This is a genomic window from Pikeienuella sp., from assembly GCF_046290545.1.
In the GTDB taxonomy this organism is placed as follows: domain Bacteria; phylum Pseudomonadota; class Alphaproteobacteria; order Rhodobacterales; family Rhodobacteraceae; genus Pikeienuella.
Genome location: NZ_JBKAGV010000004.1, coordinates 280972 through 395943, shown reverse-complemented (window position 1 = coordinate 395943; position 114972 = coordinate 280972). Strand labels below are relative to the sequence as shown.

Genomic DNA, 114972 nt, shown 5'->3' with positions numbered 1-114972 from the left:
GAGTTCGACGACGACGGCGCCGCCCTCTGTCGCGCCCGCTGAGTCGTCGACCGCGACCGGCGCGTCGTTGAGCCCGGCAATGGTGACGGTCAGGTTCCGCGTCACGAGCCCCCCATTCCCGTCCGAGACGACGAAAGCGAACGTCTCCTGCGCGGTCTCGCCTTCGGAAAGGAAGTCATAGGCCCCGCGCGGGTCGAAGGTGACGACGCCGCCCGCCGCGCCTTCCGCCTCCGCGCCGCTCGGCAGCGGAACGAGCCTCGTCTGGATGTCGAGCGCGAAGCCGGCGAGCGCTCCGAGCACGGGCGTGTCGGACTCATCCGGGTCCGCCGCGCCGGAGAGATCGAGGAGGTTGATCGTGACCGGCGTGTCCTCGTCCGTCGCCGCCTGCGCGTCGTTCGCCGTGGGCGCGTCGTTCGCGCCGGTCACCGTGATGGTCGCGGTCGCGACATTGGAGCCGCCGGGCGTCGTCAGCCGATAGGTGAAGCTGACGGTCGCCGTCTCCCCGACGGCGAGGGACTGGAACTGCGCGCCCGGCGTGAAGACGAAGCTCCCGTCGGTCCGGAGGTCCAGCGCGCCGGCCTCCGGGTCGAAGTCGACGAGGGAGAAGACATCCCCGTCCAGCGCGCCGTCATTCAGGCTCACATCGCCCGTCAGGCTCGTCGCATCCTCGGAGACGGAGAAGGAGTCGGGCCGCGCCGCGCCGCGCGGGGGCGCGTTCGGGTCCGCCGGGGCTCCGTCGATGAAGAGAAGCAGGTTCTCGATCGAGGTCGCACGGAGCCCGAACGTCTCGAAGGCGAACTCGTCGCCCCGCCCCGGGTCCTGCCCGGCGGAGAGCAGCGCGAGATAGGCGGCGATCTCCGCCTGGCGGCTTTCCGAGAAATAGGCGCTTGAGAACCGGAGCACGAGCGTGTCCCGCCCCGCACCGCCGAAGAGCCGGTCCGCGCCGCCGTCGTCGAAATCATAGACAAGGAAATCGTCGCCGAGGCCGCCATAGAGAACGTCGTCGCCCTGCCCGCCGTCCAGCTGGTCCGCTCCGGAGCCGCCCATGATCGTCTCGTTGGCGGCGCCGCCGGTGATCGTGTCATCGCCCAGATCGCCATGAATGACGGGAGAACCGGAACCGCCCGGCGCGCCCGCGCCGCCCGCGACGCTGTCTTCGCCCGGCGTCAGTACGACGACCTGGATATCCGAAAGAGACGCCACCTGATTCCCCCCGGTCAAACGCAGGCCGCCCCACCGCTCAGCCCACCGGTAAATGATTTCTAACGTATTCGCCTAAAAAAACATGCCGAAATGCACCCTGGACGCGAAGGCGGCGCAGTTTTCGCGGTTAATGCGCGCAAGGACGGTCGCGACCGTGCGGTACGTCACAGCGAATGGGCGAGCGAAGGAATTTCGGGAAGCGCGTGAGTTGCGAATCACGTTAACGAATCAGAATTCTGTTCACCATGCTTCCGGCAGCGTGCTACCTGCTGCGGTCGAAGCGTCGAAAACGGGGGCGAAATGGGCGGGCGAATGCCGAAACGGGCGCTGACGATCGCCGCAGTCCTCGCTGTGGCCGGGTTCGCCGGCGCGGCCGCGGCTCAGGAAGGCGATCTCCGTTCGCGGCAGGAGGCGCTTTATGACGCGATCCTCGCGGAGCCGGACAATCTCGAACTGATGTTCGAACACGCGCTGACCTCGGTGGCGCTCCGCGACTACGAGGCGGCGGTGACGACGCTGGAGCGGATGCTGATCTTCAATCCGGAGCTTTCCCGCGCCAAGGTCGAACTCGGCGCCGCCTATTTCCGCCTCGGCGCCTATGAAAACGCCCGCTTTTACTTCGAGGACGTTCTGGCCAACGACTCGCCGCCGCCCGAGGTGGAGCGACGCATCGGCGCCTTCCTCGACGAGATCGAGAAGCGGACGCAGACTTCCGGCTTCTCCGGGATCGTGAGCGCGGGGATCGCCTTCTCGACCAACGCCAATCTCGGGCCGCCGGACGCGAACGTCCTCGTCCTCGGCGCGCCCGCCGTGCTGAACCAGGAATTCGTGGAGGCGGACGATGTCGGCTTCCGCGGCGTCGCGCAGGGCCGGCATTTCTACGATCTCGGGCGACCGAACAACGACGTCTGGCTCACGGACGTCTCGCTCTTCACGCTCAATTATCTCGACGAGTCGCGCGGCGACATCGACAGCGTGGCGCTGCTGACCGGCCCGCGCCTCTCCCTTGGCCCGCAGGCCTTCGGCCCGAAGATCAGGCCGTTCCTTTCCGCGGAGCTGATCACTTCCGGGAACGAGCTTCTGTATTACGGCGTCGGTCTCGGCGCCGACTACACCGATACGGTGAGCGAGGAGATCAACGTCTTCGCAGGCTTCGAGTCGAAATGGCGCGAATACGACGAGCGCGACGAGCTCGACGGGCACAGCCACCGCATCGCCTTCGGCGCCGCCTGGTCGCCGGACGCGAACAGCTCGTTCTCCGCCCTTGTCTTCGCGGAGACGGACCAGGCGCGGCGCGACTTCAACACGAATTACGAGCTCGGCCTCCGCCTCGGCGCGACCCGCCGCTACGACAGCGGGGTGGATTTCACGGACCGGCTCTGGTCCGTCACCGGCTTCGCGACCGTGACCGGCCGCTGGTTCGAGGAGCCGAACACGGCGATCTCCAACAGCACGCGCAGCGATCTCGATCTCCGGGCCGGGATCAGCCATATCTTCCACCTCACCGGCGGCCTCTTCATCCAGGCGGAGGCGGATTATCTCTACCGCGACAGCGACATACCCAATTTCGACATCGAGAATCTCGGCGCCGCCCTTTCGGTCGGCCTGACCTTCTGACCCGGGAGGGACCGACGATGACGACGACGACATCCCGCCTCTTGGCTTCGGTCGCCTCCGCCGCGCTTCTCCTCGGCTCCGCCGGCGGGGCGGCGGCGGAGCGGATCGGCGCCGTCGCCGCCGTCAACAGCGAGGTGATCGGCGAGCCGCCGGCGGCCGACCCGCGCGACCTGATCCTCGGCGACGATCTCGTGCTCGAGGAGCGGATCGAGAGCTCGCCCATCGGCACCGGGCAGTTCCTCTTCCTAGACCAGACCGCGCTGACCGTCGCGCCAAACAGCAACATCGTGCTCGACCGCTACATCTACGACCCTGCGACGCAGACGGGGGAGATGGCCATGTCGATGACGCGCGGCGTCCTGCGCTTCGTCGGCGGCCGCATCTCCAAGACGACGGACGCCGTCATCACCACCCCGACCGCGACGATCGGCATCCGCGGCGGCATCTCCATCATCATCGTGGAGGAGGACGGGACGACGCGGGTGATGCACATCGCCGGCGAATACACCCGCCTCACCTCGCTGACCGGGGAGGAGATCGTCATCTCCCGCTCCAACGGCGTCGCGGAAGTCTCGATCAACGGCCTCGTGAGCTATGTCGGCGTCGCGGACCAGATCCTGATCCGGGAGACGACCATCGCGCTCGTCGGACGCGGCGAGGCGGGGCAGCGCGTGCGCCCGGAGAACCCGGACGTGATCGAGAGCGGGGTTCCCGGCGTCATTTCCGAGGCGAAGGGGGCTGCGACGGACGATTCCGTCTCCACGTCCGGCGAGACGGAGTCGGACTTCGGCGACGACGGACGGAACACAGGACGAACCGATGAAGAAGTGACGACGGCGACGGCTCCGACGCCAGGGCGACCCAATCCGCCGCCGCCCGCCCTCACGCTTATCGAAGGGGCGACCGGCTCCGCGAGCTTCTCGGGCGGCTCCGTTCCCGGTCTCACGAGCGGGGGCGCTGGGGCGGAGTCCTTCGTCCTCACCCAGATTTTCGAAGGCTCCCGCGTAGGCGTGACTGCGGATGGCGAGACCTTCATCATCCCGACGCCGACCACGACCGGTTTCTTCGACTTCGACGCGGCGGACGGCTCCGCGAGCCCGCGCGGAGCCCTGACCGGGCGCGGCTTCTTCAACCGCGCCAACGAGTTCACCTACACCGCGTTCGAGACGGCGGGCGGCCAGGCCGGCGCCTTCGTCTCCGGCATCGTCAGCCCCGCCCTGCCCTCGGCCGCGGCGGGAACGACGGTCGCGCGCCTCTACGCCCTCTCCGACGATCTCCTCTCCGGCGCCGCAGCCGCCTTCACCGACCGGGGCGCGCCCTTCGGCTCCGACGGCCGCGGCGACCTCATCCTCATCGGCAATCCCGGCGGCGCCGCGACGGGCGGCGACGCGAAGGCGCTATACGCCTATCTCGACATCAACGGCGCGGGCGCCGGCCAGACCTCCGGCTTCGGCGTTCTGACCGGCGATGTCGTCGCCGCCGGCAAGGGAACGCCCGATTTCGAGGCGCTCTTCGAAGGCTCGTTCTCTTCCGGCGCCGGCGCGCCGACCCGCCTCTCCACCGCCGTCGCGCCCGTCTCGGACGGCGCGGGCGGAACCGCCTTCGGCGAGGGCGCCCGCTTCCTCGCGCTCACGAGCTTCGCCAACGGCTCCGGCGAGCCCGGACGCGCCTTCGACGCGGATCAGACCCCGACGCTCTTCGGAACGAACAATGTGGCGAACCGCACGGCGGTCGAAACGATCGCGGCGGCGGACCGGGCGACCGCCTCTCAGGCCCGGCCAGGCGGTTTCGCCGCCATCAGCGGCTTCGACCTCGCGAGCGGCGAGACCTATTCCGCGCGCTCCGCCAACAGCAGCGGGGTCATCATGACATTGCTGCCGGAAGAAAATGGCGGCTTCGCAACCTTCCGGCTGGACGACGTCTTCGGCGGCGATTCGCAGAACGACCCGGAGCTCTCCAACCTGCGCGTCCAGTTCGGCTTCGACGACGGCAAGGCGGCGACGCTGGACAATCGCCGCTTCGCCATGCGCGACGCCACGCCCAACGACGCGCTGGAGATCTTCCAGTCCGCCAATTTCGCCGATGTCGAGTTCTCCGGCGCGATGGCCTCGGCGGACCTGACGGGCGACGGCGGCGTCTTCGACGCGGGAACCGACGCAACGCCCGAGCACCTCACATGGGGCTGGTGGGCGGGCGAGCTCCGCGCCGTGGCGAACCAGACCTGCCAGGAATGCGCCCCGCTGGAGACCGACCAGCGCCTCCATCTCGGCGCCTGGATCGCCGGCGACGTGACGGCGAACGCCGCCCTGCCGACCAGCGGCGTCGCGACCTTCGACGGCCACGCCGTGATCTCAGCCGTCGACAACGGCCGCTCCGTGGTGGACGGCGCGCGCTTCGACATGGTGTTCGACTTCGCGGAGGAGGTGGGGACGACGACCTTCACCGGCCTCCTCGGCGCGGACACGACCGTCGCCGTGTCCCGCGGCGAGGGGGGCGGCTTCTCCGGCCTCGGCGACATCACCGTCGGCGGGCGCGACGGCGTGATCGGCGTGGACGGGGCCTTCTTCAACGACCGCGCCGGAAACCCGGCCGCCGCAGCCGGCGGCTCGCTCGGCCTCCGCTCCAACGACGGGACGCTGACCGGCGCCGGAATCTTCGGCGGAGACCGGCGAACCTTCACCCCCGGCGGCTGAGCGGGGCGCTTTTCAGCGACGCTGCGGCGGCGTAAGCTGCCGCAGCAGCATCGAAAGCGCCCCCATGTCCGTCTCCAAGCCGATCCTAGGCCTCGACCATTCGCCGCAACTCGACAAGCCAGACTCCGCCTCGATCGGCGAATGGATCCGCGCCAACCGTATCGACGAGATCGAATGCGTCACGCCCGACCTCGCGGGCATCGCCCGCGGCAAGGTCATGCCCGCCGGCAAGTTCGTCCGCGGGGGGGATGTGCGGCTCCCCGTCTCGATCCTGATCTCGACGATCAACGGCGAATACGCCGACGTGACGCGCAAGGATTTCGACACGGACAGCGACCTCACCCTCGTCCCCGATTTCTCCACAGCCCGCGCCGTCCCCTGGGCGGCGGACCCCTCGCTCGTCATCATCCACGACCTCGTGGACGGCGAGGGCAAACCCTCCGGCGCCGCTCCGCGCGCGGTGCTGAAACGGGTGGTGGACCTCTACGTCTCGAAGGGCCTGAAGCCCGTCGTCGCGCCGGAGATCGAATTCTACCTCACCAAGCAGAATACCGACCCCGACTATCCGCTGGAGCCGCCCGTCGGCCGCTCCGGGCGGCAATCGACCGGCAGCCAGGCCTTCTCCCTCTCGGCCGTCGACGAATACGAGCGGGTGATCGAGCACATTTACGACTATGCGGAGGCGCAGGGGCTGGAGATCGACACGATCATCCAGGAAGCCGGCGCCGCCCAGCTCGAGATCAACCTCGTCCACGGCGACCCGATCGAGCTCGCGGACCAGGTGTTCCTGTTCAAGCGGCTGATCCGCGAGGCCGCCTACAAATGCGGCTGCTACGCCACCTTCATGGCGAAGCCGATGGAGAACCAGCCCGGCAGCGCCATGCATGTCCACATGTCGGTGGTGGAGACGGCGACGGGCCGCAACATCTTTTCCGACGAGGCGGGCGGGCCGACGCCGGCCTTCTTCCACTTCATCGGCGGGCAGCAGCGGCACTTCCCCGCCGCGATGGCGTTAGCCGCGCCCTATGTGAACTCCTACCGGCGCCTCGTCTCCTACCAGTCCGCCCCGGTGAACCTCGAATGGGGGACGGACAACCGCTCCGTCGGCATCCGCACGCCGAAATCCTCGCCCGCCGCGCGCCGGGTGGAGAACCGGGTGATCGGGTCGGACGCGAACCCCTACCTCGCCATCGCCGGCGCCCTCGCCTGCGGCTGGCTCGGCATGGAGGAGAAGGCGGAGCCGCGGCAGGAGGCGACGGGAGACGCCTACCTGATGAACCGCGACCTGCCCGAAAGCCAGCTCGACAGCGTGATCGAACTCGAAAGCTCGAAGCCGCTCGCCTCCGTCCTCGGCGAGGAATTCGTCCGCATCTACTGCGCCGTGAAGCGCGCCGAGCATGCCGAGTTCATGCGCGTGATCAGCCCGTGGGAGCGGGAATTCCTTCTGCTCAACGTCTGATCGCGCGGCTGAAACCTTTTCAGCCCCGCCTGCGTAAGGGAAGCACCATCCCAACGAAGGAGGAGTTCCCATGCCCAGACTGATCGCCGCCGCCGCCGTCCTCGCCCTTTCCGCCGCCGCCGCCCACGCGGACAATCACGCCGGCGTCGTCGCCGCGGACCAGAGCGTCTCGAACGGGATCGTCTCCGCCTCGAAGGTCATGGCGCCGAAGAACGGCTGGCTCGTCGTCCACCGCACCGGGGCGGACATGAAGCCCGGCCCCGTTGTCGGCTACGCCCCGCTTCGCGGCGGGAGCAACGAGGATGTCGCCGCGATCCTGACCGAGCCGGTCGCGCCGGGGGACATGCTGATGCTGATGGTCCATTCCGAGGACGGCGGGATGAAGACGGGCATCTTCGAATACACGCTCGGCGCGAAGGAAGACGGCCCGATCCGCATCGACGACAAGCTGGTGATGACCGTCATCACCGCGAAATGACCTGAACGCGCCTGATGCGGGGCCGCTCCGGGCGGGGCGGCTCCCATCCGGCGTCAGCCGATCTCCCGCAGGATCGCCAGCGCCGCTCCCGCCGGGTCCGGCGCCTCCGTCACCGGGCGGCCGACGACGATATGGTCGGCCCCCGCGGCGAGCGCGGCGGCCGGCGTCGCGATGCGCTTCTGGTCGCCCATCGCCGCGCCCGCGGGCCGCACGCCGGGGCAAACGATCAACCTACCGGCCGCCTCGGGCAGCGCCCGGATCGCCGCCGCTTCGAGCGGGGAGGCGATCACCCCGTCCGCCCCGGCCTCGAACGCGCGGCGAGCCCGCTCCAGCACGATCCCGGGCACGTCGCCCGCGCGGATCATCGCCTCGTCGAGGTCGCCCCGGTCCGACGAGGTGAGGACGGTGACGGCGAGAATCTTCATCCCCGAAGCCCCCCTCCCCCGCGCCGCGGCGCGCACAACGGAAGGATCGCCATGGACGGTGAGGAAATCGAGGTCGAACGCGGCGAGGCCGGAAACCGCCGCCTCCACCGTCGCGCCAATGTCGAAGAGCTTCATGTCGAGGAAAACGCGCTTGCCCCGGCCTTTCAGCTCCATGGCGAGGGCGAGCCCCCCGCCCGTCAGCATGCCGAGCCCGATCTTGTAGAAGGAAACGGCGTCGCCCAGCCGGTCCGCCATCGCCTCGCCTGCGAGGGCGTGCGGCACGTTCGGCGGGTCGAGCGCAACGATGAGGCGGGGGTCGGACATAGGCCGTCATTGGACCGCACCGCCCGTCGCGTCAACAGCGCGCGCGGCGTGCGAATCCGCGCTCGCCCGTTGCGGGCGTCGCCTGTAGTTTCACACGCGAAGCGAAAGGAACAGACGGGCGAAGCCCATGCTGCTGCAAATCCTTCTCTCGATCGGCCTCGGCCTGCCGCTGATCCTTGCCTGGGCGCTCGGCTGGCGCGATCTCGCCCTCGCGCTCTACGTGATCGGTTTCACGGCGAAGGCGGCAGGCGCGCTCACGACGCTGGTGAAGCTCAGTCGCGGCGTCACCTTCGATCCGGATTATCTTGAGGCGTCTTTCGCCATCGCGACCAGCGCGCGGGCGCGCCGGCTGATGATGGCGGATGCCTTGGCCGCGCTTGGCGCGGCGGCCGCCTGGCCCATCCACTCCCTCATCGGCGGGCTGGCCGGAATGACGCTCGCGAACGCAACCGGAGACGCGCCGCTCAGCCGGCTGCAGATCGGCCGCTACATCATGTTCCGCTATCCGCCGGCTCTGCTGTGCCTCGCGGCCTATGTCCTGCAATCGCTCTTCATGCTGTTCCTCATGCCGCCGGGGCAGGAGCCCGGTCTTGCCTACAAGGCCGTGGTCGCGATCCAGATTCTCGGCTTCATCGCCTTCTCGGCGCATTTCTTCGGCCGACGGACCTTTACGAAGAACTTCTCCGCATCGGCGATCGGCCCCCTACTCTTCGCCGCCCTCGCGACCGCGCTCGCCGTGCTGGCCGCAATCACCATCCGGATGCAGTATCGCGCGACATTCGCAGGAGCGGAGCCGGCCTTCGGGGTGGAACCCGCCTTCCAGATGCTGCGGGGAATCCTCGCAAATACGGGGCTTCTCGACATCGGCGAGACCATCAGGGACGCGACGAGCTTCGCGGATTTCCGGAACGAGGTCTCCGGCTATGTCTTGGGCATGGATGCGCTCCGCGCGCTCGACCTCTTTCTCGGGTTCGGCGTCGTCTTCACCTTCACGCGCGGCCTCTGGTCCGCGATCCGGCTCGAAAGGGACGCCGACGACCGCCGCGCCCGGGTCTGGAGCTTCCTCACGGCGGGGCGCGCAAGGGACGCCGCCGCCGAAGCCGAGCGCCAGGGGCGGGACGATGCGGCCTTCACCCTCGCCCTCTGCGCGCTCTTCGAGGCGGACTACGCAACCTTCGCCAGGCGCCTCTCCCTCTCCGGGCCGGATGCAGAGTTCAAGGCCGCCGGAGACGCGCCATGGGTCTGCGAATACACGGTCCTATCACACGCCTATTCCACGAAGCCGCTGCCGCGCGAAGCCGTCAACGCGACGCTCGAAGGCTATTGGCGAAGGCATGCGCGCATCGCGCCGACGCTCGCGCTCGCGGCGAACCTCGCCTCGACCCGGCGGGTGCGGATGCGCGAGGTCGCGTCCGAGCCGGAAAGATACGATTTCATGCGCCTCGTAGCGCAGGCGGCCGACGTGATGGACGCGCGGCTGGAGGATGGCGGCGATCTCGCGAATTCGGTGTTCGAGACCTATGGCCGGGATGCGGTCTCCGTCCTCCTCCTGATGTCCGTCTGGGCGGTGACCGCCGCACAGCTTCCGCGCTTCGCAGAGAAGCGGGAGGCGATCAGGAACATGGCCGACGCCGCGCATGACGCCATCGAGCGCCGCCTCGCGGAGAGCGGAACGGTGGAGCCGATCTCCTTCGCCTTCCTGCCCTTCCTCTACGCGGCGACCGGCGCCTACCGCGCCGCCTTCCACGACGCCCCGGATCGTTTGGAGCGCCTGATACGCCTCTACGAAACCGCGATGGAGGCTGCGGGCACGCCGGTTCCCGCGCTCTATCGCTCGCTCGGCCGGGCCCGCTATCGCTTCGCCTGAAGGCCCTTGCGCCCCCGTTGCAAAAACACCACATGTGCGGAGGCACGCCGTTCCGGGCGCCATACTTTCGCAAGAGCCGGCAAGGAGACGCGCCTTCGGGGCGTCCCGCATCCGGGCCAGGAGGGCACATGAACTTCGAGAAGTTCACCGACCGCGCGCGCGGTTTCGTTCAGGCGGCGCAGACCATCGCGATGCGCGAAGGGCACCAGCGCTTCCTCCCCGAACACCTCCTGAAGGCGATGCTGGACGACAGGGAGGGCGCCGCCTCCGCCCTCATCGCCCGCGCCGGAGGGGACGCCTCAGCCGCCCGCGCCGCGGTGGACGCCGCAGTGGCGAAGCTCCCGAAGGTAAGCGGCGGCGACGGCCAGACCTATCTCGACCAGTCGACCGCCAAACTCCTCCTCGAAGCGGAGAAACTCGCCGAAAAGGCGGGGGACAGCTACGTGCCGGCCGAGCGCATCCTCACCGCCCTCGCCCTCGCGAAGGGCACGGAGGCCGCGAAGGCGCTCGAGGCCGGCGGCGTCACCCCGCAATCCCTCAACGCAGCGATCAACGACATCCGCAAGGGCAGGACGGCGGACAGCGCCGGCGCCGAGGCGAATTTCGACGCCCTGAAGAAATACGCCCGCGACCTCACGGAGGACGCCCGCGAGGGCAAGCTCGACCCCGTGATCGGCCGGGACGAGGAGATCCGCCGCACCATCCAGGTCCTCTCCCGCCGCACGAAGAACAACCCCGTCCTCATCGGCGAGCCCGGCGTGGGCAAGACCGCCATCGCCGAGGGCCTCGCCCTCCGCATCGTCAACGGCGACGTGCCGGAGAGCCTCAGGGACAAGCGCCTCATGGCGCTCGACATGGGCGCCCTCATCGCCGGCGCGAAATACCGCGGCGAGTTCGAGGAGCGGCTGAAGGGCATCCTCACCGAGGTCACCGCCGCCGCCGGCGAGGTCGTCCTCTTCATCGACGAGATGCACACCCTCGTCGGCGCCGGCAAGGCGGAGGGGGCGATGGACGCCTCCAACCTCCTCAAGCCCGCCCTCGCGCGCGGGGAGCTTCACTGCGTCGGCGCCACCACGCTCGACGAATACAGGAAGCACGTGGAGAAGGACGCCGCCCTCGCCCGCCGCTTCCAGCCCGTCTTCGTCAACGAGCCGAGCGTGGAGGACGCGATCTCCATCCTCCGCGGCCTCAAGGAGAAATACGAGCTCCACCACGGCGTCCGCATCACGGACTCGGCCCTCGTCGCCGCCGCGACCCTCTCCCAGCGCTACATTGCGGACCGGTTCCTGCCCGACAAGGCGATCGACCTGATGGACGAGGCCGCCTCCCGCCTCCGCATGGAGGTGGACTCCAAGCCCGAGGAGCTCGACGCGCTCGACCGCGAGATCATGCAGCGGGAGATCGAGGCCGAGGCCCTGAAGAAGGAAACCGACGAAGCCTCGAAGGATCGCCTCGCCGCCCTCGTGAAGGAACTCGCCTCCCTCAAGGAGGAGAGCGCCGCGATGACCGCCCGCTGGCAGACGGAGCGGGACAAGCTGGCCGGCTCCCGCGACCTGCAGGAGCGGCTGGATCGCGCCCGCATCGAGCTCGAAACCGCCAAGCGCCAGGGCGACCTCGCGAAGGCGGGCGAACTCGCCTACGGCGTCATCCCCGAGCTAGAGGCGAAACTCGGCGCGGCGGAGGACACGAGCGACGTGATGGTGGAGGAGGCGGTGACGCCCGAACATGTCGCCGCCGTCGTCAGCCGCTGGACGGGCGTGCCCGTGGACAAGATGCTGGAGGGCGAGCGGGACAAGCTCCTGCGCATGGAGGAGGCGGTCGGCCGCCGCGTCGTCGGCCAGCAGGCCGCCGTCATCGCCGTCTCCAACGCCGTGCGCCGCGCGCGGGCCGGGCTTTCGGACCCGAACCGCCCCATCGGCTCCTTCCTCTTCCTCGGCCCCACCGGCGTCGGCAAGACGGAGCTGACGAAGGCGCTCGCCGCCTTCCTCTTCGATGACGAGCACGCCATGGTCCGCATCGACATGTCGGAATTCATGGAGAAGCACGCCGTCTCCCGCCTCATCGGCGCCCCTCCGGGCTATGTCGGCTATGACGAGGGCGGCGTGCTGACGGAGGCCGTCCGCCGCCGGCCCTATCAGGTCATCCTCTTCGACGAGGTGGAGAAGGCGCACCCGGATGTCTTCAACGTCCTCCTCCAGGCGCTGGATGACGGGCGGCTGACGGACGGCCAGGGGAGGACGGTGGATTTCAGGAACACCCTGATGATCCTCACCTCCAATCTCGGGTCGGACGCGCTCTCGAACCTCCCCGAAGGCGCCTCGGCGCGGCAGGCCGAAGGCCCGGTCATGGCCGCTGTCCGCGCCCATTTCCGCCCGGAATTCCTGAACCGGCTGGACGAGATCGTGCTCTTCGACCGGCTGAGCCGCGCCGACATGACCGGGATCGTGGAGATCCAGCTCGGCCTCCTCGAACGCCGCCTCGCCGCGCGGAAGATCGGCCTTGCGCTCGACGACGCAGCCCGCCGCTGGCTCGGGGACAAGGGTTATGACCCGGTCTATGGCGCGCGCCCCCTCAAGCGCGTGATCCAGAAGGCCCTGCAGGACCCGCTGGCCGAGATGATCCTCTCCGGCGGCGTGAAGGACGGGGAGCGCGTGGAGGTCACCGCCGGCGAGGAGGGCCTCGTCATCGGCGGGGCCATCCGGCCCCTGCCGGGGGCGGAGCCGGAGGAGCGGGCGACGGTGCATTGAGGGGCGACATACCACGAGGAGACAATCGCCGCTTCAAGAGCAATTGTTAACTAGACAAGACCAGAGCATTTTCAGTCTGGTCGGACTACTGGCCTATAATCAAAACGCAGCATCTCGAAAAAGCAGGCCCTATTGGTTGCCATCTTGACTAATATCGTCGAAACGGCAACCGCTCTGGCTTTCCGACAACGAAGCCGGCATAGAGTACATCAACAAGATAAGCTCCTGTCGGATCGTGTCAGAAGCTTATTGCTTGTTTGACACATTTCCAGCGATAGACCTCAAGACACGTATCACATCAGTCACCGCCGAAGAGCGAGTACCATGTAAAGCGCAGCCATCGGAGCGTACAACTCGATCTTATCAGTGAGCAAGCCGCCTGCGGCGTGACAGATCGCAAGCCCAGAATAGATCGCCCGGTGGCACATCAAAATGCCAATTATTTGTAGCGTCCGGATCTTCAGTTTCGCTACGAACTCAAACATATTTGTTCCCTTCTTGATGTTGAGCCGGGCCCGGCGAAGCGAACAGTCCGTCGACTGGGTACTTGGCTTGCACCAAGACCATCCTTAGCGTTCATGATCTCAGTCTGAATGGGAAGGGAAGCGGCGAGTCGACTTCGGTATTGGTGGCAGCAAATACCCTTTTGGATTTGCCTCACCGGAACCATTCGCTATGCTCAGTCTCTGAGAAGGTACGTTCGGAAGCGGCTATGATAGTTCGGAACAATGCGACTCGCTACGGAACCAGCTTAATTGACTCGTGATCATGGGGAAAAACTAGTGGGTCCATGACAATCGAACCTCAGTTTATATCCCATATCCAAGCAAAAAGGCACCCAAATGAATAGACCTAAATGCAGGATCCCCGACGTTTTCAGAAAGTATGATCTTTCACAAATAATAGACCTATGTAAGCGTGTAGGATACGGTAATGATTTCGTAAGGTGGACAGAAATAGAGCTCGATGAATCTGGGGTGGGTGCAAAAAATACTCGAAACATAATAGGATACAAACATGGAAGCGTTGATTCAATTGAAAACATCAGACGTGTATTTGGAGCAAACTTCGATGATTATGATCAGTGGTCCTCTATATTGAATATAGCGCATAAAAAATATCGAGATCGATACGAGTATCTTTCCAGCATGGCAGGATCGATTACCCCTGAGATAGCCCCCTTTGAAATACAGTCGCCAGACCATGTCGCGCATCTACACAGCGAGGGACATTGGATTTACACGCTGGCAAGGCATAGCGGTCAGCCATTTGACGATAATAAAGAGCATCGCCTTTTGGTAGGGTATTTCACGGTCTCTGACTTGAAGATTAAACACGCGAAGAACTTCTGGTATTGTGAGCGAGAAGGCATTCTAAAATTCAATGCTTCATGGTACTCAATAGACTTTGCAGAAGGATTCGATTGTATTTTTATAATGTATTCATCAAATAATTATATCAGCAGTAGAAGCAAGAGTAGAGTTGGAATTATTCGAGCTCGCGACGAGCGCCAACGACCAATCATTGGGACAGCATCGATGCACGGTGAATTTTGGGACTTGAATACGAGCTCCAATGAAGACTCTGGAGAATTCTATTGCGAGCGCGTTTCTGGACTAAAGAATGTTAATTTTTCGGAGGCTTGTATATATTTCGGGAATGAGGCCATAAAACTTATGGACGCCTTTAGAAATTGAGAAAATCAAATTACGGCTAAACTATGTCACCGAGTAATCTGCATACATTGTCATACTGGCTTATTACATACTGTGAACGACCTCCGATTAGAAGCTCAGTCCCTGGCCCACCCAAAAGGGATTTTGACGAGACCTGCTGGATATGATCGCGATTTACCCAAATAGGCCTATTATCAAAGGTAAGTAGAGAAATAAGCGAAACCTTTTCTTCAAGCTTCTTTATCAATTCCTCAGGGGTAATTTTCACATAGATGGTTCCAGTAACGAGGTGTATCTCAGTCCCAGGCTTCGGAAAGTGCGCGTCCGATTGACGAAGAAAGAAGAGGATTTGCCCAACGGCTACTAGGATTTCAGTGTCGCGCATTCCGTACAATCTGATCATCTTTCGTCCATTTTCCTGTACTGTGACTGACTCACTCTATAGCAGAAATTGAAGCTGCGTCCAACGGATCAGTATAGCTTCGTGTGAAAGATTTCGAAATTGCGGATACTTTGTGGCTCACAAGAATTCGTATTAATGCTAAACTCTTTCATACGCGTTGGCGTCGCAGGATAGCATTGACCTCATCACTTTTTTGACTCTGTTTCATTTTACGTATATAAACCAATCATTTAACCCCCCCTGCTCACTGTGAGCACACGCCCCTCCCCCCGCCCCGCCGCCCCTGCTACCCTCGCGCCATGCCCGCCTTCTGCCGAGATTGCCTGGCCCGATTCGAGGGCGCCGCGCCATCCTCCGGGCGCTGCCCCGCCTGCCGCTCGCCGAGGCTGGCCGCCCATCCGGAGCTCTTCTCCCTTGGCGTCGCCCATGTCGATTGCGACGCCTTCTATGCGGCGGTGGAGAAGCGGGATGATCCCTCGCTGGCCGATCTCCCCCTCATCGTCGGCGGGGGGCGGCGCGGGGTCGTCTCCACCTGCTGCTACATCGCCCGCATCCGCGGCGTCCGCTCCGCCATGCCGATGTTCAAGGCCCTCGCCCTCTGCCCCGAGGCGGTGGTGGTGAAGCCCCGGATGGCCGCCTATGTCGAGACTTCCCGCGCCGTCCGGTCCCTTATGGAGGCGTTGACCCCGCTGGTGGAGCCCCTCTCGCTCGACGAGGCCTTTCTGGACCTGCGCGGGACGGAGCGGCTCCACGGCGCGCCGCCCGCCCTCTCCCTCGCCCGCCTGCTGGAGCGGATCGAGCGGGAGGTCGGCGTCACCGCCTCCGCCGGCCTCTCCCACAACAAGTTCCTGGCGAAAACCGCCTCCGACCTCGACAAGCCCCGCGGCTTCTCCGTCATCGGGCGGGAGGAGACGCCGGCCTTCCTCGCCCCCCGCCCCGTCTCCTCCCTCTGGGGCGTCGGCGCCAGCCTCCGCGCGAAGCTGGAAGCGGAGGGGCTGCGCACCGTCGCCGATCTCCGCCGCCGCCCGGAGGCCGAGCTCGCCGCCCGCTTCGGCGCCATGGGCCTCCGCCTCGCCCGCCTGGCGCGGGGGGAGGATGCGCGCGCCGTCACCCCCGATTCCCCGATGAAGTCCATCTCCGCCGAAACCACCTTCGACGCCGACATCGCGGAGCGGGAGGCGCTGGAGGCCCATCTCTGGCGTCTCGCCCTCCGCGTCTCCGACCGCGCGAAGGCCAAGGCGCTGACCGGCCGCCGCGTGACGCTGAAGGCGAAAACCCCCGCCTTCCGCACCATCACGAGGCAGAAAGCCCTCTCCGCCCCCACCGACCTCGCCGACGCGCTCTTCCGCGCCGCGCGGGACCTCCTCCCCCTCGCCCTCCCCTCCGCCCCGTTCCGCCTCATCGGCCTCGGCCTCTCCGACCTCGCCGCCGAACGCCCCGCCGATTCGCCCGACCTCCTCGACCCCGCCGCCGCCCAGCGCGCAAAGGCCGAACGAGCGGCGGACGGGATTCGCGCGCGCTATGGCGCGGAAGCGATCATCAAGGGCCGTGGCTGGCGCTGAATTGTGCGGCGCAGCGCGCACGCCTTCGCGCTTCATTCGCACGTGCGAAAATTTTTTGTCCGTGAAGAAAAGATTAATCGTATATTTTTCAATGCCTTATAATTTCTTCACACCTGAAAACTGTGATGGCCTTCGCGCGGCGCGAAACGAAGGCTTGCCAATGCTGCGGCGCACACCTAATTTCAGATCACGGTTTAGGCCGTAGCCCTTAGTCGGGCGTTTCCTCCCTTTACTGCGGGCCGCTTCGGCGGCCCGTTTTTTTTCGCCCCGCGTCGGACGGCTGCGATGAAGGGGGTTATTCGGCGGCGAGCGCCCGCGGCGCCCGGCCCATGCCGGCGAGGAGCGGGATGACGCGCGCGAGCGTCGCGTGGAAGGCGTCGAAGCCCGGGCCGGGCTCCACACGTTCCTGATCGAGATAGAGCCCGCGGTCGATCTCGATCTGGATCGCGTGCCACCCCTGCGCCGGACGACCATAGCGCTGCGTGATGTGCCCGCCGGCGAAGGGCGCGTTCATGGCGACGGCGAAGCCCGCGCCCTCGAAGGCCGCCGCCGCCTCCAGCATGAAGGGGCGCGCGGCGGAGGCGCCGAACCGGTCCCCCAGCACGATCTCGGCCCGCCCGCCCCGCACCCGCGGCGCGGCGCGGAGCGCGTCAGTCGGCATCGAATGGCAATCGAGCAGGAGCGCGTGGCCGAACCGCCCCGCCGCCTCCGTCATCAGCGCCTCGAGCTTCTGGTGATAGGGCGTGTGCCAGGCGGCGATGCGCGCCCGCGCCTCCTCCAGCGCGATCTTGCCGCGATAGATCGGCCGCCCCTCCGCCACGATCCGGGGGATGACGCCGAGCCCGGCGGCGACGCGCGGGTTGAGCCCGGTCGCCTGCACGTCCCGCACCACGGCGGGGTCGAGTTCCTCCGGCCCGCGGTTGAGGTCGACATAGGCGCGCGGCATCGTCGCCGCGATCAGCGGCGCGCCCCAGTCAGGCGCGGAGGCGAAGAGCCGGTCCACGAAGGCGTCTTCGGAGGCGCGGAGCGCGCGCCGGTCCAGCCGCGCCCGGGCGATCAGATCCTCCGGATAGATGCGCCCGCTATGAGGCGAAGAGAAGACGACGGCGGAGGTCGCCTCCCGCGGTTCCGTCAGCGTATAGGGGGCCGGGCCGGACATGGCGGCGAAGATGGAGCGCCCGCCCCCGCTTGGCAATGCGCGCCGCTCAGGAAGCCCTGAATTTCGCGTGCGCGCGGCCTTGACGGGCGCACGCCCCCCATGCTTTATCCCGCGACCGGGCGCGGAGGCTCATGGGCGTATAGCTCAGCGGGAGAGCACTTCGTTGACATCGAAGGGGTCACTGGTTCAATCCCAGTTACGCCCACCATCAGGTCCGCCGCGCCGGGGACGACAACGCTAGAGGGCGCCCCGCGCCGGGAGACGACCATGAAGATCAAGAACTCGCTGCGCTCGCTGAAGAGCCGCCACGGCGCCTGCCGCGTCGTCCGCCGCAAGGGGCGGGTCTATGTGATCAACAAGGTCCAGCGCCGCTTCAAGGCCCGCCAGGGCTGAGGCCGCTCACCCGCTCCCCGGAGCGGGGCGACGAAAAGAAACCCCGCGACGCTACGGCGCCGCGGGGTTTCTCTTTGAGCATCGAGTGCGGGCCGGTTCATCATCTTCCATCGAAAAGGGGGAGCGCATCCGATGAACCGTCTCGAAAACCGCAGCGTCGTCCTCGCAGCGCGGCCGAAGGGCGTACCGCAGCCCGAGCATTTCGCCATCGTGGAAGACGATGCGCCGGCGCCCGGCGTGGGCCAGATCCTGATCCGCGCCCTGTTCTGGTCGGTCGATCCCGCGATGCGGGGCTGGGCGAACGACGCGCCGAACTACCTGCCGCCCGTCGCCATAGGGGCGCCGATGCGCGCCTTCTCGGTCGGCGAGGTCGTCGCCAGCCTCCATCCCGACTATCGGGAGGGGGAGATCGTGACAGGCATGTTCGGCTGGCGGCGCTATGCGATCAGCGACGGGTCGGATGTGGAGCGGAAGGTGACGGAGATGGACCTTTCGCCTTCCCTCGCGCTCGGCGTTCTCGGCCTGAACGGACTGACGGCCTATTTCGGGCTTCTCGACGTCTGCGCACCGAAGGCGGGGGAGACGGTCGTCGTCTCGACCGCCGCCGGCTCCGTCGGCTCCGCCGTCGGCCAGATCGCGAAAATCCGGGGCTCCCGCACGGTCGGGATCGCGGGCGGCCCGGAAAAGGCCGCGCTCTGCCGGGAGCGGTTCGGCTTCGACATCGCGCTCGACTACCGCGCCGCGGATTTCGCGGAGGCCTTCGCGGCGGAGACGCCGGAGGGCATCGACTGCTATTTCGACAATACCTGCGGTCCGATCAGCGACCTCGTGATGACCCGGCTGGCGAAAGGCGCCCGCATCGCGATCTGCGGCACCGCGGCGCTGACGGACTGGAGCCCGATCCCCCTCGGCCCCCGCATTCACCGCCAGCTTCTCGTCGCCCGGGCGCGGATGCAGGGCTTCGTGATTTTCGACTATCGGGAGCGCTATCCGGAGGCGCTCTCCGCCCTCGCCGGCTGGGTGCGGGAGGGGCGGCTCGCCCATGAGGAGCACATCCTCGAAGGCGCGGCGGCGGCGGCGGGCTCCATCGCGATGCTCTATTCAGGGGCGAATCGGGGAAAGCTCCTGATCCGGGTGGACTGAAGGCCCGCCAAACCGGGCGAGGAGCGCGGGGCCGGCGGGCGGCGGCTGCGCGCCCGGCGCCGCCTCGCAGCCGTCGAGCCACACCTCGGAGGCGGGCAGAAGCGCGTGATAGAGCCGGGCGACAAGCGCCCGCGCCGCGGCGCCGGGCCAGCCTGCCGGCCGGAGCGCCCGCGGCAGGGGCGCATCCCGCAACAGCGTCCGCCGCCAGTCGTGAATGAGAAGCGTCCGCGCCGCCATCGCCGCCTCCGGCTCTTCGGGCGGAGCGAAGCCCTCCCAGGCGGCTTCGAGCGCGGCGTAGCGCTCGGCGAGCGGCGGGGGGGAGAGCGCGGCGCGCGCCCAGTCCGGCGGCGCGCCCCTCCCGCCGCGGATCGCAAAGACGCCGGGCGCATCGCAAGGCGCGTCCCCCGGCGCGATCCAGGCGCCGGGCGCGATCCGGCGGAAGCCCGCGGGCGCCTCGCCATCGACCGCAAAGACGACCGTCCAGCGCCCGTCCCATTCCGGCGGCTCGGCGGCGTAGATGCGCGGCGCGGCGGCCAGGCTCTCCTCCAGCCCGCGCTGGGCGAGACGGTAATAGCTCCGCCGCCCCGCCCGCCGCCGCTCCACCCATCCGTCCCGCGCGAGGCGGGACATCGCGGTGCGCACCGCGCCGGGCTCCGCGCCGAGCCGGGCAAGGAGCCGCGTCAGGTCCGCCATCGAGAGCGCGCCGCCCCGCGGCGCCGCCGCATCCCCGAAGATCGTGACGGCGAGCGACCAGACGCGAAGCCGCCCCTCCGCTTGGAGCCGGGCGAGCGGCGCGGCGAGCGGGTCGCTCACTTCGGCCGCTTGTCCACCACTCGCGCCGCCTTGCCCTGGCTCCGGGGCGCGGCGCCGGGGGAGACGACCGTGACCTTCACCGAGACGCCCACCGCCTCCTTGACCCTGTGCGCGAGGTCGGAGGCGGACCTGATGCGCCATTCCTCCGCTTCATGGCCCGGCGCGGCCTCGACGACGACCGTCATCTCGTCGAGCCGCCCCTCCCGCGTCAGCTCGATCTGGAAATGCGGGGCGAGGCTCCGCACCTTCAGCAGCTGCTCCTCGATCTGCGTGGGGAAGACGTTGACGCCGCGCAGGATCATCATGTCGTCTGTCCGCCCGGTGATCTTCTCCATCCGCCGCATGGAGCGGGCCGTGCCGGGGAGGAGGCGCGTGAGATCCCGCGTCCGGTAGCGGATGATCGGCATCCCCTCCTTCGTCAGCGTGGTGAAGACCAGCTCGCCCATCTCGCCATCGGGCAGGGGCGCGCCCGTCACGGGGTCGATGATCTCGGGATAGAAATGATCTTCCCAGAGCGTCAGCCCGTCCTTCGTCTCGACGCATTCGTTGGCGACGCCGGGGCCCATCACCTCGGAAAGGCCGTAGATATCGACCGCATGCATGTCGAAGGCCTCTTCGATCTCCGACCGCATCGCGTTCGTCCAGGGCTCCGCTCCGAAGATGCCGACCTGAAGCGGGCTCTCCCGCGGGTCGAGCCCGGCGGCGCGGTATTCGTCGAGAATAGAGAGCATGTAGGACGGCGTGACCATGATCGCGGAGGCGCCGAAATCCTCGATCAGCCGCACCTGCCGCTCGGTCATCCCGCCCGAGACCGGCACGACGGTGCAGCCCAGCTTCTCCGCCCCGTAATGCGCGCCGAGCCCGCCGGTGAAGAGCCCGTAGCCATAGGCGACATGGACGACATCGCCGGGCCTGACGCCCGAAGCGCGCATGGAGCGGGCGACGAGCCCGGCCCAGGTCTCGATGTCCTTCGCGGTGTAGCCGACGACGGTCGGCCGCCCCGTCGTCCCCGACGAGGCGTGGATGCGCGCGATCTTCTCGCGCGGCACGGCGAAGAGCCCGAACGGGTAATGGTCGCGCAGGTCCGATTTCTGCGTGAACGGGAATTTCGCGAGGTCCGCGAGGCTTTTCAGATCGTCCGGATGAACCCCCGCCGCCACGAACCGCGCCCGATGGAACGGCACGTTCTCGTAAGCGTGGCGGAGCGTCCATTTCAGCCGGTCAAGCTGCAGCGAGGCGATCTCGTCCCGGCTCGCGATCTCGATGGGGTCGAGGGATGAACGGGGGGGCGTGAGGTCCCGCATCACCCGGTCACGCCGCTTCCAGCATCAACGCGATGCCCTGCCCGACGCCGATGCACATGGTGCAGAGCGCCCGCTTCGCCCCCCGCTCCTTCAGCTCCATCGCCGCCGTCAGCGCCAGCCGCGCGCCCGACATTCCGAGCGGATGGCCGAGCGCGATGGCGCCGCCGTTCGGGTTCACATGGTCCGCATCGTCCGCGAGCCCGAGCTCGCGCATCACCGCAAGTCCCTGCGCCGCGAAGGCCTCGTTCAGCTCGATAACGTCGATATCGCCGATGGAGAGGCCGAGCCGCTCCATCAGCTTGCGCGAGGCCGGCGCCGGTCCGATGCCCATGATCCGCGGCGGGACGCCCGCCACCGCCATCCCCGTGATCCGCGCGATGGGCGTCAGCCCGTATCTCGCCGCCGCGGCGCCGCTCGCCACAATCAGCGCCGCCGCGCCGTCATTGACGCCGGAGGCGTTGCCCGCCGTCACGGTGCCGCCCTTCCGGAACGGCGTCGGAAGCCGCCCGAGCGCCTCCATCGTCGTCGCCCGCGGATGCTCGTCATGCTCGACGAGGATCGGCTCGCCCTTCCGCTGCGGGATCGAGACGGGCGCGATCTCCAGCGCGAAGCGCCCCCGCTCCCGCGCAGCAATGGCCCGCTCCTGCGAGCGGAGCGCGAAACCGTCCTGCGCCTCGCGGCTGATCTGCCATTCCTCGGCGACGTTCTCCGCCGTCTCCGGCATCGAATCGACGCCGTAGCGCGCCTTCATCGCCGGGTTGACGAAGCGCCAGCCGATGGTCGTGTCATGGAGCTCCACGCCCCGGTCGAAGGCAGAAACGGGCTTCGACTGCACATAGGGCGCCCTGCTCATGCTCTCGACGCCCCCGGCGAGGATCACTTCCGCCTCCCCCGAACGGATCGCCTGCGCGGCGAGGCCGACCGCGTTGAGCCCCGAGCCGCAGAGCCGGTTGACCGTCGCGCCCGGAACCGTGTCGGGGAGCCCCGCGAGGAGCGAGGACATCCGCGCGACGTTGCGGTTATCCTCCCCCGCCTGGTTGGCGCCGCCGAAGATCACATCGTCCACCGCCTCGGGCGGCAGGCCCGGCGCCCGCGCCATCACCTCGCGGATCGCATGGGCGCCGAGGTCGTCGGGCCTGACGGCGGAGAGCCCGCCGCCGTAGCGGCCGATCGGCGTGCGGACCCCCGCGCAGATAAAAGCCTCGGTCATGTCCGTTCCTCCGGTTTGTCGGGGTCGAAATGCCGCCCCTTGATTGTTCGCGAGGCGCCGCGCATTTCCGCCACCGCCTCGCCCTTCTGGTTCGTCACCCGCACGTCGTAGAGGCCGGAGCGGCCGCGGCGGAAGACCTCGCGCGCCTCCGCGGTCAGCACGTCCCCCTCCCAGGCGGAGGCGAGGAAGCTGATCGTGTTGTGCTGGGCGACCGTGATCTCGTTGTACGAATTGCAGGCGAAGGCGAAAGCGCTGTCCGCCAGCGTGAAGATATAGCCGCCATGGCACATGTCGTGCCCCTGCGTGTGATGCTTGGCGACCGTCAACGACATGCGCGCATAGCCCGGCGCGACCTCGTCAAGCGTCAGCCCGAGCCATTTTGAGGCGTCGTCCCGCGCCCACATCGCGCGGGCGCTATATGTTGCAATCTGGCCGGCGTCCATGCAGATTTCGTAACATGTGAAGGGAGCCGACTCAACGGCTTCGCGCGCCGAGCATAGCGGCGGGAGGACGGGATGGAAGCGGCGGCGCTGGCGGCCACGTTCGACATTCAGAACCCGCCGCCGGGCTTCGCGGAGGACCCTTTCCCCGTCTATGCCGCCCTGCGCGAGCATGCGCCGCTGAAGCGCTTTGCGGATGGTTCCGTGATGCTCAGCCGCTGGGCCGATCTGGACCGGGTCTATCGCGACGCGGGGCTCTTCTCCTCGGACAAGAAGCGGGAATTCGGCGAGAAATACGGGGAGGCTACGCCGCTCTTCCGCCATCACACCACCTCGCTCGTCTTCAACGACCCGCCGCTCCACACCCGCGTCCGCCGCATCATGGTCGGCGCGATGACGCCCCGCGCCGTCGCCGCGATGGAGCCGGCGCTCGTCGTGCTGGTGGACCGGCTGCTGGACGGTCTGGCGGCAAAAGGCGAGGCGGACCTGATCGAGGATTTCGCCGCCGCGATCCCCATCGAGGTGATAGGCAATCTCTTCGCCATGCCCCACGAGGAACGCGGCCCGCTTCGCGACTGGTCCCTCGCCATCCTCGGCGCGCTGGAGCCCGTGCTGACCCCCGAGCAGGAGGCGCGGGGCCACGAAGCCGTAACCGCCTTCACCGCCTACCTACGCGATCTCGCCGCAAGTCGCCGCGCACGGCCGGGGGACCCTGAGACGGACGTGCTGACCCGGCTCATGGCGGGTGAGCGGGGCGAGGCGCTGAGCGAGGAGGAGCTGCTCCAGAATTGCGTCTTCATCCTCAACGCCGGGCATGAGACGACGACGAACCTGATAGGCAACGCGCTGCAACTCCTGCATGAGCATCCCGACGAAGCGCGCCGCCTTCGTGAGACCCCGGCGCTCCTCGCCCCGATGGTCGAGGAGGTGCTGCGCCTCCAGTCCTCCAACCAGCTCGGCAACCGGATCACGACAGGAGAGGCCGAATTTCACGGAGAGCGGCTCGCCTCCGGCACGCGCATCCATCTCTGCATCGCCGCCGCGAACCGCGACCCGCGGCAGTTTCCCGATCCGGAGCGGTTCGATGTGGGCCGGAGCCCGAACCGCCATCTCGGCTTCGGCGGCGGGCCGCATACCTGTGTCGGCTTCACGCTGGCGCGGATGGAGGGGCGCATCGCCATCGGCCGCTTCCTCGAACGCTTTCCGGATTATCGCCTGCTTCCGGGCGCGAAGCGGGGCGGGCGCATCCGCTTCCGCGGCTTCGCCAGCCTCCCCGCCCGCCTCGCCTGAAAGGACCCGTCATGCTCCTCACCAGCTACGCCGCCGGCGAATGGGTGAAGCCGGAAGCCGCGCGCCCTCTCCACGATGCGGCGACGGGCGCGCTCGTCGCCGAATGCGGGACGACGCCGCCCGATGTGGAGGCGATGGCCGATCATGCGCGCCGCGTAGGCGGCCCCGCGCTTCGCGCCGTCGGATTCCATGACCGGGCGCGGATGCTGAAAGCGCTGGCGACGGCGCTGAACGAGCGGAAGGAGGAGCTTTACGCCCTCTCATTCGCCACCGGGGCGACGCGGGGCGACGGCGCGGTGGATATCGAGGGCGGGATCGGCACGCTCTTCTCCTACGCCAGCCAGGGGAGGAAGGGCCTGCCGGACGGGAAGATCTTCATCGACGGCCCGGTCGATAGCCTCTCCCGCTCCGGCGCCTTCAAGGGGATGCATGTCGCCGTCCCGCTCCGGGGCGTCGCGGTGGCGATCAACGCCTTCAACTTCCCGGTCTGGGGGATGCTGGAGAAGCTGGCGCAGACTATGCTGGCGGGCGTGCCGGTCATCGTGAAGCCGGCGACGGAGACGAGCTACCTGACCCATGCCTGCTTCCGCATGATCGTGGAGTCGGGCGCCCTGCCGGAGGGCGCGGCGCAGCTGATCTGCGGACCCGTGGGCGACCTGCTGGACCGGCTCGGCCCGCAGGACGCGGTGAGCTTCACCGGCTCGGCGGCGACGGCGGCGCGGCTGAAGGCGAACCCCAGCCTCCTGAAGAACGCCGTCCGCTTCCATGCGGAGCAGGACAGCCTGAACGCCGCGATCCTCGGGCCGGACGCTGCGCCGGGCGCCCCGGAATGGGAGATGGCGCTGCGCGAGGCGGCGCGGGAGATCACGGTGAAGGCGGGGCAGAAATGCACCGCGATCCGCCGCATCCTCCTCCCCCGCCCGCATCTGGACGCCTTCGGCGCGGCGCTCTCCGAACGGCTCGCGGCGGCGAAGATGGGCGACCCGCGGGACGAGGCGACGCGGCTCGGCGCGCTCGCCGGGCTCGGGCAGAAGGCGGACGTGGCGGCGGCGGCGGCGTCCATCGGGGCGGAATGCGAGACCGTGTGGCGGGGCGAGACGCCCGCCGCGCTGGAGGCGGGCGCCTTCCTCGCCCCGATCCTATTCCGCTGCGACGACCCGCTTCGCGCGAAAGCCCCGCACGAGGTGGAGGCCTTCGGCCCGGTCGCCACGCTCATGCCATACGAAGGCGCCGAGGAGGCGGCGGAGATCGCGAACCGGGGCGGCGGGGCGCTCGTCGCCTCCGTCTTCACCCATGACGCGGGCTTCGCCGCTTCGATGGTCGCGGAGGCCGCCGCCTGGCACGGGCGGCTCTATTTCGCGGACAGGGACGCGGGGAAGGAGGCGACGGGGCATGGCGCGCCGGTTCCGCTGATGATTCATGGCGGCCCGGGGCGCGCGGGGGGCGGGGAGGAGCTGGGCGGCGTGCGCGGCGTCCTGCATTACATGCAGCGGACGGCGGTTCAGGGCTCGCCGCGGCTTCTCTCCGCCATCACGGGGACTCATGTGGCGGGCGCGCCGGGCAAAGCGGCGCCGGCCCATCCCTTCACCCGCCGCTTCGGGGAGCTGGAGATCGGGGAGACGATCCTCACCCCCTCCCGCACCGTCACGCTGGAGGATATCGAGCATTTCGCCCATTTCACCGGCGATACGTTCTACGCCCATATGGACGAGGCGGCGGCGAAGGCGAACCCGTTCTTTCCGGGCCGGGTGGCGCATGGCTACCTCCTCCTCTCCTTCGCCGCCGGGCTCTTCGTCCACCCCGATCCGGGGCCGGTTCTGGCGAATACCGGGCTCAACGGGCTGAGCTTCCAGAAGCCGGTGAGCCCGGGGGAGGAGATCGCCGCCCACCTGACCGTGAAGCGGAAGACGCGGCGGAACGAGACCTATGGAGAGGTCGCCTGGGAGGTGCGGATCGTCAACGCGGCGGGCGAGCAGGTGGCGGAATACGAGCTCCTGACCATGGTCGCCCACTAGGCTCGGGAGGCCCTTCCGGGGCCGATTTTCGGAGATTTCCATGGAAATCACCCTCGGGGCATTGATTCACAATGAAAAAACCCGTGATCGACTCTGAAACATGATCGCGGCGCCTTGCGGCGGCGCGGCGCGCGAAGCAAATCGGCGCGGGCGATCTTTCCGGGGCTTCGATGGCGATCCTTCTGGGCGTGGACACGGGCGGCACCTATACCGACGCCGTGATCTGGGACGAGGCGGCGGGCCGCGTGCTCGGCAAGGCGAAGGCTCTGACGACGCATCGGGACCTCGCCGCCGGCATCGGCGCCGCGATGGACGCGGCGCTCCGTGCGGCGCAAGTCCCGCCCTCGGCGGTCTCGCTCGTCTCGCTCTCCACCACGCTCGCGACGAACGCGCTGGTGGAGGGGCACGGGGACCCGGCGGCGCTCGTCCTCATCGGCTTTTCCTCGGGCGACCTCGCCCGCGCCGGGCTCGGCGAGGCGCTGGGGCGGGAGCCTTCCCTCCTCGTCGCGGGCGGGCACCGGAGCGACGGGGGGGAGGCCGCGCCGCTCGACGAGGCGGCGCTCCGCGCGGGGCTCCGCGAAGCGGCGCCGCATGTCTCCGCCGTCGCAATCGCCTCCGTCTTCGCGGTGCGGAATCCGGCGCATGAAAACAGGGCGCGGGAGATCGCGCGGGAGGAGACGGGCCTGCCCGTCACCGCCTCGCATGAACTTTCCGCCAAGCTCGGCGGGCCGCGCCGGGCGCTGACGACGCTGCTGAACGCCCGGCTCGTCGGGATGATCGACCGGCTGATCCGCGCCGCCGAAGGTCTGCTCGCCGCGCGGGGCATCGCCGCGCCGCTGATGGTCGTGAAGGGGGACGGCGCGCTCATGGGCGCCGCCATCGCCCGCGCCCGCCCGATCGAGACGATCCTCTCCGGCCCGGCGGCGAGCCTCGTCGGCGCGGCGAAGCTCACCGGGCTTTCCCGCGCGCTCGTCTCCGACATCGGCGGCACGACGACGGACATCGCCGCCATCGTCGGCGGCCGGCCCCGGATCGACCCGGAGGGCGCAAAGGTCGGCCCCTGGCGCACGATGGTCGAGGCGGCGGCGATGCGCACCCACGGGCTCGGCGGGGACAGCGAGGTCTCGCTCGACGATGCGGGCTTCGCCGCGCGGCTCCGCCTCGGCCCGCGCCGCGCCGTGCCCGTTTCGCTTTTCGCGAAGACCCGGCCGGAGGCGCGGGAGGCGCTGGCGCGCCAGCTCGCACGGCCGCGGCACGAGGCCGGGGACGGCGTGTTCCTCGCCCCCGGCGCCCGCGCGGCGGGGCGGGACGCGCTCCCGGCGGAGGAGGCGGCGCTGCTCGCTGCGGTCGGCGAAGGCGCGGCGATTGACGCGCTGAAGGGCGGGCCGAAGGCGCGGGCCGCCCTCGAACGGCTCGTCGCCGAGGGCTTCCTCCGCCGCGTCGCCTTCACCCCCTCGGACGCGGCGCATGTTCTCGGCCTCCATGCGGGGTGGGACGGGGCGGCGGCGGAGATGGCCGCCGCGCTCTTCTCCCGGCGGAAGGGCAATGACGGCAGGCCTGTCGCCGCGAACGGCGCCGCGCTTTCCCGCATGGTCGTCGATGCGCTGACGCGCCGCTCGGCGGAGCTCGCGCTTGAGGCGGCGCTGGCGGAGGACGGGATGGAGGCGGAGGGGCTCGCCGCCTCCCCGCTCGGCGCCGCCGCGCTGAACGGGCGGGAGGGTTTCGCGCGGCCGCGGCTGACCCTCACCATCCCGCTCATCGGCCTCGGCGCCTCCGCCCCGGTCTATTACCCGGAGGTCGCGCGCCTCGCCGGGGCGGAGGCGGCGATCCCCGATCATGCGGATGTGGCGAACGCTGTCGGCGCCGTCGCCGGGCGGGTCGAGGCGCGGGCGGAGGCGCTGATCCTCTCGCCCGACGGCGACATGTTCGACCTGATGACGCCGGAAGGCCCCCGCCGCTTCGCGACGCTCGACGCCGCGCGGGCGGCGGCGGAGGCGATGGCGCGGGCGGCGGCGCTGGAAGCCGCGCTCGCAGCCGGGGCGGAGGCGCCGGAAGTGGCGCTCCGCTGGGAGGAGAAGCGCGCGACGGTCGAGGCGCGGGAGATGCTGGCCGAGGCGCGGGCGGTGGCGCTGGCGAGCGGCAGGCCGCGGTTCTAGGGCGGGGCCGGTCCGGGCGGCGCGACGAAGAGGCCGGCCTGCGCCCGAGCGATGCGGGGAGGGGCGCGTCCTCCCTCGGGAGGGCGCTTCGGGCGGACTGATCCTTGCGGTTTATGTCGTCACGGCCTCGGACGATTGCACGTCTTGAGCCGTCGCGATGCGGCCTCCCTGGCGGGAGGGAGGCCGCGGCCCGGGCTGGACGCCCGGGCCAGGGGACGCGGGGGAAACGCAGCGCCTCCGTCCGGCCGGACCCGTGAGGGCGCCTTTCGCCGCGAACCGATCCTAGTCTCTATTCAGGCGGTCGGCGCGAAGAACCGCGCCAGATTCGTGTTGCAGGCTGGCGTCCGGAAGCGTTCTCCGGTCGAGCCCGCCGGGCTCCGCCCCGGAGCGCGGCGGGACAGGCGGCGGGAGCGCGCCGACGACGCGGCGCGCTCCCCAGTCAGGTCAGGACCACCAGCCCCGACGCTTCGGCTTCGCCGGCTCGTCGGGGACCGGGGCGGGAGCCTCGGCTTCCGGCGAGGGCTCCGCCGCCGCCGCAGCGGGGCCGGGTTCAGGCTGCGCTTCGGGCTCGGCCGCCTTCGCAGGTTCGGGCTCCGCCGCCGCCGCCGCAGGCTCCGCCGCGGCTTCGGGCGCCGGGCTCTCCGCCGCGGCTTCGGCCTTCGGCTTCTTCGCGCGGGAGCGGGGCTTCGGCTTCGGCTTCGGCGCGGGCTCTTCCGCGACCGCCTCCGCCGGCGCTTCCGCCGCCTCGACGACGGGTTCGGGCTCCGCCGCCTCGGCGGGCGCGGCTTCCGCGGGCGCCTTCTTCGGGGCGCGGGGCTTCGGCGTGGGGCGGGCGCGCTTCGGCTTCTGCGCGCTCTCGTCCGGCGTCGGCACGACGAGATCGGCCTCGGCCTCGCCATCCGTCACGTCGATCGGCTCCGCGAGCGCGCCGGCCGCGGGCGCTTCGGCTTCGGCCGCCTCGCCGCCCGCCTCGTCGCCCGTCTCTCCGCCGGTCTCGCGCCGGTCGTCGCCGTCGCCCTTCCGCCGCTTGCGGCCGCCGCGCTTGCCGCGCCGGCGGCGCTTGCTCTCGCTGCTCTCGCCGCCCTCGCGGCGCTCCTCGGCCTTCGGGGAGCCGGCGCGCTCAGGCGCCGCGGCGGCCTCCTCCTCGTCCTCGATCTCCTCGTCCTCGTCCGGCGCCTCCCAGGCGCTTTCGGCGGAGACGCGGGGCGCGGCCTCGGGCCGCGGCTTCACCGCGCCCTTGATCTTCTCGATCTTGTAGTCCGGGCTGACGAGCGAGGGATCGGCCTCGATCAAGAGGTCGAGCCCGTAGCGCGCCTCGATCGCGGCGACATGGGCGCGCTTCTGGTTCACGAGGAAGTTGGCGATGGCCACCGGCGCCGCTACCCGCACCTCGCGGGAGCGGGCGCGCACGCCCTCTTCCTCCACCTCGCGGAGGATGGCGAGGGCCACATTGTCCGCCGAGCGGACGATGCCGGTGCCGTGGCAATGCGGGCAGGGAGCCGTCGTCGCCTCGATCATGCCGGGGCGGAGCCGCTGGCGCGACATCTCCATCAGGCCGAAGGCGCTGATCCGGCCGATCTGGATCCGTGCGCGGTCGTCCTTCAGACGGTCCTTGATCCGCTTCTCGACGGCGCGGTTGTTCCGCCCCTCGTCCATGTCGATGAAGTCGATGACGATGAGGCCCGCAAGGTCGCGGAGCCGGAGCTGCCGCGCGATCTCGTCCGCCGCCTCGAGATTGGTCTTGAGCGCGGTTTCCTCGATCGAGTGCTCGCGGGTCGAGCGGCCGGAGTTCACGTCGATGGCGACGAGCGCCTCCGTCACCCCGATGACGATGTAGCCGCCGGATTTCAGCTGCACCGTCGGGTTGAACATGGCGGAGAGATGGCTCTCCACCTGGTGCTTGACGAAGAGCGGCGTCGTCTCCCGATGCAGCTGCACGTTCTTCGCGTGGCTCGGCATCAGCATCTTCATGTAGTCCTTGGCCTCGCGATAGGCCTCCTCGCCGTCGACGACGATGGTGTCGATCTCGCGCCCGTAGAGGTCGCGGATCGAGCGCTTGATGAGGCTCCCCTCCTCATAGATCAGCGCGGGCGCGATGGATTTCAGCGTCAGCTCGCGGACCTGGTCCCATTGCCGGAGGAGGAATTCGTAATCCCGCCGGATCTCCGTCTTGGTGCGCTTCGCGCCCGCGGTGCGGACGATGAGGCCCATGCCCTTCGGCACTTCGAGCTCGCCCGCGATTTCCTTCAGTTTCTGCCGGTCCGCGGCCTGGGTGATCTTGCGGCTGATCCCGCCGCCCCGCGCCGTGTTCGGCATCAGCACGCAATAGCGGCCGGCGAGGGAGAGATAGGTGGTGAGCGCGGCGCCCTTGTTGCCCCGCTCCTCCTTCACGACCTGGACCAGCATGATCTGCCGGACCTTCACCACTTCCTGGATCTTGTAGCGGCGGGTCGGCATCCGGCGCGGGCGCACCTCGTCCTCGACAGACTCGGCGCCGACCGATTCCACCTCGTCGCGGGAATCGCCCTCGTCGGCGCGGCGAAGCTCGGTCACGCTCTCGCCGGAATCGGAGCCGGCGTCCTCCGCGATCTCGTCGTCCGGGCCGGCCTCGGGCGCGGCCTCGGGTTCGGGGCCGCGCGGGTCCTCGGCGTCGTCCCGCGGGTCGGCGGTCTCGTCAGCGGCGCCCGCTTCGCTCGCGCCGGCCTCGGCGCCCTCGCCCGGCTTGCGGCGGGAGCGGCTGCGGGGCGAGCGGCGGGAGCGGGACTTGCCGCGCGAGCCGTCCGCCCGCTCCTCGGCCTCCGCATCGTCATCCGCCTGGGCCGCGGCCTCGGCGGCGACCAGCGCCTCCCGGTCGGCGACCGGGATCTGGTAATAGTCGGGGTGGATTTCCGAGAAGGCGAGGAAGCCGTGCCGGTTGCCGCCATATTCCACGAAGGCCGCCTGGAGCGAGGGCTCCACGCGCGTCACCTTCGCGAGATAGATGTTGCCGGCTAGCTGCCGCTTGTTGATCGATTCGAAGTCGAAATCGTCAACCCTCGTTCCGTCCATGACCACGACCCGGGTTTCCTCCGGATGCGTGGCGTCGATAAGCATCTTCTTCGCCATTGAACCTTGCGCGGCGGCGCGCGGCGCGCGGATGCGCCCGGCGGCGCCGTCTTTCCTTTTAAGCCGAGCCGAACGGGCGGAACCTCGCCGGGGGACGCCGTTTCGGGTCCTGCGGTCGTTCTCGTTCCGGTTGTCGGTCTCGTCATGTCTACAACCATGTCGCGGTTTGAACCGCGGCGTTTTCGGGCGGCGCAGGATGCGCCGAAGGGGGCTGCGCGCCCGGGCGTCGATCGCCTGGCTCCGCCGGCCCCCGGCTGAAATTCAGCGGGGCGAGGGCCGGCCGGGGGCGCGAGCCGCGCACCGAAAGGCCCTCCCGGCGACAATAGAGTCGCGTCCCGCGAAAGTCCAAAGGGATTTTCGCCGGGCGCGGCGACCGTGCTATCCTCGCCCGAACGCCCGGAAACGGGGCGAAGGAGGCGGGCGGTTGCGGCGGTTCTTGCTGGGATTCGGGATTTTCGCGGCGCTTTCCGGAGCGGCCGCCGCCGCGGAGCCGCTCGCCTTCCGGGGCGCGGAGCTGCGGTCCGACGGGGCGGCGGAGCGGGTCGAGATCGGCCTTTCGGCGCGCCCGCCCTTCCGCCTCTTCACGCTGGACGATCCGCCGCGCATCGTGCTCGACCTGCCGGAGACGGACTGGTCGGGCGCCGCGCCGCCTTCGGCGACGGGCCTCCGCCTTGTCGGCGGCCTCCGGTTCGGCGCGCGCGCGGGGGGCGCGCGGGTCGTCGTCGACCTTCGCCGCCCGGCCCGCATCCTCCGCGCCCATACCGAACCGGACGGGGCGGGCGGGCGCGTCTCGCTCGAACTCGGGCCGAGCGACGCCGCCGCCTTCGCCGCCCTCGCCGGCTGGCCAGAGGCGGCGCGCCCGGCGACGGCCCCGGCGCCGGCCCCCGCCCCGCCCCCGGCGGCGGAGGGTGACGGGCCGCTCCTCGTCATGATCGACCCGGGGCATGGCGGCGCCGATCCGGGCGCGCTCGCCCGCGGCCTGGCGGAGAAGGACCTGACGCTCGACTATGCCCGCGCCCTCGCCGCGGAACTCGCCCGCCGCCCCGGCTTCCGCGCCGCGCTGACCCGGACGGGGGACGATTATGTCGGCCTCCGGGAGCGGGTGGAACGGACCCGCGCAGCCGGCGCCCATGCGCTCCTTTCCCTCCATGCGGACGCGCTGGCGACGGGGGAGGCCGCCGGCGCCTCCGTCTTCACCCTCTCGGAGATCGCCTCCTCGGAGGAGGCGGCGGCGCTCGCCGAGGGGCACGAGCGGGGCGAGACGCTGGCCGGCGCCGCGGTCGCCGCCGTCGAATCCGACGTGGCGAAGGCGCTGCTCGACCTCTCCCGCCGGCGGACGGACGCGCGCTCCCGCCGCATGGCTTCCGAACTTGTCTCCGCGCTTGAAGCGGCGGCGCCGGTGCTCGAGGGGCGGGCGCTGCAATCGGCCGGGTTCCGCGTCCTCCGCGCGCCGGACGTGCCCTCCGCGCTCGTCGAGCTCGGCTTCATGTCGAGCGCGGAGGACCGGGCGCGCCTCCTCTCCGAAGAGGGCCGCATGGCCGCCGTCACGGCGCTGGCGGAGGGGCTCGCCGCCTGGGCGCGGACGGAGGAGGGCGCGGAATTCGACGCCTGGCGCGCGGCGCAGCCGCCCGATTGAGCCAAAAAAACCGCATCCGGCCCTCAAATCGCCGCGTCCGCCGGTGTATAGTCCCGCGAGACTCGCCGTATTGCGGCGCGAACCGCCAAAACGGGGCCGAATGATCCGCTTTCTCGCTTTCCTCTTCAGCGCCGGCTCCATCGCCGCCATCGCCGGCGTCGCCACCGTGGGCGCTGTCCTCTGGATCTATGACCGCGACCTGCCGGATTACGCCGAACTGGCGGATTACCGGCCGGCGACGCTCACCCGCGTCTATTCCGGGGCGGGCGAGGTCATCGCCGAATTCGCCGAGGAGCGGCGCATCTTCACGCCGATCGACGAGATCCCTCCGCTGGTGAAGAACGCCTTCATCTCCGCGGAGGACAAGAACTTCTACACCCATGCCGGGGTGGACGGGCTCGGCGTCGTCAAGGCGGCGGTGGACAATATCAGCCGCATCCAGTCCGGCGACCGGCTGCGCGGCGCCTCGACCATCACGCAGCAGGTGATCAAGAACTTCCTCCTCGCCTCGGAGGGCGATGTCGAGCGCAAGATCAAGGAATTCATCCTCTCCTCCCGGATCGAGAGCGCGCTGACGAAGGACCAGATCCTCGAACTCTACCTCAACGAGATCTTCCTCGGGCAGAACGCCTATGGCGTCACCGCCGCCGCCCGGCGCTATTTCGGCAAGACGCCGGAGGAGCTTTCGCTGGCCGAGGCCGCCTATCTCGCGGCGCTGCCGAAGGCGCCCTCCTCGCTCCACCCGGTCCGCCAGCGCGAGGCGGCGGTCGGCCGGCGGAACTATGTGCTGGAGGAGATGGCGCAGAACGGCCATGTCACCCGGGCCGAGGCGGAGGCGGCGAAGGCCGCGCCGCTGGAGACCGTGGTGGCCGGGGAGATCGAGAGCCGGCTGCCGCCGATCCCCAACTACACCTATTTCACGGACGAGATCCGCCGCCAGCTCTCGGACCAGCTGGGCCGGGACGAGCTTTTCGGCGGGGGCCTCACCGTCCGCGCAACGATCGACGAGCGGCTGCAGGCGGCCGCCGCGCGCGCGCTTCGCGGCAAGCTCGAAAGCTGGGACCGGGAGAAGGGCGTCTGGCGCGGCCCGCTCGCCCGGCTCGAAGGCGTCTCGGCGGAGGACGAGGCGGGATGGCGCGACGCGCTCGCCGCCGCGCCGGCGCCGGGCGATATCGAGGGCTGGCGCAAGGCGGTCGTCCTCGCTGTCGGCCAGCGGAGCGCCCGCGTCGGCATCGACGGGGTGGAGGAGGATTCGGACGGCCACTTCATCCCCTTCGAGGACATGCGCTGGGCCCGCCCGCAGCGCGAGGACGGCTCGACCGGCGCCGCGCCGAAAGGGCCGGGGGACCTGCTCGCCGAAGGGGACGTCATCCTCGTGACGGACCTCCGGAAGGAGGACGGGAGCCTTGAGCGCTGGTCGCTCCGGCAGGTTCCGGAAATCCAGGGCGCCTTCATGGCGATGGATCCGCATACCGGCCGCGTCCTCGCGCTCCAGGGCGGGTTCTCCTACGAACATTCCGTCTTCAACCGGGCGACGCAGGCGATGCGGCAGCCCGGCTCCAGCTTCAAGCCCTTCGTCTTCGCCGCCGCGCTCGACAACGGCTATTCGCCGGCGACCATCGTGCTCGACGCGCCGGTGGTGGTGGAGTTCGCCGGGGGCGACTGGAAGCCGAAGAATTACTCGAACAAGTTCTACGGCCCCTCGCCGCTCCGCCTCGGGCTGGAGATGTCCCGCAACCTGATGACGGTGCGGCTGGCTCAGGATGTCGGGATGGAGACGGTGGCGGATTATGCCGAGCGCTTCGGCGTCTATGACGACATGCCCGCCCATCTCTCCTTCGCGCTCGGCGCGGGGGAGACGACGCTCTGGCGCATGGTCGCGGCCTACGGGATGTTCGCCAATGGCGGGCGGCGCGTCGAGCCGACGCTGGTGGACCGGGTGCAGGACCGCTACGGCAGCACCGTCTATCGCCACGACCAGCGCGAATGCGACGCCTGCGCCGCCGCCGCGCCGACGGCGGAGGAGCCCTGGCCCGAGCCCGTCGCCCGCCGGATCATGGACCGGATCACCGCCTATCAGCTCGTCTCGATGATGGAGGGCGTCGCCTCCCGCGGCACGGCGGGCCGGCTCTCCGCGCTCGGCGTCCCCGTCGCGGGCAAGACGGGGACGACGAACGAGGCGAAGGACGCCTGGTTCGTCGGCTTCACGCCAAACCTCGTCGCCGGCTGCTTCATCGGCTACGACAATCCGAAGCCGATGGGCCGTGGCGGCACCGGCGGCGGCATGTGCGCGCCGGTCTTCCAGGCCTTCATGGAGGAGGCGCTGAAGATCATCCCGGCGGGCGAATTCGACGTGCCCGAAGGCGTCGAGTTCGCGATGGTGGACCGCTATACGGGCGAGCGCCTGCCGGAGGGCGCGGGCGGGAACCTGATCCGCGAGGCGTTCCGCGAGGGGCAGGCGCCCGAACTCTACCAGACGGCCGCGATCGTCGGCGACGTCACCTCCGCCTTCTTCGGGAGCGGCGACCTGCCGGTGAGCCTCGGCGGCGACATCGGCTCCGCGCTGATCGGCGACGGGGAGACGGACGCGGCCGGCGCGGCCGAGATCGGGGCGGAGGCCGGGGCCGAGACGGGCGCATCGCTGGAGCCCGCCCGCCCCCGCCCGCCGCGGAGCCTTGACCGGGATCTGGAGAGCGGCGGGCTTTATTGAGTCCGGGATGCTTGTCCCTGTTCTCGCCGCCACTCCTCCGCCGTCACCTTTCGCGCGGCGATCACAAGCGCCCGGCTGATCTGACCCGCGTCAGATCAGCCCGCGCCCGCCGGCCTTCGCCTCCGGGCGACGGCCTCTGCGGGTCTCCCCCGGAGACCCGCTGATCGAGGCCGGGAACAGGAATGGCGAGCGCGCGCCATCGATGACCGTCCCCCGCCCCGCCTTTGACCGCAGCGCCCGCCTCGCCTATGTGGGGGGCGAAGCGGAAGAGACCCGAGCCATGCGCGCCGAAACGATCACGACCATCGAGGCCATCGAGAAATCCCTCGCCCTCCTGCGCCAGCGGATCGGCTGGGAGACGGCGGAGCGGCGGCTCGACGAGCTGAACGCGCGGGCGGAGGACCCTTCGCTCTGGAACGACCCCGCCCATGCGCAGGCCGTGATGCGGGACCGGCAGATCCTCGCCGACAAGATCGACGGCTACAACGCCCTTGCGCAGGAGCTGGCCGACAACCGGGAGCTGGTCGAGCTCGGCGAGGCGGAGGATGACGAGGAGATCGTCGTCGAGGCCGAGGCCGCGCTCGCGGCGCTGAAGGCGCGCGCGGCGGAGCGGGAGCTCGAAGCCCTGCTCGACGGCGAAGCGGACGCGAACGACACCTATCTCGAGGTCAACGCCGGCGCCGGCGGCACGGAAAGCTGCGACTGGGCGCAGATGCTCGCCCGCATGTATGTCCGCTGGGCGGAGCGGCGCGGCTACAAGGTGGAGATGACGGCGCAGACGCCGGGGGAGGAGGCGGGCATCCGCTCCGTCACCTATCTCGTGAAGGGCCACAACGCCTTCGGCTGGCTGAAGGCGGAAAGCGGGGTGCACCGGCTTGTCCGCATCTCCCCCTTCGACAGCGCGGCGCGGCGGCACACCTCCTTCTCCTCGGTCTGGGTCTATCCGGTCGTGGACGATTCGATCGAGATCGACATCCAGCCGAACGACATCCGGATCGACACGTTCCGCTCCTCCGGCGCCGGCGGCCAGCACGTGAACACGACAGACTCGGCCGTGCGCATCACCCATTTCCCGACCGGGATCGTCGTGACCTCCTCCGAGAAGTCGCAGCACCAGAACCGGGACATCGCGATGAAGGCGCTGAAATCCCGCCTCTACGACCTTGAGCTGAAGAAGCGGAACCAGATCATCCAGGACCTGCACGACGCGAAGGCGGATGCGGGATGGGGCAACCAGATCCGCTCCTATGTCCTCCAGCCCTACCAGATGGTGAAGGACCTCCGGACGGGGGTGGAGACCTCGGACACGCAGGGCGTGCTCGACGGCGGGCTCGACGCCTTCATGGCCGAGGCGCTGGCGCAGGACGTGACAGGCAAGAGCCGGGCCGAGGCGACAGCGGAATAGGGGGCGGGGGCGCCTCGCTCACCCCTTGGCCCGTGCGTCCAGCACGGGCCGCGGCCTCCCTCCCCCAAGGGAGGCCGCATCGCAACGGCTCAAGACGTGCAATCGTTCGAGGCTGTGACGCTATAAACCGCAAGGACCAATCGGCCCGAGGCGACCTCCCGAGGGAGGCCGCGACCCTTCCCGCCTATGCCAAACGGCGCTTCGCTCCGGCCCGACGATTCTCAAGAATCCAAAAATATCAGCCGCTTGACCCCTCTGCACCCCGTGTGCAGGTCACCCGAGGCCGGGCGGGCGCCGGGCGTGGTGGTCCGTGATCGTCTGGAACGCATGCCCCGCCGCGAAGAGCGCCGACTCCGAGAGATGCGGGCCGACGAGCTGCATCGCGACCGGCGCCCCCGCCCCGTCGAACCCCGCCGGGAGCGTCAGCGCCGGGCTCCCCGAGAAGTCGAAGGGCGCGGTGTAGCGGAGGATGTCGAGCAGCCGCTGCGGCTCCGCCCCGTAATCCGCCATCGCCGCGAGCGTGGGGATGCGGACGGGCATGGCCGGGCAAAGGAGCATGTCGCAATCGCGGAGCATCGCCCGGAGCCCGCCGCAGAAATCGAGCCGCAGGGTCACGATCTCCGCGATCCGGGCGCCCGTCGTCGCCAGCCCTTCCTCGATCAGTTGCGCCAGAGCCGGGCCGTATTCGGCCTTCCGCGCCGGGTAGGTCGCCCGGTGGGCGTGCGCCGTCTCGACCGAGCACATCGCGATCCAGCCGGCGACGAGCCGCTCCCACGGCGGCAGGCTCACCTCCCGCACCCGCGCGCCGAGATCGAGGAGCGCCCGCTCCATCTCCCGCAGCGCGGCGGCGACATCGGGCTCCACCGCCTCGACATAGGCGCGGTCGACGCCGACCACCCTGCCCCGGAGCCCGGCCCCGATCTCGGCGAGGTAATCCGGCACGGGATCGACCAAAGCCGTCGGGTCCGCCGGGTCCGCCCCCGCCATGACCTGCAGCATCGCCGCCGCATCCGCCGGTGTGCGGCACATCGGCCCGAGATGGTCGAGCGAATCGGCGAGCGGGAAGACCCCGGCGCGGCTCACGCGGCCCCAGGTCGGCTTCATGCCCGTCAGGTTGCAGGTGGCGGAAGGAAAGCGGATCGAGCCGCCGGTGTCCGACCCGATGGCGCCGAAGCACATCCCGGCGGAGACCGCCGCGCCCGAGCCGGTGGAGGAGGAGCCAACCCAGAGATCCGCGCCCCAGGGGTTGAGCGGCGCCGGGTCTTCCGGATGGTGGCTGGTATAGGCGCCTTCCGTCATCTTCAGCTTGCCGAGGGAGATCGCGCCCGCGCGCTCCAGCCGGTCCACGATGGTTGCGTTCCGCGCCGGGATGCGCCCGGCCATGATCTTCGTCCCCGCCGTCGAGGGGGCGAAGACCGTGTCGCAGAGGTCCTTGAGCCCGAGCGGGACGCCGTGCAGCGGCCCGCGGAGGATGCCCCGCGCCCGCTCCGCGTCCAGCGCCGCCGCCTGCTCCATGGCGCGGAGGCCGCAGAGATGGGACCAGGCGCCGACCTTCGGCTCCAGCGCCGCGACCCGCTCCAGCAGCGCCGCCGTCACCGCCTCCGCCGTGATCTCCCCGTGCGCGATGCGCGCGGACGTCTCCGTCAGCGTCGCGTATCCGATCTCTTCCGCCATCGCCCTCTCCCTCGCCTCTTCGCAGCCTAGCGCGGCGCGGCGGCGCTGCAAGCGCGCCGGCCGGCCTTGACCGATCCCGCGGCGGGGCGCGAAAAGGCGGAGAAGGCGGGGCTGAATCCCGCCGCAGGGGAGGACGCTATGAAACAGGCGAAGCTCTATGCGCATGGCGCGCCGCATGAGGTCGTGCGGGTGGACGAGGTTCCGGAGCCCGACGCGCCGGGGCCGGGCCGCGCGCTCGTCCGCGTCATGGCCTGCGGGATCAACCCCGCCGACCTTCTCGGCTTCGAGGGCCGCTATCCCGGCCCCTCGCCGCTTCCCGCGCCTTGCGGGATCGAGGGCGCCGGCATCGTCGAGGCGGCGGGCGAGGGCAGCGGGCTGGAGACGGGCGACCATGTCATCATCCTCACCCGCGCCAACTGGGCCGAATATGTCGAGGAAAGCGCGAACGCGCTGATCCGCATTCCGAAGACGCTGAACTGGCGGGACGCCGCGCAGCTCAAGGTCAACCCGCCCACGGCCTTCCGGATGCTGGTGGACTACAAGGCGCTGAAGCCCGGGGACTGGGTGATCCAGAACGCCGCGAATTCCGCCGTCGGCCTCCACCTCATCCGCTTCGCGAAGGACATGGGCGTGAAGACCGCCAACATCGTCCGCCGCGCCGACCTCATCGAGCCGCTGAAGGCGCACGGGGCGGACATCGTGCTCGTCGGCGGGCCGGACCAGGCGGAGCGGCTGCGGGCGGAGATCGGGGATGCGAACGTCCCCCTCGGGATTGACGCGATCGGCGGCGCGGCGACGCGCTGGATGGCCGATTGCCTCTCGGACGGGGCGGAGCTGGTGAATTACGGCTACCTCTCCGGCGACCCGTGCCAGATCGAGCCCTCCCACCTCATCGTCCGCGGCATGACGCTGACCGGCTTCTGGCTCGGCAGCTGGCTCGGGCCGGCGCCGCGCGAGGAGAAGCACAAGCTCTTCGACGAGATGGCGGCGGCCTTCACGAGCGGGAAGATCGTCTCCCCCGTCGAGGCCGAATACGGGCTCGACCGGATCGCGGAGGCCCTGCGCCACGCCGCCTCCGGGGGGCGCGGCGGCAAGATCCTCCTCACGCCGAACGGGCCGCTCGCATGATCCTCGCGGAGAGCATCGGCCGGCTGGAGACGGAGAGCGCCTTCGAGGTGCTGGCCCGCGCCGCGGCGCTGGAGCGGCAGGGCCGCGAGATCATCAATCTCGGGATCGGCCAGCCCGATTTCCGCACGCCCGAACATGTGGTGGAGGCGGCGGTGAAGGCGCTTCGCGACCGCGCGCACGGCTATACGCCGGCGCAGGGCCTGCTGCCGCTCCGCGAGGCGGTGGCGGCGGATGTGGCGAGGCGGCGGGGGGCGGAGATTTCCCCCGAGAACATCGTCATCATGCCGGGCGGCAAGCCGACCATGTTCTTCGCCATGATGCTCTTCGGCGAGCCGGGGGCGGAGATCATGTATCCCGACCCGGGCTTCCCCATCTACCGCTCGATGATCCGCTATACCGGGGCGGAGGCCGTTCCCATCGTGCTGCGGGAGGAGAACGGCTTCGCCTTTTCGGCGGAGGAGATTCTCGCGGGCATCACGCCGCGCACCCGGCTCGTCATCGTCAACTCGCCGGGCAACCCGACGGGCGGCGCCGCGCCGCGCGAGGAGGTGGAGAAGCTCGTCGCCGGGCTCATGGACCACCCGCATGTCGCGCTGATGGCGGACGAGATCTATGGCCGGATGCTCTATGAGGGGCGGGAGCATGTGAGCTTCCTCTCCTTCCCGGAGATACGGGACCGTCTGATCCTGCTCGACGGATGGTCGAAGACCTACGCGATGACGGGCTGGCGGCTCGGCTGGTCCTTCTGGCCGGACGCGCTGGTCGAGAAGGCCGTGCGGCTCTGCGTCAACTCGCATTCCTGCGTGAACGCGGCGACGCAATGGGCCGGGATCGCCGCGCTGGAAGGCCCGCAGGACGCGGTGGAGGCGATGATGGCGGCCTTCGACGAGCGGCGGCGGGTGATCGTGCGGCGGCTGAACCAACTGCCCGGAATCACCTGCCTCGACCCGGCGGGGGCGTTCTACACCTTTCCGAACATATCGGGGACGGGCGCGGATGCGCGGACGCTGCAGACGCGGTTCCTGGAGGAGGCGGGCGTGGCGACCGTGGCGGGGCCGAGCTTCGGCCTCCATGCGAAGGACTATATCCGCTTCAGCTACGCCAATTCGGTGGAGAACATCGAGCGGGCGATGGACCGGATCGCAGGCGTGCTCTGAGAGGGCGGCCGATCTTGCGCCGCGCTACACCGCGAGCCGGCTGGCCCCGACGCGCGAACGGGCCAGCGCCGCCGACGTCTCCGCCATGATCTGACGATCCAGCGCTCCCGCGCTGAAGATGACGTTGTGGTAGCCGCGATAGACATAGTCCGACCCGTCCGCGAACTTCAGGGCGCGGTCGACCTCAAGAAGCTTCAGCGCGTCGTCGTCGATCTTGTAGGCATGGGTGTAGCCGAGCGGCGCGAGCGCGTCGAAATAGCTCTGGAACTCGGCCCGCGAAAGAACCTCGGAGAGGATCACGGGCCGGCAGGTCGACAGCATCCCCTGCCCGCCGGCGAAAACCGCGAGCTCATGGCGTTCGACGTCGATCTTCATCAGGTCGAAGCGCGGCCTTCCAGCGTCGCGCCAGTAATCGTCAAGCGTGGTCACGGTCACTTCAAGTTGGGCCGCGCCTTTGGCTTTCGCCCGATCCGCGAACGTCTCGATTGACGAGCCGGTGGCGAATTTCACATTGGCGTTATAGTTGACGATCATACGCCCGGGCGCGCGCGATACGCCGACAGCGTTCAGTCGCATCTGGCCTTCGAGACCGGAAGCCAGAAAATTCAGGTGCGCCCGCTCGGCGATATGCGGCAATATCTCGAAGTAATGAACCGTTACAGAACGGCTTGCCGAGGCCGCAATGCATGAGAATATTCCTGTGTGCCCGCCCAGATCAATCACATGATTCGAGCGCTGTGAGAAAACGCCAAATATCGTTGTGGAAAGCGTCTCGTAGGAGCCCTCCCCGAAATAGAAGCAAACGCCGGCGACAATATCATCGTTGTCGTACATCATCTGGAACGGCGCGCAGCCCGGCACGGATACCGTCACCGGGCCGCTATACGGAAACTCGCGCCGCGCCTGCTGAAAGGCGGGGTTCTGCACCTTTACATGGCCGAATGCGAACCCGGGGCGCAGACAGTTCCTGCCGCCGAGGGACCGGGCGGCGGTTTCGATGTTCTGCGTCATTCACGCCCCCATGCGATGTCCAGATCCGGCTTCGCGCAGCCGCGCGCCCGACGGCTTCGCCGGGCGGCGCTCCGGTCGCTACTCACGAAAGGTCCAGTAGTTCAGCACGCTCTCGCCCCGGTTGGCGCCGAAGCGATCCTCGTGGCGCGTCGCGCGGAAGGGTTCGAGATCAGCTTCGGTCGGGCGGAAGAGCAGGTTTTCGAGATTCGCGGTCGCGTACCGCTCCCGCACGTCGAAGAGGTGGAGGTCGGCGCCGAAGGTTCCGAACATGTCGTCCACGAAAGCGCGCGCCCCGGCGATGACCGACTGATTCACACGGTCCTCCGCCCCGACCGGGCCGAAGACGGGTTCCGGGCCAGACGGCGTCTCGATGAAGCCGCGGCATTCCTCCAGCCCGCAGGGCGTGATGAGATATTCAAGCACCGCGCCGTTCCGGAAGAAGGCCGGCTTGTCGGTATAGGCTTGGGTCAGCTGGCCGTGAGACGCGCCGAACTCGACATTATGCTCCATCCGGGTGAAGTAATAGCCGGCCAGGGGGCGGTCGAGCACGGTCGCGATGGCGCGCTGGGACGATCCGGAATACCCCACATCGACGACGGCCGGGCGGCGCGCGTCGCCGATGGCCTTGCGGTAGAAGCGGGCGGCGACCTCCGCGCGCGCGCGGTTTTCCCGCAGGATCGCCGGGGCGAGGTCCTCGATGACGAGGTTGAGGCTCGCGAGGCGTTCACGGCCGATGGGCTCGTCGAGATCGTCGAACCCGGCCGCCGCCAGCGGCGCCTCCAGCAGGTCGAGACAAGCCGGTCCGAAGCGAAGATCGACCACGTTGCGCACCGTGTTCGACGGGTTGAGCCCGTGCGCGAAGGTCGAGAAGGCGATGGTCTGGATGGACGTCATGAAGAGCGGCATCACCGCCTTGCGCGAAGCGGGCAGATAGGCCATGCGCGGCGCCGGGGCCGAGGCGCCGACGAGGCGACGGGCGATCTCCAGCGGGATGCAGCCGTCTCTCGACAGGAAGAACAGCGCGTCGATCCCGTCTCTTTGCGCCTGTTCGAGAATCCACCGGGTCCAGTAGAACAGCGCCGGGCCGACGGCGGCGTAGCCGACGAGAAAGGGATCGGCGTCGAAGCGAGCCTCCGCCTTCCCGGCGCGCCACGGATTGTCGCGCATGACGTTGGCGATCATGCCGAGGGTCATCCGCATCGGCGCCTCGAGCCGCGCGCCCGCCCAGTCCGCCGCCAGCGGGCCCTTCCCGGCTCCGATCACCTCCGCCGGGGCGGTCAGGAGACGGGCGCGGAGGCCGGCCGCCTCGGCCTGGCGGATGTCGGAATGCGGATTGTCGCCGATATGGAGAATGCGCCCGGGCGCGACGCCGGACTCCTCGATCAGCCTGCGGAAGAGCGCCCCGGTCCGCTTCGTCGCCCCCGCCTCGGACGAGGCCAGCAGATAGTCCGGCGGGCCGTAGACCTTGCCCTGCAGCAAACGGCCGATCTCCTCCGGATCGAAGAACGTGTCGGAGACGATGGCGATCTTCTTGCCCGAGAGTCTCGCGATCCGATAGAGCGCGAGCGCGCTGTGACGCGCCCGCGTCAGCCGCGCCTCCAGCGCGATCTCGGCCTCCCGCATCGCCTCGGTCAGGGCCTCGGGCAGGTCGTAGCGCTGCGACATGAAGGCGTAGATGTCGCGGAGCGCATATTCCTCCTTCTCCTGGCCGAGCGCCTGATCCCGCCGGCGCAGACGGTGGATCGCCTGGCCCCGCAGGTTGGAGAACCGGATGAAGGGGCCAAGATCGCCCGCGAATTCCGCATCGAGCAGGAAGTGGATGTCGTTGGGGTGGAGCGCGGGGCGCAGCAGCAGCGTCTCGAAACAGTCGAAGCTGACGAGCCCGGTCTCCGGCGAAAGCACGTCCCGGACGAGATCGATGAAATCCGCCTCGAACGGGCTGCGGGTCAGGAGATCGAGCGCATCGCGCCACCCTTCGGCGTCCACCCCGTCGACATGGCTCCAGAACGCGGCGCGCGCATCGCCGCCCGCGGGCGGAAGCGCGGCGAGCGTCGGGATCGTGGCGCGGATCATCAATTCGTTCGAGACCAGACCGCGCCGTTCGACGGGGATGCCCTTGGCCAGCGTGAGGTTGACCTCGGCCTCGATCCGGAATGCGGGAATGTCGAACAAATGGGGCGCGGAGAGCAGCGCGGTGGACGAGACCCCGACGATTGCGGCGGGCTTCAGCTCGACCAGGGCTTCGTCGATGATGTCCACTTGCTGCGAGAGGAGGGTGAACCGGCCCTTTTCCTCTGCGCCGAGGCCCGCGGAAATGTCATCGTAGAGCGGCGTCCTCTCCCGCGGGTGCCGCTTGTAGTCGACAACATAACCTTTCCCGATCAGATCCTTTACGGCTGAAAGGTAGAGAGCCAATTGTTGCTCGTAGGGATATGCATTTCCCTTCTTGAAGAAATACTGCTCGATGAAGAGCACGGTCGGCGCCGCGTAGGCCGGAAGCGGCGCGCGCGCCCGCCGCAGAGTCTCCAGCGTCTCGACATAGCGCGCCGGATTGATCGACTTCAGCCGGTCGCCAAGCCGCTCCCGATCCGGCGGCGCGATGACGCCGAGATAATTGTGCAGGTGGATCGCCTCGATCCGGCCCGCATGCGCGAAGGCGTCGAGAAGGCCGGGGTAATAGGAGGCCGTTCCCTCCTCGTAATGAAAGACGCGGGCCTCCGGGAAAAGGCCCGTAACCGAATTATGAAGCCAGAAATTATGCGTATGAAAAAGGAAAATCTCATCAAATTGCGCCGCTTCGCCATATGTCTCGGTCTTTGACAAATCCCGGATGTAATCCTTTGGATTATTCAGGAAAATCGTTTCCTGATCGTCACCGAAGAGACGTTCGATGAACCTGGATACGGAGGCCGCATCTTCGTCATTGTAGACGAACAGGCACAGGAACGTGTTGGCCGCCTCGCCGTTCGCGGCGCCGATGGCGTGAAGATTGATGACGCTTAGGCTGCCGTTGATGACAAAGAGTCGCCGGGTGGCCGCCCTTGGATGCAAATCAGGATACGCGCTCATGCGGAGGAAATCGACAAATTGGAAATGACGCCAACAAACCCCGGGATCTTGTTCAACGTGTTCATTTGCCCCGGATGCTTTCCGACAACCAGCGGCGCCGCGGCTCTGATCCGCATATTCGGCGCGAACGGGGCCTCGTCGGTTTCGTCATTCACGCTGATCGCGATTTTCCTCATGTCGCCATCGAACCAGGCCTCGACGAGCATCGCGCCGCCGACCTGCGCCGGCGCGCTCGCGAACGCGTGCGCCTTCCCCCTGCCCGCCGATATCGTAAACCTGAGGCGCCTGTCGATGACCTTGATCGACCAGCCGGCGGCCCGGCTGTCGAAATTGCCCTTGCCGATGACGTGCCCCCATCTGAGGTCCCCGAGGCGAAGCGAAAAGGCGACGCGGAAGGCCTTGCGCCCCGGGTCGTGCCCGGCCGCCGCTCGAAACGCCTGTCCGAGCTCCCTTGAATGCGGCGCGGCCGCGAAGGTCCCCACGTCCCTCCCGTACCGCAGGCGCGCGAGCAGCGCGTCGACGCGGCGGCCGCCGCGCCGGAGCGCGAAGAGCAGACGGCGCTGCGCGGCCGCGTCCCCGGGGCGCCGGTAGACGAGATAGGCGGCCAGTTCCGCCGCGAGCGCAAGATCACGCCGCTCGGCGATCAGCGCCTCGACGCTGTCCGCGACCGCCTCCAGGCCGCCGTCCTCATGCCCGGAGAGACAGGCCCTCGCCGAAAGAGACAGTCCGTAGGCCGCCGCCCGCTCCGCCTCGGCGCTCGTCTCGCGACCCTGCGAGTCCGCGCGCAGGCTCTTCTTGAGCTTGACGAACAACGCGCCTTTCTGATCGTCCTTCAGGCAATCGAACCACAGGCGATCGAGCTCATCCCATCGCGCCGCGTCATGGCTCTCCCATGGCTTCTCGCCCACAAAGTGCAGCACCCGCACCCGGTTGATGTCATAGAGGCCGGGGAAGTGCGTCGCGACCCGCTTCAGCGTGTTGTACTCGCGCGGGAGCCACCGCACCTCGTCCTTGAAGAAACTGTTCAGGAAGCCCTGGTCGCCGCCATCTTCGGATGCGTCGATCCCGATCCGCGCCAGCATCCTCTCGAAGAGGTCCTGCGAAGGCCGGCAAACGAAGAGGCCCGAATTGAACGTTTCGAGATTGGCCTCGATGCCGATGTCCGGCGCCGCGGCGAACGCGTCGTGATCGAAGAGATCGTCGATCGGCTTCAGCACCACCATGTCGGCGTCGACGAAGACGGCCTTGTCGAGAAAGCCGAGGCCGAACACCGCCAGTTTCGTGAGGGTGTTCGCGAAACGGGTCTGATGATCCTTGACCTTGTAGGGGCTCGGGATCGGCGCGACGGGCACGACCTTCACCCGGTCGCCCAGCAGGGAGGCGGGCGGATGCGACTCGCCGATCGGCGACATCACGATCAGGGGGATTTCGCTCACCTTCGAGAGGCTGTTCGCCAGCGCCCGCACGCCGTCGAGATACCCTTCGCCGCTGCAGAAGGTGACGAAGGCGCACCGCTCGGACGCTCCGGTCAGGGCGTTCACGCGCAGCGCGCCGAACTCGCGTCGCGGACCGCCCTGCAAGGCGGGCGGCGACGCCGAGGGGATTTCGGGAGGCCGCGGCAGGCGCGCCTTCAGGACCGGATCGCCGCCACGATACGAAAGCCGCGCGCCCGCCGAAGCCGCAGCGGCCGCGAGCGCCTCCACCTCGTCGACATCCCTCAGGCGGAGATCCGGCCGCTCGCGAATGACGCCGCCAGAGCGCCTCAGCGCCGGCAGCGAGCGGGAGACCGGCTCGACCAGGTGGACCGTCCGGTATCCCGCTCCGAGGGCGAACCGGGCGGCGCGCAGGGAAGGCGACGCCGGCTCCCCCTCCCTCTCGCGAAGCGGGCCGGAAGACCCGGTCGCGCGAACGAAGGGAGGCAGCCATCCTTCGCGCGCCAGACGGGCGAACCCCGACGGATCGGCCCGTTCGTCCAACGCCAGGGTCATCCCGTCCAGCCGACCGGACAAGGCCGCGCGACGCAACGCGCCGGTCACGCGCATCGAGTATTCGTCGATGAACAAAATCGATTTCGTGGCGACATCGATCATTCCGTCATGGAACAGCACGGACTGGTCGAAGATTATGGCGCCGCCAGCCAAGTCTCCAAGCAATTCGATGTCAACAATGCTGGCTTCGTTGGCGGCGATAATGGCCGAGTCCGTAGACTTTCTGAAAGACAAATTCTGGTGAATGTCGTTCATCAGCGGCCCTTGAAGAAGCGACACGATTTCCCCTCAGGCGGCTTCTAGTCCAGCCCACGATCCTGGTCAATACGACGGCTCCGGGCGAAAAGGCCTTGCGCGTGAGTGCGTTGGCCTGAACCGCCACGGCGCGGGCCGGCTAGCGCGGGGCGGGACCGGCGCGCGAAACGGCCGGGGCGCCGGCCGCCGGCGCCTGGCTGCGGCGTGTCAGGTCCTTTCCCGGGCCCGGCGCCGGCGCTGCGTTTCGCTCCGGCGCCGGGCCCGCTGCGAGGCCTCCGACGCCGCCCGTTGCGGGAAGGCCGGGCCGGCCCGGTTCGGGCGCGGCGAGCGGCCGGTGGTCTCGCTGGAGCGTCCGCTGCTGCGCGAGGCCGCCGAGCTGCAGGTTCTGCCATGGCACGAACCGCTCTTCCGGCAGCTTCGCCCGCTCCCGGAAGGCGGCGATCGGCTGATAGGTGCCGGAATAGTTGCTCCACCACGCGACGCGGCCCCGCTCGAACCGGACCGTCCCCGCATAGACGACAGGCGCGCCCGCCGCGAGATCGGCATGGGCGAGGCCCGCGGAGATCAAGAGGCGGGAGCGGTTCGGGGCCGCGCCCTGCACGCGCACGAAGTTGTAGGCGCCGTCCGGCGCGGCGCCGCGCCGGTCGCCTCCCCCGGCGAGGCCGAACATGCCGCCGCGCCGCGCCTCGACCTCGAAACCGGCAGGCGCGGCCCTGCCCGGCCGCCAGTTTTGCGCGAGACTGTTCATCATGGCCTTCGTATACTAGCCTAGAAGTTGAGCATACGCGCGATGAGGACGCCAGCCAATCGCCTTGGCGGGGCGGCCCGGGGGAGGGACGATGCCCTTGCTGATGGTGACCGGCGGCGCGATGGCGTGCAGTTTCGGGGCCGCGCCCAGCACGTTCTCCGCGACGGGCGCCGCCGCGACGCAGGGCGACGGGCCGGCGGCGGGAACGATCATGGACAATGCGCCCATGGCCAACATCCCGCCCTTCGGCATGTGCTCCAGCCTCGGCAACCCGACGGTGGCGGCGGCGACGGCGGCGGCGCTGGGCGCGCTGACGCCGCAGCCCTGCATCCCCGCGACGGCGGCGCCGTGGACTCCCGGCTCCGCCACGATCACGATCGGCGGCGTTCCGGCCCTGCATGACGGATGCACGCTGACCTGCTCCTATGGCGGGGTCATCACCGTCAGCTTCGCGGGCCAGCCGACCGTTTCGATCTCGTAGCCGGGCGGAAACTGGAGTTTTAAATTAAGATAACGCTACTATCAGTTGATTTATATAATTTAATGTGGACTACTCCGGTTTCGCGCCAGCGTCGTTTCGCAGGCCTGCGCACAACCATGAGGTCGATTCGGGCTGAAACGGAGAAGGTGGGTGGAGATGTCGGTCCCTGAAGGCGCCGCGACGCGATGGGTGGTGGTCGGCCTCGCCGGAACGGTCGTCACCTCCATCCTGTTCGGCGCCGTCCTGACGCTCCTCGTCGTCGGATCGCCCACGGGGCGGGCCGCGCCGGAAGTCGCCGCCGCAGCGACGGCGGAGCCGGATGCGGGACCGCCCCCCGCCGCGGAGATAGCCGCGGCGGAGCCGGCGGCGACCCCCGCGGCGGGGCCTGTTGCAAACCCTGCGGCGCCGTCGCGGCCGGCGCCTGCGGCCGAGGCCGCGCCCGCCGCGGAGGCGCCTGCGCCCGCCGCCCCGCGCATCGCCGAACCGGAACCGGCGCCGGTGGCCTCCCTCCCTCCGCCGCCCGCGGTCGAGCCGCCGTCGCCTTCAGCTCCCGACCGCGCCGCGGCCGCGCCGGCGGAAGCGGAGCCCGCGAGCGGCGCGGCTCCGGCAGATTCGGCCCCCGCAGAATCCGCCCCCGGGGGCGCCGCCGGCCCGGCGGCCGCCGCGCCGGCGCCCGCGCCGCGGCCCGCTCCGCCCGCCACCCGCGTCGCCGCGCTCGCGGCGGCGACTGAGCCGGGCGGATACGCCTTGCAGGTCGGCGCGTTCCGCGAAGCCGGCAACGCCTCGGACTTCGCGGCGGAACTGGCCTCCGCCGGCTTCGCGCCCGAACTCGCCGCCCGCGGCCCCTGGTCGATCGTGACGGTCGGCCCCTATCGCAGCGCCGCGGAGGCGGCGGAGGCGTCCGGCGCGATCCGGCGCGCCTTCGGCGTCTCTCCCATTCTCCGCTCGCTGGAGGCGCGATGATGCGGGCCATCCTCGCGCTTGCGCTCGGCTTCGCCTGCTCCGGCTGCGCGGCGATCTGCGGCCTCGACGCGCGCGGCTCGGTCGAGATCGTCGCCGACCCCTTCGCCAACGACCGCTCCGCCATCGCCGTCGACGTCGTGGCGGTCAGGGGCGAGGCGATGGCGGCGAAGCTCGCGGAGCTTTCCGCCGGCCAGTATTTCGTCGCCCGCGAGCAGATCCGGCGCGACTCCTCGGGCCGCATCGCGATTTCGGGCTGGGAGATCGCGCCGGGGCAGAGTGTCGGCCCGGAATCGGTCTCCTTCGAATGCGGGGTGGACGCCGTCTTCGTCTTTGCAAGCTACCGCACGCCCGGAGTTCATCGCATGAGGCTTCCCGATCTCGACGACGTGCGCATCCTTCTCGGGCCGGTCGGTTTCGAGGTGACGCAATGAGCGCGGATCACGGTCGGAGGCGCGCCGACGACGCCGGTGTCGCCGCCGCCGACGTGCCCGACGCCGTCCAGTGGTCGGAGGGGATGCTGCTCGCCCCGCAGCACTTCCAGCAGGACGCGAAGCGCGGCGAGATGGCGGCGAACTATCGCCTCCGGGCGACGCGGCCCTTCGCCTGGGGCGTGAGGGAGATCGCCTTCGACCTCGACGCGCCGGCGAATGGCTTCGTCAATGTCCGGCGGCTCGACGCCCTGATGCCGGACGGCCTGATCGTCGCCTTCCGGCATGATGCGGAGGGCGAGGAGGCGCTGGAGATCGGGCTGAACGAGGGGGAGGCCGCGGCGCTGAAGGGCGACGTCTGGATCCATGTCGGCGTCGCGGCGCATTCGGGAGAGGCGGCGGGTTCGGCCGCGATCCGGCGGTTCATTTCCCTCGAAGGCGCGCCGGAGAAGGACGAGAACGACGAGGCGCTGGAGGAGACGGTCGCCCGGCTGAGGCCGCGGCTGCGCCTCTTCGCCTCGGCCGCGCCCCGGCTCAACCTGCCGAACATCCACTCGATCCCGATCGCCCATGTCAGGCGGGAGGGAACGGCGGTGCGGATGCTGGACTACGCGCCGCCCTGCCTGAAGGTCCGCGCCGGAACCCTTCTGCATGAGGCCGCCTCCGGCGTCGTGAGCGTCGTGCGGCAGGCGATCGACACGATCACCGGGTCCCAGCGCTCCCCCGAGGCGGCGGGCCTCTATCTGAGCGCGGACCCGCTCGACGGCGCGCGGGTGCTGATGCCGCCCCTGCCCCGGCTCGCGGCGCTGATCGACAGCGACGAGGCGCCGCCCTTCGAGCTCTATCTCGCGCTCTGCGACATGCTCGGGGCGGCCGCCACGCTCGACCACGACCTCGCCCCGCCCACGGCGCGGCCCTATGACCACCGCGGCGCGCTGGCCTGTTTCCGCGAGATCGCCGGGCGGATCGAAGAGGCCGTCGGCCGGCTCGGGCCGCGCCACGATCTTCTCAAGCTGGAGCGCGAGGGCGCGGGCCTCTTCCGCCTGCCGCGCGGGGAGGAGACGCCCGGCGCGCCGTTCTTCCTCGTGCTCTTCCCCGCGTCGGGGCAGAGCGTGGAGGCGACGGCGGCCTGGTTCCTCGCCGCCGGGGTGGCGGACGAAGCGCGGATGGAGGATGTGCTCCTCAGCCGGGTTCTCGGCGCCGGGCGCCGCGCGATCGACTGGGGCGAGCGGGCGCTCATCGCCGTGCCGCGCGGCGCGGTCGCCTTCCAGATCGGCGCGGGGGCGGACCGGAGCGGGCGCGAGGCCCTCGCGCCGCCGGGGCGCGCGGACGCGGAAGGCGCGCTCCGCCCGCGGCTGGAGATCCGGCATCCGGACGGCGCCGGCGTTCCGGGCGAGCCCGGCCTCGTCTGCCTCGCGCGGGAGCGCATGCGCGGATGATCCCGGGCGCGGACATCACCCGCGACGGGCGCGACGGGCTCCGGGCCTTCCAGGCCGTCGCCGCGGCGCTCGACGCGGTGGAGCGGACCGCGCGGGCCGGCGGCGCGCCCGCCGCGCCGAGGGAGGCGGCCGAGACCGCCTTCGCCGCGATCCGCCGCGTTCTGATCGATCATGGCGCCCCCGCCGCCTTCGACGGCAGGTCCGGCGACGGCGACCCCGCCTATGTCCTCGCCTGCTACGCCGACGAGGCGCTCCTGCATCATATCGACTGGAACGGGCGGGACGTGTGGCCCGAAACCCTGTTCGAGCGGACGCTCTTCGGCTCGCGCCTCGCCGGCGACCGGATCTTCGCGATGGCGGAGAGCGCGGCGACGGGGGCGAAGGCGGTGCGCGACGACCTTCTCGCCGTCCTCTTCCTCGCGCTCTCCTGCGGGTTCCGGGGCAAATACCGGGGCGCCGACGACAGGGGCGCCATCCGGGCGCTCGCGCAGAAGCTCTACGAGCGGATGATGGAGCGCCCGCCGCCGCAGGCCCTGTCGTTCCGGGAGCATCTCGGCGCCGGCTATGGCGAGCCCTTCGAGGCGCAGCGCCGCGCCGGCTCGCCGCACTGGCGCCGCTGGACCTGGGCGCCGGTCGCGGCCGCGCTGGTCTGGCTCGCGCTCTCGCATGGCCTCTGGTGGGGGCGGAACCACCAGGTCGACACGCGCTCCGCCTCGATCCTCGAAATCGCTGAGGAGACGGCCGCGCAGCGGGCCGGCTACGGCGCGGGGGACGGACGATGAGCGGGCTGGAGGGCAATCTCGGCTGGATCGCGCTGGCCCTGCTCGTCCTCCTCGTCTTCTGGGTCCTCCTGACCTGGTTCTTCGCCCGGCGCGCGCTGGCGGCGCCGGCCGCCGCCGCCGAGGGCGAAGCCGCTCCGGCGCGGAGCCCGGCGGAGGTCCGGCGCGGCTTTTCCGGCCTCGCGCGGGAAGTGCGCGCGCGCATCGCCGCCTTTGTCGGCGTCCGGGGCGCGAAGCAGGAGGAGACGATGCTCGCGCTCCTCGTCGGCACCGAGGGCGCCGGGGCGGACGCGCTGGCCGAAGCCGCCGCCTGGCGCACGCCGACCCGGCTCTCCGCCCCGGCGCGGCCGCCGACCGATATGGGCGAGTTCGCGCTGCATCTGACGCCGGACGGGGCCATCGCCAATTTCCACGACGGCCTCTTCGCGCTGAAGGACTGGCGGAAGACCTGGCGCGCGGCGCTGGAGGGCCTCCGCGCCGAGCGGCCGGACGCGCCGCTCGACGCGCTCGTCATCGCGGTGCGCGCCGGCGTGCTGACCTCGCTGGAGGCGGACGCGCCCGAGCGGCTCGAGGCGCTCGGCCGCGTCTTCGAGGAGCTGTTCGAGGACGTGCTTTCGGTGACCGGGCTGACAGTGCCGGTCTATTTCGTCGCGACCCATGCCGACGCGGATCGCGGCCTCGCGGCGCTGGCGGAGATCGTCGGCCGGGACGAAGAGGCGCGCGGCGCGCTGCTCGGCTGGTCCGCCCCGAACGGGGCCGGGCCGGGCTGCGACCCGAAGGCGGTCGAGGAGGCCGCCAAGAAGACGGTCGAGGCGCTGGACGCGGCGGTTCTCGCGCATTTCGGGGCGAGTGCGGGCCGGGGCGGGGACCCTCTCTCCGCCCTCAGGCTCGTCGGCGCCTCCGCGGCGGCGCGCGCGCTCGCAGCGCCGCTCCGGCGGCTCCTCGCCTCCGCCTTCCGCAGTTCGACCTTCGCGGAGCCGATGATCCTGCGGGGCATCTACCTGACCGGCCAGGCGACGGACGAACGCGGCGCGCTCTTCGCCCATGACGTCTTCGCGCGGAAGGCGCTGCGCGAGAAGGGCCTCGCCAGGCCGGGCCAGGGCGGGCGCACGAGCGCCGCCACATGGGCCCGGAACTGCCGGCGCGCGACGGCCGGCGTCGCGCTCGTCGGCGTCGCGGCGCTCGTCTGGCTCGGGCAGTCGCTTTTCGAGCAGAGGCCGCTCGGCGAGTTGCTGGACCAGATCGAGAGCGCGGCCCGGGAGCACAGACGGTTGGCGCTCTCGGGTCAGGCGCCGTCGCAGGCCGATCTCCTTGCGGAGACGAGGGGGCTTTACGCCAGGATGTCGGAATTCCGGTTCGACACGATCAACACGGGGTTTGCGCCGACCTCCTATCTCTCCGGTCTTGAAGAGCGCTCGGAGCGCGCCATCGCCTTCGGCTTCGGCGACATCATCCTCCGCGCGATCCGCAGGGGCCTCGAGGAGCGGTTCGACACGGCGCAGCGCGCGGGGGAGGCGGCGCTCCAAAAGGAGGAGCGCGCGGGAGGGGGGACGCTCGACAGGGCCTCTCCGGAAGCGTTTCAGGCCTATGCTTCGCGCCTCGACGACGTGATGAACCAGGTGCGGACGCTCGAAGCGCTTCCGGGGTCGCGATCGCCGGAGAAGCTGGTCGATCTCTCCCGATACGCGATCGAAGTGGAGCCGCCGACCGGCTTCAGCAAGGATTATCAGGTTTATATCCGCGCGCTCTCCTATCCGGAGGCGCAGCCGCGCCCCTTCGACAGGGCCGGGCGGCGCGAGGCGGTCAGGCTGACGGCCGAGGCCTATGCGGCGCGGGCCTATGCCGCGTCGCCGCTCTACAGCGCCGTGAGAGAGATCGAGCGGACTTCGAGATCGCTGGCCGCGGGCGAGGTTTCCGCCGAGGCGCTGGACCGGCTGCTCGATCACATCATCCTCGCCGACAGGCTTCTCGCGACGGACGAGGCGACCGGGCCGAGCGAGACGAACTGGATCGGCCGCAGGCTGGACCGCGCCGGCGCCGAGCCGTCGCATGCGCCCGTCGTCAAGGCCTTGCGGGGGATCGAAAACCTCGGGATCCTGGCGTCGGAGGAGGTCGACGCGCTCTGGCGGACCGCCATTGCGGCGCATCAGGCGGCCGAACGGGACCTCCTGGAGATGACAGGCTTCGACAGGAGCCCCATTCTCGTCCAGGGCACGTCGGGCCGGGCCGCGCTCGCGCCCGAATACCTCGCGCTGATCGCGCCTCTCCGCAGGTTCCTGACGGCGGCGCGCCTCGCCGACAGCGCGCCGGTGGACGACAGGAGCCTTGCGGAGGGGCGCTTCTCATGGTCGCCCGGGCCGCTCGAGGAGGCCGCCGGCCATATCAACTGGCTTCGTTCGGAATTCCCGGCGGCGGCGGCCGCGCTGCCGGGGGAGCTGCGCGCCGCGCTCCTCGTCGCGCTGGAGCGCCGGATTTCGGCGAAGGTCCTCGGGCTTCTCGCGCGGGCGCGGTCGCCGCTCGGCCCGCCCGGCTTCGGCGTGGACCCGGCGCGGACCGAGGCGCGGGGCTTCGCCGAGGCCGCGCCGCTTCTCGTCGCGATACGCGACGGGGCCGCGCTCTCCCGGCTCGACGCCGTGACGGACCGGCTGGAGACCGTCGTCGGGCCGCAGGCGCGGCGCATCCTCGACGATGCGGACCGCGCGCTGGCGCAGGCCGACATCTACGGGCTCTACTACCCGCAGGTCGCCGCATGGAACGGCGCGCCGAATTCGGCCGCGCGGCTCTTCGGCGTCTCCGGCGCCGCGGCGCTGATCGGCGTGACGCGGGACTGGCGCGCCTTTGTCGAGCTTCTGTCCGCCGAGCGCGCCTCCGCGGCGATCGACTATCTGGCGCGGGTCGGCTCGGGCGACCCGGCGGAATCCGGCCCCGTCGCCCGCTGGAGCGAGATCCGCTCGACGCTGGCGGATTACGCCCTGCGCTCCCCGGTCAACGCGCTCTCGACGCTGGAGCGTTTCGTGCTGGCCGATCTCGACGGGCTGACCGGCGAGACCTGCGAGGAGACGCTGCTCTCCGCGCAGCCCGGCGGCGGCTATTTCGGCGAGCGGATGGAGGAGATGATCTACACGCTCCGCAACCGCTGCGCCGATCTCGGCTTCGAAAGCGCGACGGAGGCGGCCGATCTCGTGGCGGAGGCGTTCACGCAGGCGCTGGCCGGGCGCTTCCCCTTCATCGGCGTCGGCGGCGCGGCCCCGCTGGACGATCCGCGGCGGGCGCAGAACTTCGTCGAGCCGGAGGCGGTGCGCCGGTTCTTCGCCGGGTTCGGCCCGCAGATCGAAGCGATCGCCGCCTCGCCCGCCGTGCGCCCGGACATCGCCGAGCTCGATCAGGCGCGCCAGTTCTTCGCCGCCTCGGGCGCTGACGTCTCGACGGGCGGGATCGCCTATGCGGTGGAGATCGATTTCAACGCCAACCGCTCCGTCTCCCGCGGGGCGGAGCAGATCATCGAATGGACGCTGCAGATCGCCGATCGCAGCCTCAGCTCCTTCGAGCCGCCGCGGCCGCTGATCTGGCGGCAGGGCGATCCCGTCCGGCTCTCCATGCGCTGGGCGCGCAACGCGCCGCAGAAGCCCGCCTCCCCCGCGCGGCCCGATGCGCAGATCGAGGAGCGGACGATCACGCTTTCCTATGACGGCCCCTGGAGCCTCGTGGCGCTCATCGCCGCCAATGCGATGTCGGGGCCGGAGCAGCGCGGCCTGCCGGACCGGCTCCCCAATCCGCTGCGGCTCATCGTTCCGCTGGAGCCCAATCCGGAGGCGGTGGCGACGGCGGAGCCCGCCGCCCTGACCGCCACGCCGCGGGAGACGAGCGCGGTGCTGCATCTGCGGATCGGGCTCCGGGCGCTCGACGCGGCGGGCTCGGCGCCGGTCGGCCCCAACCTCACCCTGCCGGTCTTCCCCGCGCAGGCCCTCTACCCGTGAGCGGGCCGGGCGTCTTCGACGGGCTGCTCGCGCCGGTCTCCGCGGCGGCGCCGGCGGGCGAGTCGCTCCGCTTCACGCCGGTCGTCGACGCGATCAGGGAGGCGCGCCGGGCCGAGGACGCCACCCTGCCCCGCGGCGTCTGGGTCCGCGACCTGAAGACGGCCGACTACCGGCTCGCCGTCCGGCTCTGCCGGGAGGCGCTGACCGACCGGTCGAAGGACCTGCTGGTGGCCGCCTGGCTGGTCGAGACCGCGGCGCGCACGGATGGCCTCGCCCGCGCGGCGGAGGGGCTCGGCTTTCTCGCCGACCTCTGCGCGGCGTTCTGGGAGACGATGCATCCCGAGCATGACGGCACGGAGGACTCCCCGCGCTTTCGCCCGATCATCTGGCTCGACGGGGCGCTGGAGATCCTCCTGCGCGTCACGCCGCTGACGCTGCGCCGCACCGCGGAGGGCGAGACGCCGCTCAGCTGGTCGGACTACGCCGCGGCGCGGCAGCGGGACATCGCGCTGCGAGGAGGGAAGGACAAGAAGGCGAAGACGGCCGACCGGCTGACGGCCGAGATCTTCCTCGATTGCCTCGCGCGGACGCCGGACGCCGACCTGACGCGCATGATCGCGGAGATGCGGGCGCTCCGCGCGGCGGCGGACGGGCTGGAGGCGCGCCTCGCCGCCCTCGCCGGCCCCGCCGCGCCGCTCCTCGGCAAGCTCGCCTCCGCGATGCGGGATGTGGACCAGCTTCTCGAGCCGCTGGCGGCGGCGCGGGCGGAGGCGGCGCTGGAGGCCGCGCAGGCCGCCGAGCCGGACGTCTTCGCCTTCGAACCCGCGCCGGAGCGCCCCGCCGTCGTGACCCTGACCGACCGGAGATCGGCCTACGCCGCGCTGGAAGAGGTCGTCCGCGTGCTCCGCGCCGTCGAGCCGCACAGCCCGGCGATCCATCTTCTCGCCCGCGCGCTCCGCTGGCGCGACCTCGGCCTCGCCGAAATCCTCTCGGAGATCACGCGAGACGGCTACGACCCCGAGAGCCTTGAATGGCTGTTGCAGTCATCGGAGCCGGACCGGGCAAGAATGCACAACAAGGACTAGATGTATCAATTTTGGATTCGCCTCATAGGCGATTCGGCTGTAGCGTTGCGTCAATTCCGCCGTCTATCTCAAGTACCCGCGTCGGAAAATCGAAACGAAAGGTTAACTCGCGATGGCCGAAAGCATCCAGCACAAGATCTCACGTGTGAGACCGCCGCGCGTTCAGATCACCTACGATGTCGAAATTGGCGACGCGATCCAGAAGAAGGAGCTTCCCTTCGTGATCGGCGTGATCGCCGACCTCTCGAAGCAGCGCGGCGTGACGGAGCCTGACGAGGCGGCGATCGCGGCGGAGGCCGAGGCGCAGCTCGAGGAGCTGATGAAGGACCCGAAGCCCTTCGCCAATCTTCCCTATTCCAGCGCGAAGCTCAGAGCGAAGATGCAGGACCTTCGCGCGGACAAGATGGAGCCGGAGGAGCTGGAAAAGGCGAAGGCGACCGCGAAGGATCTGATCGTCGAGGCGCTGCGGCGCCGCGCCGGAAAGCTGGATCCGCTCGCGAAGCGCGACTTCGTGGAGATCGACCGGGACAATTTCAACAAGGTGCTCGCCGAGGCGGCGCCGCGAGTGAAGTTCGACGTTGACAACGTAATGGAGCCGCCCGGGTCGGATGGCAAGGCGGTGAACAAGATCGCTGTCGATCTCACCTTCTCGGACTTCGAGGAATTCAGCCCGATCAAGCTGATCGACAAGATCCCGGAGCTGAAGAAGATTCTGGAGGCGCGCAACAGGCTTCGCGATTTCCTCCTGAAACTGGACGGCAATTCGACGCTGGACGAGACGCTCAAGAAGACGGTCGGGGACGAGGCCAAGCTGAAGATGGTTATCGCCGAAATTGAGGCGAAAACACCCGCAGCGGCTCCCGCCGACGCGACGGCCAAAGGCAAGAAGTAAGCTCGGACGCTTGGCGCCTTGCGCCGCAACACGGAGAAGGATGGATCGACATGGCGGAGACCGAACCGACCAAGAACGACGAAGACGACGCCAACCCGACCCTGCTTGACCAGATCATCAGGGAAGGGCGTATCGCCCGCGCGGATGCTGGCGAGGAGCTTCAGACGTATGCGCGCAACCTCGTGCAGGAATTTGTCAGCAAGGTCATGGAGAAGACGCCGCCTCCGAACAGGAGTCTTGTCGAGTACATCACCACCATCATAGCCGATATGGACGAGCAGATCGAAAAGCAGCTCAACGCGGTCCTGCATCACAAGGCGTTTCAGGAGGCCGAAGCGACCTGGCGCGGACTGCACTATCTAGTGTTCAAAGCCGAGACAGGAACTAGGCTCAAGATCCGCGTGCTCAACGTTTCACAGATGGAGCTGACGGACGATCTCGACAAGGCGATCGAGTTCGACCAGAGCGCGCTCTTCAAGAAGGTCTACGAAGAGGAATACGGGACCTTCGGCGGCGCGCCCTATTCGATGCTGGTGGGCGACATCTCCTTCGGCCGCTCGACGGAGGACTTCGTCCTTCTGGAGAAGATGGCGGAAGTCGCCGCGGCCGCCCATGCGCCCTTCGTCGCCGCCGCCGCGCCCGAGCTCTTCGACATGGAGAGCCACCGCGAACTGCCCCTCCCGCGCGACCTCTCGAAGATCTTCGAGAGCGCGGAGCTCATCAAGTGGCGCTCCTTCCGCAAGAGCGAGGACAGCCGCTATGTCGCGCTGGCGCTGCCGCGGGTGCTGATGCGGCTCCCCTATGGCCCGGACAACGGGATGCAGAAGGTGGAGGGGATCGCCTTCCGCGAGGATGTCTCGAACCCGAACACGCTGGAGACGCATTCGAAATTCCTCTGGGGCAACCCCGCCTTCGTTCTGGCCGAACGGATCGCGATGGCCTTCTCGCTCCACGGCTGGACCGCGGCGATCCGCGGCGTCGAGGGCGGGGGCAAGGTGGAAGGGCTGCCGACCCACACGTTCAAGACGATGAACGGCGACGCGGCCCTCAAATGCCCGACCGAGACGCCGATCACGGACCGGCGGGAGAAGGAGCTGGACGAGCTCGGCTTCATCACGCTCATGCACTGCAAGAACACGGACTACGCGGCGTTCTTCGGCGGGCGGACGACGAACGAGCCGATCACCTACAACACCAACCAGGCGAACGCGAACGCCCGGCTCTCCGCGATGCTGCCCTACATGCTCAATGCGTCCCGCTTCGCGCATTACGTGAAGGTCATCATGCGGGACAAGATCGGCTCCTTCATGACGGAGGACAATGTCCGGGACTACCTGACGACCTGGATCTCCGACTATGTCCTCGGCAAGGACGACGCCGGACAGTCGATCAAGGCGAAATATCCGCTGCGCGAGGCGCGGGTGGACGTTCGCCCGATCCCCGGCAGGCCGGGCGCCTATTCGGCGGTCCTGTTCCTCCGGCCGCATTTCCAGCTCGAGGAGCTTTCCACCTCGATCCGACTGGTCGCCGAGCTTCCGGCTCCGGCGGCCTGACGCGCGCAAAAACAAGATAGGGGGTGAGCCATGGCCGCCAACATGTTCCTGAAGATCACAGGGCCGGACATCAAGGGCGAGTCGACCGACGAGAACCACAAGGAGGAGATCCAGGTCCTCTCCTGGAGCCACGCCTTCAACCAGCCGACCTCCGCGACGCGGAGCTCGGCTGGCTCCGGCACCGTGGAGCAGGCGAACCACAGCGACTTCTCCTTCACGAAGTACACCGACAGTTCGACGGACGACCTGCTGAAGACCTGCTGGCAGGGCAACCAGATCGAGAAGTGCACGCTGACCTGCTACCGGGCGGACGGCGACAACCAGCCGGTGCTCTATCTCCAGGTCGACATGGAGGGCGTGATCGTCTCCAATGTCAGCATCGGCGGCGGCACGGGCGACATCCCGACGGAGACGATCTCCTTCAACTACGGCAAGGTGACCTACACCTACAAGCCGCAGAAGGAAGAGGACGGCACCGCCGGCGGCGCGGAACCGACGAGCCACGACCTCGTGGCGCAGAAAGTTGCCTGAGAGGGAAAGGCCGCTCCGGCGCATCGACGGCGCCCACGGGCTTCTGTTCGAGCGGCTGCTCGACGACCGCACGGGCCCCGGGCGGCTCATCCACGACATGGACGGGCTGGGCGAGGCCATCGCGGCCTCGCTCAGGGCGCTTTTTTCGGTGCGCGCTCCCGCCTCCGCCCTCGGCAGGGCGGCGGAGGCGCGCACGGTCGTCGACTACGGCGTCGCCGCGCTTGAGGACGTGCGCATCTCCTCGGCCGATGAACGGCTGCGCCATGCGGAGGAGCTGAAACGGGCCGTGCGCGCCTTCGAGCCGCGGCTCGAGGATGTCGAGATCGCCATCGTGCCCACGGGAGGCCGCGCCGGCGGCGCGAAGGTCTCCCTCTCCGGCGCCTACAGGCTCGGCGCGGTGGTGGAGCCCTTCCATTTCGTCGTCGAGGACGAAAAGAAGCAAGGCGATGCCCGCTGACGACCGCGAAGAGGCGCTGGCCTGGTATCTCTCCGAACTCGAGGGGCTGCGGGAGGATGCCGGCGCCTTCGCGCATCGCCATCCGCAGGTCGCCGCCGGGCTCGCCTTCGGGCGGGAGCCTTCGGAGGACCCGCATGTCGAGCGGCTGATCGAGGCCTTCGCCTTTCTCACCGGCCGGTTGCGGAGCGTGGTGGCGAAACAGTTGCCGCGGCTCGGCGCGGGGATGCTGGACACGCTCTATCCCCATCTGACGGCGCCGACGCCTTCGATGGGTATCGTGCGATTCCGGGTCGATCCCGACCAGTCCCGCCGCGCGCACGGCTTCGTCGTGAAGCGGGGCGAGGAGGTGACGGCGACCACGAGCGTCGGCGCGACATGCCGGTTCCGGACGGGATGGGACGTCACGCTCTGGCCGCTCCGCGTCGCGGCGGCGGACGCGCCGCAGCCGGAACTCTACCCGTTCCTGGCGCGGGAGGCCGGCGCGCGGCGCCTCCTCCGCATCCGGCTGGAGGCGGTCGGCAAGACCAGCGAGACGATCGCGGACGCGCCGCCGCCCGCGCTCCGCTTCCGCATCGGCGGCTCGCGGAAGGTCGCGGCGGCGATCTACGAGGCCCTGTTCAGGCAGGCGGGCGCGGCGAAGCCGCGCGCCGTCTGGGCCGTCGCCCCGCAGCAGGTCGGCGAGGCGGCCCCGGGCCTCGGCGACGTCATCGAGGGCCCCGCCTTCCGTCTGCCGGCGGATGCGCTGCGGCCCGTCGGCTTCGCGGAGACTGAGGCGCTCCTGCCGCAGCCCGAGTCCGCGCATCACGGGCACCGCCTCGTCCGCGAATACTTCACCTTCCCCGAGAAGTTCCTCTTCTTCGACATCTGCGGCCTCTCCGGGGCCGCGGGCGCCGCGGGGCGGCTGCTCGACCTCGTGATCCTGCTGGAGGACGAGCCGCCGCCGCTGGATCATTCGGCGCCGTTCGAGCTCGGCGCCGCGCCGGTCGTCAACCTCTTCAGGCGGGTCAGCGAGCCGATCCGGGTCGACAGGAAGCGCGTGGAATATCCGGTCACCCCCGATCATCGCCGTGAGCAGAGCACCGAGATCTACAGCATCGAAAAGGTCACGACCGCCGCGACCGGCGACATCGACGGCGAGACCATGACGCCCTTCTTCTCCTTCGACCATGCGGACGCCGGGGCGCCCGACCGGACATGGTGGACGGCGCGAAGGCAGCCGGGCGCCGGCCTCGGGCGCGCCGGGTCGGACATGTTCATCTCGTTCCGGGATTCCGGATACGATACGGGAAAGCCGAAGGCGGAGGTCGCATTCGCGCATCTCCTCTGCACCAATCGCGGCCTTGCCGAGACGATCCCGTCGTCAACGACGATGGACTGGGACCCGGCGGGCGACGGAAAGCGGCTCGGGCTCGAGTTCGACGCGCCGGTGGACGGCGTGTTCTGGTCCGTCCGCCCGACGCCGCAGATACCGGCGCCGCCGGTCAACGCCGGGCTCTGGCGCCTCGTCTCCCACATCTCGGTGAACCAGCTCTCCTTCGTCGAGGGCGCGGACGCGGCGGCGGCGCTGCGCGAACATCTGCGGCTCTACTGCCCGGACGAGGCGCGCGCCGCGCGTCGCCAGATCGAGGGCGTCGCCGGCCTTTCCGGGGCCCGCGTCACGGAGCGGTTCGGAAAGGACGGCTGGCGCGGCTTCTGCCGCGGGGTGGAGGCGACCTTGCGGCTCGATAAGGACTGCTTCGCCGACGAGGGCTCCGCCTTTCTCTTCGGCGCCGTTCTCGCCCGGTTCTTCGGGCTCTATGCGGCGGTGAACTCTTTCTGCACATTGCGCGTCATCCGCTCGGAGCGCGAAGGAGAATGGGCGAAATGGCCGCCGACGGCAGGCGAACAGATTCTGATCTGACCGCGCGCCTGCAGCGGGAGCCGCAGGGCTTCGAGCTGCTGGCGGCCGTGCGCGCGATAGAGGCGACGCCGGGGCTGAAGCTGCGCGTCCGGGCGCCGCTGAAGTCGGGCTTCGCGGAGGGCGACGTCGAGGCGTTCGAGAGAGAGGGCGATACGGCGACCCTCGTTTCCGGCGCCTTCTCGCTCTTCGGGCCGGGCGGGCCGCTGCCGGAGCCTCTGGCGCGGAACGCGGCGGAGAAGCGCCATGCCGCCGACTTCTTCGACGTGTTCGGAAACCGTCTCTTCGCGCTCTTCCTCGAGATCGCCCGCCTCGAAGCGCCCACCGCGGCCGGGGACCCGGCGGAGACGGCGCAGGGGCGCGCGATCCGGGCCCTCGCGGGCCGGGCGGGCGCGGAGCCGCCGACCGCCTCCGTCCGCGCCCTCATGAGCCTCGCCGGGCTCCTGAACCAGCGCCCGATCAGCATGCATGCGGTGGAGCGGGCCTTCGCGACGATCTTCCGCACGGGGGCGAAGGGCCGGTCCTTCATCGGCGGCTGGGCGCCCTTCGGCGAGCGGGACAGGACGCCGATCCGCGCGCGCGGAGCCGGCGCGCGGCTCGGCCGGTCCTCCCTCGGCCGTCGCGCCTGGCTGCAGGATGCGGGGGTCGAGCTCACGCTCGGCCCGATGGACGAACAGGCGTTCCGCAGCCTCCTGCCCGGCGGCGCGAGGCATCACGTCGCCGCCGAACTCGCCGCGGCCACGCTGCCGACGACCTGCGAGGCGAGCCTGAAGCTTGTCGTCGAGGCGAAGGAGACGCCGCCCGCGCGCCTCTCCCGCGCGCGGCCGCCGCAACTCGGCTGGACGAGCTTTCTCGACCCGCGGGCGCGCCGGCGCGAGGGCGCGGCCCGGCTCCGCCTTCGCACGATGCAGGCGGGCGGCTGATGTCCGAGATCGGCATTCTCTTCGACCGGCTCGACTGCGCCGCGCGCGAGGCGCTGAATCGCGCGGCGGAGCATTGCCAGGCGCGGAGGCTCCAGTTCATCGAACCCGAGCACCTCCTTGTCGAGCTTCTCGAGGATGACGAGGGCCCGGCGGCCCGGCATCTCGAACGCTGCGGCGTCGATGCGGCCCGCGCCCGCGCCGATCTTCGCGCCGCGGTCGCGGCGGGGCCGGACGGCGTATCGCGCGACGCCACGATCTCGTCCGGCATCGTCCGCGCGCTCAAGGAAGCCTGGATCGTCGCCTCGGCGCATGTCGGCGCGGAGCGGATCGGGCCGGCCGAGCTCGTGAAGGCCATGCTCGCGGACGAGGCGCTGCGCGGCCGCATTCTCCCCCTCTCCCCCCTCCTCGGCCTCGCCCGCGCGGAGGCGGAGGCCGGGCCCGACGATGCGGAGGAGGAGGCGCCGGCGCGGCGGGACGATCCGCTGACGCTTTACGCCCGCGACCTGACCGCCGATGCGCGGGCGGGGGCGATCGACCCCGTCGTCGGGCGGGATGCGGAGGTGCGGCGGCTGATCGACGTGCTCCTCCGCCGCAGGCAGAACAACCCGATCCTGACCGGGGAGGCCGGGGTGGGCAAGACGGCGGTGGTCGAGGGGCTGGCGCAGCACATCGTCGCCGGGAGGGCGCCGGAGGCGCTGCGCCGCGTCAGGCTCCTCGCGCTCGATCTCGGCGCGCTCCAGGCCGGCGCGGGCGTGCGGGGCGAGTTCGCGCAGCGGCTCAAGAACGTCGTCGATGCGGTGACGGCCTCGCCGCGGCCCATCGTCCTCTTCATCGACGAGGCGCACATGCTCCTCGGCGCCGGCGGGCAGAAGGGCGAGGGCGACGCCGCAAACCTCCTCAAGCCGGCCCTTGCGCGCGGCGCGCTCCGCTGCGTCGCGGCGACGACATGGCGCGAATACAAGCGCCATATCGAGAAGGACCCGGCCCTCGCCCGGCGCTTCGAGGTCGTCCGCGTCTCCGAACCCTCGACCGACACGGCGCTGGAGATGCTGCGCGGCGCGGTGAACCGGCTGGAGGCGCATCACGGCGTCCGCGTCCTCGAAGAGGGGCTGCGCGAGGCGGTGCGGCTCTCGGACCGCTATATCAGCGACCGGCAATTGCCCGACAAGGCGATCAGCGTGCTCGACACGGCCTGCGCCCGCGTCGCGATGAGCCAGTCCGAGGCGCCGGCCGCGCTGGAGGGCGCGCGCGCGCAGCTCGAAGCCATCGCCATCGAACATGCCCGGCTCGAACGCGAGGGCCGCATCCTCGACGACGAGGATTCGCGGGAGCGGCGCCGCGCCCTCGCCGCCGAGCGCAGCCGGCTTGAGGAGAGCGCGAGCGTTCTGGAGGCGCGCTGGCGCGAGGAGAGGCGCCTGACGCGCAAGCTGATCGAGCTCGACGCGGGGGAGGGGCCGGACGACCCGGCGCTGGTCGAGGCGGCGAACAACCTCCGGCTCCAGCTCGACACGCTGCGCGAGGAGGGCGGGCCGCTCGTCCACGCCTTCGTCGATGCGGAGGCGGTGGGGGATGTCGTCTCCTCCCTCACGGGCATTCCGGCGGGGGAGATGCTGCGCGCCGGCGCGAGCGGTGCGACCGATCTGCTCTCCCGCCTCAGGGAGCGGATCGTCAGCCAGGACGGCGCCCTCGGCGTGATCGCGCGAAGGGCGCAGACCTATTTCGCGCAGCTCGGCGAGCCCGAGAAGCCCACCGGCGTCTTCCTCCTCGCCGGGCCGAGCGGCGTCGGCAAGACGGAGACGGCGACGAGCCTTGCGGAGATGCTCTTCGGAGGCCGGCGCGCGCTCATCACCGTCAACATGTCCGAATATCAGGAGGCGCATTCGATCTCCGGCCTCAAGGGCGCGCCGCCCGGCTATGTCGGCTATGGCGGCGGCGGCGTGATGACGGAGGCGGTGCGCCGGCGGCCCTATTCCGTGCTTCTTCTCGACGAGATCGAGAAGGCGCACCGCGACGTGATCGAGCTTTTCTACCAGATCTTCGACAAGGGCGTGATCGAGGACAGCGAGGGCCAGCTCGTCGATTTCCGCAATACGCTCATCATCCTGACGTCGAATGTCGGCGATATGGAGATCGTGGAGGCCGCCGCCTCGGGAATCGTCGACCCGGAGGCGCTCGCGGCGCGGATCCGCCCGGCGCTCCTTCGTCGCTTCCCCGCCGCCTTTCTCGGGCGGCTGACGGTCGCGCCGTTCCTGCCGCTCGGCCCCGCCGAGCTCGCGCGCGTCGCCTCGATGAAGCTCGGCCGGCTTGGGGACAGGCTGGCCGCCGTGCACCGCGCCGAGCTTACCTATGACCGGGCGGTGATCGACGCCATCGTCGCCCGCGCGACCGATACGGAAAGCGGCGCGCGAAACATCGATGCGATCATCTCCAACAACCTCGCGCCGACGATCGCGGAGGCGATGCTCGAAGGCGTGGTGAATGAGGCGCCCCTGCGCGAAATCCATATCGGGCTCGATCCGGGCGGCGACTTCGCGCTCACGAAGCGCTAGGCTCCCGCCATGTCCGACCCGACGCAGGCCGCCGCCTCCCTCGCGCTCTCGACCGAACTCGGGGAGGACGCGCTGATCCTCCTGCGACTCTCCGGCGAGGAGCGGCTTTCGGCTCCGTTCCGGTTCGAGCTGGAGGCGGAGGCGGAGGGCGCGCCGGATGTCGCCGGCCTTCTCGGCGAGCCCGCCGCGATCCGCCTGACTGGGGGCGAGGGGATCGAGCGGCGGCTGCACGGCCGCGTCTGGTCCGTCCGCCGCTCCGGCTCCGCCGTCTCGCTCCTCGTCAGGCCCTGGCTCTCGCTCCTGACGCTCCGGAGCGACAACCGGATCTTCCAGGAGAAGACGACCGAGGAGATCGTGACGCAGGTCTTCGACGACGCGGGCTTCCCCGACTACCGCTTCGCGCTGACCGGAACGCTGGAGCCGAGGCCCTATTGCGTGCAGTTCGGCGAGACCGATTTCGCCTTCGTCTCCCGCCTGCTGGAGGAGGAGGGGCTCGGCTATTTCTTCGCGCACGATACGGCGAAGCATGACCTCGTGATCTTCGACGATGTCAGCGCCTGCGCCGCGGTGCCGGGCGGGGCCGTGCCCTTCCTCCCCCTGCCCCGGACCGCGGATTTCGCCGAGGACCGGCGCATCCAGTCCCTCGCCGAACGGTCGGAAATGGCCGCGGCGCTGGTTTCGGCGCGGGACTACAATTTCGAGACGCCGGCCGAGACGCTGGAGGTCTCGGTGGGGGACGGCGGCGGGCATTACGTCTATCCCGGCCGCTATCCGACGACCGCCAACGGCGAAAGCGCGGTGACGCGCCGCCTCGCCGCGCTGGAGGCGGAAGCCTTCGCCATCGAGGGCGCCTCGCCGCTCCGGCTCATGGCGTCGGGCGCGACCTTCGCGCTCTCGGATCATCCGTCATCGGCGCTCAACCAGGACTATCTGATCCGCGCCGTGACGCATGAGGCGGAGCGGCGGCTCTATTCGAACCGGTTCGAGGCGCAGCCGAAGGAGATGGCCTGGCGCCCGCCTCTCGCGACGCCCCGCCCCCGGATGCCCGGGCCGCAGACCGCGAAGGTCGTCGGCAAGGACGGAGAAGAGATCTGGACGGACAAGCACGGCCGCATCAAGGTCCAGTTCCACTGGGACAGGCTGGGCGAGTCGGACGAGAACAGCTCATGCTGGCTCCGCGTCGCGCAGGGCTGGGCCGGGGCCGGCTGGGGCGCGCTCTTCGTGCCGCGGATCGGCTCCGAGGTCGTCGTCAGCTTCCTCGACGGGGACCCGGACCGCCCGCTCGTCACCGGCGTCGTCTACAACGCGGACAACGTGCCGCCCTACGAGCTGCCCGGCGAACAGACGAAGACGACCGTCAAGTCGAACAGCTCCAAGGATGCGGAGGGCTTCAACGAGCTCCGCTTCGAGGACAAGGCGGGCGAGGAGGAAGTCTATCTCCACGCCCAGAAGGACATGAATGTCGAGATCGTCGAGAACCGGACGGTCACGCTGGAGAAGGGCGACGACAAGCTCACCGTCTCCACCGGCTCCCTCACCATCGAGGTGAAGGGCGACATCACCATCAAGTCCGACGGCTCGATCTCGATCAGCGCGGGCGGCTCGCTCGAGCTCAAGGCGGGCTCCGGCGCCACACTCGAGGCGGGAAGCTCGCTCGACATGAAGGGCGGCTCCACGTTCAGCCTCAAGGGCTCCGCGAGCGGCGCGGTGGACGGCGGCGGCGCGCTGACGGTGAAGGGCGGGACGGTTCAGATCAATTGAGGGCCGCCCGCGCGATCAGAAGCCGCTCAAGAATGTCTTGTCGTAGTAACCCGTGAAAGATCCGGGATTATGCGGCGACTCATGCTTCGGGGTTCGCGGCGGGTCGAAATCGTCCTCGTCGCTGTCATAGTCTGAGAGCTCTTCGTCTTCTTCGTATTCATGGCTCTCGTTGCAGACCTTGCAGATGGCGCGCAGTCGCGTCTCGTCCTGATAGTCTTCCCGCATTTCCTCGGCCGAAGCCTTGGCTTTCGTCAGTTTCTTCAGCCGTGGCGCCCACGGCGGATAGTGATCGAGCGCCAGCGAGCGCTGCTTGTGCTTATTCTTATTCTCTTTGCTGATATATGTGTAGTTCGTGAGGTAAAATTTTCCGGCGAGGTCGCAATAGGCAAGCACACGGTGGCATTTCCTGCACGTAAACACCTCAGTGAATCTACTGAGGTCCGGATGCGCCATTTTGTGAGCCGTGGCTCGTATGACATTCTCCGGCGTCTGTGCGCGGAAACTGAACCTGAGTTGCTTTTTCTTCTTTCGAAGATGCGGCGGCACGTATTCCTCATCATCCATCCGCTGGAGAACATTGGAGCGAAACGGCGCACGAAACGGCTGTATCGGCTTCCTCGAAGCGTCCTTCGCTACGGCGAGGCGAGCGAGCGCCCTCTTGAGAAGAAGCCCCGAGCCGCCGGCCCCGGCCGCCCCGGGCCGCGGCGTCGACGCGCCGCCCGCGGCGAGAGCCCGCTCCGCCACCTTCGCGACGAACCCGTGGCAATCGTCCCGCCCCAGCCGGAACGTTCCCGCCCCCTGCGTCCGGATCGCCGCCTCCGCCGCGCGCGCCTGATCCGCGGTGATCGCGATCTCCCGCACGCCCGCGCCGCGCGGCGCCGCGCCTCCGGTCTCCCGCCGCACCACGCCGGGCACGCCGGCGCGGAGGCGCTGCACGTTCGCCGCATTGTTCGGCGCAAGATGCTCCCGCGGCCCGAAGGAGAACGTCTCCCGCGCCCCGCTCGGGCGGACGAGCGTCACTGCGCTGTGCGAGGCAGCCTCCGGCGCGAGCCGGTTGGCGTTCAGCCCGCGATGACGGGATTCGCTCACGATCAGCCTGTGGGTCTTCGGCGGCTCCGGCCGGGCCGGCTTCATCTGGAGCGGCGCGGCGGCGGCGCGGTCCCCCATCCGGTCCGCCTCCGCCTCCAGCGCCGCGTCCTGCACGATGGCGACGCCCCCCGCCGGGTTGCGCACCCGGCCCTGCCGCTGCTGCACGACATGGGCGAGTTCATGGCCGAGGAGCCTGCGCCCCGCCGGCGTCTCCGGCTGATATCGGCCCGGCGCGAAGTAGATGTCCGCGCCGGAGGTGAAGGCGATGGCGCCGATCCGCTCCGCCTGCGGCCCGACATGGACGCGCACGGACGAAAAGTCGGCCCCGAACGTCGTCTCCATATGGCGGCGAACGTCCGGCGGCAGCGCGGCTCCGGGGCCCTGAGTGCGCAGGATCGCCGCGTCGACGGCCATGGCGCCGGCGCCTTGCCGCTGTATCGCGCCCTGCCCCGCCGCCCCCGGCGCACGAACGCCATGCGCCGGTCTGGCCGCCGGCCCTTGAAACCGCCCCTGGATCACGTTCGAAGGCATCGAGCGCCACTCCTCAGACCTTGTGTGAGATTACCATTTCAACACGTATTGCGCGAACCCATTTTTCAGACCGGAGACGACGCTTCCCCGCCACGCGGGCGCACGCTACTACTCGGCTTACGGGCGAGGAGACGACGGGGCGAGCACTCATGGTCGCGCAGGACGGAAGCGCTCGCGCGCTGAAGCGCGACAAGGACGGGGCGATCCTCGAGGAGGCGCATTTCCGGAACGGCGTGCTGCACGGCCCGTTCCGCGTCTTCGACCCGTCCGGGCGCCTTGTGCGCGACGCCCGGTTCGAGGCGGGCGAACTCGATGGGCCGGACCGGACCCTCGACGAGGCCGGAGCCCTCGCGCTCGAGATCATGTGGCGCGCCGGGCGGCGGCACGGCGCGATGCGCCGCTACGAGAACGGCGTCCTGCAACTCGAAGCGCCCTATCGGGAGGACCGGCTGGAGGGGGAGATGCGGGTCTATGGCCCGGACGGGACACTCTCGGCCCTGATCCCGCATCGCGGCGGAGCCCGGCATGGCGTCATGGAGCTTTTCGGCCCCGACGGGAAGCGGCTCAAGGCCATCCCCTATGTCGACGGGCTGGTGGACGGCGAGGCCGCGGATTTCGGCCCCGATGGCGAGGTCGCCGCGCGGCAGACCTTCCGGCGCGGCGTGAAGATCGAGGCCGCGCCGGAAGCGGCGGCCGGCCCCGGCGCCCCCGGCCCCGCGCAAGGAGACGAAGAGGCGGCGCGGGTGGCGGCCTTCCGCAGCGCCTTCTTCGACAAGCTCTGACGGCCTTCCGGCGCTTCGGCCGCGCCGCCCGCTTCAGCGCGTCGTCGGGTCCAGCCGGTCCCTCAGCCAGTCGCCGAGGGAGGAGACGGCGAGCGTCGTCAGCACGATCACGACGGCGGGGGAAAGAAGGATCCACGGCGCGCGGGTGATGTATTCGCGGCCATAGCCGACCATGTTGCCGAGGCTCGTCATCGGCGGCTGCACGCCGAGACCGAGAAAGGAGAGGCCGGATTCGAGCAGGATCACCTCGGGGAAGACCAGCGTCATCGAGACGATGAGGGTGGAGGCGATGTTCGGCAGGATGTGCCGCAGATAGACCCGCCGCGGCGTCCCGCCGAGCTGGCGCACCGCGTTGGCGTAGCCCTGCGCCCCGGCGGAAATGGCGAGGCCGCGGGCGATGCGCGCATAGCGCTCCCAGCCATAGAGGCCCATCAGCAGGACCAGCAGCGTCAGGTCGTTGCCGAAGAAGGCGAGCACGGCGAGGGCGAGGATCAGGAACGGCATCGCCGCCTGGAAATCCGCGAGCATCAGCACCGCCTGCTCCACCCAGCCGCGGAAATGCGCCGCGAGGAAGCCGAGCGTCGTACCGAGCGCCGCCGAGATCAGCGTCGCGCCGAAGGCGATGATGAGCGAGATGCGGATCGAGGCGATGAGGCGGGAGAGCACGTCCCGCCCCAGCTCGTCCGTCCCGAGCCAGTGGCCCGGCGTCAGCGGCGGGGAGAGGCGCGCCATCAGGTCCATCGCGGTGAATTCCTGCGGCGCCACAAAGTCGCCGAAGACCGCGAGGAAGAGCATCAGCGCGATCCAGAGGAGCGCGAGGAGGATGCCGAGCGGCGGCCGGGCGAGGCCGGGGCGCGGGGCGGAGGCTTCGGCGAGCGCCATCTCAGTGCGCCCCCTGCCCCGCGCCGCGCCGCATCCGCGGGTCGAGCGCGCCGTAGAGGAGATCGACGATCAGGTTGGCCGTCACCATCGTCGCCGCGACGAGGAGGAGGATGGTCTGCACCACCGCAAGATCCCGGTTCGAGACGGCGACGACGAGGAGCCGCCCGACCCCGGGCCAGGAGAAGACGCTCTCCACCACCACCGCCCCCGCGATCAGGCTGCCGACCATGAAGCCGACGATGGTCACGGTCGGGATCGCCGCGTTCGGCAGGGCGTGGCCCCGGATCACCGCGCCCCAGGGCACGCCCTTGGCCGAGGCGGTGCGGATATAGGGCTGGCCCAGCACCTCGATCATCGCCGAGCGCGTGAACCGGGCGAGGATCGCCGCGCCGCCGACGCCCATCGTGACGATGGGCAGCACCGCATGGAGCCAGGTGTCCCGCCCGCCGGAAGGAAGCCAGCCGAGCTGCACGGAAAAGAGCATCACGAGCAGAAGCCCGAGGACGAAGGAGGGCACGGTGAAGCCCGCGACGGCGACCATCATCACTGTCCGGTCGATCGGGCCGCCGCGATGCATCGCGGCGTAAACCCCGGCGGGAATGCCGATGCCGATCTTGAGGAGGAGCGCGGGCACGGTCAGCGCCAGCGTCGCCGGGATGCGGTCCGCCACCAGCTCGATGGCCGGCCGCCCGTCCCGCATCGAATTGCCGAGGTCGCCGGAGGCGATCGCCCCGAAATAGCTGAGATATTGGCGCCAGAGCGGCTCGTCGAGCCCCCAGCTCTCCCGGAACGCGCGGATCGCCTCGGGCGGCACTTCCGGGCCGAGGATCAGCGTCGCAGGATCGCCGGAGAGGCGCAGCACGACGAAGGCGAAGGTGACGACGAGCGCGACGGTGAGGAGCGCGCGGCCGAAGCGGACGGCGAGAAAGCGGAGCATCAGGCGGCCTCCTGCCCGGAAAGCGGCGCGGCGAGATGGCAGGCCGCGCGCCGCCCGGCGCCGAGATCGGCGAGCGACGGAACCTCCGCCCGGCAGCGCGGAACGGCGACGGCGCAGCGCGGATGGAAGGCGCAGCCGTCGGGCCGCGCCGCCGGGTTCGGGGGCTCGCCTTCGAGGAGGATGCGCCGGCCGGTCTTGCCCGGCGCCGGGGCCGCGGAGACGAGGGCCTTCGTGTAGGGGTGGACCGGCCGGGCGAAGATGTCGTCCGCCGCCCCCTCCTCCACGATCCGGCCGAGATACATGACCGCGACCCGCGCGCTGATCTGGCGGACGACGCGGAGATCGTGGCTGATGAAGATCATGGCGAGGCCAAGCTCCGACTGGAGGTCGGAGAGAAGATTCACCACCTGCGCCTGGATCGAGACGTCGAGCGCCGAAACCGGCTCGTCGCAGACGAGAAGATCGGGCCGCGTGGCGAGCGCCCGCGCGATCACCGCGCGCTGGCGCTGCCCGCCGGAAAGCTCGTGCGGCCGCCGCGCGCCGATCCGCGCGGAGAGGCCGGTGGCGGAGAGCAGCTCCGCCGCCCGCGCGGCGCGGTCTTCCGGCGCGCCGATCCCGTGGATGTCGAGCGGTTCGCGCACCTGTGCGGCGACGGTCAGCCGCCGGTCGAGCGCGCCGAGCGGGTCCTGATAGATCATCTGCATCCGCGCGCGGAGACGCCGCCATGCGGGCGAGCCGGGCGGGGGCATGGCCGCGCCGTCGAAGCGGACTTCGCCCTCGTCCGGCGTCTCGAAGCCGAGGACGAGGCGCCCGGCGGTGGACTTGCCGGAGCCCGACTCGCCGACGACGCCCAGCGTCTCCCCCCGCCCGAGGCGGAGCGAGACATCGTCCACCGCCCGGACGGCGACCGGGCGGCCGAAGACGCCCCGGCGCGAGGCGTAGACGCGCGCGAGCCCCTCCGCCTCCAGCAGCGCCGTCACGCGGTCACCATCCGTTCGGCGCGGAAGGGGGCGGAGCGGAGCGGGAAGAAGCAGGCCGCGCGGCGGGCCGGGCCGACCTCGGTCAGCGCAGGGACCGCCCCGGCGCAGGCGGGTGCGGCCTTCGGGCAGCGGGGCGCGAAGGCGCAGCCCGGCGGCGCCTCCCGCGGGTCGGGCACCGTGCCCGGAATCGCGGTCAGCCGCCGGCGCGGGCCGTCGAGCAGCGGCAGCGCGCCGATCAGCCCCTCGGCATAGGGGTGGCGCGGCGCCTCGAAGAGCGCGAGCGCCGGCGCCTCCTCCACGATCCGCCCGGCATACATCACCGCGACACGGTCGCAGGTCTCCGCCACGACGCCGAGATCGTGGCTGATGAGGACAAGCGCCATGCCCGTCTCCTTCCGAAGCGAAGCGAGAAGTTCGAGGATCTGCGCCTGGATCGTCACGTCGAGCGCGGTCGTCGGCTCGTCCGCGATCAGGAGGTCGGGCCGGCCGGCGAGCGCCATGGCGATCATCGCGCGCTGGTTCTGCCCGCCCGAAAGCTCGTGCGGATAGGCGGAGAGGCGGCGCGCGGAATCCGGCATGCCGACGAGGTCGAGCAGCCGCTTCGCCTCCGCCGTCCGCGCCTGCCCGTCGAGCCCGCGATGGAGCCCGAGCGCCTCCCCGATCTGCTTGCCGATGGTCAGCACCGGGTTGAGGGAGGATGCCGGGTCCTGGAAGATCATCGCGACGCGGCCGCCGCGCAGGCGGTCCATCGTCGCCGCCGGGGCACCCAGTATCTCCGCCCCTTCGAGCCGGACGGAGCCCGCAACCTCCGCATGGGGCGGCAGGAGCCCGAGCGCGGCGAGCCAGGTCACGGATTTCCCCGAACCCGATTCGCCGACGAGCCCCAGCGCCTCGCCCGGCGCGATGGAGAGATCGACGCCGTGCAGGGCGGCCGCCCCGTCGAAGGAGACGGAGAGGCCGCAGATGGCGACGAGAGGGGTCAAGACCGTCCCATCTCGAAATTGCCGGGCCGGAAGTCCATCGCGAAGGCCGGCGACGCCTGCCACCTGATCGACTTCGGCTTCGCCGTGAACGTCGCGTTCTGGTGGAGCACGGTGAAGGCCGGGTCCTCCCGCTCGCAGATTTCCAGCATCCTCCGGAACGCCTGCTTGCGCGCCGCCCGGTCCGTCGAGGTCAGCATGACCTCGGACATCTGGTTGGCCTCCGCGTTCGTCCACTCGCCCCATTGCTGCTGCCCGCCGTTGGGGCCGTGCTGGTTGACGATGGAGGAGACCGGGTCATTGAACGGCGCGGAGTTGGACCAGTCGCGGATCGCGCGGGTCTCGCCCCGTTCGAGGATCTGGCCCCAGTTCTCGACCATCTGGATCTCGACGTTGAGGCCCACATTCTTCCACATCTCGACGAGGATCTGCGCGGTCGAGACCTGGTTGGTGTAGTAGTTGTTCAGGAGCCGATAGGGGATCGGGTCCCCCTTGTAGCCGGACTGCTTCACGAGATCGGCGGCGAGCGCCGGGTCGAAGGCGGGAACCGCCCAGTCCTCGATGAACATGTCGTCGTAATAGGGCCACTGGAGCCCCTTGGGGACGACGGTGCGGCCGGCCCAGAGCGCGTCGACGATCAGCTGCCGGTCGATCGCGTGGGTCATCGCGCGGCGCACCCGCGGGTCCTGCAAATGCGCGTGGTTCTTGTCGAAGACGGTGAGGCGGTGGTTGAGGATCGTTCCGCCCTGCACCTCGAAGGCGGCGTTCGCCTCGATGCCGGGGATCTGGTCCGGCGGCATGTCGCAGGCGAACTGGTATTCGCCGGAGAGGAGGCCGTTCACGCGGCTCGCCACCTCGGGGACCTCGACGAAGCGGATCGAGGCGAGCGGCGGGCGGCCGCCCCAGTATTCGTCATGCGCGACGAGGAGGAGATGGCTGTCCGGCGAGAACTCGGCGACCATGTAGGGGCCGGTCGTGACGGGCTTCCTCGCCCAGTCGAGATAGGAGGAGGCCTCGTCCCAGCCGCGCTGCGAGCAGATGTCGGAGCCGTAGCGGGAGAGGCGGCCCTCCAGCGTCACGTCCGGGGAGGCGTTGTGGAAGCGCACCGTGTAGCGGTCCACCGGCTCGACCTTCACGAGATCGGGCCAGGCGCTGCGGGCATAGGCCGTCACTTCGGTCGGCAGTTCCTTGCCGGCGCGGGGCGGCGTGCCCTGTTCGAGCGTCGTGATGGTGGAGCGGTTCTTCGCCTCGGTGTCGCCGAACATGCGCTCACGCGAGAAGGTGAAGGCCACATCCTCCGCCGTCATCTCGTCACCGTTATGGAACTTCACGCCCTGGCGGAGCTTCAGCTCGACCGTCTGCGGGTCGATCCGGCGCCATTCGGTGGCGAGGAGCGGCACGCTCTTGAGGCCGCCGAGCCAGTCGCGGCCGATCAGGCCCTCCCAGATCGAGGAGAAGAAGATCCGCTCCCCGACATTGGACTGCTCGCGCATCACGTCGAGCGTGTTGGAGTTGGAGACCTTCTGCACCGCGATGGTGATCGAGGGGCGCTGGTCGGACTGGCCGATGGCGAAGCGCGGCAGGATCAGCGCGCCGGTCGCGGCGGCGCCGCCGCCGAGGACGAGACGGCGAGTGAGGCTGGTCATCGGGACCTCCTTCTGAAGTGGGGCTCAGGGGTTTTCAGGGTCGGCGCGAGGCGAGTCCTCGCGATGATGCTCGGTTGAAGATTTGGTGAAGGCTCTGGGTCAGCGTACGAGGCCGAGCCCGACGAGATGCGCGGCGCCGGCCGGGATGCGCGAATTGTCGCGCAACTCCAGAACCAGCCGCGGCTTCGTCTCCAGCCGCGCGAGGGCGGTGAAGACGGCGCGCCAGGGGATCGTCCCTTCGCCCGGGGCCCAGTGCCGGTCCGCATGGCCGTCCGCGTCCTGCACATGGACATGGTCGAGCATCTCGCCCGCGACGGCGACGTGATAGTCCACCGCCGCGCCGCCGGTGGAGACCTGCGCGTAGAAGGCGTGCCCGGTGTCGAGCGAGACTTTGACTGCGGGCGAATCGAAGGAGCGGGCGAGGGCGAGACGGTCCCTCGGGTCCTTGTCCTCGATGTTCTCGATGACGAGCGTGACGCCGGTCTCCTCCGCCCGCTTCACGACGGCGCCGAGCGTCTGATGCGCCCGCTCCACCACTGCGTCGCGTGCGCCGGGCGTATAGTCGAGATTGTTGAAGTCCCAGGTCGTGTAGGGGCTGTGGATCACCATCTGCGTCGCGCCGAGGCCCTCGCAGACTTCGAGGCCCTTCAGCATCCGGCGGGTGACGAGCGCCCGCACGTCCGCGTCATGGCTGGCGATGGTGAAGCCCCAGAAGGGGCCGTGGATGCCGAGCCGACCCCGCCAGCCGTCGAGCTGGCGCTTCGCCTCGGCGGCGAGGCCCGACCAGTCCTCCAGCGCGTCGATCCGGAAGAAGTCCTGGATTTCGAGGTCGCGGTCGGCCTCGATCAGCCAGTCGCGATAGACCGGCAGGAGCGCGATGGGCATCGCGGCGCCGATGGCGGGAAGGGCGGGTTCGGTCATGGGCGGGGTCATCCTCGGGTTGCGGCGCCGAGGCTTGGACCACCGTTCCGCGACACGGATTTCTCGAAGCCGTAACCCTTCGCTGACAAAGCCCGAACGGCGTTCGCCGCGGTAAAGCCGCCCGCGAAGTCACCAAAGCGTCGCAGGAGCGGCCTAAGCGGGGTTCCATGAGCGCGCGCGAATGCGAAACCTCCGTCCGGCTGATCCAGTCCTGCGAGCGGGTGATCCGCCGCTCGCGCCGCTTCTCCGACGTGACCGTGCGCGCCATCGCGGCGGAGGCGGGCGTCGCCGCCTCCTCCGTCTCGCATCATTTCGGCTCGCTGGAGGACCTCGTGGCCGCGACCGCGATGGACGCCTATCGCCGCCTCAACGCGGAGCGGCTGACGGCGCTCCAGGCGGAGATCGACCGGCGGCGGCCCGAGGCGCCGGGCCTCGCCGGCGTGCTCGCCGCGCTTGTCGGCCCCTCGATCCGCTGGAGCCTCGACCCCGAAAGCCGCTACCGCGTCTTCACCTACATGCACGGCCTCGCTACGCTGAGCGACCGGCCGGGCCGCTTCGCGCGGATGACGGAAAGCCTCGACCATCACCGCGCCTTCATCCGGCAGCTCCGGCGGATCGCGCCCTGGTTCGACGAGGGGGAGATCGGCTGGCGGGTCAACGCCGTGCTCGGCGTCCGCAGCCAGATCACCCGCCACCGCGCCCGCTCCCGCCTCCTCGCCGGGGGCGGCGTGGGGCGGGATGACCCGGAGGCCCTGATCGAGCGGATCGTGGAGGTCTCCGCGCCGATGTTCGCGCGGCCCGAGCCGCCCGGCTCCCGAACGCCGTTCGGCGCCCGTCACGCAGCTGTCGGGGAATCGCTCTAGGCCCGTCTCCGGAGGGAACGCATGGCCGGAATCCGCATCGAGGGCTTGAGCAAGGATTTCGGCGGCCCCGCCGTCGTCAGCGACGTCGATCTCTCCATCGCGTCCGGGGATTTCGTCGTCATCCTCGGCCCTTCGGGCTGCGGCAAGTCCACCCTTCTGCGCATGATCGCCGGGCTGGAAGAGCAGGGCGCCGGGACGATCTCCATAGACGGGGAGCCGATGGAGGGCGTCCCGCCCGGGCGGCGCGGCTGCGCGATGGTGTTCCAGAACTACGCGCTCTATCCGCACATGAGTGTCGCTGGAAATATCGGCTACGCGCTGAAGGTCGCCGGCGTCCCGCGCGCGGAGCGGGAGGCGCGGGTGCGGGAAGTCGCCGCGATGCTGGAACTGGAGCCGCTGCTGGAGCGGCGGCCGCACCAGCTTTCCGGCGGGCAGCGGCAGCGCGTGGCGATGGGGCGGGCCATGGTCCGCCGGCCGCGCGTCTTCCTCTTCGACGAGCCGCTCTCGAATCTCGACGCGCGGCTCCGGCTCCAGATGCGGCTGGAGATCAAGCGGCTCCACCGGGCGCTCGGCGCGACCTCGATCTTCGTCACCCATGACCAGCTCGAGGCGATGACGATGGCGGACCGGCTGGTGGTGATGGAGGGCGGGCGAATCCGGCAGGCCGGCGCACCCGGCGAGGTCTGGCGCCGCCCCGCCTCCCGCTTCGTCGCCGGCTTCGTCGGCACGCCGCCGATGATCTTCTTCCCCGCCCGGATCGACCGGGAGGGGCGGGCCCGCGCCGCCGGGGGCTGGGAGCCCTGCCCCGGCGCGCGCTGGCGTCTTCCCGAAGGCGCGGCGCTCGAACTCGGGGTGAGGCCGCAGGACATCGCGGCGGACCCGTCGGGCCCCGGCCCGCGTTTCACGCCCGACCTCGCAGAGGACATGGGCGCCGAGCTTCACATCCACGCCCGCGCGCCGGGCGGCGAGGCGGTGACGCTGATCCGCCGGGCAGGCGAGGCGGCGCCTTCCGCGCCCTTCGCCGTCCGCATCCCCGCCGCCCATGTCCACGCCTTCCGGGCGGAGGACGGCGCGCGGGCCGAACCCGAACCCGTCGCAACCGAGAGTGAGACCCAATGACGAGAGACCCGGTCTTCGTCCACCTGACCGACATCCATATCGGCCGGCCGGACGACCCGCACCTGCACAGCGACACGCTGACGACGCTCCGCGCCGCGCTGGCGGAAATCGCGCGGATCGCGCCGGCGCCGGATTTCATCGTGGCCTCGGGCGACCTCACGAACGCCGGGGACGCGGAGAGCTTCCGCGTCCTCGCGGCGGAGATGGCGCGGACAGGGCTGCCCGTGATCTGGGCGCTCGGCAACCACGACACGCGGGAAGGGTTCCACGAGGCGATGACGGGAAGCGCCTCCTCCGCCCCGCTCGACCATGACGCCGTCCATGCCGGCGTGCACGTCATCGCGCTCGACACCTCGGTTCCGGGCGCCATCGGCGGCGCGCTGGACGAGGCGCAATTCGGCTGGCTGGAAGAACGGCTCGCCGCCCATCCCGGTCTGCCGAAGCTGATCGTCGCGCATCATCCGCCGAACCTCGCCGGCGTGGCGGACGATACGCCCTGGCGCGCCCTGCCGCCGGAGCAGTCGGCGCGGCTCGGCGACCTGATCGAGGGGCGGGGCGTCGTCGGAATCCTCTCCGGCCATATCCACCATGACCGCTTCTCGCTCTGGCGCGGCGTGCCCGTGATCGTCGGCACCGGTCTCCATGCGGCGACGGACATCCTCGCCGCGGACCGGCTCCGCATGGTCCGCGGCGCCGGCTTCGGGATCGGGACGATCCGCCCCTCGGGCCTCACCCTCGCCGTCGTCCCGCTGCCGCAGGACAGGGCGGAACTCGCCAACTACCCCCTCGCCGAACTCCGGGAGCGGGCGCTCGCCCGCGACGGCGCCGCCTTCGCGCGGGCCGGCTGACCTCTCAAGGAAAGGACCAACCATGCTGAAGCGACATCTCCTCGCCGCCGGCCTCCTCGCCGCGCTGGCCGCGCCGCAAATCGCCGCCGCCGAGATGGCGGAGGCGATCACGGAGCCGGTGACGATCACCTTCTACAACTACAACCTCGCTTCCGCCGGGCTCGGGCGGGAGGCGACGCTCGGGCTGATCGAGGAGTTCATGCGGCGCAACCCGCTCGTGACGGTCGAGCCCATCGCCGCGCCCTCCAACGAAGTCCTCTCCCGCGTGCAGGCCGACATGGTGGCGGGGATGCAGCCCGACCTCGCGCAGCTCGTGTTCCGGGACCTGATCTACGCCGCGAAAGAGCTCGGCGCGGAGCCGCTGGAGGACCTCGCGGGCGCGGAGCTCGCCGCCCATTCCGTCGGCATGGTCCCGAACGGGCTCGCGCTCGGCGCGGTGGAGGGCAAGACCTATGGCCTCGCCTATGTCTTCTCGACCCCGGTGATGTTCTACAACGCCGATCTCTTCCGCGCCGCCGGGCTCGACCCGGACCAGCCGCCGCGGACCTGGGAAGAGGTGAAGGACGCCGGGCTCGCCATCGCCAAGGCGACCGGCAAGCACGGCTTCTTCCCCGGCGCCTACGGGCCGATCGACGGCACCTTCGTCTATCAGGCCATCGTCATGTCCAACGGCGGCAAGGTGCGGGACGGCAACACGCTCACCTTCGCGGACCCGGCGGCGGCCGGGGCGGTCGCCATGCTGCGGGACCTGATGGACAGCGGCGCCCATGCGCGGATCGACGTCGGCGCCCATCTCGACACGTTCCAGTCCGGCAATCTCGGCATGTTCCTCTGGACGAGCGCGGTGCAGAACCGGCTCATCAAGGCGGCGGAGGGCAATTTCGAGCTGCGCGTCGCCCCGATGCCCGCCTTCGGAGAGAAGCCGACCGCGCCGACCAATTCCGGCTCCGCGCTCTTCCTCTTTTCGAAGGCGCCGGAGAAGCAGCGCGCGGCATGGGAGCTGATGAAGTTCCTCACCTCCGAATACGCCTACAACGAGATCACGACGAAGATCGGCTACCTCCCCCTCCGCCCCGGCATGGTGGAGGACCCGAAATGGCTGAAGGACTGGGTGGAGGCGAACCCGATGATCAAGCCGAACCTCGCGCAGCTTGACCGGCTCACCCCCAACATCGCCTTCCCCGGCCCGAACTACCGGCAGGTGGAGAACATGATGAAGGAGGCGATGACGGAGGCGGTGTTCGGCTCCGGCGACCCGGTGGAGACGCTGAAGGCGGCGCAGGAGCGCGGCCAGCCGCTGATGCCCTCAAACTGAGCCTGAACCGGGGGCGGCCTGCGCCGCCCCCGTTGCCGGAGCGCCCATGACCGAAGCCGCGATCCCCGCCGCCCGGCGCAGCCTCGTCCGGCTGCCGCTCTTCGGCATGAAGCTCTGGGAGCCCTGGCTCTATCTCGCGCCGGCGCTGCTGATCGTGGTGGTCTGGACCTGGGCGCCCCTCATCGGCGCCTTCGGCCTCTCCCTCCAGCAATGGAACATGTTGCCCCATTCGGAGCCGCGCTGGGTCGGGCTCGACAATTACGCCAACCTCGTGACGCTGCCCGACATGGGGCGCGCCGTCTCCAACACGCTCCTCTACATTCTCGGCCTCTTCCCGCTCTCGGTGCTGGCCCCGCTCGCCATCGCGATCCTGACGCAGGACCTTTCCGGGCCGCTCAGGAACCTCTACCGCACGCTCGTCTTCCTCCCCATGATCGTCGCGCCCATCGTCGCCGCCGTGCTCTGGCGCTGGCTGCTGAACGAGGATCACGGCCTCGTAAACGCCGGGCTCTCGGCGCTCGGCTTCGCCCGGATCGGGTTCCTGAGCGACCCCGACGTCGCGCTCTGGACGCTCGTCTGGATCACGGGCTGGAAGCTCATCGGCTTCTCCACGCTCCTCCTCTCGGCTGCAAACGCCGCGATTCCGGCTAGCTACATCGAGGCGGCGCGGATGGACGGGGCGAGCCGCTGGCGGATCGTGCGGGACATCCGCCTGCCGCTCCTCTCGCCGACGATCCTCCTTCTCTCGATGATGACGGTGCTCTTCGGCGCGCAATGGTCCTTCGTCTACATCAACGCGCTGACGGGCGGGGGGCCGCTCCGCTCCACGACCAACGTCTTCTTCCTGATGTGGGAATACGGGTTCAAGACGATGTCGGCCGGCTGGAGCGCGGCGGCGGGGGTGCTGACCTTCGCCGTCTTCGGCCTCGCCGCGCTCGGATGCCTGCGGCTCATGCGGAAATACGCCGTCCATGACCGGTGAGCGCGGCTCCCCCGCCTTCCGCCTCGCCGTGCACGGGGCGATGATCCTGCTCTCGCTCCTCGCGATCTTTCCGCTTTGGTGGATGATCGCGACCTCGCTGCGGCCGGAGGGGGAGGTGTTCTCCACCGCCCTCTTCCCCGCCGCCCCGACGCTGGAGAATTACCGCGCCGCGCTCGAGGCCTTGCCGATGCCGCGCATCCTCTGGAACACCTTCGCGATGGCGGCGCTGACGGCCGCGGCGCAGGCGGCGAGCGGGCTCCTCGCCGCCTACGCCCTCGTCTTCTGGCGCTTCCGGGGGGCGCGGACGGCGCAGCTGCTGATCGCCCTTTCCTGGCTCGTGCCGTTCCAGGTGGTGATGATCCCGAACTATGTGCTGGCGACGCGGCTCGGGATGCTGGACAGCCTCGCCGGCCTCGTGATCCCGAACGCCGCCGCGGCCTTCGCCGTGCTCCTCATGGTCAACGCGCTCCGCTCCTTCCCGAAGGAGATCGTGGAGGCGGCGCGGATGGACGGGGCGGGGAGCCTCCGCATCCTCGTGGAGGTGATCGTCCCCAATCTCCGCGCGCCGCTCGCCTCGCTCGGCGTGCTGGCCTTCATCTCCGCCTGGAACGAATATTTCTGGCCGCTGCTCCTCATCCGGCGGATGGAGGCCTCCGTCGTCCAGATCGGGCTCCAGTTCTTCATGACGCAGGAGGGGAACGACTGGGGGCCGCTCATGGCCGCGGCGACGATGGCGAGCCTGCCGATCCTCGCACTCTATCTCGTGCTCCACCGGCAGGTGATCGACAGCTTCATGCGCTCCGGCATCCGCTGAGGCCGGCGCTTCGCCGTCCTTGTGAGAAAGATCACCGCGAGTGACCTATCTCAAACCCCGGAATCCCGGACCCTTTCGACCCGAACCGGGGCGGCCCATGTGTCTCTCGTCGAGCGGCGCATAGTCCGCCGGTGTGAAGCCAGAAAGGAAACAACATGATTATCCGTCTCGATGACGTCCTCATCAGCAGCTATCAGACGGGCGGTTCGGCCGAGAGCGCCGACCGGTTCGACTTCAAGATCGACGAAGGCGGCGGGACGCAGATCGGCCTTCTTCTGCCCGCCGTCCAGAAGGTCCGCGAGGCCGCGGCGGTCGAGGAGCCCATCGACGATTTCGCCATCCCCGAGGATGACGGCGCCGTCCAGATCGGCCTTCTCCTCCCCGCCGTCCAGAAGGTGCGGGAGGCCGCCGCGGTCGAGGAGCCTGACATGGACTTCACGGCTGGCCGCGACGACGGCGAGACCGAAGGCTCGATCCCGATCTTTCCCGAGTACGACGACTACGCACACAAGAAATATCCCCCGTCCAGCTCTTCCACCGCCGCCGACGACGTGATCGTGGACGGGAACATCATCACCGCCGAGAATTATGACTCGATGTTCTGAAGCCGGGCGCGGCGGCGCCGCCCTCCACGGCCGCCGCGCTCAGCCCCGCCTCGCCGCCAGATGCGCGGCGAGCGCCTCGAACCGGTCGAAGGCGAAATCCGCCGCGAAGGCCTCCGCCGGCTTCTTCCGATAGCCGCCGGTGAAGAAGAGGAAGGGGAGCCCGGCGGCCTTCGCCGTCGCCTCGTCCGTCTCGCTGTCGCCGACGAAGAGCGCCGCGCCGCCGCCGAGGCGGGTGATCGCCTCGCGGAGCGGCGCAGGGTCCGGCTTCGTCACCGGCAGCGTATCGCCGCCGACGACCGCGCCGAACCGGCCCGCGAGGCCGAGCGCGTCGAGGATCGTGCGGGCCGGCGCCTCCGGCTTGTTGGTGCAGATGCCGAGGGCGAAGCCCGCCCCGGCGAGCGCCTCCAGCATCTCCGGCGCGCCGGGATAGGGCCGCGTCAGCGTCGCCGGATCGGAATCATAGGCCCGGCGGAAGATCGCGAGCGCGGCGCGGAACCCCGCCTCGTCCCGCCCGCCCGTCGCGTCGAGGCAGCGCTCCACCAGCTTCGGCACGCCGTTCCCGACGAAGGAGACGATGCGCGGAAGCGGCAGCGCCTCCCGCCCGATCTCCCGCAACATAACGTTGGCCGCCGCCGCGATGTCCGGCGCGCTGTCGATCAGCGTGCCGTCGAGGTCGAAGACGACGATGCGGGGCGCGCTCACGAACGCGCCGCTTCCGCCGCTTCGCGGATCGCGCGGATATTGGCCCCGTAAGCCGCCGGCTTCGCCGCCGATCCGCCCTTGAAGACGGCGGAGCCCGCAACGAGCACATCCGCCCCCGCCGCGGCGACCACGGGCGCCGTCTCCGCCGTAACCCCGCCGTCGATCTCGATATGGATCGGCCGGTCGCCGATCATCTCCCTGAGCCGCCTGATCTTCGGGACCATCGGATGGATGAAGCCCTGCCCGCCGAAGCCCGGGTTGACCGTCATCACGCAGACGAGGTCCACCCGGTCCAGCACCCAGGCGATCGCCTCGGGCGGCGTCGCCGGGTTGAGCGCGACGCCGGCCTTCGCGCCAAGGTCGCGGATCGCCTGAAGGGTGCGGTCGAGATGCGGGCCCGCCTCGACATGGGCGGTGATGACATCCGCCCCCGCCTCCGCGAAGGCCGCCAGATACGCGTCCACCGGGGCGATCATCAGGTGCACGTCCATCACCGTCCGGACATGCGGGCGGAGCGCCTTAACCATCTGCGGGCCGAAGGTGATGTTGGGCACGAAATGCCCGTCCATCACGTCGACATGCACCCAGTCCGCCCCTTCCGCCTCCACCGCGCGGCATTCCGCGCCGAAATCCGCGAAATCGGCGGCGAGGATGGAGGGGGCGATCCTGATCCGGCGGTCGAAGCTCATGCGGCGGCCTTCCTCTGGCTGGCGGCGCGCCCCCGTTACCCCCCGGCGGCCCCCGCGTCCAGCGCCGCTCAACCCGGCCGGACGATCCGGTTGGAGAGGACGCCGATCCGCTCGATCTCCAGCTCGATCCGGTCCCCCGGCGCGAGCCGCCGCCCCGTCTCCAGCCCGCAGCCGGTGCCGACCGTGCCGGAGCCGATCACCTCCCCGGCATGGATCGTCTCCGACATGGAGATATGCGCGAGGATCGCCGCGAAATCATGGTGCATGGCCGCGCTCGTCCCGCCGCCCCAGCGCGCCCCGTTCACCCGCGCCTCCATGCGGAGCGCGGCGGGGTGGGGGATCTCGTCCGCCGTCACGATCCAGGGGCCGAGGATGTTCCCGGTGTCGAAATCCTTGCCCTTGGCCGGGCCGAGCTGACCCGCCATCTCCGCCATCTGCGCGTCGCGGGCGGAGACGTCGTTGAGGATCGTGTAGCCGAAGATATGGTCCGGCGCGGCCTCCTTCGAGATGTCCTTCCCCGTCCTGCCGACGACGATGGCGAGTTCGAGCTCGATATCCAGATGTTCGGCGTAGTTCGGCCAGATGATCTCCTCCCCGTCGCCGATGAAGGAGAGGCGGTTGCCCTTGTAATAGATCGGCTGGCGATACCAGACCGGCGGCACCTCCATCTTCCGCCCCGTCGCCGCCTCGAAGACGACGCCGCAATTCACCAGATGCTCCTCGAAGACGAGGCAGTCCCGATACTGCACCGGCCGGATCGGGCAGCGCACCCGGCAGTCCGAAAGAGCGAGTCCCGGCCCGGAGGCGAGCCGCGTCCGCGCCGCTTCGAGCCCTTCCGGCCCCGCCTCCACCAGCGCGACCATGTCCGCGAAATCGGGCGAAAGGTCCACGACCGTCGCCGCATCCCGCACCGCGACCGGGATCGCGCGGCCCCCGTGTTCCACCGTTCCGAGCTTCATCTCAGTCCTCCAGAATGGCGACGGCGCGGGTGAAGCCCGCGGAGGCGCCCTTGATCTTCACCGGGAAGCAGCTGACCGTGAAGCCGCTCGGCGGCAGGCTTTCGAGGCTCGAAAGCTTCTCCATGTGGCAATAGCCGATCTCCATGGAGGCGCGGTGCCCCTCCCATATGATCGCCGGGTCGTGCGTCTCCATCCAGCGCCTCGCGGTGTGGATGAAGGGTGCGTCCCAGGACCATGCGTCCGTCCCCGTCACGCGCACGCCGCGTTCGAGCAGGTAGAGCGTCGCCTCCCGCCCCATGCCGCAGCCCGTCATCACATAATCCGGCTGGCCGTAGCGCGCGCCCGCCGCCGTGTTCACGAGCACGATGTCGAGCGGGCGGAGCTCATGCCCGATCCGCCTCAGCTCCGCCTCAACCTCGGCGGCTGAGACGACGTAACCGTCAGGCCGGTCCCGGAAGTCGAGCTTCACGCCGGGGTTGAGGCACCAGTCGAGCGGCACCTCGTCGATGGTCAGCGCCCGCTCCCCGCCGCTCATCGTCGAGTGATGGTGATAGGGCGCGTCGAGATGCGTGCCGTTATGGGTGGAGATGCGCAGCGTCTCCACCGCCCATCCCTCCCCGCCCGGCAGGTCCTCCTTCTTCAGGCCGGGGAAGAAGCTCGCGACCTGCGCCGCGGTGTCCGCATGCCGGTGATACGTGATCTCCGGCAGCATGATCGGCGGGTCGGAGGCGATGTCGGCTTCGAGCGCGACGGAAATGTCGATCAGGCGGCGGGGCATGGCGGCTCCTGTCTTCAGCGTCCGGGGAGGAGGCCGGTCGCGATGGGGGGAAAGGCGATGATGAGGAGGAGCGCGGCGAGCATGATGAGCGCGAAGGGCGCCGCGCCCTTGAAGATCTCGCCGAGCGGCACGGTCGGGTCGTTCAGCGTCGACTTCACGACGAAGACGGAAATGCCGAAGGGCGGCGTCAGCAGCCCGATCTCCACCGCGATGACGGTGACGATGCCGAACCAGATGAGGTCGATCCCCATCGGTTGCACGACCGGGATCATCAGCGGCACGAGGATCAGCATGATGGAGGCGGAATCGAGGATCATGCCCAGAAGGATCACCACGCCGACATAGGCCAGCATGAGCCCCCAGAAGCCGAGATCGGCCTCCGCCGCGAAGGCGCCGAGCCCGGCGGGAAGGCCGGAGAAGGCGAGCATCCGCGAATAGGTCTGCGCCGCGATGATGAGGAAGCAGACCGCCGCCGTCACCAATCCGGTCTCCACCAGCACGCGCCAGAGGCCGCGGAGCGTCAGCCGCCCCATCGCCGCGCCGAGGAGGAGCGCGCCGAGCGCGCCCATCGCCCCCGCCTCGACCGGCGTGAAGAACCCGCCATAGATGCCGCCGAGGACGAGGAGGATGAGCCCCGCGAGCGGCGCCGCCCGCGCCAGCATCTCCCCCGGCGGCAGCCCCGGCCCGCCCTGCTCCGTCCGCCCGGCGAAGCCCGGCGCGAAGGTCGCGAGGAGGATGACGCCAATCCCGAACATCACGGCGAGGAGCAATCCCGGCCCGATCCCGGCGATGAAGAGGTCGCCGATGCTCTGCTCCGTCAGGATGCCGTAGAGGATGAGGAGGAGCGAGGGCGGGATCAGCATGCCGAGCACCGAGGCGCCCGCGACGATGCCGACGGAGAAGCGCGCCGTGTAGCCATGCCGCCGCATCTCCGGCACGGCGATCTTGGTGAAGACGGCGGCGGAGGCGATGGAGATGCCCGTGATCGCCGCGAAGATCGCGCTCGCCCCGACGGCGCCGACGCCGAGCCCGCCCTTCACCCGCCGGAAGGCGGAATTGGCGACGAGGAAGGCGTCCCGCCCGAAGCCCGCTTCCGAGACGAGAAAGCCCATCAGCACGAAAAGCGGCACGACCCCGAAGAAATAGGAGGAGATCGCATCATTCGCCGCCAGCGCCATCAGCTTCGCCGCAAGGTCGGGCGAGCCCTTGATCGCCCAGACCCCGCCGAAGGAGCAGAGCATGAGCGCGATCGGCACATGCATCCCCAGCATCACGAGAAGCCCCATCGCGCCGAGCGCGAGGAGCCCGATCTCGAACGGCGTCACCGCGCGCCCCAGCGGCGGAGGATGCGCGCGAGGAACTGGAGGATCAGGAGCGCGGAGCCGATCAGGATCGTCGCCTTCACCGGCCATGTCGGCGCGGTGAAATCCCCCACCGCGCCGATGAAGTCCCCCCGCGTCCATGAGCGGAGGAAGAGCGGCCATGTAGCCGTCAGGATGACCGAGAGGATGGCGATTCCCGCAAGGTCAAAGACCGTCTCCAGCGCCTTCGCCGCTCCCGGCGCGCGCCGGGAGAGCGCCTCGATCAATCCGTCCGACCGCGTGAACCGCCCCGCCCGCAGCGCCGCCGGCGCCTGCAGGAAGACGATGGCGACGATGGAGAGCGTCACCATCTCCGGCACGCCGGCGAGCGGCGCGCCGGCGAGGTTCCGCCCCAGAACGTCGACCCCGACGAGGAGCGTAAGGGCGAGGATGAGGAGCGAGCCGAGGACGTTCAGCGCCTCGGTCGCCCGGTCGAGGAGCCGGAGCATCCGTCCCGGCCCCGCTTACTCCTTGTCCCAGTCGCGCAGCGGCTCGGCGCCGGCGGCGCGCATCGCGTCCATATAGGCGGAGAGGATCAGCGAGCCGGGCTTGCCCTGCCCGTCGAGCCCGGCGGCCCAGGTCTTCGCCGCATTGTCCATGCCCGCCGCCCAGGCGGCGCGCATCTCGGGCGAGGCTTCGGCGATCTTCGCGCCGCCCGCCTCCATGCCGGCGAAGGCGGCCGTCACCGCCGCGTCGAGCGCGTCCATGTACCAGGCCTGCGTCGCGTCCGCGGCCGTCATGAGCGCGGCCTGCGCCTCCGGCGGCAGGCTCTCCCACCACGCCTCGTTGGCGCAGACGGCGCCGGCATATTGCGCGCCGAGGCCGAGCTTCGTGACGTAAGGCGCCACCTCGAAGAGCTTGCCGGGCAGCGCGGCGGAGGCGAAGACGAGCACGCCGTCATAAACCCCGGCCTTGATCTCGTTGTAATAGGTGGTGAGGTTCCCCGCGACGCCCACCGCGCCCGTCCCCGAGAGCCAGTTGATCGCAGCGCCCGGCGCGGCGATCTTCCGGCCCTGAAGGTCGGCCATCGACCCGACCGGGAAGTTCGTCATCAGGAGATAGTCGTCGATGGCGATGGGCGCGCCGACATAGACGACGCCGTTCTCGGCATAGGCCTCCCGCATCCGCGGCTCATTGCGATGGAGGCCGTGGACGGCGGAGAGGACGGCGCGCGCGTCAGCGCTCACGAAGGGCGTGTAATAGGTGACGTTCTGCGGCCCGAGCTTCGCCGGGTCGAACAGCGCCTGGCAAGTGCCGAGCTCCGCGAGCCCCGCCTCGATGGCCTCCAGCTCCTCGCCCACCCCGGCGATGGCGCCGCCATATTGCTCGGTGAAGGCGATCTCGTGCCCGGCCTTCTTCATCTCCTCCGTCGCGACGGGGATGAAGACCTCGGAGAGCATCTTCACCCAGCGGAAGACGGGCGGATGGCCGGCGGCGATGGTGGCGCTGAAGCTCTCCGCCGAGGCGGCGCCTGCGGTCAGGAGGGTTGCGGCGGCGAGGGCCGCGAGGCTCGGTCTTTTCATCGTTTCACTCCCTTGGGTCGTCTGTTCTTTTTTCAGTCCGTTCAGTCGCGGCCGGCGCCTCCGATCAGGCCGAGGAGCCCGCCTTCCGCGAAGGCGGCGAGCCGCTCCACGGTGTCCGCCACCGGTTCGGTCGTCGCGGCGCCTGCGGAAAGCCGTTCGAGCCGCCCGTCCCGCCCGATAACGGTGATGAGCGCGCCGAGCGCGAGGATATAGGCCCAGGCCGCCTCCGCCTCCCCCGCGCGAGGCTCGGCCCGGCGGATCGCGGCGATGAAGCGGCGCGCCGTCTCGTCATAGCAGCGGGCGACAAGCGCCCGGTCGCGGTCGAGTCCGGCGCCGAGCGTCGCGAAGATGCGGGCATATGCGGCGCCCCCGCCCTCGGGGCCGAGCGGCGGGGCGAAGAAGGCGCGGAAGACGGCGCGGAGCGTCAGCCCCTCCGCCTCCGCCGCCTCCAGCCGTGCGATGCGGCCGGCGTTGATGATCGCCGCGCGCCGCTCGATCACGGCCTCGTAGAGCCGCTCCTTCGCGCCGAAATGATAATGGATCAGCCCCTGCGCCACCTCCGCCGCCGCGGCGACGGATTTCATCCCCGCCCCGGCGAAGCCGTGCAGCGCGAAATCCTGCTCCGCCGCATCGAGGATGCGCTCTCTCGCGTCGGGCGTCTCGGATGCTCTCGCGGCTTCGGTCATGGGCGGAGCGTGACCCTGACTGGTCGAACAGTCAATCGATTTCCGCGCATCCGCAGGGGCCGGCGGCGACCAGAGGGCCGCCGCCGGGAGCGCGTCACCGCGGCGGGCGCTGCTCGTGGAAGTCCGTCATCCGCTGCCAGGCGTCGCAGAGCCGGATCGCCGTCGCCTCGCCGAAGGGCCGGGCGATGGCCTGGAAGGCGACCGGCAACCCCTCCTCGTTGAAGCCGCAGGGCGTGGCGATTGAGGGAAGGCCGGTGAGGTTCGCCGGCGCCGAGAGCCGGACATAGACGGAGGCGAGCGGCTCCTCCACGCCGTTCCCCCAGTCCAGAACCTCCGCCCCCGCCCGCGCCGCCGCCGCCGGAACCGCGGGCGCGAGGAGGATGTCGATCCCCTCGAACACCTTCGCCAGTTCCGCCTGCATCAGCCGCCGCACGCGCAGCGCCTGGATATAGGTCGTCGCCGGCACGAACTCCCCCGCCTCGAGGAAGGTGCGCACATCCTCCTCGTAGAGATGCGCGCTCTCCCGCAGCATCGTCCGGTGATAGGCGCTCGCCTCCGGCAGGCAGATCGCGAATTCCATCGCCATGATCTGGTCGGCATAGGGAATCGTGACCTCGGAGAGAATCGCCCCCTCCGCCTCCAGCCGCGCGATGGCGGAGCGGACGGCGCTGTCCACGCCCGGCTCCACGCGGTCGAAATAGTAGTTCTTCGGCACGCCGATCCGCATCCCCTTCACGTCCTTGCCGAGCGCGGCCGTGAAATCCTCCTTCGGCACGTCCACGCTCCCCGGGTCCCGCGGGTCATAGCCCTGCAGCGCGTTGAGGCTCACCGCCGCATCCGCCACCGTGCGGGCGAGCGGGCCCACATGGTCGAGCGACCAGGCGAGCGAGGTGACCCCGGCGCGGGAGCAGCGGCCGAAGGTCGGCTTCAGCCCGACGACGCCGCAGACCGCGGCGGGAATCCGGATCGAGCCGCCGGTGTCCGACCCCATCGACATGTAGGTCGAGCCCGCCGCCACCGAGGCGCCGGAGCCGCCGGAGGAGCCGCCGGGGATATGGTCCTCCCCCCAGGGGTTGCGGGAGCGCGGGGTGACGATGCCATAGGCGAATTCATGCGTATGCGTCTTGCCGAGGATCACGGCGCCCGCCTCGCGCAGCGCGACGACGGAGGCGCTGTCCGTCTCCGCCACCCAGGTCTCCCGGACGTTGGAGCTCGACGTCGTGGGCGTCCCCGCCACGTCGTAGAGTTCCTTGATGCCCACCGGAATCCCGTGAAGCTCGCCCCTGTAGCCGCCGGCGAGGATTTCGGCCTCCGCCGCCTTCGCCTCGGCGCGCGCGCTCTCCGCCATCAGGAGCGAGAAGGAGGAGAGCTTCGGCTCCGTCTCGGCCGCGCGGGCGAGGCAGGCTTCCGTCACCTCGACGGGGGAGACCTCCTTCGCGGCGATCTTCGCGGCGACGGCGCGGAGCGGCAGATCGGCGAGATCGGTCATTTCGCGTCCCTCCAGCGGGGGTCGAAGGAATTGGTGGGCGCCGTCTCGCCGACATCGACCGCATCGAGCAGGTCGAAATTCGCGAGCATGCCCGTAAGCGCCCCGGCCACGATCTCGGGCCTTCCGGGCGCCAGGGAAAGGCGCGCGGGCTTCGCCAGCGCCGGCATGTCCTCCGGCGCAATGGGCGGCGGGGTTTCGTTCGTCATCTCGACCTCCGGAAAGAGTGTTTCGATTTCCGCATCACCCTGCTCACTCTCATGTGCGTTTCCGCCGCACCGAATTTGTGGACATTCCGCACTTTGAGCGCAAGGAGGTGCTTGCCGAAGTGTAAAGGCCGTGTTTTTGTCCGGACAAGGGAAATCCTTGAGCCCATCCGAGAAAAGGAGCGCAGGCCGTGGATGACGTCGTGAAGCTGGCCTTCGACATAGCCGCCTTCGCCTCCATCATGATTCTCGTGGTCTCCGGCCTCGCCGTCATCGCCAGCCTCATGGGCATCTTCAATCTCGGCCACGGCGAGTTCGTGCTGCTCGGGGCCTACACCGTCTATCTCTTCCGCGAATGGGGGCTGCCGATCTGGCTCGGCATGCTTGTCGCCCCGTTCATCGTCGGCGCCTTCGGCGCGGCGGTGGAGCGAAGCGTGATTCGCCGCCTCTACGCCCAGCCGATCATCGCCATGCTGGCGACCTACGCCATCGGCCTCATCATCCGGGAAATCGTGCGCGGGCTGATCGGCGGGCAGTATTACGCGATCGAGGAGCCGATTCCGGGCGCCTTCTCCGTCGGCGGGCTCAATTTCTCGATCTGGCGGACGGTCATCATCGTCTCGACGATCGGCGTCATGCTCGCCGCCTGGCTTTTCCTGACGCGGAGCGCGACCGGGCTCCAGATCCGCGGCGCGCTGGAAAACCCGGCGCTCGCCCGCGCCTCCGGCGTCTCGACCGACAGGCTCTATGCGCTGACCTTCGCGCTCGGCGCCGCGCTCGCGGGGCTCGCCGGGGCGCTGATGGTGCCGCTCTTCTCGCTCTCCGCCGATCTCGGCGTCCGCTTCCTCGTGCAGGCCTTCCTCTCGGTCATGCTCGGCGGCGTCGGCTCCTTCGAGGGGCCGCTTCTGGGCGCGGCGATGATCGGCTCGATGGTGCCGGGCTTCCAGTGGCTGCGGGAGATTCCGGGCGTCGGGGGCGCCGTCACCCCCGTCGTGGCCGAGGTTCTGGTGTTCGTGACGGCTCTGGTGATCGTAAAATTCAGGCCGAACGGCCTCATCAACTCAGGGAGACGGTGACATGACGAATCCGACGACACGGCGCGGATTTCTCCGCGGGGGGGCCGCGCTCGCCGCGGCGGGCTGGACCGCGGGCGCGGGCGGCTGGGTGCTGCGGCCCGACTGGGCGAACGCGCAGGCCGGGGCCATCAAGGTCGGCATCGCGACGGACATCACCGGCGCCATCGCCCCCTCCGGCAACGCCAACTGGCAGACGGCGCAGTTCGCCGTGAAGGCGATCAACGACGCGGGCGGCATTCTCGGCCGGCCCATCGAGCTTTTCCTGGAGGATACCGCCTCCGACCCGGGCGTCGCCGTCGGCAATGTCCGCCGCCTGATCCAGCAGAGCGAGGTGGACGTCGTGCTCGGCGGCATCACCTCCGCCATGCGCGAGGCGATCAAGAACCCGATCACCCAGCGCGGGCGCACGCTCTACATCTATCCGCAGCTCTACGAGGGGCAGGAATGCACCCCGCATCTCTTCTGCACCGGGCCGACCCCGGCGCAGCAATGCGCGCGCCTCATCCCCTATCTCATCAAGGAAAAGGGCTTCAAGCGCTTCGCCATGCCCTCCGCCAACTACATCTGGCCGCAGCTCCTTAACAAGTGGGCGCGCAAGGTGATCGAGGAGAATGGCGGCGAAGTCGTGATGGAGGATTACTTCCCGCTCGACCAACTCGAATACTCCGCCACCATCTCCCGCATCATGTCGGAGAATGTGGACCACATCTTCAACACCGTGATCCCGCCGGGGCTCCAGGCGTTCCAGAAGCAGCTCTTCGAGGCCGGCTACTATGACAAGGGCGGCCAGACCTGCGTCTATTTCGACGAGAACACGGTGAACTACGTCGCCCCGCGGGAGCTTGAAGGCGTCTATTCCTGCCTCGACATGTTCCACACGATCGACGACCCGACGACGAAGGCGCTGATCGACGGTTACAACGCCATGTGGCCCGGCACGCCCTATCTCTTCACCGCCGGCTCCGCCTCTTCCGGCATGTATCGCGGCATCAAGCTCTACGAGCAGGCCGTGATCGCGACGAACGGGGATCTGGCGCGGGACGCCGTCTCCGAGGCGATGAACTCGGCCGCCATCACGGAAGGGCCGGGCGGCCCCGCCAAGGTCATCGCCGGGACGGGCCATGTCGAGATGAACATGTACATCGCCCAGTCCGTCGGCGGGAAATGGGAGATCATCTCCTCCGAAAGCGCGGTTCCGCCGCAGGAATGCGCCTGACCTGAACCCGGGCGGGCGCAGCCCCTGCGCCCGCCTCCCCCTGGGACCTCCCCCTGCGAAAGCGCGACATGGCCAGAGACGAGACGCCGCGGCGCCGGCTGCGCATCATCCCGATCATCGAGATCGCGCTCCTCGCCGCGCTCGTCGCCGTGCCGCACGTCACCTCGGATTTCCAGACGATCATCGCCTCGCGCATGCTTATCCTCGCGATCCTCGCGATCAGCTTCGACCTCTGCTGGGGCTATTCCGGCATCATGACCTTCGGGCAGGCGCTCTACTTCGGCGTGGCCGGCTATGTCGCCGCGCTCCTAGCCAACAAGGCGGGGGTGGTGGAGCTCCTGCTCATCATTCCGGCCTCGATGGCCACCGGCCTCGTCGCCGCGCTCCTCGTCGGCTGGTTCCTCCTCCTCGGCAAGCGGACGCCGACGGTGATCTTCGTCGCCCTCGGCACGCTCACCGCATCCTATGCGGCGGAGCGGCTCGTCGCCGGATGGCAATGGGTCGGCGCGGCGAACGGCATGTCGATCTGGGAATTCGCGCGGGTGGCGGGGCTGGAGATCGAGCCGGGCGTCTGGTTCTACTACTTCATCCTCCTCTTCCTCATCCTCGCCTATCTCGGCAGCCGCTGGATCGTGCGCTCGCAATTCGGGCTGGTGCTGGCGGGGATGCGGCAGAACGAGGAGCGGCTGGCCTATTTCGGCTACCGCGTGCAGGTCTTCAAGGCGCTGATCTTCGCCTTCGCCGGCATGATCGCCGGCCTCTCCGGCGGGCTCTACGCCTTCCACGAAGGCTTCATCGGCCCGGCGAGCATGGGCATCGGCCTTTCGACCTACGCCGTGCTCTACGGCCTCTTCGGCGGCATCGGCACGCTCCTCGGCCCGATCTTCGGCGTCGCCGCGATCGAGACGATGGCGTTCATCCTCTCGGACATCAACGCGCTGAAACCCTACTGGCCGGTGATCCTCGGCTTCATCATGCTGATCGTCGTGGTCTGGCGGCCCACCGGCCTCCTCGGCGTCATCCTTTCGGAGCGGGAGCGGATCGGCTCCTTCGGCATCGGCGCGCGGAAGAAACGGAAAGGGGGCGGCGATGGCGCTCCTTGAGGTTCGCGGCGTCGCCAAGACCTTCCGGGGGCTGAAGGCGCTCGGCGGGGTGGACGTAAGCGTGGAGGCGAACAGCTTCCATGGCCTGATCGGCCCGAACGGCTCCGGCAAGTCCACCCTCCTCAAGGCCATCGCCGGCGTTCATTTCCCGGACGAAGGGACCATCTCCTTCGGCGGGCGGGACATCACGCGCGAGCCGCCGCCGATGCGCGCCCGCGCCGGGCTCTCGCTCAAGTTCCAGATCACCGCGGTGCTGCCGCAGCTTTCCGTCTATGACAACGTGCTCCTCGCCTCGCAGTCCCGCGGGTCGATCTGGGGCCTCCTCCGCTCCCGCAGCCGCGGCGAACTGCATGACGAGACGATGGACGCGCTCGAGCGCTTCGGCCTCGCGGACCGGGCGGACGATCTCGCGGGCGAGCTTTCCCACGGCCAGCAGCAATGGCTGGAAATCGCGATGGCGCTCACCAACAAGCCGCGCCTCCTCCTCCTCGACGAGCCCACCGGCGGCATGAGCCCGGAGGAGCGGCGCGCAACCGGCGAGCTTCTCATGCCGATCAAGGCGCATTGCGCCCTCGTCATCGTCGAGCACGACCTCGACTTCATCAAAGACATCTGCGACCGGCTGACCGTCCTCGACAACGGGCGCGTGCTCGACGACGGGACGGTGGCGGAGATCGAGGCGTCCACGAAGGTGCAGGAGGTCTACACCACCCGTGTCTGAGCCGATCCTCTCCGTCGAAGGGCTGACCTCGGGCTATGCCCGCAGCCAGGTGCTGTTCGGCATGAGCTTCATCGCGCCGGCGCAGGGCGGGCTCGCCGTGCTCGGCCGCAACGGCGCCGGCAAGACCACCCTGCTCAAGACCCTCGCCGGGGAGCTTTCCCCCTGGGAGGGGCGCATCGCCTTCGACGGCGCGGATTGCGCCGGCGAGGGGACGGAGCGCCGCGTGCGCCGCGGCCTCGGTTACGTCCCGCAGGAGCATGCCGTCTTCGGCTCGCTGACCGTGCGGGAAAACCTGATGCTCGGCGCCGTCGCCTCCGGCTCGAAGGGCTATGACGAGGCGATAGACTTCTTCCCGAAGCTCGGCGCCCGCCTCTCGCAGCAGGCCGGCACGCTTTCGGGCGGGGAGCGGAAGATGCTCGCCATCGGCCGCGCCATCCTCGGCAAGCCGAAGCTCCTGATGCTGGACGAGCCAACGGAAGGCGTCTGGATCGGCGTGATCGAGGAGATTGCGGACCGTCTGACCCTCCTCGCGAAGGAGATCGCCCTCGTGATCGTGGAGCAGCATGTCGAGCTTGCGCTCCGCGTCTCCGCGCGCGCCGTGGTGATGGAGCGGGGCCGCGTCGCGATGGAAGGGCCGTCGGCGGAGATCGCCGTCGACCCGCTGTTGAAGCGCTATCTGGCGCCCTGACGCGCCGGGAGGGGACAATGCCGAGAGCCGAAGCCGAAATCCGCGTCGCCTGCGTCCAGATGGAGCCGGTCGTGGGCGAGAAGGCGCGCAACGTCGCCCGCTCCCTCGAATTCATCGAAGAGGCCGCGGGCGAGGGCGCGAAGCTGATCGTCCTGCCGGAACTGGCCAATTCCGGCTATGTCTTCGAGACTCGGGAGGAGGCCTTCTCCCTCGCCGAGGAAATCCCCGGCGGCGAGACCGTCTCCGCCTGGGCCGGGGCCGCGGCGCGGCTGGGCGTCTGGATCGTGGCCGGGATCGCGGAGCGGGAGGGCGCGAGGCTCTTCAATTCCTCCGTCCTGGTTGGGCCGGAAGGGCATGTGGGAACCTTCCGGAAGGCGCATCTCTGGAACGCCGAGGCGCTCTTCTTCGAGCCCGGCGATCTCGGCTTCCCCGTCTTCGCCACGCCCCTCGGCCGGATCGGCATGTGCATCTGCTATGATGGCTGGTTCCCCGAAAGCTACCGCCTCATGGCGCTGCAGGGGGCGGACATCGTCTGCGTGCCGACGAACTGGGTGCCGATCCCGGGGCAGGACCCGAAGCGGGAGGCGATGGCCAACATCCTCTGCATGGCCGCCGCCCATTCCAACTCGATCTTCATCGCCGCGGCGGACCGGGTGGGCACGGAGCGCGGCCAGCCCTTCAACGGCCAGAGCCTGATCGTCAGCTACACGGGCTGGCCCATCGGCGGCCCCGCGGGCGCGACGGAGGAGGTGATCGTCTACGCCGACCTCAACCTCTCGGACGCGCGTCGCAAGCGCAACTGGAACGAATACAACCAGGTGCTGAGGGACCGGCGAACCGATCTCTACGGCGAGATGCTGGGCTCCGACGCCCGGATCGGCTGGCGCTGAGGCGCGCCCTCCTTCAGCCCCGGAGCCTCAAGGGTCCGGCGCCTCCCGCTTCGCCGTCCGCCCCGCATACCGCGTGGGACGCAGGCGGACGGGAGAGCCGACCGAGGTGAGAGCACAGGCGCGCGAACGGCGTCGCACTTGTCGCCAAGGCAAAAGGATCGGTCATCGCGCCAGCCTTTTCGGAAAGAGCGGCAGGCCGTGAGCGCCCGGTCGCCTCACCATCCCCCCTCCCGGCAGGAGGGGGGATCGGGGGGAAGGGCGAAACCCGCCAAACCGCGCCCGCGCCTTTTCTGCGGTTTTTCCTGATAACCCAACGATCTCAACGGGATGACCTGCCTGCTCACTGTGAGCAGGCGCCCGGCCGCCCCCGTCAGGCCGCCCGCGCCCAGGGCCGGGGGAAGGGCCCCAGCGCCTCGGTGACCTTGGCGTCGTCCCCGCCGGAGACGATGGCGGTGAGGCCGGTCTGCTTCGAATCCACCACGTCCACGATCTTCGCCTCAACCCCCGCCTTCTTCAGCGCGGCGGCGTAGATGCGGGAGATCGCGGCGCGGCGGAGGTCGGGCTTGAAGACCTTGCCGACCGCCGTCTTCGGCAGTTCGCCCATCACCTCGACATATTTCGGCATCGCCGCCTGTTCGGTGATGTGCTCCGCCGCATAGGCCAGCAGCTCCTCCCCCGTCACGGAGGCGCCCTGCATCAGCTCGACATAGGCGCAGGGCACCTCGCCGGCATAGGCGTCCGGCTGGCCGATGGCGCCGACGAAGGCGACGGCGGGATGCGCGATCAGCGCCTCCTCGATGATCGCCGGGTCGATGTTGTGCCCGCCGCGGATGATGAGGTCCTTCGCGCGGCCAGTGATCCAGAGATAGCCGTCATCGTCGAACTTGCCGAGGTCCCCGGTGCGGAGATAGCCGCCGGTGGCGAAGAGCCCCTCGTTCCGCTTCGCCTCGGTATAGCCGGGGAAGGTGCCGGGGTTCAGCACGCAGATCTCCCCGATCTCGTTCGGCGCCATCTCCTTCAGGATCGTCCCGTCATCCGCGCAGTGGAGGATCTTCACGTCCGTATAGGGGAAGGGGATGCCGACGGAGCCGATCTTCTTCTCCCCGTGCGGCGGGTTGCCGGAGACGACGCAGGTCGCCTCCGTCATGCCGTAGCCTTCGAGGATGTTGACGTTCGTCGCCTTTACGAACTGCCGGAACAATTCCTGCGGCAGCGGGGCGGAGCCGCAGAACGCGCTCTTCAGCGTCGAGATGTCCGCGTTCACGGGCCGCTGCATCAGCGCCGCCGCCGCCGTCGGCACCATGATCATGAAGGTGACGCCCCAGCGCTCCACCAGCTTCCAGAAATTGTCGAACACCCCCTCGCCGCGGAAGCCCTGCGGCGTCGGCATCACCATATGCGCGCCCGAAGTGCAGCAGGAGAGGAGGACGGGATAGGCCGCGAAGACATGGAACATCGGCAGCGGGCAAAGAAGCACGTCATCCGCCGTCGCCAGCACCGCCTCGCCGACCCAGCCATTGTAGAGCGCGCCGCCGTGGTTGTGCTGCGCGACCTTCGGCATCCCCGTCGTGCCGCCGGTGTGGAAATAGGCGCAGATCGTCTCCCGCGTCGCCTCGTTGGGGAAGGAGAGCGTCTCCCGCCGCTTGCTCGTCTCCGCGTTGAAATCCGCCACCTTCACGCCCGCAGGCCAGGCGACCTTCGGGCGGATCAGCGGCACGATGAGGGAGAGCGGCGGCGTGAGGTAGCGCTTCAGGTCGACCGTCAGCACATGCTTCACGTTCGGCGCATGGGCGAGCGCCTGCGCCGCCTTCTGCGGCACATCCGTCTTCGGGAAGGGCGCGAGGGTGACGAGCACCTTCGCGTTCGTCTCGTGCAGGATCTGCCCGATCTGCTCCGCCTCCAGCAGCGGGTTGATCGGGTTCACGATCCCCGCCGTCATCCCGCCGAGCAGCGCGATCGCCGTCTCGTTGGCGTTGGGCAGGAGATAGGCGACCACATCCTTCGGCCCGACGCCGAGATCGCGGAAGAGGTTCGCCGCCTGCGCCGTGCGCGCGTGGAGGCTGGACCAGGTGAGCGTCTCCGCCTTGTCCTTCTCGCCGCTCTTGATCTGGAAGCTGAGCGCCGGCCGCGCCCCGTATTTCCCCGCCGTCTCGGTCAGCAGCTCGAAGACGTTGTTGACCGCAAGGCGTCCGCCGAAAGGCTCGGTCTCGAATGCCGCCTTGTCGGCGAGCGAAGCGTAGGCCATGAAAATCTCCTCCCCCGGCGCCTGTTTTGCGCCTTCTGTCGGGTAATATTAATGTGCATCGTCAGCGTGCGCTGCAAGATAAGAATCGTGGAAAAGCTCAGTGCCGGTAGCTCGGCTCGACCTCGTACTGCCCGCCCTCGAGCCCGCCGAACATCTCCCCGACCTCGGGATGCTCCACCGGCTCGCCGGATTCGTCGGGCAGCAGGTTCTGCTCGGAGACATAGGCGACGTAATAGCTCGTCTCGTTCTCCGCGAAGAGATGGTAGAAGGGCTGGTCCTTCCGCGGGCGGTTCTCCTCCGGGATGGAGTTCCACCATTCCTCGGTATTGGAGAAGATCGGGTCCACGTCGAAGATGACGCCGCGGAACGGGTGGATGCGATGCTGCACCACCTGGCCGATCCTGAATTTCGCCGACGCCCGTATCATGCCCGTCGATTCGCCCCGCTTGCGTTCGCACCTGAATAGTATAGCCCTCCTAAGAAAGTTTCCATAGGCGGGCGACGTGGAGCCGCGGGGGTCGCGGGTGGTCGGACAGGTTTTCGAGATCGTGGCGCCCGTCTTCATCCTCGCGATGGTCGGGCTCGGCTGGGCGCGGCGCGGCCTGCCCTACGACATCGCCTTCGTGACGCGCCTCGGCACCGGGCTGGCCATGCCCTGCCTCATCTTCTCGACCCTGGTGCGGGCCGAGATCGGGGCCGAGGCCTTCGGCCAGATGATCGCGGCGACGCTGCTTTTCTACGGGCTCTGCGCCGTTCTCTTCGCCGCCGCCCTCCGGCTCGCCGGGCTGCCGCTGCGCGTCTTTCTCCCGCCGACGGTGATGAACAACGCCGGCAATCTCGGGCTCCCGGTCGCCTTCTACGCCTTCGGGGCGGAGGGGCTGGCGCTCGCCATCGTGCTCTTCGCGATCATGGTGGCGCTGCAATTCTCCATCGGCGTCTCCTTCGTCGCCGGGAAGGGCGGAGCGGGGGAGGCCGTGCGGCAGCCGATGGTCTGGGCCGCCCTTCTCGGCGTCGGCGCCGCTTCGCTCGGACTGAAGCCGCCGGGCTTCCTCGACAACGCGGTCGCGCTCATCGGGCAGATGGGCATTCCGCTGATGATCCTCACGCTCGGCGTCTCGATCAGCCGCATCCGCGCCGCCTCGCTGGCGCGCGCGGCGCTGATCGCCTGCCTCCGCTATCCGGCCGCGCTCGCCGTCGCTTTCGGGGTCGGCCAGGCGCTCGCCTTGCCCGATCTCGCCTTCGCCATCCTCGTTCTGCAGGCGATCATGCCGGCGCCGGTGACGAACTATCTCATCGCGGCGAAATACGAGGCCTCGCCGGAGGAAGTGGCCGGGCTCGTCGTCGTCTCCACGGCGCTCTCCGTCGCCTTCGTGCCGCTGACGCTCGCCTTTCTTCTCTGAGATTGGCGGGCGGCCGCTTCCGTGTTACCTTTGCGGCATAATTGAGGCTGTGAGCAGGCCCGAGACATGAGACAGACGCGATGCGCCCTTATCTGGGCGGCGGCGGCGCTTGCGCTGGCCGCCTGTTCCTCCACGCCCGACGGTCCGCCGCGCAACCAGGCGGACGCCTGCGCGATCCTCGAGCATGATGACGACTGGGGCCCCGCCCTCCGCAAGGCGGAGCGTCGCTGGGGCGCGCCGCCGGAGCTGGTGCTGGCGATCATCTGGCGCGAATCCAGCTTCCGCCACGATGCGCGGCCGCCGAAGACCTACGCGGCCTTCGGCCTGATCCCCACGGGCCATGTCAGCTCCGCCTACGGCTACCCGCAGGCGCTGGACGGGACATGGGACTGGTACCGGCAGGAGACGGGCGCAAGCTGGGCGAGCCGGGAGGATTTCGAGGACGCGGCGGATTTCGTCGGCTGGTATCTTCACATGACGGAGCGGCTGAACGGCCTCGCCAAGCATGACGCCTATCACCAATATCTCGCCTATCACGAGGGCCATACCGGCTTTCGCCGCGGGAACTGGCGGCAGAAGGGCTGGCTGATGAACGCCGCGAGCCAGGTCGCGCGGCAGGCGGACGCCTATCGCGCGCAGCTCCGCAGCTGCGGCGGGCGGCTCGCCTGAGCCGCCTCAGCCCGGGCTGAGGCCCCGCAGCCGCTCCGACCGGCGGCGCAGCAGCTCCACCGTCGTCAGCAGCGCGATGGAGAAGATCACGAGGATCGTCGCCACCGAGAGGATGGCGGGGGAGATCTGCTCCCGGATCCCGTTCCACATCTGCCGCGGGATCGTCTGCTGGTCATGCGCCGCGACGAAGAGCACCACCACCACCTCGTCGAACGAGGTGATGAAGGCGAAGAGCGCGCCGGAGATCACGCCGGGGAGGATCAGCGGCAGCGTGATCTTGAAGAAGATCGTCTGCGGCGAGGCGCCAAGGCTCGCCCCCGCCCGCGTCAGCGAATGGTCGAAGCCCACCAGCGTCGCCGTCACCGTGATGATGACGAAGGGTATGCCGAGCGTCGCATGGGCCAGGATCACGCCGGCATATGAGCCCGCGAGCCCGGTCGCCGAGTAGAAGAAGAAGAGCCCCGTCGCGGTGATGATGATCGGCACGATCATCGGCGAGATGAGGATCGCCATGATCGCCCGCCGATAGGGCATTTCCGGCCGCGAGAGGCCGAGCGCGGCGAGCGTGCCGAGCGCCGTGGCGAGGATGGTGGAGGCCACCCCGATGATGATCGAGTTCTTCGCCGCCCGGATCCACGCCGAATTCTCCCACGCGTCCGCCCACCAGGCCGCGTCCCGCGGCGCCTCCGGCGCCAGCATCCCGAAGGTGAGGAGCAGGTCGTACCAGCGGAGCGAATAGCCCTCCGGGTCGAGCGAGAGCATCTTCTCCGTGAAGCTGAAATAGGGCTCCGCATTGAAGGAAAGCGGGATGATGATGATGATCGGCGCCATCAGGAAGAAGAAGATCAACCCGCAGATCACCCGGAAGCCATAGTACCAGGCGCGCTCCAGCGGGCCGGCATAGGAGGGAAGCGCCATCGCCGTCACCCGAATTTCATGTTGTCTATGCCGATCAGCCGGTCATAGAGCCAATAGAGAAGGAGGATCGCCCCGAGCAGCAGCGCCGCCAGCGCCGCCGCCATCGACCAGTTGAGCGACCGCGTCATGTGGAAGGCGATCATGTTGGAGAAGAGCTGGCCCGAGGAGCCGCCCACCAGCGCCGGCGTGATGTAGTAGCCCACGGCGAGAATGAAGACGAGCAGCACCCCCGCGCCGATCCCAGGCACGGTCTGCGGCACGTAGACCCGCCAGAACGCCGTCCAGTTGTTCGCGCCGAGCGAGCGCGCCGCGCGCACATAGGAGGGCGGGATCGTCCGCATCACGGAATAGAGCGGCAGGATCATGAACGGCAGCAGGATATGCGTCATCGCGACGATCGTGCCGGTCTGGTTGTACATCATCTGGATGCGCGCATCGTCGGCCACGACGCCGAACGAGACCAGCACGTCGTTCACCACGCCCTCGGATTGCAGCAGCACCATCCAGCTCGTCGTCCGCACGAGGAGAGAGGTCCAGAACGGCAGGAGGACGAGGATCATCAACAGGTTGGAGATGCGCATCGGCAGCGTCGCCAGCAGATGCGCGACCGGAAAGCCGAGCAGGAGGCAGATCCCGGCGATCACCGCGGAGATCATCATCGTCCGCCAGAAGAGCGGCATGTAGATGCGCTGGTCGTCGGGGACGCTGACGATCCCTTCCTCCGGGTCCACCTGCCGGTCGAGCGCGGCGATGTAGAAATTGGGAGTATGCGCCGCCGAAGCCGCGCGCATCGCGCTCCAGAGCGCGGGCGAGCCCCATTCCTCGTCGAGCTCCAGCAAGGCCTCGCGATAGGGCGCCTCCAGCCTTCCGGCGCGCCGCCCCGCCGAGGTGAAGAGCGAGCGGGTGCCCGAAACGTCATAGTTGATGCGCGTGCCGACGACGCCGATGGTCCGCGCCTCCGCCGCGAGGGCGAGGTCGGCGGCGAGCGCGGCGTAGGCGCTCTCGTCCGGCTCCGTCTCCGGGTTCTCGGCGAACCAGCGCACGAGATTGGGCATGTTGGCGGAGAACCCGTCATTCGCGACGGAGCGATAGAGCATCTGCCCGATCGGGGCGACGAAGGTCAGCACCACGAAGGCGAGGAGCGGCGCGACGAGGAGGAAGGCGCGCCGCCGCGCCCGCTTCGCCGCATGGGCCAGCGCCGCCTTCAGCGGTGTTCCGTCCGCCGTCTTCAGCGTCTCGGCGCGCGCCGGGGCCGACGCCATGCCCGTGTCAGCGATGTCCGCCATGCCGCCCTCCGCTCAGGTGCAGGCGGGGCGCCGCGGCGCCCCGCCCCGTTCCGTCGTCAGTTCGCCGCCACCCAGGCGTTGAACTTCTCGGAGAGCTCGACATCGTAATCCGCCCAGAACTCGAAGTCGTTCAGGAGCGCGTTCTCCATGTTCGCCGGCGCGGTCGGCATGTGCGGCGCCATCTCCGTCTTGCCGTCGTTGAAGAGGCCGACGAGCGGGCCGGAGGACTTGCGGGCCGGGCCGTAGGAGATCCACTTCGCCTGGTCGGCGAGGCGCTGCGTGTCCGTCGAGAACTTGATGAACTCGAGCGCGGCCTCCTTGTTCGGGGCGCCCTTGGGGATCACGAAGAGGTCGAGATCGAGGATCTGCCCGTCCCACACCACGACGAACGGCTTGTTCTCCGCCGCGGCGGCGTTGAAGATGCGGCCGTTATAGGCGGTGGTCATCAGCACTTCGCCATCGGCGAGGAGCTGCGGCGGCTGGGCGCCGGCCTCCCACCAGATGATGTCGGACTTGATGGTGCCGAGCTTGGCGAGCGCGCGGTCCACGCCCTCCGGCGTCTTCAGCACGTCATAGACTTCTTCGGCCGGCACGCCGTCCGCCATCAGCGCCATCTCGAAATTCGCCTTGGCGCCGCGGCGGAGGCCGCGCTTGCCGGGGAACTTCGCCGTGTCGAAGAAGTCCTCGATCGTCGTCGGCTTCTCGCCCGGGAACTTCGAATCGTCATAGGCGTAGACCGTCGACCAGAAGATCGAGGCGACCGCGCAGTCATAGAGCGCGCCGTCGATGAAATCCTCCGTCGCCGGCGTCCCGTCCGGCGCCGCCGGAAGGGCCGCCGCGTCGATCGGATAGATCAGCCCCTCGTCGCAAAGACGCACGGCGTCCGAAAGCTCGACGTCCGCGACGTCGATGGAGACGTTGCCGGCCTCGACCTGCGCCTTGATCGGCGTCGCCGGGTTGTCGGCGTCCACCGAGATCACCTTGATCCCGGTCTTCTCGGTGAAGGGCTTGTGATAGGCCTCCACCTGGCTCTTCGTATAGGCGCCGCGCCAGGACATGACCGTGAGCTCCTGCGCCGAAGCGCCGAAGGCGAGGCCTGCGAGGGCGGTGCTGAGGATGAGTGTCTTCTTCATCTTGGCTCCCTGGTTGCAGTCGTTCTTCCCGCCGGGAAAACCCGCCCGGCGCGGGCCCGGCGGCGGCGGGGCCGCGCCGGGAATTCCGTGCGCGCGCTCAGGCGTCGAGCGCGCGGGCGTCCTCCGTCGCCCAGCCGATGCGGATCTTCTCGCCCGGCTGGAGGCGCCGCTGGCCCTGGCCGTTCCGGCTCTTGATGACGAACTCGTCGGAGCCGGCGACGCGCAGCCGCGTGCGGAAGACGTCCCCCATGTAGATGAATTCGAGCACCTCGGCGTCCAGCCCCGGCGCGCTCATGTCCTCCCGCTGCTCAACCCGCTCGGGCCGGACGGAGACGAGCGTGCGCCGCCCCTTGCCGCCGACATTCACCGCGGCGGCGTCGATCACCTCGCCGCTGTCGAGCCGGACGACCGCGCGGCCGCCGTTGAGATCCTCCACCACCCCGTGGAGCTTGTTGTTCTCCCCGATGAACTGCGCGACGAAGGCGTTCTGCGGCCGCTCGTAAAGCTCGTCCGGCGGCGCGAGCTGCTGGATAACCCCGTCGTTGAACACCGCCACCCGGTCCGACATCGTCAGCGCCTCGCCCTGGTCATGCGTGACGTAGACGACCGTGATGCCGAGACTTTCGTGCAGATGCTTGATCTCGAACTGCATGTGCTCGCGCAGCTGCTTGTCGAGTGCGCCGAGCGGCTCGTCCATCAGCACCAGCTCCGCGTCGAAGACGAGCGCGCGGGCGAGCGCGATGCGCTGCTGCTGCCCGCCGGAAAGCTGAGCCGGGCGGCGCCCGCCGAAGGCGCCCATCTGCACCATGTCGAGCGCGCGCTTCACCTTCGCCTCGATCTCGGCCTTGCCCATCTTCCGCACCTCGAGCGGGAAGGCGAGGTTCTCCGCCACCGTCATGTGCGGGAAGAGCGCGTAGTTCTGGAAGACCATGCCGATCCCGCGCTTGTGCGGCGGGATGTTGTTGATCGGGCGGCCGCCGAGCCTGATCTCGCCATGGGTCGCCGTCTCGAAGCCGGCGAGCATCATCAGGCAGGTGGTCTTGCCGGAGCCGGATGGGCCGAGCATCGTCAGGAATTCGCCCTTGCCGATGGCGAGATTGAGGTCCTTCACCACGAGGGTCTCCCCATCGTAGCTTTTCTGAACGCGCTCAAAGGCGACGAAGGCCTTGTCGGCCGTCGGATCGGTCATGCGGTTCCCTGTCAGCTTCCGGCTTGAGCCGGTTATCCGTTGTGCGAAGTCAAGCACAGAGGCGCCCGCCGTGACAACCGTCTTGCGACAGCTTTCTGTTGCAGCGCGACATCGCCGGCTTCGCATGCCCATATTAGCGCCAGCCGCGCGGCGATTTTCCCGAATCCTGCGCATTTCATGGACCGATCTCCCGAAATCGCCGATGATCGCGCACGGAAGTAGCGGAGGAGGCCGCGATGAAGCTCGACCGGATCGACAGGGCGATCCTGCGGGAACTGCAATCCGACGGCCGGCTCTCCGTCGCGGAGCTCGCGGCGCGGGTGAATCTCTCGAAGACGCCGGCCCATGCGCGGCTCCGCCGCCTGATCGCGGAAGGCTACATCCTTGGCTTCAGCGCGCAGGTGGACCATGCGCGGCTCGGCCTCGGCCATGTCGCCTTCGTGCAGGTCACGCTGTCGGACACGCGGGCCCCGGCGCTGGAGGCGTTCAACGCGGCCGTGCGCGCCCTGCCGGCGGTGGAGCAATGCCACATGATCGCGGGGGCCTTCGACTATCTCCTGAAGGTCCGAAGCGCCGACATCGCGGAATATCGCCGGATGCTGGGGGAGGAGATCGCGCGGCTGCCGCATGTGGCGAACACCTCCACCTTCGTCTCGATGGAGGCGGTGAAGGAGGCCGGCGCGCCGCCGCCCGCATAAGCGGCGCGGCGCAAACGCTTGTAAGCCGGCGCAATTTTGTTACCGTCATCCATCGGGGCGAGGGAGGGGCGATGGACCGCCTGACCGAGATGGAGATCTTCACGCGCGTGGTGGAGCTTGGCGGCTTCACCGAGGCGGCGAAGCGGCTCGGCCTCTCGAAATCCGCGGTCTCCAAACATGTCGCCTCGCTCGAGACGCGGCTCGGCGCCCGGCTCCTGACGCGGACGACAAGGCGCGTGAGCCCGACGGAGATCGGCCTCGCCTATTTCGACAAGGCGCGGGACGTGCTCTCCGCCGCCCACGAGGCGGACGCGATGGCCGCCGCGATGCAGGACGCGCCGACGGGGGAGCTGAAGATCTCCGCCCCGCTCTCCTTCGGCCTCCGCCATGTCGCGCCGGCGGTCTCCGGCTTCCTCTGCCGCTATCCCGCCGTCTCCGCCCGGCTCCAGCTCGACGACCGGCGCGTGGAGCTGGTGGCGGAAGGCTACGACCTCGCGATCCGGATCGGCGACCTGCCGGACAGCACGCTCATCGCGCGCAAGCTGGCGGAGGCGGACCTGATCCTCGTCGCCTCCCCCGCCTATCTCGCGCGGCGCGGGACGCCGGAGACGATCGACGACCTCTCCGACCATGATCTCCTCCACTACACCAACAACGCCTTGGGCCCCGTATGGCGCCTCCGCGCCGCGAACGGGGACGAGCGCGCGGTGCGGATCGGCGGGCGCCTCTCCGTCAACAACGGGGACGCGCTGGCCGCGGCGGCGGCGGAGGGGCTCGGAATCGTGCTCGGCCCGCATTTCATCGTCTCCGCCATGCTGGCCTCCGGCGCGCTCGTGGAGGTCCTGCCGCGCCATCGTCCGCCGCCGATCGGGATCTACGCCGTCTATCCGGCGGGCCGGTTCCCGCAGCCGAAACTGCGCGTCTTTGTCGATTACCTGGCCGAAAGCCTGAAGGGAAAGGGCCCCCTCTGGTGACGGATTACGCACACCGGGCGCAGGAAGGCCCGCCGCCGCGGGTTTATTTCGCGGCATCCTTCCCATATCGTCCTCGTGGAGGGGAGCGGGGGCTGCCCGCGCGCGGCGCATTCGAGGCGCGCATGCCGAGGCCGGTGGAGGGGACGTGCCGGAGACCGCGATGAAGGACTGGACGAGACCCATGAGCGACGCCGACGTCCGATTCAGGTTCTGGGGCGTCAGGGGCTCGCTGCCCTCGCCGGGCCCGGACACCGTGATCTACGGCGGCGACACGCCCTGCCTTGAAATCCTCACCGCCTCGACCCGCGTCATCCTCGATTGCGGCTCGGGCATCCGCCGGCTCGGCAACCAGATGATGGAGGAGCCGGACGACCGGGAGACGGTGATCCTCCTCGGCCATCCGCATTTCGACCATGTCTGCGGCCTGCCCTTCTTCACGCCGATCTTCATCCCGGGGCAGAAGTTTCGCCTCGGCGCCTGCGAGCCGCACGACATGCGCCTCCTGATGCCGCGGCTCTTCTGCCGCCCCTTCTTCCCGGTGGAGGAGGCGATGCTGGGCGCGGAGATCGAGTATTTCCAGCCCGACCCGCACGGCCGCATGAATCTGAACGACGAGGTGACGATCGTCACCCGCCCGCTCAACCATCCCGGCGGCTGCACCGGCTACCGGGTCGAGGCGCTCGGCGTCTCCATCGCCTATTGCTCCGACACCGAACATGTCGAGGGCGAGACGGACGAGAACGTGCTGGAGCTGATGGACGGCGCGGACCTCGCGATCTACGACAGCGCCTACACGGCGGCCGAATACCCCAACCATGTCGGCTGGGGCCATTCGACGCCGGACGAGGGCGTTAGGCTGGCCGCCCTCGCCGGGGCGAAGCGCCTCGCGCTCTTTCACCACAACCCGACGCGGACCGACGCGCAGATCGCCGAGATCGAAAGGCGGCTGCAGGAGACGGCGCCCTTCTCCTTCGCCGGGCGGGACGGGATGGAGCTTTCCTTTCGCGCCGCGAAGGTCAAGGCCGCATGAGGCGTTGATCGGCTCCGCGCCATGCGCCACTACTGACCGGGTCATCTGAGGGGGGCGGCATGGAGAAGAGCCTCGTCGGCTTCGTCTGGAAGCACGGCAAGCTGGACACGATCAAGACCCTGATCGTGACCTTCATGACCTTCCCGGTCATCTACATCAGCCTCGAAATCCCGAAGATCATCGTCAACGACGCGCTCGGCGCCGGCAAGGAGCCGGTGCAGTTCCCGACCGAGTTCTTCTGGACGAGCATGGACCAGGTCACCTATCTGGTGGCGCTCTGCATGATCTTCATCACGATGATCGTGCTGAACAACTGGCTGAAATACGTCCTCAACAACCAGATCGGCCTGACCTCGGAGCGGCAGATGCGCCGGCTCCGCTTCAAGCTCTACGAATCCGTGCTGCGCTTCCGGATCAAGCGATTCCAGCACATGAAGCAGGGCGAGATCGTGCAGTCCGTGATGGGCGAGATCGACGCGCTCTCCGGCTTCTTCGGCGAGGTGATCTCGACCCCCGTCTGGCAGGGCGGGATGCTGCTCGTCTACATGACCTTCATCTTCATGCAGGACCCGTTCCTCGGCGCCGCCGCCATCGCGCTCTACCCGGTCCAGGCCTGGCTGATCCCGAAGCTCCAGAAGAAGGTCGTGCGCCTGAACAAGGAGCGCGTCGCCAATGTCCGCAGGATCGCGGACAATATCGGCGAGAGCGTCGGCGCGATGGAGGAGATCCATACTTCGGGCACCGCGCGCTGGCACCTCGCCGTCGTCGCGGACCGCCTGTACGAGAGCTACCGGATCCGGCTCGACATCTTCAACCGCAAGTATCTCATCAAGGCGCTCAACAATTTCATGATCGCCCTGACGCCCTTCGCCTTCTACCTTTTCGGCGGCATCCAGGTGATCAACGGCAATCTGGAGCTCGGCAGCCTCGTCGCCGTGCTCGCCGCCTACAAGGACGTCTCGGCGCCGTGGAAGGAGCTGCTGAACTACTTCCAGCGCTGGAACGACCTCAACAGCCGCTACGAGATGGTGGTCGAGAACTTCTCCGGCGAGGACGTCTATGACGAGGCGCGGATCGGCGGCGGCTCCGACGATCCGGAGGCGCGGCTGAAGGGCGACGTCGCCCTCCGCGGCGTGAATCACGGCCCCGCGTCGAGCGGCCTGCATGGCGCCTCCTGCGCCGCCCCCGCCGGCCGGGCCACGGCGGTGACGGGCGGGGAGGAGGGCGGGCGCGACCTCGTGATGAAGATCATGGCCGGGCTGGTCGAGCCCGACCAGGGCCGCGCCACGATCGGCGGCGCGCCGGTGATCGACGCGCCGATGCCCGTCGTCGCCCGCTCGCTCGCCTATGTCTCGCCAGACGCCGCCTTCTTCGCCGGCACGCTGAAGGACAATCTGACCTACGCCCTGCGCAAGACGCCCGCTCTCCTCTCCGATGACGAGCGGGAGGACGCCCGCCGCCGGCTGGAGGAGGCGGGCAAGACCGGCAACATCCCCGCCAACCCGTTCGGCGACTGGACGGATTACGCCGCCGCCGGCGTCGCGGACGCGGCGGGGCTGACGGAGCGGATCCTCGACCTCTCGGCGAAGGTCGGGCTGGCGGAGGAACTTTATCACCTCGGCCTGCAGGCGCGGATGGACCCGAAGGCGCATCCCGACCTCGCCGCCCGCATCCTCGCCGCGCGGGACAAGCTGCGCGAGGCGGCGGCGGGCGACCGGGAAATCGCCGACATCGTGGAATTCTGGGAGCCGCAGACCTTCAACCAGAACGCCTCGCTGCTGGAGAACGTGCTCTTCGGCATGCCGGCGAAGGCGCGCGCCAGCATCGCCGACTATGCGGAGGACGGCGCGGTCGTCGCCCTGCTGGACGAGGCGGGCGCGACGGAGCCGCTGCTCCGCGCCGGGCTCCGCATCGCGACGCAGCTGGTAGAGCTTCTCGGCGCGGTGGACGAATCCAGCGCCCTGCTCGATTCCTTCTCCGACTATTCGAAGAAGGACATCCTCGCCGCCGCCGGCATCGTCGAGGCCGCGAAGCGGGCGGACTGGGCGCCGAAGGACGAGCCGCGGCGCATCCTCCTCTCCTTCGCCCTCGCCTTCGTGCCGACGAGGGACAGGCTCGATGCGGTGGACGCGGCGCTGGAGGCGGAACTCCTCGCCGCCCGCGCCCGCCTCCTGCCGAAGCTGGCGGGCGACGCGCGCGTCGTCGGCTTCGGGGACGAGCGCTATTCGCCCGCGCTCTCCGTCTCGGAAAACCTGCTCGACGGCAAGCGCCGCTACAACCGTCGCAGCGCGTGGCGGCGGTTCGACGGGTTTCTCGAGCGGGAGATCGAGGCCGGCGGGCTCCGGCCGGGCATCACGGCGGTCGGCCTCGGCGCGCAGGTCGGGCCGGGCGGCGGCGGGCTCTCGGCCGCCTCGCGCCGCCGCGCCGCGCTCGTGCGCGGGCTCCTGCGGCGGACCGAAATCCTGATCGTGAGCGGCGTCGCGGCCGGCGCGGCGCCAGAGGAGGCGGCGGCGCGCGCCGCGATTCTCGAGGAGATGAAGGGGCGCACCCTCATCATGGCCCTCGCCGCGCCGGAGCTGGCGGAGGGCTTCGACCACATGATCGAGGTGAAGCAGGATGGCGGTCTCCGCGAGGGGCCGGCGGAGCGGATGCGGGCTGCCGAATGAGGGCGCGGGGCGGAAAAAGCCGGGGGAGAATCGCATGAGCCTGAACAAAGCCGTCGAATCGATGATGGAGACGCCGATCTTCCAGGGCGTCGCCCCGAAGCGGCTCCACCTCCTCGCCTTCATGTCCGAAAGCCTGACCTACCGGGCGGGCGAGCTCCTCTTCGATCAGGGCGACGAGGGGGACAGCGCCTTCGTCACCATCACCGGTGAGGCCTCGGTGCTCATCAACATCGGCGGGGAGCGGCGGGAAGTGGCGGTGATCGGGCCGAAGCAGGTCTTCGGCGAGATGGCCGTGCTCTGCGACATCCCCCGAACCGCCGCCATCGCCGCCAAGACCGACCTTGAGGTGCTCAGGATCGACCGGGACGCGTTCCTGAAGCTCCTCGCGGAATTCCCGGAAGTCTCGCTCCAGGTCATGCGCTTCCTCGCCGCGCGGCTGGAGCGGACGACGCAGGCGCTCGGCCAGGCGCAGGCGCGGGTGCGCGAGCTCGAAGCTGCGAAGGAATGAGCGGCGGGCCCGATCTCGGCGCGCTCTTCGGCGCGGCGGCGGCGGAGACCTTCCTCGGCCTGCCCCCCTGCCCTGACCTCTCCCGGCTCGACGCGCCGGCGGCGATCTTCGGCGCCGGCGGCGCCACGCCCTACGCCTCGGTCGGTTCCTATTGCCGGAACGCGCCCGCCGCGCTCCGCGCCGCCACCGCCGCCTTCGCCGGCGGCTTCGACCGATACGATTTCGAAAGCGGCGGCCCGCTCTTCCCCGATCTCTCCCGCCTCCCCGCGGATACGGGCGACCTGCCCTTGAGCGAGACGGATTTCGCCGCGAACCGCGCCGCGATCCGGGAGCGGACGGCGGCGATCCTCGCGCGGGGCGCCGTTCCCGTGATGCTGGGCGGGGACGATTCCACGCCGATCCCGATGCTGGAGGCGCTCGGCGCGCGAACCGCGGCGCTCTGGATCCTCCAGATCGACGCGCATATCGACTGGCGGGACGAGCATATGGGGGAGCGGCTCGGCCTCTCCTCGACCATGCGCCGCGCCTCCGGAATGGCTCATGTGGCCGGGATCGTGCAGGTCGGCGCCCGCGGCATGGGCTCGGCGCGGTCGGGCGACGTGGCGGCGGCCAGGGCCTGGGGCGCACGCCTCGTGACGGCGGAGGCGCTGGACGGCGACGGGGTGGCCGCGGCGCTCGCCCCCATCCCCGAAGGCGCCGACATCGCGATCTGCTTCGATGCGGACGCGCTCGATCCCTCCATCATGCCGGCGGTGATCGGCCGCGCGCCGGGCGGCCTCTCCTACTGGCAGGCGCTCGGGCTCATGCGCGGCGCGGCGGCGCGGGGACGGATCGTCGCCGCCGATTTCGTCGAGTTCATGCCGGAGCGGGATGTGGACGGCCTCGGCGCGCTCACCTTCGCGCGGCTGGTCGCGGACGCGCTCGGGCTTATCGCCGGGCAGGGGTGACGGGGCGCGCGACCGCCGCTCGGGCGGTCGGCGCGCGAACGGAGCGCGAAGGGCCGCGGCCTCCCTCGGGCGGCCGCCGCGGACCGATTGGTTTCAGCGGTTTATGGCGTCAGGAACTTCCACGGTTGCACGTCTTGCGCCGTTGCGATGCGGCCTCCCGTGCGGGAGGGAGGCCGCGGCCCGTGCTGGACGCACGGGCCAGGGGCGAGCGGAAGCGAGGCGGCTCCGTCCGGCCGGGCCCGACGGGCCGGATTCCACACAGCCTCCAATTATTTCAAAACCGATCACGGGTTTTTTCTTTTGATTTCAACGGAATTTTGCCGATAACCATGGTTATCTCTCCGCCTCACCCGAAAATCGGCCCGAAAAGCAGCGAGGCGAGGGCCCCCAGGGCCAGCGCCGGGCCGAACGGAATCTCCGCGTCCCGGCGGGCGCCCTTCACGGCGAGCGCGAAGGCGAGGCCCGAAAGCGCCGCGACGAACACGACCTCCGGCAGGGCCAAAGGCCCGAGGCAGGCCCCGATCCCGCCGAGGAGCTTCGCATCCCCCCCGCCGAGCGCCCCCTCCCGCGGCCAGAGCCGGGCGAAGAGCGCGAGCCCGCCCCAGCCGAGCGCGGCGCCGAGCGCCGGCGTCCATGATCCCTCCGCCAGCCCGAGGAGAAGGCCGAAGAGGATCAGCGGCAGCGTCAGGTCGTCCGGCAGGATCATCCGCCGCGCGTCGATCAGCGCGAGCGGGGCGAGCGCGGCCAGAAGGCCGATCCCCGCCCATCCCGCCCCCGGCGCCAGAACCGAGAGGAGCGCGCCGGCGGCGGCGGCGAGCGCGCCAGAGGCCGCCGCAAGCGGCAGCGGCGAAAGCGCGAGGTCGCGCCGCCGCCACGCGACCGCGAGGCCGAGCAGCGCGGCGCCGAGCCCGGCGATCAGCGTCTCCTCCATCCGGCGCTTCCCCCTTTCGCCCGGCAGGCGTAGCATCGCGCCATGATCCGCGCGACGCTCATATCCCTCCTCGCCCTCGCCCCCGCCGCCGCGCCGGCCGCGGGCCTCGACGAATGGCTCGCCCGCCTCGCCCGCGCCGAGGCCTCGTTCGAGGCGGAGTGCGCGGCCCTGCGCGAGCGCGAGCCGCCGCCCGGCGCCGTCTGGCTCCGTCTCGGGCCCTCGGGCGTGGAGATCGCCCCGGCGGACGCCGCCTCCGCCGAGGCCGCCGCCTTCTGGGCCGAAGCGGCGCTCGGCGCCCGCGCCGCCGCGCTCGCGCTCTACGGCCAGGCGGAGGGCGAAGGGCTCGCGCTTCGCCCGGTGATGATCGAGACGGGCGCGGGCGGCGTCTCCGTCCATGACGGCGCGGCGCTCAGCCGGGGCGACGCCTGCGACGCGCTCAGGCGCATGACCCCGGCGCTCGGCGGCGCCGCGCCCGGCGGGAACCCGTTCGGCGCGGCCCGCGAAAAGGCGGCGGCCGGCCTCGCCGCGCCGGTCGGCGGCTCCGCCGAGGCGCGGCTCGAAAGCGCACCGCCCGAGGGCGCGACCGCCCGCGGGCCGGACGGCGTGACGGCCGAGATCGGAGCGGACGCCGAGGGCGCGCCCCTCCTCGCCGTCTCCGTCTCGGGCGACGCGCGGCCGGGCGAGACCGAAGTGCGGATCTACGCGCCCGGCGATCCGTTCCGCCCGGCGGCGACCCTGCCGCTCACGATCCTCCCCGGCGCCGCGCCCGCGCCCGCCGCCACGGGCGGCGCGCTCGCCCCCGGCGGAACGGCGGAGGGCGTGCTGCCGCTCGGCGGCGAGGCGCGGCTCTCCGTCGAGGTGACGGAGCCGGGCCGCTTCGCCTTCGCCTCCGCGCCCGGGGCCGACCTCACGGGCCGGATCGAGACGGCGGACGGCCGCCCGATATCCGCCGATGACGATTCGGGAGGCGGATACGGTTTCCGGTTCTCCGCGGAGTTGCAGCCGGGCCGATATTTCCTATC

At 69.7% G+C, this 114972-nt stretch carries 93 protein-coding genes and 1 tRNA gene (2 of these 94 cut by a window edge); 57 read left to right on the top strand and 37 right to left on the bottom strand.

What is annotated here, in order from left to right; genetic code table 11:
- Positions 1-1203, bottom strand: the 5' end (the start) of a protein-coding gene (locus tag ACE37J_RS02610; RefSeq protein WP_409706576.1) for an Ig-like domain-containing protein. Its footprint begins 10938 nt before the window's first position; only the first 1203 of its 12141 coding nucleotides appear in the window; its start codon is at positions 1201-1203; its stop codon lies beyond the left edge, outside the window.
- A gap of 312 nt (positions 1204-1515) precedes the next feature.
- On the opposite strand from ACE37J_RS02610, the gene ACE37J_RS02605 reads away from it, so the two are divergent.
- The 4 genes from ACE37J_RS02605 to ACE37J_RS02590 all read left to right on the top strand — a co-directional run bounded on the left by ACE37J_RS02605 (position 1516) and on the right by ACE37J_RS02590 (position 7450).
- Entirely contained in the window at positions 1516-2820 is a 1305-nt protein-coding gene (locus tag ACE37J_RS02605; protein WP_409706573.1) for a tetratricopeptide repeat protein, read from the top strand.
- Between the two features lie 17 nt (positions 2821-2837).
- Positions 2838-5513, top strand: coding sequence for a FecR domain-containing protein (locus tag ACE37J_RS02600; protein WP_409706570.1), 2676 nt, complete (start codon positions 2838-2840; stop codon positions 5511-5513).
- A gap of 64 nt (positions 5514-5577) precedes the next feature.
- The gene (locus ACE37J_RS02595; RefSeq protein WP_409706567.1) at positions 5578-6972 is read left to right on the top strand and encodes a glutamine synthetase family protein; all 1395 of its coding nucleotides are present in this window, start codon (positions 5578-5580) and stop codon (positions 6970-6972) included.
- A gap of 70 nt (positions 6973-7042) precedes the next feature.
- Positions 7043-7450, top strand: coding sequence for a hypothetical protein (locus ACE37J_RS02590; protein WP_409706564.1), 408 nt, complete (start codon positions 7043-7045; stop codon positions 7448-7450).
- Positions 7451-7503: 53 nt separating this feature from the next.
- Here the strand turns inward: ACE37J_RS02590 and pyrF are convergent, their stop codons facing one another.
- Positions 7504-8199, bottom strand: coding sequence for an orotidine-5'-phosphate decarboxylase (pyrF, locus tag ACE37J_RS02585; protein WP_409706561.1), 696 nt, complete (start codon positions 8197-8199; stop codon positions 7504-7506).
- Between the two features lie 127 nt (positions 8200-8326).
- Here pyrF and ACE37J_RS02580 point away from each other — a divergent pair, with 127 nt between their 5' ends.
- The 4 genes from ACE37J_RS02580 (at position 8327) to ACE37J_RS02565 (ending at position 16454) form a co-directional block, all read left to right on the top strand.
- The gene (locus ACE37J_RS02580) at positions 8327-10066 is read left to right on the top strand and encodes a hypothetical protein (protein ID WP_409706558.1); all 1740 of its coding nucleotides are present in this window, start codon (positions 8327-8329) and stop codon (positions 10064-10066) included.
- A gap of 128 nt (positions 10067-10194) precedes the next feature.
- The gene (clpB, locus tag ACE37J_RS02575) at positions 10195-12813 is read left to right on the top strand and encodes an ATP-dependent chaperone ClpB (RefSeq protein WP_409706555.1); all 2619 of its coding nucleotides are present in this window, start codon (positions 10195-10197) and stop codon (positions 12811-12813) included.
- 842 nt (positions 12814-13655) lie between these two features.
- Positions 13656-14510 carry a hypothetical protein gene (locus ACE37J_RS02570; RefSeq protein WP_409706552.1) on the top strand — a complete coding sequence of 285 codons (855 nt, stop codon included), beginning with the start codon at positions 13656-13658 and terminating at the stop codon, positions 14508-14510.
- Positions 14511-15191: 681 nt separating this feature from the next.
- Positions 15192-16454, top strand: a complete 1263-nt coding sequence (locus ACE37J_RS02565) for a DNA polymerase IV (protein WP_409706549.1) — start codon at positions 15192-15194, stop codon at positions 16452-16454.
- A gap of 295 nt (positions 16455-16749) precedes the next feature.
- Here ACE37J_RS02565 and ACE37J_RS02560 read toward each other — a convergent pair whose 3' ends face one another.
- On the bottom strand, positions 16750-17613 hold the full coding sequence (locus tag ACE37J_RS02560; protein ID WP_409706546.1) for an N-formylglutamate amidohydrolase: 864 nt from the start codon (positions 17611-17613) through the stop codon (positions 16750-16752).
- Between the two features lie 133 nt (positions 17614-17746).
- Between ACE37J_RS02560 and ACE37J_RS02555 the strand changes: the two genes are divergently transcribed.
- The 3 genes from ACE37J_RS02555 (at position 17747) to ACE37J_RS02545 (ending at position 19149) form a co-directional block, all read left to right on the top strand.
- A tRNA-Val gene (locus ACE37J_RS02555) sits at positions 17747-17821 on the top strand.
- A 59-nt stretch (positions 17822-17880) separates the two neighbouring features.
- Positions 17881-18006, top strand: a complete 126-nt coding sequence (gene ykgO / locus ACE37J_RS02550) for a type B 50S ribosomal protein L36 (RefSeq protein WP_409706543.1) — start codon at positions 17881-17883, stop codon at positions 18004-18006.
- A 132-nt stretch (positions 18007-18138) separates the two neighbouring features.
- On the top strand, positions 18139-19149 hold the full coding sequence (locus tag ACE37J_RS02545) for an NADP-dependent oxidoreductase (protein WP_409706540.1): 1011 nt from the start codon (positions 18139-18141) through the stop codon (positions 19147-19149).
- On the opposite strand, the gene ACE37J_RS02540 is transcribed toward ACE37J_RS02545, so the two are convergent.
- From ACE37J_RS02540 to paaI, 4 genes are read right to left on the bottom strand one after another with little or no spacing between them, the layout of a single operon-like run.
- A complete protein-coding gene (locus ACE37J_RS02540; protein WP_409706537.1) occupies positions 19108-19962 on the bottom strand; it encodes a PaaX family transcriptional regulator C-terminal domain-containing protein in 855 nt (284 codons plus the stop codon). The genes ACE37J_RS02545 and ACE37J_RS02540 overlap by 42 nt on opposite strands.
- On the bottom strand, positions 19959-21266 hold the full coding sequence (paaK, locus tag ACE37J_RS02535; RefSeq protein ID WP_409706534.1) for a phenylacetate--CoA ligase PaaK: 1308 nt from the start codon (positions 21264-21266) through the stop codon (positions 19959-19961). The genes ACE37J_RS02540 and paaK overlap by 4 nt, the downstream gene beginning before the upstream one ends.
- A 7-nt stretch (positions 21267-21273) precedes the next feature.
- Positions 21274-22476 (bottom strand): 3-oxoadipyl-CoA thiolase, encoded by a 1203-nt coding sequence (gene pcaF / locus ACE37J_RS02530; protein ID WP_409706531.1) that lies wholly within the window; start codon positions 22474-22476, stop codon positions 21274-21276.
- Positions 22473-22919: a hydroxyphenylacetyl-CoA thioesterase PaaI gene (gene paaI / locus ACE37J_RS02525; protein ID WP_409706528.1), complete on the bottom strand. Its 447-nt coding sequence runs from the start codon at positions 22917-22919 to the stop codon at positions 22473-22475. The genes pcaF and paaI overlap by 4 nt, the downstream gene beginning before the upstream one ends.
- Before the next feature lie 72 nt (positions 22920-22991).
- Between paaI and ACE37J_RS02520 the strand changes: the two genes are divergently transcribed.
- From ACE37J_RS02520 to ACE37J_RS02510, 3 genes are all read left to right on the top strand, one after another.
- The gene (locus ACE37J_RS02520) at positions 22992-24206 is read left to right on the top strand and encodes a cytochrome P450 (protein WP_409706525.1); all 1215 of its coding nucleotides are present in this window, start codon (positions 22992-22994) and stop codon (positions 24204-24206) included.
- 11 nt (positions 24207-24217) lie between these two features.
- A complete protein-coding gene (paaZ, locus tag ACE37J_RS02515) occupies positions 24218-26221 on the top strand; it encodes a phenylacetic acid degradation bifunctional protein PaaZ (RefSeq protein WP_409706522.1) in 2004 nt (667 codons plus the stop codon).
- Positions 26222-26391: 170 nt separating this feature from the next.
- Complete coding sequence (locus tag ACE37J_RS02510) at positions 26392-28377, top strand: hydantoinase/oxoprolinase N-terminal domain-containing protein (protein WP_409706519.1); 1986 nt, start codon at positions 26392-26394, stop codon at positions 28375-28377.
- Positions 28378-28821: 444 nt separating this feature from the next.
- On the opposite strand, the gene ACE37J_RS02505 is transcribed toward ACE37J_RS02510, so the two are convergent.
- Positions 28822-31482: a ribonuclease E/G gene (locus ACE37J_RS02505; RefSeq protein ID WP_409706516.1), complete on the bottom strand. Its 2661-nt coding sequence runs from the start codon at positions 31480-31482 to the stop codon at positions 28822-28824.
- 424 nt (positions 31483-31906) lie between these two features.
- Here ACE37J_RS02505 and ACE37J_RS02500 point away from each other — a divergent pair, with 424 nt between their 5' ends.
- The 3 genes from ACE37J_RS02500 to prfB all read left to right on the top strand — a co-directional run bounded on the left by ACE37J_RS02500 (position 31907) and on the right by prfB (position 37233).
- The gene (locus ACE37J_RS02500; RefSeq protein WP_409706513.1) at positions 31907-33118 is read left to right on the top strand and encodes an N-acetylmuramoyl-L-alanine amidase; all 1212 of its coding nucleotides are present in this window, start codon (positions 31907-31909) and stop codon (positions 33116-33118) included.
- 100 nt (positions 33119-33218) lie between these two features.
- Complete coding sequence (locus tag ACE37J_RS02495) at positions 33219-35828, top strand: penicillin-binding protein 1A (RefSeq protein WP_409706510.1); 2610 nt, start codon at positions 33219-33221, stop codon at positions 35826-35828.
- A 280-nt stretch (positions 35829-36108) separates the two neighbouring features.
- On the top strand, positions 36109-37233 hold the full coding sequence (gene prfB / locus ACE37J_RS02490; RefSeq protein WP_409706507.1) for a peptide chain release factor 2: 1125 nt from the start codon (positions 36109-36111) through the stop codon (positions 37231-37233).
- A 273-nt stretch (positions 37234-37506) separates the two neighbouring features.
- Here prfB and ACE37J_RS02485 read toward each other — a convergent pair whose 3' ends face one another.
- Positions 37507-38907 carry an amidase gene (locus ACE37J_RS02485; RefSeq protein WP_409706504.1) on the bottom strand — a complete coding sequence of 467 codons (1401 nt, stop codon included), beginning with the start codon at positions 38905-38907 and terminating at the stop codon, positions 37507-37509.
- A gap of 138 nt (positions 38908-39045) precedes the next feature.
- Between ACE37J_RS02485 and ACE37J_RS02480 the strand changes: the two genes are divergently transcribed.
- Together ACE37J_RS02480 and ACE37J_RS02475 are read left to right on the top strand one after the other, a co-directional pair.
- The gene (locus tag ACE37J_RS02480; RefSeq protein ID WP_409706501.1) at positions 39046-40035 is read left to right on the top strand and encodes a zinc-dependent alcohol dehydrogenase family protein; all 990 of its coding nucleotides are present in this window, start codon (positions 39046-39048) and stop codon (positions 40033-40035) included.
- On the top strand, positions 40032-41192 hold the full coding sequence (locus ACE37J_RS02475; protein WP_409706499.1) for a pyridoxal phosphate-dependent aminotransferase: 1161 nt from the start codon (positions 40032-40034) through the stop codon (positions 41190-41192). The genes ACE37J_RS02480 and ACE37J_RS02475 overlap by 4 nt, the downstream gene beginning before the upstream one ends.
- A 24-nt stretch (positions 41193-41216) precedes the next feature.
- Here the strand turns inward: ACE37J_RS02475 and ACE37J_RS02470 are convergent, their stop codons facing one another.
- The 4 genes from ACE37J_RS02470 to ACE37J_RS02455 all read right to left on the bottom strand — a co-directional run bounded on the left by ACE37J_RS02470 (position 41217) and on the right by ACE37J_RS02455 (position 48263).
- Positions 41217-42203 carry an FkbM family methyltransferase gene (locus ACE37J_RS02470; protein ID WP_409706496.1) on the bottom strand — a complete coding sequence of 329 codons (987 nt, stop codon included), beginning with the start codon at positions 42201-42203 and terminating at the stop codon, positions 41217-41219.
- 78 nt (positions 42204-42281) lie between these two features.
- Positions 42282-45272 (bottom strand): HAD-IA family hydrolase, encoded by a 2991-nt coding sequence (locus ACE37J_RS02465; protein ID WP_409706493.1) that lies wholly within the window; start codon positions 45270-45272, stop codon positions 42282-42284.
- Positions 45269-47515, bottom strand: a complete 2247-nt coding sequence (locus ACE37J_RS02460; RefSeq protein WP_409706490.1) for a glycosyltransferase family 8 protein — start codon at positions 47513-47515, stop codon at positions 45269-45271. The genes ACE37J_RS02465 and ACE37J_RS02460 overlap by 4 nt, the downstream gene beginning before the upstream one ends.
- 139 nt (positions 47516-47654) lie before the next feature.
- The gene (locus ACE37J_RS02455; RefSeq protein ID WP_409706487.1) at positions 47655-48263 is read right to left on the bottom strand and encodes a hypothetical protein; all 609 of its coding nucleotides are present in this window, start codon (positions 48261-48263) and stop codon (positions 47655-47657) included.
- Positions 48264-48354: 91 nt separating this feature from the next.
- Between ACE37J_RS02455 and ACE37J_RS02450 the strand changes: the two genes are divergently transcribed.
- The 15 genes from ACE37J_RS02450 to ACE37J_RS02380 all read left to right on the top strand — a co-directional run bounded on the left by ACE37J_RS02450 (position 48355) and on the right by ACE37J_RS02380 (position 67978).
- A complete protein-coding gene (locus tag ACE37J_RS02450) occupies positions 48355-48744 on the top strand; it encodes a DUF4280 domain-containing protein (protein WP_409706484.1) in 390 nt (129 codons plus the stop codon).
- A 156-nt stretch (positions 48745-48900) separates the two neighbouring features.
- Positions 48901-49707: an SPOR domain-containing protein gene (locus tag ACE37J_RS02445; RefSeq protein WP_409706481.1), complete on the top strand. Its 807-nt coding sequence runs from the start codon at positions 48901-48903 to the stop codon at positions 49705-49707.
- The gene (locus ACE37J_RS02440; protein WP_409706478.1) at positions 49707-50138 is read left to right on the top strand and encodes a hypothetical protein; all 432 of its coding nucleotides are present in this window, start codon (positions 49707-49709) and stop codon (positions 50136-50138) included. Before ACE37J_RS02445 ends, ACE37J_RS02440 begins: the two co-directional genes overlap by 1 nt.
- Positions 50135-51574 carry a type VI secretion system baseplate subunit TssK gene (tssK, locus tag ACE37J_RS02435; protein ID WP_409706475.1) on the top strand — a complete coding sequence of 480 codons (1440 nt, stop codon included), beginning with the start codon at positions 50135-50137 and terminating at the stop codon, positions 51572-51574. The genes ACE37J_RS02440 and tssK overlap by 4 nt, the downstream gene beginning before the upstream one ends.
- The gene (locus ACE37J_RS02430; protein ID WP_409706472.1) at positions 51571-52356 is read left to right on the top strand and encodes a DotU family type IV/VI secretion system protein; all 786 of its coding nucleotides are present in this window, start codon (positions 51571-51573) and stop codon (positions 52354-52356) included. Before tssK ends, ACE37J_RS02430 begins: the two co-directional genes overlap by 4 nt.
- On the top strand, positions 52353-56330 hold the full coding sequence (locus tag ACE37J_RS02425) for a type VI secretion protein IcmF/TssM N-terminal domain-containing protein (RefSeq protein WP_409706469.1): 3978 nt from the start codon (positions 52353-52355) through the stop codon (positions 56328-56330). Before ACE37J_RS02430 ends, ACE37J_RS02425 begins: the two co-directional genes overlap by 4 nt.
- A complete protein-coding gene (gene tssA, locus ACE37J_RS02420; protein WP_409706466.1) occupies positions 56327-57415 on the top strand; it encodes a type VI secretion system protein TssA in 1089 nt (362 codons plus the stop codon). Before ACE37J_RS02425 ends, tssA begins: the two co-directional genes overlap by 4 nt.
- 112 nt (positions 57416-57527) lie before the next feature.
- Entirely contained in the window at positions 57528-58307 is a 780-nt protein-coding gene (tssB, locus tag ACE37J_RS02415) for a type VI secretion system contractile sheath small subunit (protein WP_409706463.1), read from the top strand.
- A 50-nt stretch (positions 58308-58357) separates the two neighbouring features.
- Positions 58358-59860 carry a type VI secretion system contractile sheath large subunit gene (tssC, locus tag ACE37J_RS02410; protein ID WP_409706460.1) on the top strand — a complete coding sequence of 501 codons (1503 nt, stop codon included), beginning with the start codon at positions 58358-58360 and terminating at the stop codon, positions 59858-59860.
- 30 nt (positions 59861-59890) lie between these two features.
- On the top strand, positions 59891-60391 hold the full coding sequence (locus ACE37J_RS02405) for an Hcp family type VI secretion system effector (protein ID WP_409706457.1): 501 nt from the start codon (positions 59891-59893) through the stop codon (positions 60389-60391).
- Positions 60384-60848 carry a type VI secretion system baseplate subunit TssE gene (tssE, locus tag ACE37J_RS02400; RefSeq protein ID WP_409706454.1) on the top strand — a complete coding sequence of 155 codons (465 nt, stop codon included), beginning with the start codon at positions 60384-60386 and terminating at the stop codon, positions 60846-60848. Before ACE37J_RS02405 ends, tssE begins: the two co-directional genes overlap by 8 nt.
- A complete protein-coding gene (tssF, locus tag ACE37J_RS02395; protein WP_409706451.1) occupies positions 60838-62748 on the top strand; it encodes a type VI secretion system baseplate subunit TssF in 1911 nt (636 codons plus the stop codon). The genes tssE and tssF overlap by 11 nt, the downstream gene beginning before the upstream one ends.
- A complete protein-coding gene (gene tssG / locus ACE37J_RS02390; RefSeq protein WP_409706448.1) occupies positions 62712-63668 on the top strand; it encodes a type VI secretion system baseplate subunit TssG in 957 nt (318 codons plus the stop codon). The genes tssF and tssG overlap by 37 nt, the downstream gene beginning before the upstream one ends.
- Positions 63668-66217, top strand: a complete 2550-nt coding sequence (gene tssH / locus ACE37J_RS02385; RefSeq protein WP_409706445.1) for a type VI secretion system ATPase TssH — start codon at positions 63668-63670, stop codon at positions 66215-66217. The genes tssG and tssH overlap by 1 nt, the downstream gene beginning before the upstream one ends.
- A gap of 9 nt (positions 66218-66226) precedes the next feature.
- Entirely contained in the window at positions 66227-67978 is a 1752-nt protein-coding gene (locus tag ACE37J_RS02380) for a type VI secretion system Vgr family protein (protein ID WP_409706442.1), read from the top strand.
- A 15-nt stretch (positions 67979-67993) separates the two neighbouring features.
- Here ACE37J_RS02380 and ACE37J_RS02375 read toward each other — a convergent pair whose 3' ends face one another.
- On the bottom strand, positions 67994-69481 hold the full coding sequence (locus tag ACE37J_RS02375) for a DUF4157 domain-containing protein (protein ID WP_409706439.1): 1488 nt from the start codon (positions 69479-69481) through the stop codon (positions 67994-67996).
- A 266-nt stretch (positions 69482-69747) separates the two neighbouring features.
- Between ACE37J_RS02375 and ACE37J_RS02370 the strand changes: the two genes are divergently transcribed.
- Positions 69748-70380, top strand: a complete 633-nt coding sequence (locus ACE37J_RS02370) for a toxin-antitoxin system YwqK family antitoxin (RefSeq protein WP_409706436.1) — start codon at positions 69748-69750, stop codon at positions 70378-70380.
- A gap of 33 nt (positions 70381-70413) precedes the next feature.
- Here ACE37J_RS02370 and ACE37J_RS02365 read toward each other — a convergent pair whose 3' ends face one another.
- The 6 genes from ACE37J_RS02365 to ACE37J_RS02340 form a co-directional block, all read right to left on the bottom strand.
- On the bottom strand, positions 70414-71262 hold the full coding sequence (locus tag ACE37J_RS02365) for an ABC transporter permease (RefSeq protein WP_409706433.1): 849 nt from the start codon (positions 71260-71262) through the stop codon (positions 70414-70416).
- Between the two features lies 1 nt (position 71263).
- Positions 71264-72199, bottom strand: coding sequence for an ABC transporter permease (locus tag ACE37J_RS02360; RefSeq protein WP_409706430.1), 936 nt, complete (start codon positions 72197-72199; stop codon positions 71264-71266).
- Positions 72199-73179 (bottom strand): ABC transporter ATP-binding protein, encoded by a 981-nt coding sequence (locus tag ACE37J_RS02355; RefSeq protein WP_409706427.1) that lies wholly within the window; start codon positions 73177-73179, stop codon positions 72199-72201. Before ACE37J_RS02355 ends, ACE37J_RS02360 begins: the two co-directional genes overlap by 1 nt.
- Positions 73176-74162, bottom strand: coding sequence for an ABC transporter ATP-binding protein (locus tag ACE37J_RS02350; protein WP_409706424.1), 987 nt, complete (start codon positions 74160-74162; stop codon positions 73176-73178). Before ACE37J_RS02350 ends, ACE37J_RS02355 begins: the two co-directional genes overlap by 4 nt.
- Positions 74159-75805: an ABC transporter substrate-binding protein gene (locus ACE37J_RS02345; protein ID WP_409706421.1), complete on the bottom strand. Its 1647-nt coding sequence runs from the start codon at positions 75803-75805 to the stop codon at positions 74159-74161. The genes ACE37J_RS02350 and ACE37J_RS02345 overlap by 4 nt, the downstream gene beginning before the upstream one ends.
- Before the next feature lie 99 nt (positions 75806-75904).
- Positions 75905-76726 carry a sugar phosphate isomerase/epimerase family protein gene (locus ACE37J_RS02340; protein WP_409706418.1) on the bottom strand — a complete coding sequence of 274 codons (822 nt, stop codon included), beginning with the start codon at positions 76724-76726 and terminating at the stop codon, positions 75905-75907.
- Positions 76727-76893: 167 nt separating this feature from the next.
- Between ACE37J_RS02340 and ACE37J_RS02335 the strand changes: the two genes are divergently transcribed.
- The 7 genes from ACE37J_RS02335 to ACE37J_RS02305 all read left to right on the top strand — a co-directional run bounded on the left by ACE37J_RS02335 (position 76894) and on the right by ACE37J_RS02305 (position 83272).
- Complete coding sequence (locus ACE37J_RS02335; protein WP_409706415.1) at positions 76894-77589, top strand: TetR family transcriptional regulator; 696 nt, start codon at positions 76894-76896, stop codon at positions 77587-77589.
- A gap of 21 nt (positions 77590-77610) precedes the next feature.
- Positions 77611-78708, top strand: a complete 1098-nt coding sequence (locus tag ACE37J_RS02330) for an ABC transporter ATP-binding protein (protein WP_409706412.1) — start codon at positions 77611-77613, stop codon at positions 78706-78708.
- Positions 78705-79556 carry a metallophosphoesterase family protein gene (locus tag ACE37J_RS02325; RefSeq protein ID WP_409706409.1) on the top strand — a complete coding sequence of 284 codons (852 nt, stop codon included), beginning with the start codon at positions 78705-78707 and terminating at the stop codon, positions 79554-79556. Before ACE37J_RS02330 ends, ACE37J_RS02325 begins: the two co-directional genes overlap by 4 nt.
- A 22-nt stretch (positions 79557-79578) precedes the next feature.
- A complete protein-coding gene (locus ACE37J_RS02320; protein ID WP_409706406.1) occupies positions 79579-80871 on the top strand; it encodes an ABC transporter substrate-binding protein in 1293 nt (430 codons plus the stop codon).
- Between the two features lie 46 nt (positions 80872-80917).
- Entirely contained in the window at positions 80918-81853 is a 936-nt protein-coding gene (locus ACE37J_RS02315) for a carbohydrate ABC transporter permease (protein ID WP_409706403.1), read from the top strand.
- Complete coding sequence (locus ACE37J_RS02310; RefSeq protein WP_409706401.1) at positions 81843-82667, top strand: carbohydrate ABC transporter permease; 825 nt, start codon at positions 81843-81845, stop codon at positions 82665-82667. Before ACE37J_RS02315 ends, ACE37J_RS02310 begins: the two co-directional genes overlap by 11 nt.
- Before the next feature lie 155 nt (positions 82668-82822).
- The gene (locus tag ACE37J_RS02305) at positions 82823-83272 is read left to right on the top strand and encodes a hypothetical protein (RefSeq protein ID WP_409706398.1); all 450 of its coding nucleotides are present in this window, start codon (positions 82823-82825) and stop codon (positions 83270-83272) included.
- A 39-nt stretch (positions 83273-83311) separates the two neighbouring features.
- On the opposite strand, the gene gph is transcribed toward ACE37J_RS02305, so the two are convergent.
- The 10 genes from gph to ACE37J_RS02255 all read right to left on the bottom strand — a co-directional run bounded on the left by gph (position 83312) and on the right by ACE37J_RS02255 (position 91665).
- Entirely contained in the window at positions 83312-83974 is a 663-nt protein-coding gene (gene gph / locus ACE37J_RS02300) for a phosphoglycolate phosphatase (protein ID WP_409706395.1), read from the bottom strand.
- The gene (gene rpe, locus ACE37J_RS02295; protein WP_409706392.1) at positions 83971-84663 is read right to left on the bottom strand and encodes a ribulose-phosphate 3-epimerase; all 693 of its coding nucleotides are present in this window, start codon (positions 84661-84663) and stop codon (positions 83971-83973) included. Before rpe ends, gph begins: the two co-directional genes overlap by 4 nt.
- A 68-nt stretch (positions 84664-84731) precedes the next feature.
- A complete protein-coding gene (locus ACE37J_RS02290; protein WP_409706389.1) occupies positions 84732-85622 on the bottom strand; it encodes a fumarylacetoacetate hydrolase family protein in 891 nt (296 codons plus the stop codon).
- Position 85623: 1 nt separating this feature from the next.
- The gene (locus ACE37J_RS02285; RefSeq protein WP_409706386.1) at positions 85624-86400 is read right to left on the bottom strand and encodes a cyclase family protein; all 777 of its coding nucleotides are present in this window, start codon (positions 86398-86400) and stop codon (positions 85624-85626) included.
- A 14-nt stretch (positions 86401-86414) separates the two neighbouring features.
- Positions 86415-87725 (bottom strand): TRAP transporter large permease, encoded by a 1311-nt coding sequence (locus ACE37J_RS02280; RefSeq protein WP_409706383.1) that lies wholly within the window; start codon positions 87723-87725, stop codon positions 86415-86417.
- Positions 87722-88210 (bottom strand): TRAP transporter small permease subunit, encoded by a 489-nt coding sequence (locus ACE37J_RS02275; protein WP_409706380.1) that lies wholly within the window; start codon positions 88208-88210, stop codon positions 87722-87724. The genes ACE37J_RS02280 and ACE37J_RS02275 overlap by 4 nt, the downstream gene beginning before the upstream one ends.
- A gap of 15 nt (positions 88211-88225) precedes the next feature.
- The gene (locus ACE37J_RS02270) at positions 88226-89284 is read right to left on the bottom strand and encodes a C4-dicarboxylate TRAP transporter substrate-binding protein (protein WP_409706377.1); all 1059 of its coding nucleotides are present in this window, start codon (positions 89282-89284) and stop codon (positions 88226-88228) included.
- Between the two features lie 41 nt (positions 89285-89325).
- Entirely contained in the window at positions 89326-89970 is a 645-nt protein-coding gene (locus ACE37J_RS02265; RefSeq protein WP_409706374.1) for a TetR/AcrR family transcriptional regulator, read from the bottom strand.
- Between the two features lie 94 nt (positions 89971-90064).
- Entirely contained in the window at positions 90065-91459 is a 1395-nt protein-coding gene (locus tag ACE37J_RS02260; protein WP_409706371.1) for an amidase, read from the bottom strand.
- Positions 91456-91665: a hypothetical protein gene (locus ACE37J_RS02255; protein ID WP_409706369.1), complete on the bottom strand. Its 210-nt coding sequence runs from the start codon at positions 91663-91665 to the stop codon at positions 91456-91458. Before ACE37J_RS02255 ends, ACE37J_RS02260 begins: the two co-directional genes overlap by 4 nt.
- 188 nt (positions 91666-91853) lie before the next feature.
- Between ACE37J_RS02255 and ACE37J_RS02250 the strand changes: the two genes are divergently transcribed.
- The 6 genes from ACE37J_RS02250 (at position 91854) to ACE37J_RS02225 (ending at position 97356) form a co-directional block, all read left to right on the top strand.
- Positions 91854-92738: a branched-chain amino acid ABC transporter permease gene (locus ACE37J_RS02250; RefSeq protein WP_409706366.1), complete on the top strand. Its 885-nt coding sequence runs from the start codon at positions 91854-91856 to the stop codon at positions 92736-92738.
- A gap of 1 nt (position 92739) precedes the next feature.
- A complete protein-coding gene (locus ACE37J_RS02245) occupies positions 92740-93954 on the top strand; it encodes a substrate-binding protein (protein ID WP_409706363.1) in 1215 nt (404 codons plus the stop codon).
- Between the two features lie 68 nt (positions 93955-94022).
- Positions 94023-95057: a branched-chain amino acid ABC transporter permease gene (locus ACE37J_RS02240; RefSeq protein ID WP_409706360.1), complete on the top strand. Its 1035-nt coding sequence runs from the start codon at positions 94023-94025 to the stop codon at positions 95055-95057.
- On the top strand, positions 95044-95778 hold the full coding sequence (locus tag ACE37J_RS02235) for an ABC transporter ATP-binding protein (RefSeq protein ID WP_409706357.1): 735 nt from the start codon (positions 95044-95046) through the stop codon (positions 95776-95778). The genes ACE37J_RS02240 and ACE37J_RS02235 overlap by 14 nt, the downstream gene beginning before the upstream one ends.
- Positions 95771-96466: an ABC transporter ATP-binding protein gene (locus ACE37J_RS02230; RefSeq protein WP_409706354.1), complete on the top strand. Its 696-nt coding sequence runs from the start codon at positions 95771-95773 to the stop codon at positions 96464-96466. Before ACE37J_RS02235 ends, ACE37J_RS02230 begins: the two co-directional genes overlap by 8 nt.
- Before the next feature lie 17 nt (positions 96467-96483).
- Positions 96484-97356: a nitrilase family protein gene (locus ACE37J_RS02225; protein ID WP_409706351.1), complete on the top strand. Its 873-nt coding sequence runs from the start codon at positions 96484-96486 to the stop codon at positions 97354-97356.
- Between the two features lie 370 nt (positions 97357-97726).
- Here the strand turns inward: ACE37J_RS02225 and ACE37J_RS02220 are convergent, their stop codons facing one another.
- Both ACE37J_RS02220 and hspQ read right to left on the bottom strand, forming a co-directional pair.
- Positions 97727-99601: an acyl-CoA synthetase gene (locus ACE37J_RS02220; RefSeq protein WP_409706348.1), complete on the bottom strand. Its 1875-nt coding sequence runs from the start codon at positions 99599-99601 to the stop codon at positions 97727-97729.
- 97 nt (positions 99602-99698) lie between these two features.
- On the bottom strand, positions 99699-100028 hold the full coding sequence (gene hspQ / locus ACE37J_RS02215) for a heat shock protein HspQ (RefSeq protein WP_409706346.1): 330 nt from the start codon (positions 100026-100028) through the stop codon (positions 99699-99701).
- A 97-nt stretch (positions 100029-100125) separates the two neighbouring features.
- Here hspQ and ACE37J_RS02210 point away from each other — a divergent pair, with 97 nt between their 5' ends.
- Both ACE37J_RS02210 and ACE37J_RS02205 read left to right on the top strand, forming a co-directional pair.
- Positions 100126-101001 carry an AEC family transporter gene (locus tag ACE37J_RS02210; protein WP_409706343.1) on the top strand — a complete coding sequence of 292 codons (876 nt, stop codon included), beginning with the start codon at positions 100126-100128 and terminating at the stop codon, positions 100999-101001.
- Positions 101002-101067: 66 nt separating this feature from the next.
- The gene (locus ACE37J_RS02205) at positions 101068-101670 is read left to right on the top strand and encodes a transglycosylase SLT domain-containing protein (RefSeq protein WP_409706340.1); all 603 of its coding nucleotides are present in this window, start codon (positions 101068-101070) and stop codon (positions 101668-101670) included.
- A 6-nt stretch (positions 101671-101676) separates the two neighbouring features.
- Here the strand turns inward: ACE37J_RS02205 and ACE37J_RS02200 are convergent, their stop codons facing one another.
- The 4 genes from ACE37J_RS02200 to ACE37J_RS02185 form a co-directional block, all read right to left on the bottom strand.
- Positions 101677-102588 (bottom strand): ABC transporter permease, encoded by a 912-nt coding sequence (locus tag ACE37J_RS02200; RefSeq protein ID WP_409706337.1) that lies wholly within the window; start codon positions 102586-102588, stop codon positions 101677-101679.
- Positions 102589-102593: 5 nt separating this feature from the next.
- Positions 102594-103874 (bottom strand): ABC transporter permease, encoded by a 1281-nt coding sequence (locus ACE37J_RS02195; protein WP_409706334.1) that lies wholly within the window; start codon positions 103872-103874, stop codon positions 102594-102596.
- A gap of 56 nt (positions 103875-103930) precedes the next feature.
- Entirely contained in the window at positions 103931-105007 is a 1077-nt protein-coding gene (locus ACE37J_RS02190; RefSeq protein ID WP_409706331.1) for an ABC transporter substrate-binding protein, read from the bottom strand.
- A gap of 97 nt (positions 105008-105104) precedes the next feature.
- Positions 105105-106196, bottom strand: a complete 1092-nt coding sequence (locus ACE37J_RS02185; RefSeq protein WP_409706328.1) for an ABC transporter ATP-binding protein — start codon at positions 106194-106196, stop codon at positions 105105-105107.
- 236 nt (positions 106197-106432) lie between these two features.
- On the opposite strand from ACE37J_RS02185, the gene ACE37J_RS02180 reads away from it, so the two are divergent.
- The 6 genes from ACE37J_RS02180 to ACE37J_RS02155 all read left to right on the top strand — a co-directional run bounded on the left by ACE37J_RS02180 (position 106433) and on the right by ACE37J_RS02155 (position 113019).
- A complete protein-coding gene (locus tag ACE37J_RS02180) occupies positions 106433-106894 on the top strand; it encodes an Lrp/AsnC family transcriptional regulator (protein ID WP_409706325.1) in 462 nt (153 codons plus the stop codon).
- Between the two features lie 71 nt (positions 106895-106965).
- Entirely contained in the window at positions 106966-107868 is a 903-nt protein-coding gene (locus ACE37J_RS02175) for a LysR family transcriptional regulator (RefSeq protein ID WP_409706322.1), read from the top strand.
- Between the two features lie 181 nt (positions 107869-108049).
- Positions 108050-108898, top strand: coding sequence for an MBL fold metallo-hydrolase (locus tag ACE37J_RS02170; protein WP_409706319.1), 849 nt, complete (start codon positions 108050-108052; stop codon positions 108896-108898).
- A 59-nt stretch (positions 108899-108957) separates the two neighbouring features.
- On the top strand, positions 108958-111564 hold the full coding sequence (locus ACE37J_RS02165; RefSeq protein WP_409706317.1) for an ABC transporter transmembrane domain-containing protein: 2607 nt from the start codon (positions 108958-108960) through the stop codon (positions 111562-111564).
- A gap of 34 nt (positions 111565-111598) precedes the next feature.
- Positions 111599-112072 carry a cyclic nucleotide-binding domain-containing protein gene (locus ACE37J_RS02160; protein WP_409706314.1) on the top strand — a complete coding sequence of 158 codons (474 nt, stop codon included), beginning with the start codon at positions 111599-111601 and terminating at the stop codon, positions 112070-112072.
- The gene (locus ACE37J_RS02155) at positions 112069-113019 is read left to right on the top strand and encodes an arginase family protein (protein WP_409706311.1); all 951 of its coding nucleotides are present in this window, start codon (positions 112069-112071) and stop codon (positions 113017-113019) included. Before ACE37J_RS02160 ends, ACE37J_RS02155 begins: the two co-directional genes overlap by 4 nt.
- A gap of 346 nt (positions 113020-113365) precedes the next feature.
- On the opposite strand, the gene ACE37J_RS02150 is transcribed toward ACE37J_RS02155, so the two are convergent.
- Positions 113366-113950, bottom strand: a complete 585-nt coding sequence (locus ACE37J_RS02150) for a prepilin peptidase (protein ID WP_409706308.1) — start codon at positions 113948-113950, stop codon at positions 113366-113368.
- Between the two features lie 42 nt (positions 113951-113992).
- Between ACE37J_RS02150 and ACE37J_RS02145 the strand changes: the two genes are divergently transcribed.
- A protein-coding gene (locus ACE37J_RS02145; RefSeq protein ID WP_409706305.1) for a hypothetical protein crosses the window boundary here: on the top strand, positions 113993-114972 show its 5' portion. It continues 58 nt past the right edge of the window; only the first 980 of its 1038 coding nucleotides appear in the window; it begins with the start codon at positions 113993-113995; its stop codon lies off the right edge, out of view.

Excerpts from the sequence above, each read along its gene's own strand:
- ACE37J_RS02275 (WP_409706380.1), bottom strand. The coding sequence starts at position 88,210 with ATGCTCCGGCTCCTCGACCGGGCGACCGAGGCGCTGAACGTCCTCGGC.
- pcaF (WP_409706531.1), bottom strand. The coding sequence starts at position 22,476 with ATGACCGAGGCTTTTATCTGCGCGGGGGTCCGCACGCCGATCGGCCGC.
- ACE37J_RS02195 (WP_409706334.1), bottom strand. The coding sequence starts at position 103,874 with ATGGCGGACATCGCTGACACGGGCATGGCGTCGGCCCCGGCGCGCGCC.
- ACE37J_RS02430 (WP_409706472.1), top strand. The coding sequence starts at position 51,571 with ATGATCCCGGGCGCGGACATCACCCGCGACGGGCGCGACGGGCTCCGG.
- ACE37J_RS02225 (WP_409706351.1), top strand. The coding sequence starts at position 96,484 with ATGCCGAGAGCCGAAGCCGAAATCCGCGTCGCCTGCGTCCAGATGGAG.
- ACE37J_RS02450 (WP_409706484.1), top strand. The coding sequence starts at position 48,355 with ATGCCCTTGCTGATGGTGACCGGCGGCGCGATGGCGTGCAGTTTCGGG.
- ACE37J_RS02425 (WP_409706469.1), top strand. The coding sequence starts at position 52,353 with ATGAGCGGGCTGGAGGGCAATCTCGGCTGGATCGCGCTGGCCCTGCTC.
- prfB (WP_409706507.1), top strand. The coding sequence starts at position 36,109 with ATGCGCGCCGAAACGATCACGACCATCGAGGCCATCGAGAAATCCCTC.
- ACE37J_RS02205 (WP_409706340.1), top strand. The coding sequence starts at position 101,068 with ATGAGACAGACGCGATGCGCCCTTATCTGGGCGGCGGCGGCGCTTGCG.
- ACE37J_RS02345 (WP_409706421.1), bottom strand. The coding sequence starts at position 75,805 with ATGACCAGCCTCACTCGCCGTCTCGTCCTCGGCGGCGGCGCCGCCGCG.
- tssB (WP_409706463.1), top strand. The coding sequence starts at position 57,528 with ATGGCCGAAAGCATCCAGCACAAGATCTCACGTGTGAGACCGCCGCGC.
- pyrF (WP_409706561.1), bottom strand. The coding sequence starts at position 8,199 with ATGTCCGACCCCCGCCTCATCGTTGCGCTCGACCCGCCGAACGTGCCG.
- ACE37J_RS02510 (WP_409706519.1), top strand. The coding sequence starts at position 26,392 with ATGGCGATCCTTCTGGGCGTGGACACGGGCGGCACCTATACCGACGCC.
- ACE37J_RS02245 (WP_409706363.1), top strand. The coding sequence starts at position 92,740 with ATGACGAATCCGACGACACGGCGCGGATTTCTCCGCGGGGGGGCCGCG.
- ACE37J_RS02440 (WP_409706478.1), top strand. The coding sequence starts at position 49,707 with ATGCGGGCCATCCTCGCGCTTGCGCTCGGCTTCGCCTGCTCCGGCTGC.
- rpe (WP_409706392.1), bottom strand. The coding sequence starts at position 84,663 with ATGAGCTTCGACCGCCGGATCAGGATCGCCCCCTCCATCCTCGCCGCC.
- ACE37J_RS02370 (WP_409706436.1), top strand. The coding sequence starts at position 69,748 with ATGGTCGCGCAGGACGGAAGCGCTCGCGCGCTGAAGCGCGACAAGGAC.
- ACE37J_RS02175 (WP_409706322.1), top strand. The coding sequence starts at position 106,966 with ATGGACCGCCTGACCGAGATGGAGATCTTCACGCGCGTGGTGGAGCTT.
- ACE37J_RS02480 (WP_409706501.1), top strand. The coding sequence starts at position 39,046 with ATGAAACAGGCGAAGCTCTATGCGCATGGCGCGCCGCATGAGGTCGTG.
- ACE37J_RS02260 (WP_409706371.1), bottom strand. The coding sequence starts at position 91,459 with ATGACCGATCTCGCCGATCTGCCGCTCCGCGCCGTCGCCGCGAAGATC.
- tssC (WP_409706460.1), top strand. The coding sequence starts at position 58,358 with ATGGCGGAGACCGAACCGACCAAGAACGACGAAGACGACGCCAACCCG.
- ACE37J_RS02310 (WP_409706401.1), top strand. The coding sequence starts at position 81,843 with ATGACCGGTGAGCGCGGCTCCCCCGCCTTCCGCCTCGCCGTGCACGGG.
- ACE37J_RS02590 (WP_409706564.1), top strand. The coding sequence starts at position 7,043 with ATGCCCAGACTGATCGCCGCCGCCGCCGTCCTCGCCCTTTCCGCCGCC.
- clpB (WP_409706555.1), top strand. The coding sequence starts at position 10,195 with ATGAACTTCGAGAAGTTCACCGACCGCGCGCGCGGTTTCGTTCAGGCG.
- ACE37J_RS02155 (WP_409706311.1), top strand. The coding sequence starts at position 112,069 with ATGAGCGGCGGGCCCGATCTCGGCGCGCTCTTCGGCGCGGCGGCGGCG.
- ACE37J_RS02520 (WP_409706525.1), top strand. The coding sequence starts at position 22,992 with ATGGAAGCGGCGGCGCTGGCGGCCACGTTCGACATTCAGAACCCGCCG.
- ACE37J_RS02445 (WP_409706481.1), top strand. The coding sequence starts at position 48,901 with ATGTCGGTCCCTGAAGGCGCCGCGACGCGATGGGTGGTGGTCGGCCTC.
- ACE37J_RS02455 (WP_409706487.1), bottom strand. The coding sequence starts at position 48,263 with ATGAACAGTCTCGCGCAAAACTGGCGGCCGGGCAGGGCCGCGCCTGCC.
- ACE37J_RS02485 (WP_409706504.1), bottom strand. The coding sequence starts at position 38,907 with ATGGCGGAAGAGATCGGATACGCGACGCTGACGGAGACGTCCGCGCGC.
- ACE37J_RS02470 (WP_409706496.1), bottom strand. The coding sequence starts at position 42,203 with ATGACGCAGAACATCGAAACCGCCGCCCGGTCCCTCGGCGGCAGGAAC.
- ACE37J_RS02465 (WP_409706493.1), bottom strand. The coding sequence starts at position 45,272 with ATGAGCGCGTATCCTGATTTGCATCCAAGGGCGGCCACCCGGCGACTC.
- tssH (WP_409706445.1), top strand. The coding sequence starts at position 63,668 with ATGTCCGAGATCGGCATTCTCTTCGACCGGCTCGACTGCGCCGCGCGC.
- tssG (WP_409706448.1), top strand. The coding sequence starts at position 62,712 with ATGGCCGCCGACGGCAGGCGAACAGATTCTGATCTGACCGCGCGCCTG.
- tssF (WP_409706451.1), top strand. The coding sequence starts at position 60,838 with ATGCCCGCTGACGACCGCGAAGAGGCGCTGGCCTGGTATCTCTCCGAA.
- ACE37J_RS02595 (WP_409706567.1), top strand. The coding sequence starts at position 5,578 with ATGTCCGTCTCCAAGCCGATCCTAGGCCTCGACCATTCGCCGCAACTC.
- ACE37J_RS02190 (WP_409706331.1), bottom strand. The coding sequence starts at position 105,007 with ATGAAGAAGACACTCATCCTCAGCACCGCCCTCGCAGGCCTCGCCTTC.
- ACE37J_RS02270 (WP_409706377.1), bottom strand. The coding sequence starts at position 89,284 with ATGAAAAGACCGAGCCTCGCGGCCCTCGCCGCCGCAACCCTCCTGACC.
- ACE37J_RS02165 (WP_409706317.1), top strand. The coding sequence starts at position 108,958 with ATGGAGAAGAGCCTCGTCGGCTTCGTCTGGAAGCACGGCAAGCTGGAC.
- ACE37J_RS02460 (WP_409706490.1), bottom strand. The coding sequence starts at position 47,515 with ATGAACGACATTCACCAGAATTTGTCTTTCAGAAAGTCTACGGACTCG.
- ACE37J_RS02505 (WP_409706516.1), bottom strand. The coding sequence starts at position 31,482 with ATGGCGAAGAAGATGCTTATCGACGCCACGCATCCGGAGGAAACCCGG.
- ACE37J_RS02330 (WP_409706412.1), top strand. The coding sequence starts at position 77,611 with ATGGCCGGAATCCGCATCGAGGGCTTGAGCAAGGATTTCGGCGGCCCC.
- ACE37J_RS02380 (WP_409706442.1), top strand. The coding sequence starts at position 66,227 with ATGTCCGACCCGACGCAGGCCGCCGCCTCCCTCGCGCTCTCGACCGAA.
- ACE37J_RS02180 (WP_409706325.1), top strand. The coding sequence starts at position 106,433 with ATGAAGCTCGACCGGATCGACAGGGCGATCCTGCGGGAACTGCAATCC.
- ACE37J_RS02570 (WP_409706552.1), top strand. The coding sequence starts at position 13,656 with ATGAATAGACCTAAATGCAGGATCCCCGACGTTTTCAGAAAGTATGAT.
- ACE37J_RS02220 (WP_409706348.1), bottom strand. The coding sequence starts at position 99,601 with ATGGCCTACGCTTCGCTCGCCGACAAGGCGGCATTCGAGACCGAGCCT.
- ACE37J_RS02340 (WP_409706418.1), bottom strand. The coding sequence starts at position 76,726 with ATGACCGAACCCGCCCTTCCCGCCATCGGCGCCGCGATGCCCATCGCG.
- ACE37J_RS02290 (WP_409706389.1), bottom strand. The coding sequence starts at position 85,622 with ATGAAGCTCGGAACGGTGGAACACGGGGGCCGCGCGATCCCGGTCGCG.
- hspQ (WP_409706346.1), bottom strand. The coding sequence starts at position 100,028 with ATGATACGGGCGTCGGCGAAATTCAGGATCGGCCAGGTGGTGCAGCAT.
- ACE37J_RS02240 (WP_409706360.1), top strand. The coding sequence starts at position 94,023 with ATGGCCAGAGACGAGACGCCGCGGCGCCGGCTGCGCATCATCCCGATC.
- paaZ (WP_409706522.1), top strand. The coding sequence starts at position 24,218 with ATGCTCCTCACCAGCTACGCCGCCGGCGAATGGGTGAAGCCGGAAGCC.
- ACE37J_RS02600 (WP_409706570.1), top strand. The coding sequence starts at position 2,838 with ATGACGACGACGACATCCCGCCTCTTGGCTTCGGTCGCCTCCGCCGCG.
- ACE37J_RS02475 (WP_409706499.1), top strand. The coding sequence starts at position 40,032 with ATGATCCTCGCGGAGAGCATCGGCCGGCTGGAGACGGAGAGCGCCTTC.
- ACE37J_RS02605 (WP_409706573.1), top strand. The coding sequence starts at position 1,516 with ATGCCGAAACGGGCGCTGACGATCGCCGCAGTCCTCGCTGTGGCCGGG.
- ACE37J_RS02495 (WP_409706510.1), top strand. The coding sequence starts at position 33,219 with ATGATCCGCTTTCTCGCTTTCCTCTTCAGCGCCGGCTCCATCGCCGCC.
- ACE37J_RS02315 (WP_409706403.1), top strand. The coding sequence starts at position 80,918 with ATGACCGAAGCCGCGATCCCCGCCGCCCGGCGCAGCCTCGTCCGGCTG.
- ACE37J_RS02265 (WP_409706374.1), bottom strand. The coding sequence starts at position 89,970 with ATGACCGAAGCCGCGAGAGCATCCGAGACGCCCGACGCGAGAGAGCGC.
- ACE37J_RS02545 (WP_409706540.1), top strand. The coding sequence starts at position 18,139 with ATGAACCGTCTCGAAAACCGCAGCGTCGTCCTCGCAGCGCGGCCGAAG.
- ykgO (WP_409706543.1), top strand. The coding sequence starts at position 17,881 with ATGAAGATCAAGAACTCGCTGCGCTCGCTGAAGAGCCGCCACGGCGCC.
- ACE37J_RS02325 (WP_409706409.1), top strand. The coding sequence starts at position 78,705 with ATGACGAGAGACCCGGTCTTCGTCCACCTGACCGACATCCATATCGGC.
- ACE37J_RS02235 (WP_409706357.1), top strand. The coding sequence starts at position 95,044 with ATGGCGCTCCTTGAGGTTCGCGGCGTCGCCAAGACCTTCCGGGGGCTG.
- ACE37J_RS02580 (WP_409706558.1), top strand. The coding sequence starts at position 8,327 with ATGCTGCTGCAAATCCTTCTCTCGATCGGCCTCGGCCTGCCGCTGATC.
- ACE37J_RS02365 (WP_409706433.1), bottom strand. The coding sequence starts at position 71,262 with ATGGCGCTCGCCGAAGCCTCCGCCCCGCGCCCCGGCCTCGCCCGGCCG.
- ACE37J_RS02320 (WP_409706406.1), top strand. The coding sequence starts at position 79,579 with ATGCTGAAGCGACATCTCCTCGCCGCCGGCCTCCTCGCCGCGCTGGCC.
- paaK (WP_409706534.1), bottom strand. The coding sequence starts at position 21,266 with ATGCGGGACCTCACGCCCCCCCGTTCATCCCTCGACCCCATCGAGATC.
- ACE37J_RS02170 (WP_409706319.1), top strand. The coding sequence starts at position 108,050 with ATGAGCGACGCCGACGTCCGATTCAGGTTCTGGGGCGTCAGGGGCTCG.
- ACE37J_RS02200 (WP_409706337.1), bottom strand. The coding sequence starts at position 102,588 with ATGGCGCTTCCCTCCTATGCCGGCCCGCTGGAGCGCGCCTGGTACTAT.
- ACE37J_RS02185 (WP_409706328.1), bottom strand. The coding sequence starts at position 106,196 with ATGACCGATCCGACGGCCGACAAGGCCTTCGTCGCCTTTGAGCGCGTT.
- ACE37J_RS02150 (WP_409706308.1), bottom strand. The coding sequence starts at position 113,950 with ATGGAGGAGACGCTGATCGCCGGGCTCGGCGCCGCGCTGCTCGGCCTC.
- ACE37J_RS02360 (WP_409706430.1), bottom strand. The coding sequence starts at position 72,199 with ATGCTCCGCTTTCTCGCCGTCCGCTTCGGCCGCGCGCTCCTCACCGTC.
- ACE37J_RS02255 (WP_409706369.1), bottom strand. The coding sequence starts at position 91,665 with ATGACGAACGAAACCCCGCCGCCCATTGCGCCGGAGGACATGCCGGCG.
- tssK (WP_409706475.1), top strand. The coding sequence starts at position 50,135 with ATGAGCGCGGATCACGGTCGGAGGCGCGCCGACGACGCCGGTGTCGCC.
- ACE37J_RS02160 (WP_409706314.1), top strand. The coding sequence starts at position 111,599 with ATGAGCCTGAACAAAGCCGTCGAATCGATGATGGAGACGCCGATCTTC.
- ACE37J_RS02305 (WP_409706398.1), top strand. The coding sequence starts at position 82,823 with ATGATTATCCGTCTCGATGACGTCCTCATCAGCAGCTATCAGACGGGC.
- paaI (WP_409706528.1), bottom strand. The coding sequence starts at position 22,919 with ATGGACGCCGGCCAGATTGCAACATATAGCGCCCGCGCGATGTGGGCG.
- ACE37J_RS02285 (WP_409706386.1), bottom strand. The coding sequence starts at position 86,400 with ATGCCCCGCCGCCTGATCGACATTTCCGTCGCGCTCGAAGCCGACATC.
- ACE37J_RS02375 (WP_409706439.1), bottom strand. The coding sequence starts at position 69,481 with ATGGCCGTCGACGCGGCGATCCTGCGCACTCAGGGCCCCGGAGCCGCG.
- ACE37J_RS02405 (WP_409706457.1), top strand. The coding sequence starts at position 59,891 with ATGGCCGCCAACATGTTCCTGAAGATCACAGGGCCGGACATCAAGGGC.
- ACE37J_RS02335 (WP_409706415.1), top strand. The coding sequence starts at position 76,894 with ATGAGCGCGCGCGAATGCGAAACCTCCGTCCGGCTGATCCAGTCCTGC.
- ACE37J_RS02560 (WP_409706546.1), bottom strand. The coding sequence starts at position 17,613 with ATGTCCGGCCCGGCCCCCTATACGCTGACGGAACCGCGGGAGGCGACC.
- ACE37J_RS02565 (WP_409706549.1), top strand. The coding sequence starts at position 15,192 with ATGCCCGCCTTCTGCCGAGATTGCCTGGCCCGATTCGAGGGCGCCGCG.